This window comes from Desulfobulbus alkaliphilus (genome assembly GCF_016918545.1).
GTDB lineage: Bacteria > Desulfobacterota > Desulfobulbia > Desulfobulbales > Desulfobulbaceae > Desulfobulbus > Desulfobulbus alkaliphilus.
Window position 1 is genome coordinate 115,343 of sequence record NZ_JAFFQC010000004.1, and the last position, 90,044, is coordinate 205,386.

75 protein-coding genes, 2 tRNA genes and 1 pseudogene (1 of these 78 cut by a window edge) are annotated in these 90,044 nt (G+C 57.1%); 20 read left to right on the top strand and 58 right to left on the bottom strand.

Annotation, left to right across the window (positions count from 1 at the left end; genetic code table 11):
* The 7 genes from JWG43_RS03565 to rnc all read right to left on the bottom strand — a co-directional run.
* Nucleotides 1-1,068: the 5' portion of a phenylacetate--CoA ligase family protein gene (locus JWG43_RS03565; RefSeq protein WP_338033229.1), read on the bottom strand. The gene continues 234 nt to the left of window position 1, outside the view; only the first 1,068 of its 1,302 coding nucleotides appear in the window; it begins with the start codon at nt 1,066-1,068; its stop codon lies off the left edge, out of view.
* Nucleotides 1,069-1,101: 33 nt separating this feature from the next.
* Nucleotides 1,102-1,686 carry an indolepyruvate oxidoreductase subunit beta gene (locus tag JWG43_RS03570; RefSeq protein ID WP_205241442.1) on the bottom strand — a complete coding sequence of 195 codons (585 nt, stop codon included), beginning with the start codon at nt 1,684-1,686 and terminating at the stop codon, nt 1,102-1,104.
* Nucleotides 1,683-3,497 (bottom strand): indolepyruvate ferredoxin oxidoreductase subunit alpha, encoded by a 1,815-nt coding sequence (gene iorA / locus JWG43_RS03575; protein WP_205241443.1) that lies wholly within the window; start codon nt 3,495-3,497, stop codon nt 1,683-1,685. Before iorA ends, JWG43_RS03570 begins: the two co-directional genes overlap by 4 nt.
* Before the next feature lie 394 nt (nt 3,498-3,891).
* Nucleotides 3,892-5,595, bottom strand: a complete 1,704-nt coding sequence (locus tag JWG43_RS03580) for a hypothetical protein (protein ID WP_205241444.1) — start codon at nt 5,593-5,595, stop codon at nt 3,892-3,894.
* A gap of 173 nt (nt 5,596-5,768) precedes the next feature.
* Nucleotides 5,769-7,757, bottom strand: coding sequence for a ribosomal protection-like ABC-F family protein (gene abc-f / locus JWG43_RS03585; RefSeq protein ID WP_205241445.1), 1,989 nt, complete (start codon nt 7,755-7,757; stop codon nt 5,769-5,771).
* A gap of 357 nt (nt 7,758-8,114) precedes the next feature.
* Nucleotides 8,115-9,149, bottom strand: coding sequence for an elongator complex protein 3 (locus JWG43_RS03590; protein ID WP_205241446.1), 1,035 nt, complete (start codon nt 9,147-9,149; stop codon nt 8,115-8,117).
* A gap of 20 nt (nt 9,150-9,169) precedes the next feature.
* The gene (rnc, locus tag JWG43_RS03595) at nt 9,170-9,907 is read right to left on the bottom strand and encodes a ribonuclease III (protein ID WP_205241447.1); all 738 of its coding nucleotides are present in this window, start codon (nt 9,905-9,907) and stop codon (nt 9,170-9,172) included.
* 58 nt (nt 9,908-9,965) lie between these two features.
* Between rnc and JWG43_RS03600 the strand changes: the two genes are divergently transcribed.
* Nucleotides 9,966-10,040, top strand: a tRNA-Cys gene (locus tag JWG43_RS03600).
* A 400-nt stretch (nt 10,041-10,440) separates the two neighbouring features.
* Here JWG43_RS03600 and JWG43_RS03605 read toward each other — a convergent pair.
* Nucleotides 10,441-11,109 (bottom strand): PEP-CTERM sorting domain-containing protein, encoded by a 669-nt coding sequence (locus JWG43_RS03605; protein ID WP_205241448.1) that lies wholly within the window; start codon nt 11,107-11,109, stop codon nt 10,441-10,443.
* Between the two features lie 1,104 nt (nt 11,110-12,213).
* On the opposite strand from JWG43_RS03605, the gene JWG43_RS03610 reads away from it, so the two are divergent.
* A complete protein-coding gene (locus JWG43_RS03610) occupies nt 12,214-12,894 on the top strand; it encodes a PEP-CTERM sorting domain-containing protein (protein ID WP_205241449.1) in 681 nt (226 codons plus the stop codon).
* 368 nt (nt 12,895-13,262) lie between these two features.
* On the opposite strand, the gene thpR is transcribed toward JWG43_RS03610, so the two are convergent.
* From thpR to JWG43_RS03645, 7 genes are all read right to left on the bottom strand, one after another.
* A complete protein-coding gene (gene thpR / locus JWG43_RS03615; protein ID WP_205241450.1) occupies nt 13,263-13,820 on the bottom strand; it encodes an RNA 2',3'-cyclic phosphodiesterase in 558 nt (185 codons plus the stop codon).
* Nucleotides 13,821-14,063: 243 nt separating this feature from the next.
* Nucleotides 14,064-14,927 carry a carboxylating nicotinate-nucleotide diphosphorylase gene (gene nadC / locus JWG43_RS03620; protein ID WP_205241451.1) on the bottom strand — a complete coding sequence of 288 codons (864 nt, stop codon included), beginning with the start codon at nt 14,925-14,927 and terminating at the stop codon, nt 14,064-14,066.
* Nucleotide 14,928: 1 nt separating this feature from the next.
* Nucleotides 14,929-17,613, bottom strand: coding sequence for a valine--tRNA ligase (locus JWG43_RS03625; protein WP_205241452.1), 2,685 nt, complete (start codon nt 17,611-17,613; stop codon nt 14,929-14,931).
* Nucleotides 17,614-17,670: 57 nt separating this feature from the next.
* Complete coding sequence (locus JWG43_RS03630) at nt 17,671-18,747, bottom strand: deoxyguanosinetriphosphate triphosphohydrolase (protein WP_205241453.1); 1,077 nt, start codon at nt 18,745-18,747, stop codon at nt 17,671-17,673.
* A 19-nt stretch (nt 18,748-18,766) separates the two neighbouring features.
* A protein-coding gene (gene prfB / locus JWG43_RS03635; RefSeq protein WP_240193361.1) for a peptide chain release factor 2 occupies nt 18,767-19,877 on the bottom strand; the annotation gives its coding sequence in 2 pieces (ribosomal slippage) (nt 18,767-19,792 and nt 19,794-19,877; 1,110 coding nt in all).
* 190 nt (nt 19,878-20,067) lie between these two features.
* The gene (lnt, locus tag JWG43_RS03640; RefSeq protein ID WP_205241455.1) at nt 20,068-21,657 is read right to left on the bottom strand and encodes an apolipoprotein N-acyltransferase; all 1,590 of its coding nucleotides are present in this window, start codon (nt 21,655-21,657) and stop codon (nt 20,068-20,070) included.
* Entirely contained in the window at nt 21,635-22,612 is a 978-nt protein-coding gene (locus tag JWG43_RS03645; RefSeq protein WP_240193362.1) for a hemolysin family protein, read from the bottom strand. The genes lnt and JWG43_RS03645 overlap by 23 nt, the downstream gene beginning before the upstream one ends.
* A 202-nt stretch (nt 22,613-22,814) precedes the next feature.
* On the opposite strand from JWG43_RS03645, the gene JWG43_RS03650 reads away from it, so the two are divergent.
* Nucleotides 22,815-22,890: transfer RNA gene (locus JWG43_RS03650), tRNA-Lys, on the top strand.
* 218 nt (nt 22,891-23,108) lie between these two features.
* On the opposite strand, the gene JWG43_RS03655 is transcribed toward JWG43_RS03650, so the two are convergent.
* From JWG43_RS03655 to JWG43_RS03730, 16 genes are all read right to left on the bottom strand, one after another.
* Nucleotides 23,109-23,468: a hypothetical protein gene (locus tag JWG43_RS03655; protein ID WP_205241456.1), complete on the bottom strand. Its 360-nt coding sequence runs from the start codon at nt 23,466-23,468 to the stop codon at nt 23,109-23,111.
* Between the two features lie 19 nt (nt 23,469-23,487).
* Nucleotides 23,488-23,709 carry a hypothetical protein gene (locus JWG43_RS03660; protein WP_205241457.1) on the bottom strand — a complete coding sequence of 74 codons (222 nt, stop codon included), beginning with the start codon at nt 23,707-23,709 and terminating at the stop codon, nt 23,488-23,490.
* A gap of 259 nt (nt 23,710-23,968) precedes the next feature.
* Complete coding sequence (locus JWG43_RS03665) at nt 23,969-25,009, bottom strand: hypothetical protein (RefSeq protein WP_205241458.1); 1,041 nt, start codon at nt 25,007-25,009, stop codon at nt 23,969-23,971.
* Nucleotides 25,010-25,594: 585 nt separating this feature from the next.
* Nucleotides 25,595-25,879: a hypothetical protein gene (locus JWG43_RS03670; RefSeq protein WP_205241459.1), complete on the bottom strand. Its 285-nt coding sequence runs from the start codon at nt 25,877-25,879 to the stop codon at nt 25,595-25,597.
* Entirely contained in the window at nt 25,876-26,235 is a 360-nt protein-coding gene (locus JWG43_RS03675) for a hypothetical protein (protein ID WP_205241460.1), read from the bottom strand. Before JWG43_RS03675 ends, JWG43_RS03670 begins: the two co-directional genes overlap by 4 nt.
* 230 nt (nt 26,236-26,465) lie before the next feature.
* Nucleotides 26,466-26,936: a RuvC family protein gene (locus JWG43_RS03680; RefSeq protein ID WP_338033225.1), complete on the bottom strand. Its 471-nt coding sequence runs from the start codon at nt 26,934-26,936 to the stop codon at nt 26,466-26,468.
* Nucleotides 26,933-27,598, bottom strand: a complete 666-nt coding sequence (locus JWG43_RS03685) for a recombinase family protein (RefSeq protein ID WP_205241461.1) — start codon at nt 27,596-27,598, stop codon at nt 26,933-26,935. Before JWG43_RS03685 ends, JWG43_RS03680 begins: the two co-directional genes overlap by 4 nt.
* Complete coding sequence (locus tag JWG43_RS03690; RefSeq protein ID WP_205241462.1) at nt 27,585-27,791, bottom strand: hypothetical protein; 207 nt, start codon at nt 27,789-27,791, stop codon at nt 27,585-27,587. The genes JWG43_RS03685 and JWG43_RS03690 overlap by 14 nt, the downstream gene beginning before the upstream one ends.
* Nucleotides 27,788-28,609 (bottom strand): PD-(D/E)XK nuclease-like domain-containing protein, encoded by an 822-nt coding sequence (locus JWG43_RS03695; RefSeq protein WP_205241463.1) that lies wholly within the window; start codon nt 28,607-28,609, stop codon nt 27,788-27,790. The genes JWG43_RS03690 and JWG43_RS03695 overlap by 4 nt, the downstream gene beginning before the upstream one ends.
* Entirely contained in the window at nt 28,609-29,052 is a 444-nt protein-coding gene (locus tag JWG43_RS03700) for a single-stranded DNA-binding protein (protein ID WP_205241464.1), read from the bottom strand. Before JWG43_RS03700 ends, JWG43_RS03695 begins: the two co-directional genes overlap by 1 nt.
* A 154-nt stretch (nt 29,053-29,206) precedes the next feature.
* Nucleotides 29,207-29,818, bottom strand: coding sequence for a hypothetical protein (locus tag JWG43_RS03705; protein ID WP_205241465.1), 612 nt, complete (start codon nt 29,816-29,818; stop codon nt 29,207-29,209).
* A gap of 129 nt (nt 29,819-29,947) precedes the next feature.
* Nucleotides 29,948-31,303 (bottom strand): CHC2 zinc finger domain-containing protein, encoded by a 1,356-nt coding sequence (locus JWG43_RS03710; RefSeq protein ID WP_205241466.1) that lies wholly within the window; start codon nt 31,301-31,303, stop codon nt 29,948-29,950.
* A gap of 137 nt (nt 31,304-31,440) precedes the next feature.
* Nucleotides 31,441-32,694, bottom strand: coding sequence for an AAA family ATPase (locus tag JWG43_RS03715; protein ID WP_205241467.1), 1,254 nt, complete (start codon nt 32,692-32,694; stop codon nt 31,441-31,443).
* A gap of 151 nt (nt 32,695-32,845) precedes the next feature.
* Nucleotides 32,846-33,049, bottom strand: coding sequence for a helix-turn-helix domain-containing protein (locus tag JWG43_RS03720; RefSeq protein ID WP_205241468.1), 204 nt, complete (start codon nt 33,047-33,049; stop codon nt 32,846-32,848).
* 231 nt (nt 33,050-33,280) lie between these two features.
* Nucleotides 33,281-34,030: a hypothetical protein gene (locus tag JWG43_RS03725; protein WP_205241469.1), complete on the bottom strand. Its 750-nt coding sequence runs from the start codon at nt 34,028-34,030 to the stop codon at nt 33,281-33,283.
* Nucleotides 34,031-34,134: 104 nt separating this feature from the next.
* Nucleotides 34,135-35,361: a tyrosine-type recombinase/integrase gene (locus JWG43_RS03730; RefSeq protein WP_205241470.1), complete on the bottom strand. Its 1,227-nt coding sequence runs from the start codon at nt 35,359-35,361 to the stop codon at nt 34,135-34,137.
* Nucleotides 35,362-36,252: 891 nt separating this feature from the next.
* Between JWG43_RS03730 and JWG43_RS03735 the strand changes: the two genes are divergently transcribed.
* The 3 genes from JWG43_RS03735 to JWG43_RS03745 all read left to right on the top strand — a co-directional run bounded on the left by JWG43_RS03735 (nt 36,253) and on the right by JWG43_RS03745 (nt 39,526).
* Nucleotides 36,253-36,495: a hypothetical protein gene (locus JWG43_RS03735; RefSeq protein WP_205241471.1), complete on the top strand. Its 243-nt coding sequence runs from the start codon at nt 36,253-36,255 to the stop codon at nt 36,493-36,495.
* On the top strand, nt 36,492-38,648 hold the full coding sequence (locus tag JWG43_RS03740) for a PriCT-2 domain-containing protein (protein WP_205241472.1): 2,157 nt from the start codon (nt 36,492-36,494) through the stop codon (nt 38,646-38,648). Before JWG43_RS03735 ends, JWG43_RS03740 begins: the two co-directional genes overlap by 4 nt.
* 650 nt (nt 38,649-39,298) lie before the next feature.
* Nucleotides 39,299-39,526, top strand: coding sequence for a hypothetical protein (locus JWG43_RS03745; protein WP_205241473.1), 228 nt, complete (start codon nt 39,299-39,301; stop codon nt 39,524-39,526).
* A gap of 31 nt (nt 39,527-39,557) precedes the next feature.
* On the opposite strand, the gene JWG43_RS03750 is transcribed toward JWG43_RS03745, so the two are convergent.
* The 18 genes from JWG43_RS03750 to JWG43_RS03835 form a co-directional block, all read right to left on the bottom strand.
* The gene (locus JWG43_RS03750) at nt 39,558-39,968 is read right to left on the bottom strand and encodes a hypothetical protein (protein WP_205241474.1); all 411 of its coding nucleotides are present in this window, start codon (nt 39,966-39,968) and stop codon (nt 39,558-39,560) included.
* A 211-nt stretch (nt 39,969-40,179) separates the two neighbouring features.
* Nucleotides 40,180-42,231: a BREX system Lon protease-like protein BrxL gene (gene brxL / locus JWG43_RS03755; RefSeq protein WP_205241475.1), complete on the bottom strand. Its 2,052-nt coding sequence runs from the start codon at nt 42,229-42,231 to the stop codon at nt 40,180-40,182.
* Nucleotides 42,232-42,235: 4 nt separating this feature from the next.
* A complete protein-coding gene (gene pglZ, locus JWG43_RS03760) occupies nt 42,236-44,560 on the bottom strand; it encodes a BREX-1 system phosphatase PglZ type B (protein ID WP_205241476.1) in 2,325 nt (774 codons plus the stop codon).
* On the bottom strand, nt 44,557-45,675 hold the full coding sequence (locus tag JWG43_RS03765) for a PDDEXK nuclease domain-containing protein (RefSeq protein WP_205241477.1): 1,119 nt from the start codon (nt 45,673-45,675) through the stop codon (nt 44,557-44,559). Before JWG43_RS03765 ends, pglZ begins: the two co-directional genes overlap by 4 nt.
* Nucleotides 45,672-49,064, bottom strand: coding sequence for an Eco57I restriction-modification methylase domain-containing protein (locus tag JWG43_RS03770; RefSeq protein WP_240193363.1), 3,393 nt, complete (start codon nt 49,062-49,064; stop codon nt 45,672-45,674). Before JWG43_RS03770 ends, JWG43_RS03765 begins: the two co-directional genes overlap by 4 nt.
* Before the next feature lie 128 nt (nt 49,065-49,192).
* Nucleotides 49,193-52,639 (bottom strand): BREX system P-loop protein BrxC, encoded by a 3,447-nt coding sequence (gene brxC / locus JWG43_RS03775; protein ID WP_205241479.1) that lies wholly within the window; start codon nt 52,637-52,639, stop codon nt 49,193-49,195.
* On the bottom strand, nt 52,636-53,193 hold the full coding sequence (locus tag JWG43_RS03780; RefSeq protein WP_205241480.1) for a hypothetical protein: 558 nt from the start codon (nt 53,191-53,193) through the stop codon (nt 52,636-52,638). Before JWG43_RS03780 ends, brxC begins: the two co-directional genes overlap by 4 nt.
* Nucleotides 53,190-53,993 (bottom strand): hypothetical protein, encoded by an 804-nt coding sequence (locus JWG43_RS03785; protein ID WP_205241481.1) that lies wholly within the window; start codon nt 53,991-53,993, stop codon nt 53,190-53,192. The genes JWG43_RS03780 and JWG43_RS03785 overlap by 4 nt, the downstream gene beginning before the upstream one ends.
* A 310-nt stretch (nt 53,994-54,303) precedes the next feature.
* Entirely contained in the window at nt 54,304-54,789 is a 486-nt protein-coding gene (locus tag JWG43_RS03790) for a hypothetical protein (RefSeq protein ID WP_205241482.1), read from the bottom strand.
* 153 nt (nt 54,790-54,942) lie between these two features.
* On the bottom strand, nt 54,943-55,185 hold the full coding sequence (locus JWG43_RS03795; RefSeq protein WP_205241483.1) for a hypothetical protein: 243 nt from the start codon (nt 55,183-55,185) through the stop codon (nt 54,943-54,945).
* A gap of 104 nt (nt 55,186-55,289) precedes the next feature.
* Nucleotides 55,290-55,661 (bottom strand): hypothetical protein, encoded by a 372-nt coding sequence (locus tag JWG43_RS03800; protein WP_205241484.1) that lies wholly within the window; start codon nt 55,659-55,661, stop codon nt 55,290-55,292.
* Nucleotides 55,662-56,353: 692 nt separating this feature from the next.
* Nucleotides 56,354-56,890: a hypothetical protein gene (locus JWG43_RS03805; RefSeq protein ID WP_205241485.1), complete on the bottom strand. Its 537-nt coding sequence runs from the start codon at nt 56,888-56,890 to the stop codon at nt 56,354-56,356.
* Nucleotides 56,891-57,264: 374 nt separating this feature from the next.
* Nucleotides 57,265-57,585 (bottom strand): ACP S-malonyltransferase, encoded by a 321-nt coding sequence (locus JWG43_RS03810; protein ID WP_205241486.1) that lies wholly within the window; start codon nt 57,583-57,585, stop codon nt 57,265-57,267.
* A 147-nt stretch (nt 57,586-57,732) separates the two neighbouring features.
* Nucleotides 57,733-57,885, bottom strand: coding sequence for a hypothetical protein (locus JWG43_RS03815; protein WP_205241487.1), 153 nt, complete (start codon nt 57,883-57,885; stop codon nt 57,733-57,735).
* A gap of 114 nt (nt 57,886-57,999) precedes the next feature.
* Nucleotides 58,000-58,428 carry a hypothetical protein gene (locus tag JWG43_RS03820; RefSeq protein ID WP_205241488.1) on the bottom strand — a complete coding sequence of 143 codons (429 nt, stop codon included), beginning with the start codon at nt 58,426-58,428 and terminating at the stop codon, nt 58,000-58,002.
* Between the two features lie 206 nt (nt 58,429-58,634).
* Nucleotides 58,635-59,858 (bottom strand): methionine adenosyltransferase, encoded by a 1,224-nt coding sequence (gene metK / locus JWG43_RS03825; protein ID WP_240193364.1) that lies wholly within the window; start codon nt 59,856-59,858, stop codon nt 58,635-58,637.
* Nucleotides 59,859-60,434: 576 nt separating this feature from the next.
* Nucleotides 60,435-61,076: a hypothetical protein gene (locus JWG43_RS03830; RefSeq protein WP_205241489.1), complete on the bottom strand. Its 642-nt coding sequence runs from the start codon at nt 61,074-61,076 to the stop codon at nt 60,435-60,437.
* A gap of 64 nt (nt 61,077-61,140) precedes the next feature.
* On the bottom strand, nt 61,141-62,082 hold the full coding sequence (locus JWG43_RS03835; RefSeq protein ID WP_205241490.1) for a tyrosine-type recombinase/integrase: 942 nt from the start codon (nt 62,080-62,082) through the stop codon (nt 61,141-61,143).
* Between the two features lie 774 nt (nt 62,083-62,856).
* On the opposite strand from JWG43_RS03835, the gene JWG43_RS03840 reads away from it, so the two are divergent.
* The 3 genes from JWG43_RS03840 to JWG43_RS03850 are packed head-to-tail and all read left to right on the top strand — an operon-like array spanning nt 62,857 to nt 65,886.
* Entirely contained in the window at nt 62,857-63,237 is a 381-nt protein-coding gene (locus JWG43_RS03840; RefSeq protein WP_205241491.1) for an SRPBCC family protein, read from the top strand.
* 4 nt (nt 63,238-63,241) lie between these two features.
* Nucleotides 63,242-63,694, top strand: a complete 453-nt coding sequence (locus tag JWG43_RS03845; RefSeq protein WP_205241492.1) for a pyridoxamine 5'-phosphate oxidase family protein — start codon at nt 63,242-63,244, stop codon at nt 63,692-63,694.
* Nucleotides 63,691-65,886, top strand: a complete 2,196-nt coding sequence (locus JWG43_RS03850) for a PEP/pyruvate-binding domain-containing protein (protein ID WP_205241493.1) — start codon at nt 63,691-63,693, stop codon at nt 65,884-65,886. The genes JWG43_RS03845 and JWG43_RS03850 overlap by 4 nt, the downstream gene beginning before the upstream one ends.
* Nucleotides 65,887-66,187: 301 nt before the next feature.
* Here JWG43_RS03850 and JWG43_RS03855 read toward each other — a convergent pair whose 3' ends face one another.
* The 9 genes from JWG43_RS03855 to JWG43_RS03895 form a co-directional block, all read right to left on the bottom strand.
* Nucleotides 66,188-68,413: a hypothetical protein gene (locus tag JWG43_RS03855; RefSeq protein ID WP_205241494.1), complete on the bottom strand. Its 2,226-nt coding sequence runs from the start codon at nt 68,411-68,413 to the stop codon at nt 66,188-66,190.
* 36 nt (nt 68,414-68,449) lie between these two features.
* Nucleotides 68,450-70,249, bottom strand: a complete 1,800-nt coding sequence (locus JWG43_RS03860; RefSeq protein ID WP_205241495.1) for an FtsX-like permease family protein — start codon at nt 70,247-70,249, stop codon at nt 68,450-68,452.
* A gap of 150 nt (nt 70,250-70,399) precedes the next feature.
* Complete coding sequence (locus JWG43_RS03865; RefSeq protein ID WP_205241496.1) at nt 70,400-71,158, bottom strand: ABC transporter ATP-binding protein; 759 nt, start codon at nt 71,156-71,158, stop codon at nt 70,400-70,402.
* A 4-nt stretch (nt 71,159-71,162) separates the two neighbouring features.
* Nucleotides 71,163-73,292 carry a vWA domain-containing protein gene (locus JWG43_RS03870; protein WP_205241497.1) on the bottom strand — a complete coding sequence of 710 codons (2,130 nt, stop codon included), beginning with the start codon at nt 73,290-73,292 and terminating at the stop codon, nt 71,163-71,165.
* A 249-nt stretch (nt 73,293-73,541) separates the two neighbouring features.
* Complete coding sequence (locus tag JWG43_RS03875; protein ID WP_205241498.1) at nt 73,542-74,666, bottom strand: S41 family peptidase; 1,125 nt, start codon at nt 74,664-74,666, stop codon at nt 73,542-73,544.
* Between the two features lie 252 nt (nt 74,667-74,918).
* Nucleotides 74,919-75,410: a hypothetical protein gene (locus JWG43_RS03880; protein WP_205241499.1), complete on the bottom strand. Its 492-nt coding sequence runs from the start codon at nt 75,408-75,410 to the stop codon at nt 74,919-74,921.
* 12 nt (nt 75,411-75,422) lie between these two features.
* Complete coding sequence (locus JWG43_RS03885; protein WP_205241500.1) at nt 75,423-76,094, bottom strand: YMGG-like glycine zipper-containing protein; 672 nt, start codon at nt 76,092-76,094, stop codon at nt 75,423-75,425.
* Between the two features lie 175 nt (nt 76,095-76,269).
* Entirely contained in the window at nt 76,270-77,874 is a 1,605-nt protein-coding gene (locus JWG43_RS03890) for a formylglycine-generating enzyme family protein (protein WP_205241501.1), read from the bottom strand.
* 252 nt (nt 77,875-78,126) lie between these two features.
* Complete coding sequence (locus JWG43_RS03895) at nt 78,127-78,828, bottom strand: hypothetical protein (RefSeq protein WP_205241502.1); 702 nt, start codon at nt 78,826-78,828, stop codon at nt 78,127-78,129.
* 592 nt (nt 78,829-79,420) lie between these two features.
* Between JWG43_RS03895 and aceE the strand changes: the two genes are divergently transcribed.
* The 11 genes and pseudogenes from aceE to JWG43_RS03950 all read left to right on the top strand — a co-directional run bounded on the left by aceE (nt 79,421) and on the right by JWG43_RS03950 (nt 89,539).
* Complete coding sequence (gene aceE, locus JWG43_RS03900) at nt 79,421-82,081, top strand: pyruvate dehydrogenase (acetyl-transferring), homodimeric type (protein ID WP_205241503.1); 2,661 nt, start codon at nt 79,421-79,423, stop codon at nt 82,079-82,081.
* A gap of 13 nt (nt 82,082-82,094) precedes the next feature.
* A complete protein-coding gene (locus JWG43_RS03905) occupies nt 82,095-83,408 on the top strand; it encodes a 2-oxo acid dehydrogenase subunit E2 (protein ID WP_205241504.1) in 1,314 nt (437 codons plus the stop codon).
* Nucleotides 83,409-83,498: 90 nt separating this feature from the next.
* A complete protein-coding gene (lpdA, locus tag JWG43_RS03910; protein ID WP_205241505.1) occupies nt 83,499-84,911 on the top strand; it encodes a dihydrolipoyl dehydrogenase in 1,413 nt (470 codons plus the stop codon).
* A 244-nt stretch (nt 84,912-85,155) separates the two neighbouring features.
* A complete protein-coding gene (locus tag JWG43_RS03915; RefSeq protein WP_205241506.1) occupies nt 85,156-85,434 on the top strand; it encodes a type II toxin-antitoxin system RelE/ParE family toxin in 279 nt (92 codons plus the stop codon).
* Between the two features lie 17 nt (nt 85,435-85,451).
* The gene (locus JWG43_RS03920; protein ID WP_205241507.1) at nt 85,452-85,742 is read left to right on the top strand and encodes a HigA family addiction module antitoxin; all 291 of its coding nucleotides are present in this window, start codon (nt 85,452-85,454) and stop codon (nt 85,740-85,742) included.
* 376 nt (nt 85,743-86,118) lie between these two features.
* Nucleotides 86,119-87,111: a dihydroorotase gene (gene pyrC / locus JWG43_RS03925; protein WP_205241508.1), complete on the top strand. Its 993-nt coding sequence runs from the start codon at nt 86,119-86,121 to the stop codon at nt 87,109-87,111.
* A 31-nt stretch (nt 87,112-87,142) separates the two neighbouring features.
* Nucleotides 87,143-87,508 (top strand): translation initiation factor Sui1, encoded by a 366-nt coding sequence (locus JWG43_RS03930; protein WP_205241509.1) that lies wholly within the window; start codon nt 87,143-87,145, stop codon nt 87,506-87,508.
* Nucleotides 87,509-87,669: 161 nt separating this feature from the next.
* Nucleotides 87,670-87,921 carry a type II toxin-antitoxin system Phd/YefM family antitoxin gene (locus JWG43_RS03935; protein WP_205241510.1) on the top strand — a complete coding sequence of 84 codons (252 nt, stop codon included), beginning with the start codon at nt 87,670-87,672 and terminating at the stop codon, nt 87,919-87,921.
* A pseudogene (locus JWG43_RS20180) lies at nt 87,911-88,191 on the top strand (type II toxin-antitoxin system RelE family toxin). The gene JWG43_RS03935 and the pseudogene JWG43_RS20180 overlap by 11 nt, the downstream one beginning before the upstream one ends.
* Nucleotides 88,192-88,896: 705 nt before the next feature.
* Nucleotides 88,897-89,160, top strand: coding sequence for an antitoxin (locus JWG43_RS03945; RefSeq protein ID WP_205241511.1), 264 nt, complete (start codon nt 88,897-88,899; stop codon nt 89,158-89,160).
* Nucleotides 89,153-89,539, top strand: a complete 387-nt coding sequence (locus JWG43_RS03950; RefSeq protein ID WP_205241512.1) for a type II toxin-antitoxin system VapC family toxin — start codon at nt 89,153-89,155, stop codon at nt 89,537-89,539. Before JWG43_RS03945 ends, JWG43_RS03950 begins: the two co-directional genes overlap by 8 nt.
* The last annotated feature ends 505 nt before the right edge of the window (nt 89,540-90,044 follow it).

The window sequence follows — 90,044 nt, forward strand, 5'->3', positions numbered from 1 at the left end:
ATGGGGCTCAACCCCCTCGATGCCGACCAGAACCTGCTCCACCTGGGAGGGGAAGACGTTGACCCCGCGAATGATGAGCATGTCGTCGGTTCGACCGGTCACCTTTTCCATGCGCACCAGGGTGCGGCCGCAGCCGCAGGGTTCAAGGAAAAGGCGGGAAATATCCTTGGTCCGATAGCGGATGAGCGGGAAGGCTTCCTTGGTCAGGGTGGTGAACACCAGCTCCCCGGCCTCGCCATAGGGAAGGGGTTCCATGGTGTCGGGGTCGATGATTTCAGGGAGGAAATTGTCCTCCAGGATGTGCATGCCGTGTTCCGTATGCAGGCACTCCATGGCAACCCCGGGACCGATGATCTCGGAAAGGCCGTAAATATCCACCGCCTTGATGCCCAGCTTGCGCTCCACTTCTTCCCGCATGCTCTCGCTCCAGGGTTCAGCCCCGTGGATACCGACCCGCAGCCGCAGCTCCGCCGCGGTAATGCCGACATCGGCCATGGCATCGGCCAGATTGAGGGCATAGGAGGGGGTGGACAACAGCACCGTGGAGCCGAAATCTCGCATGATGGTCACCTGCCGCCGGGAATTGCCGCCGGAGACCGGAATCACCGTGGCGCCGAGGGCCTCGATACCGTAATGGGCACCCAGGCCGCCGGTGAACAGGCCGTAGCCATAGGCATTATGCACCATATCGCCCCGGGTGACCCCGGCCATGGTCAGGCAACGGGCCATGACCGTGGCCCAGAGATTGATATCCGATGCCGTGTACCCGACCACGGTTGACTGCCCGGTGGTACCGGAGGAGGCGTGTACCCGGATGACGTCATCCATGGGGGTGGCAAAGAGGCCGAAGGGATAGCTGGCCCGCAGATCGTCCTTGGTGGTGAAAGGCAGTTTGCGCAGATCGGCCAGGGTACGGATTGCATCAGGCCGGATCCCGGCCTGGTCCATCTTGTTCCGATAGGGTTGCACCTTGTCATACACCCGGTGCACCAGGGCCTGCAGCCTTTTGAGCTGGATTGAATCCAGGCCCGAGCGTGGCAGGGTTTCTATTTCTTCCACCCACATGATTTCTGCTCCTTGTTGCTCACGGATGTGCGGTGGTCAAGCATGCACCGCAGCCCGTCCGGCGGCAAATGCCTTCTTGTTGACCTCACGGAACTCTTCCTTGATCTCGGTGTCGATCACCTGAAGAAAAATCTCCGGATCGACAGCGAGAAAATTGGACATGGCCCCGACCATGGCCACGTTGACGGTGCGGAGTTCCCCCACCGAATCCGCCACGGCAAAGGCATCAAGGGCCACGACCTTGATATGGCGGGACTTGAGTTCGTTGAGGATATCAACTGGATAAGTCGCTTTCCCCAGGGCCACCGCCGGGGGCAGAATCTTCTGGGTGTTGACCACCACGGCGCTGTCCCGGTGCAGATAGGGCAGGTAGCGGACCGCCTCGAGGATCTCGAAGGCCACCAGAATATCGGCTGCCCCGAGTTCGATCAGGGGCGAGTAGACTTTCTCACCGTAGCGCAGATGCGCCTCCACCGAGCCGCCGCGCTGGGCCATGCCATGGACCTCGCTCTTTTTGACATCGAAACCGGCGGCCAGCTGCGCATAGGCGGTCAGTTCGCTGGCCAGCAGAATCCCCTGCCCGCCGACACCGGAAAAGAGAATGTTCCCACTTTGCTTCATGACCTGGCCTCCTTTCTGGTGATCGCGTCGAATGCACAGACCGCGGCACACTGGCCGCAGCCAAGGCACTGGACCTCGGCTATCTGGGCAAAGCCCTTCTGTTTCTCCCGATACCCGCGGGCCACGGCCTCCTCCGGGGTGAGCGGGGTCCAGCTGATCGCCGGACAACCCATCTGCACACAGAGGCTGCAGCCGGTGCAGTTGTCGAGATTGGTGAAATACACCGGTTTGGGCCGCTTGACCTCTTCAGGAAGAAGTACACAAGGGGCCCGGCTGATGATCACCGAGGCCTCGGGAGCCGCGACCTCCTCTTTGAGAACCTTGCGGGTCTCTTGAACATCATGGGGATTGACCACCACCACCCGGGCCACGCCAAGGGCCTTGCAGAGCTGTTCCAGATCCACAGCCGGGGCGATTTCCCCCAGGATATTGCGGCCGGAGGCCGGGTTTTCCTGGTGCCCGGTCATAGCGGTGGTGCGGTTGTCAAGGATGATCACCGAGGCATAAGATTTGTTATAGACCGTGTTCAGCAGGCCGGTGATGCCGGAATGGAGGAAGGTGGAATCACCAAGCACGGCCACGATTTTCCCCTCGCCTTTTTCACCCATGGCCTTGGCCATGCCGTGGGCCATGGTCACCGAGGCCCCCATGCAGACACAGGCATCCATGGCGGAAAGCGGCGGCAGAAAGCCCAGGGTGTAACAGCCGATATCGCCAGAGACAAAGACATCCTTCATCTTCGACAACCCGTAGAAAAGGCCGCGGTGCGGGCAGCCGGCGCACATGTTCGGCGGCCGCATGGGCAGGTCCAGAGGGGCAAACAATTCACCGATGGACTCGGGCTCCACTGCCTTGCGGACAATGAAGGAATTCAGCTCTCCCTGACCGGGGATGATGTCCTTGCCGCGGCAGGCAATACCCATGGCCTTGAGGTGGTTTTCGAGGAAGGGATCGAGCTCCTCCACCACAATCACCTCCTCCACCGAGGCGGCAAACTCGCGGATCATTTGCTCCGGCAGGGGCCAGACCATACCCAGCTTGAGGACCGGGGCGGTGGGAAAGGCTTCCTTGACATAGTTATACGGAACCCCGGAGGTGATGAAGCCTCGCAAGCCGCTGCCGGGCTCGATCCGGTTTTCCGGCAGGGTTTCCGCCAGGTCACGGGCGGCGGCCATGCGCTCTTCCACCGCCTTGCGGCGCACCCGGGCATTACCGGGCAGCATGACCAGCTTGGCCGGCACCTTTTCGATGGAGGGTTCAGGAGGCGGTTGGCGCTGCCCCTTGGCCACCACTCCCTTGACATGGGCGATGCGGGTGGTGATGCGGACGATCACCGGGGTGTCCAGTTGTTCGCTCAGAGCATAAGCCCGGGCCATCATTTCCTTGGCTTCGGCCGGATCCGAGGGCTCGAGCATGGGCAGCTTGGCGGCAAAGGCGTAGTTGCGGTTGTCCTGTTCGTTCTGTGAGCTGTGCATCTGGGGATCGTCGGCATTGAGGATCACCAGCCCGCCGCGCACACCGGTATAGGCTGCGGTAAACAAGGGATCAGCCGCCACATTGAGGCCGACATGTTTGGTGGTCGCCAGGGCGCGGGCGCCGGCGAAGCAGGCACCGATGGCCACTTCCAGGCCGACCTTTTCGTTGGGGGCCCATTCGGTATAGACGCCTTCATAGCGGGACAGGTTGGCCATGATCTCGGTTGACGGCGTTCCCGGATAGCCGGATGCCACCGTAACCCCGGCCTCCCAGGCACCCAGGGCAATCGCCTCGTTGCCCGAGAGCCAAAGCTTCGTCTCTGAATCAAACACCACGGTACTCCTCCTCGTTGTGCCCGGGAAACGGGGCTGATAATAAAATGTCTGTTCATGCCGCACGGGACCAGAAAGGGCAAGCTCAGCCGAACATCCTGTGGGTAGGGATGGACACCAGCGTGAGGCCCCATGATCTCCGGTTTTGTCAGGTGTGCATCCTTACCCTGAATTCAGCCGGTTAGGCAAGAGTTTTCCCCCTGATCGCTGCGAGATCCGAAGGCCTTTTGTGCGACTCCTTCCCTGCATTTTCCAGAAAAATATTGCCAATTCGAGATGATAGGACTCAAAAAGCCACAAATGACCGGCTGCGACGCGACCGGTTGCCAGGTCGGCAGACTTGTGTATGCTTTCGGTCATGGTGTCCTCCGCTGACCGGTCACCCAATTCCCTCTTCCTACGGGGTGGTGGTGATGGTCAGGTCCCATTGCGCCTGCTCATGGGAAAGATCCGTGGTCATGACGATCAGTTCAGTGGCCCGCAGCACCTCATTGAGTTCCCGGCTGAGCCGGGTGATGGACAGGTTGCTGGTGACGGCAACAATGCCGTTGATCCACTGGATCAGATCATGGCTCTGTTGGGACATCCGTTCCGGATAGAGCACCAGGCTGCTGGAATTGGCGCGGATGATCCGTTCACTGAGTTCAGCGCCGAGTTGTTCGACCACCGCATCCGGCAAGGCATCCGCGGGAGTGGTGGCGGCAAGAATCTCCTTGATGGCGCTCACGCCGTTGGCCAGGTAGAGCATGGTTTCGGTTAGGACCAGGGCGGGCTGGGCGGCCTCACCGGGCAAGATCGGCCAGGAATGAATGATCTGCCCGTCCACCACCTCCTGCTGCTCCCTGGCCAGGCCGTAGGATGTGATCCGATCCCGCAGGCTGCGGACCACGGCGCCGGCAACCTCCAGATCCCTGACTTCAAGGAAAAAAGTCACCCGTGGCACCGGAAAAATACGCACTCCGCCCAGCGCGGTCAAAACGCTGCCCCGCTGCGGCCCGAGCCCCCGCTCCAGATCCGATAGAGCAGCGCCCAAAGTCTCCTCGGCGACCGCTTCCGCCGACTGTTCGGCCGTCGCGTCGGCAAACCAGGAGGTCAGTCCAGTGGCCACCGGCATCGAGGCCCAGGTATAGGCGAGAATGCCCTCCTGGAGCAGGTGCAGGGTCTGGTTGGTGGAGGCGGCATCAACAAGCCGCTGCATGGTCGGGCCCAGCTGTTCGTAACTGTAGCTGTAGCGGGCTTTGCTCTCCAGGCCCTTGTCAGTGCCTCGGGTGATGAAGGTGATGTAGTCCCCGCCCTGCATCATTTCGGCGCCCTGCTGCCACGGGTGCTCCTCGAATCTTGCCAGCAGAACGTTCAGAGAGGCCGGATTGATATAGGCGCGGACAAAGGTCCGTGCCGGCGCCACTGGCCCCCAGAAGGCCACGGCCTCGCGAAAGGCCGGCAAGGTTTCCAGGGGCTCGTTACTCCGCCGCGCCGCCAGGCAGGTTCTGATGGCATCCGGAGCATGGGCGAGCAGCACGGTCTGGCCGTCGGCATAGCCATAGATCACCTGGTCCTCGTCGACGAGGATCCGGGTCAGCTCCAGGCCGTCGATGTTTTCCCGGGTCACGGTCTCGCTCATCACCAACCGGGCGAACAGGTCCAGCGCGGCAGGAGCCGGAGTGACCGCAAAGACCACCAGCGATGCCCGCAGGGCCTCCACCGGATCCAGGGCCAGCAGGTCAGCGTCCGGCTTGAGCAGGGCCAGGGCCGCATCCTGGCCGAAGACGGTCCGGAAGGCCGGGTTAGCGAGCATCGTGGTCAGGTTGTCGTACATCTGGTCATAGGCGGCCCGCATGGTCGGATCGACGCGCATCTCCGCCATGATGGCATGGATATTGTCCCGGTCGGCGAACCGGCCCAGGGCGCTGCCGGCAAAGGTATCGGTGATGGTGTTGAGCTGGGTGAGGCTGACCGTGGCCACCGTATCCTGGGGCAGGTAAAGGGCATGACGACCGGTGGCCGAGGGCGGGGTCCGAGCCAGCAGGAATAAGGCCAGGCCAAAGGCAACAACCAGGCAGCAGATCACAATCGCTCTTGTCTTCATCGCTCTTGTCTTCATAAATGCACTCCTTGCAAAGGCATGGCTTCTCTGAGGTCAAAGGGGTGGTGGATCGCGTTCCTGTCTTGCTAGCACGCACGGATCCAGGATGGAAACCTAAACTGATGGGCTATAGTCAGCCTATGCACAGCAGCCTGATCGTCCGTAGATGGAGTGCTGGTGGAGGGTTCCGATTACTGCTGTTCGATGGCCTCGATGGCCTCCATGGCCTGCTGCGCCTCTTCCCAATGCTGGTAGGCCCGTTCCAGGTGCCGCTCCACCTGGCTGTACTCCCGGCTGGTGGCGCTCCAGCTTTCCTGATCACTATAGAGTTCCGGGTCCGCCATCTGGGCTTCGAGTTCCGTTTTGCGGCGTTCGTAGCGTTCGATTTCCTGCTCGGCGGCATCGCTCTTTTTCTTCCAGGGGCCAAGCTTTTTGTTGAGTGCCTGCCGTTCCTGGGCCCGCTGCTTGCGCTGGGTCTTTTTATCTGCGCCCTGTCCCGGATCGCTTGCATCGGCGGACTTTGGGGCGCTCTGGGGACCAGCCGGAGCGGGCGCGGCTCCCTCCCGGGCCTCGGTCCTACGTCGCCAGTCGAGATAGTCGTCGATATTGCCTTCGTGGATGGTGGCCCGGCCGTTGCGGATTTCCAGCACCTTGTTGACAAAGGAATTGACGAAATAGCGGTTGTGGGAGACTACGATAATGGTGCCCTCGTACTGGGCCATGGCCTCCTGGAGAATTTCCTGGGAACTCATGTCCAGGTGGTTGGTGGGCTCGTCCAGCAGCATCAGATTCGCCGGTCGCACCAGCATCCTGGCCAGGGCCACCCGCGATTTTTCTCCGCCGGACAATACCCGCACCGGTTTGTCCACCTCATCGCCGGTGAAAAGAAAGGCCCCGAGCAGGGAACGGACCCGGGTCATGGTCATGTCCACCGCGGTGTGATAAACCGTGTCCAGGATGGTCAGGTCTCCGGAGAGTTCCTGGGCCTGGTGCTGACCAAAATAGGAAAGGATCACATTATGCCCCGGTTTGATCACCCCCTGATCGGCGGGGATCAGGCCGGCGATGATCTTGAGCAGGGTGGTCTTGCCGGCGCCGTTGACCCCGACCACCGCCAATTTATCGCCACGCTGAAGGGAAAAATCGACATCCTCGAACACCGCTTTCCCCTGATACTGTTTGTGCACCCCTTCCAGGGTGAGGACCTCCCGGCCGCAGGGAGCAGCAGGGGGAAAGGTAAAATGAATGGTCCGCTCGGTCTCGGAGAGTTCGATCCGCTCCAGCTTGTCCAGCTGCTTGATCCGGCTCTGTACCTGGCGGGATTTGGTGGATTTGGCCCGGAACCGGGTGATGAAGCGTTCCGACTGGCGGATCATGGCCTGCTGATTGTCATAGGCAGCCCGTTCCAGCTCGAAGCGCTGCGCTTTTTCCACCAGATAATGGGAATAGTTGCCCCGGTACACAGTGAGTCTGCCCAGACTCAGCTCCCAGGTGATGGCGGTCACCCGGTCGAGAAAGGCCCGGTCATGGGAGATGATGACCATGGCCCCCTGGTACTGGAGTAGAAAATCCTCCAGCCAGGTGAGGGAATCAAGATCAAGATGGTTGGTGGGCTCGTCCAGCAGGAGCAGGGCCGGTTTTTTCAGCAGCAGCTTGGCCAGGAGCAGGCGCATAATCCAGCCGCCGGAAAAATCGGCCACCGGCCGATCCAGGTCGGCGCTGGTGAAGCCAAGGCCAAAAAGGACCCGTTCGACCTGGGGCCGGATACGGAAAACATCGCAGCCTTCGAGTGCATGCTGCAGATCCCCCTGACGGACCAGCAGGTCATCGATCTCCGGACTGTCCGGATCGCACAGGGCCAGCTGCTCACCGACCTGCTGGAGTTCCTCCTGCTGGGCGAGGATCTCATCAAAGGCCGCTTCCGCCTCGGCAAAGAGGCTGCGGCTGCCCAGGTCGATGGTCACCTCCTGGGGCAGATAGGCCACCGAAAACCAGGACGCCCGGCTGACAATGCCGGGATCGACCTCGTGCCGGCCGCACATGATTTTCAGCAGGGTGGATTTGCCCGACCCGTTGACCCCGGCCAGCCCAACCCGGTCTCCGGCATGGATCTGGACCGAGACATTGCGAAAAAGATGCTTGTCGCCGTATTGCAGGCTGAGGTCGTTGATGCTGAGCATGGGTCGGAGTCAGAGATTGGTTCGATGCACGCGGCCACAGGCACCCCATTTTTGCACGGACCCGGTTGCCCGCAGAGAAGGACTCTAGCGGGCAACCGGGTCTGCACAAACCTGGGGCACCTGTGACCGCGTCAATAATAAGAACTTGGCATAGTGTACAGCTACAAACCCCGCGATCGCTTACGGTTCGAGCCGCAGTAAACGTTCACCAGGCACGAGAGCTTGGTCGTTCCCCCTGGTACTTCCCGTAGGAGCCCACCCCCGTGGGCGATAAAGCTGCTGAGAAAACGAACGGGAATTCGCCCACAGGGGTGGGCTCCTGCAAGGGGCGGTAACCATTCAGTACCTGCTCAACGTTTATCTGGTGAACGGTTCGAGCCGCACAGTCCGGCGGGGTTGATCGGGGTCGGTGCGCAGGTTGAAGCGCTCGAGCAGTCCCAACTGGCGCAGCCGCTCCATATTGGCGCTCCGCTGGCCCCGGAAGATGGACTGATCGCGGTCATTGATCACCAGGGCAACCCGCTCCCCGCCACGGATCCCGACCAGGGCCCGCCGGGTCCGGCCCAGCATGAGCCGCGCCTGGGCCAGCTCGCCAAAGGCGGGATGATGGGGACCGGCCACCAGAGCCTCGGCCAGAGAAAGCGTGGGCTGCAGGCCCATCCGTACCATTTGTATCCCCTGCTCGTCAAACCGTTTCTGCACCCAGGCGGCGAGAACTACGGCCCGGCTTAAGGAAAGCGGCCGGTATCCTCCCCGGTGGTAGAGAGCCTCCAATCCGCTGCCCCGGAGGACCAGGGTGGGATAGAGGCGGACAAAGTCCGGCCGCAGGCGAATGACTTCCCCTACGGTGCGGCGCAGAGAACAAAACCCATCGCCGGGCAGCCCCAGCATCAACTGGATCCCCAGCCGCATGCCGCGCGCACGGATCATCTCCACCGCGGTGCAGGTGGCCCGATGGTCATGGCCCCGGCCCGAGCGTCTCAGGACCTGGTCATCGCAGGACTGCACCCCCAGCTCGATGACGGTGACCCGGTGACGGAGAAGACGTTCGAGATGGTCAGGGTCGATGAAGTCGGGCCGGGTGGACAGACGGATCCCCCCGACCAGACCCCGGACGCGAAAGGGCTGCACCGCCCCGAGCAGTTCCTCCTGGTAGTCCGCGGCCAGGCCGGTGAAGCTACCGCCGTAAAAGGCCACCTGCACCTGCTTCGCTGTGTGTGGCCGGCTGCGGGCCAACCAGGTGGCAATGATTGCGGCCACCTCGGCACCGGTGACCTCCCCGCCCCTGTCCATCGTTTCGTTTGCCGGGGCGCTGATACCATGCTGATTGCAGAACAGGCAACGATGCGGGCAGCCCAAATGGGGAATGAAGACGGGAATGACCAGGGGCATGAGCGGCGGAGGGGGAGCCCTTACTCCTCCTCCTGCTGCTGGAGAAGGTGGCCCAGAGCAGCCCGGGCCGCCTGCTGCTCCGCCTCTTTTTTGCTGGTGGCCTGACCGCTTCCCAGGATGGTGCCCTGAAAAGAAACAGTGACGGAGAACACCCGCGCATGGCCTGGCCCCTCCTCCCCCACGAGCAGATATTCAGGTCCTTCGTTGAAGCGTTCCTGAAGCAGCTCCTGGAGGCTGCTTTTAGCATCGGCGCTGCTTAGTCGCTCTTGATGCTCAGTGATATGAGGTTCGAAAAAGCGGCGGGCAAAGGCCAGGGCCTGCTCATAGCCGCCGTCGAGGAAGATGGCCCCGGCCAGGGCCTCATAAGCGCAGGAGAGGATGGAGGGCTTGTCCCAGCCCCGGGAAGCATCCTCGCCCCGGCCAAGGAGCAGATAGCGACCAAGATCGATCTCCCGGGCCCGCTCCGCCAAACCGTTCTCATTGACCAGGGCCGAGCGGATCCGGGTCAGCTTGCCCTCGCGCATCTCCGGAAAGCGGGTGAACAGTATGTAGCCCACGGTGAGGTCGAGAACCGCGTCCCCAAGGAACTCCTGGGTCTCGTTGTGGCGACCGTCATCGAGCCGCTCAAAGGCAAAAGAACTGTGGATGAGAGCGAGTTGCAGCAATTGCAGGTCCTGGAAACGATAACCGATCCGTTCCTGCAGCTGCTGCAACTCTTCCTCATGGTCCCGAGTCAGGGCCGCCAAAGTGGTTCCCATGGGATGGATTTCCCCTTGTCAAAAATAGAATCTATGGTATAAGTGCCGCACACCTTCAGGCGACGTAGCCAAGTGGTAAGGCAGTGGTCTGCAAAACCATTATTCAGCGGTTCAAATCCGCTCGTCGCCTCCAGCTCATTCAAGCGGTTCCGGATTTCCGGAACCGCTTTTTTTATCCTGGATCCGTGAGTGTTCGTCCGTGCGCCAGCTTTATTGTCTGTGACCGTTCGATTAAAGTATACTTTATCGGACGGTTACGGGCAATGAAGATGGCGTGCGGACGGACGCCCCGAAGGGCGGCTGGTGAAAGGTATTATCAAGGGTTCCGCTTCATTTATAATTTGATTACAGCAAGATATATCCAAAACAAGAGTCCAGCCGTCACGGATTCAGGATTATAGCACCAGCTCCCGGTATGTACCTGATGCCGCCGAAGTGGTCAAGATCAGGCAGAGCAAAAAACCCAGGCCCATAAAAAAAGCAGGACCCCGAAGGGCCCTGCTTTTTGTTTTTCCGTTTTTCAGGAATTATTTTCAGCTCCGTTTCCTCCGTCCCAATCCGGCCAGCCCGAGAAGTCCGCTGCCGAAGAGGAGCAGGGTGGTTGGTTCGGGGATGGGGTTTGGGCTATTGACAAAGCTTTCGGATCCTTTGCTTGCAAAATTTGTTACATGAAGCCCCACCCGCAGTGTTCCGTCTGACAAAGAAGAAATGATGCTGTTATAAGTGGCGTCACCAAGGAGATTAAAAGTAATTCCCAAAGCTTCACCGATATTGATTCCATCTTGTGGGCCGGGATTGTTGGCATCATACCTATCGTCGACTACAAAGCCGATTGAATTTCCATTAGGGAAAGCAGGTTGTAAATTCGTTGCTTGAGTAAATTTAACAGTTCCTACTGTAGTAAACCCTGTTTCTTGTCCTACAAATTGTAACGATCGCGGATCGGTGTCATCGAAAAAAATCCTTGTAATCGTGGATTGTTGCGGGCCAGTATTTGTAAAATAAAATTGCAATTGATTAAGGTTAAGATCAATGTCAAAGCCAAGATCAATGACTTCCATAAACAACTGAGACTCACCTATTGCCACATCGACAGGATTACTATTTGATATGGTATAAAATGTATATGGTGCTGCATGGACTTGACCTGAAACCAAAAGTAATGTTAATGCACCAATGATAATTCCTGTTTTCATTTTCATAACTCTTCTCCTTCTTAATTATTAATTAGCCAGGTAGGGTGGGTAGGCGTCCTTTTGCATGCCCACGCGGATCGATCCTAGCTCCTGCAACGGCAAACAAAGGTAAAAGACCCTGCTGCCGCTCGAGTACAGATCAGTCATGTCCCAACCCAACAGCTCTTCTCACACAAACATTATTTATACGATTTGCAAGAAACATTCCTTTTCCAGGACAACAAAGCACAACCATCGATATAATTAAAATAAATGCAATATCAATTGGTTGAATATCGCCACAGACCCGCCCCAGTCCTGGAGCCAAATGAATTCCGGCCTTGGTTTTCCTCTTTTCAGGAAAACCAAGGCCGGAATTCAGGAAAAACAGAAATAAATCTCAACAAAGTAACCAAACAAGCCAGATAAGGAACCCCCCAGCTTCTCGCCCCTTTACTCACCAGGAAAGCAAGCGGGACAGCCAATAGCAGGCAGGGTGGGCAGGCGTCTGTTTACCTGACCACCCAGGCGCCGGTATCGATCAAAACGGCGAGGAATAGAGGAAATAAAAACCACCGGTGACCGCGTGGGCACGATACAGCCGCGCCCACCCTACCCGCCGAGCACATAACCTAGCTCTAACTGTCTGCCATAACTTGAAAAAACCACACCCACCCTTTCCTTAGCGGCAGGGTTCAGACCTCACCCCAACCTCCGATCTTCAAAACCCACGTCTCACAACCCGACAACAGTTCAAACAAAACCGGTTCATATTTCCGGAATTTCACACTTCGACCCGGCCAACGGTAAAACTTGCACATTCCCATGTAAATACAGTTACCTGAAAACCATATTTCTTACTCGGCACTCTTATTTTTCCGTTTTTTCGAAATTTATCTATGGATAAATCCATCTTTTCGGTCAAATTGTACCCACCCTACCCAACCCAATAGGTAACATGTTAATATTAATACATTTAAATAATGGCATCTTTTTTGCTTAATATTTTGCAAAGTTAAATTATTTTGACCAAACGGTCAGGGACGGGGCAACCTCCAACCGGTTGAGCCAACCTATCACTCGAAGCGCTTCCACTGAACAAGGACGCACCCAACCAAAAGGAGAGAATATATGAAAGCAACTTTCTTGAAAATCAGCCTGATCGTTTCAACACTTGTGCTGTTCTTTGCTGTTTCGGCTATGGCTTTGCCTGTGGCTGGACAATTTATCACATTGTCTGTAGATAATGCTATCGGAGGTGCAAACAATGGAGGAGAATTCACTGCAACCGTCAGGGACGAACATGGTGATTCAAATATTTACAGAACTTTCTGCTTAGAAAGCCAGGTGACCTTTCTTCCAGAAAAAGAATACAAAATTGAAAGTGTCACTGACGCATTAACAAACAAGGATGGTACAGTATTCGGAAATAAACTCAAAGATGAAACCAAGTGGGTTTTTTGGAATTATATAAATGGTACGCTTTTAGACAACAGCACTGGTGATATTGTAGTCCGTAATCAATATAATTCAGCTGTCGTGCAGTGGAAAATTTGGGAATTGGAAGAACAAAGTCTCGCTCCCATTGTTTCTAATCTAACAACAACTTATTCATCGATATACAATGATTGGACACAAGGCGTTGATAGCTTTGCCATCAATGGTATCGTGAAGGTGTTGAATATATATGATGGTAACACTCGAGCTCAAAGCCAGCTTGTCGGCGCCCCCGTCCCCGAGCCCACCACCCTGTTGCTGTTCGGCACAGGTCTTCTCGGCCTGGCTGGAATCGCTCGGAGACGTAAAAGCTGATCCCCTGTCCTTCCCCTGCAGAACAGGCAAGCCTTCGGGCTTGCCTTTTTTTTGTCCACCGATGCGGTAATACAGCGAACAACAATGAACACCCCCCTGACCGAAACCCCTGAACATTTTGTCGGCTATAGGACGAACACCGACACCGATGGTTTCCGTAGCAAGTAGGCTGGGTGGGCAGGCGTCTTTTTGCCTGCCCACGCGGGCACTGGTACCAGCCCCAACGCTAAAGAAATACAAACATCCTGCCACTGCACGAGCACGATACAGCCGTGTCCACCCTACCCGCTCCGGACGATTCCAACCTTTTCGGTACAGACAAAATCTGTATCGCCCACAGGGGTGGGCTCCTACGGGGTTTGTTCGATTTACACAGTCCCCTGCTCCTGGGTTAGTGAATAGACCTGTTCAACCGTATGGCTTGCCCCTTTGCGTCCCAGGACACTTGAATAGAGGATAAATTCCTCCACCAGAAATTCCGGAAGTGCGAACAAAGCATGTTCCTGAAGATAGCGGCCCACCCGGGAGGGAGGGGTTTGGTTGAGGCGGGCCAGGGTGAGATGGGGGGTGAATTTGCGGTTTTCCAGGGCAACACCGAGCTGGGTGAGGCGGGTGGTGATCTTGCGTTGCAAAGTAATGAGTGCTTCGTTTTTCTCCACCCCGGCCCAGACCACCCGGGGCTGGCCTCGGGGCGGAAAAAAGCCGACCCCCTTGAAGCGCAGAGCAAAGGATTCGGCCCGGATCTCGTCCAGGGCCTCGCGGATATCGAGGAAGACCGAACCGCTGACCTCACCGATGAAGCACAGGGTGAGGTGGAGCTGTTCCGGGGCCACCCAGCGGGCATCGGGCAAACCGCAGCAGAGCCCGGTCAGTTGCTCACGGATGTCAGAAGGTGGATCAATGGCGATGAAGAGTCGTTTGTTCATGGGGAAAATCAAGATAAATCGGATTGATACGATTATTATCCCGGGCCGGTGGGTAGGGTGGGCAGGCGTCTTTTTGCCTGCCCACGCGGGTGCGGATGCCGTCCACAATGGTGCGCGATTGTACAATGTTCTGTCACCGCGTGGGCACGATACAGCCGTACCCACCCTACCCTCTCCGGGTGATTCGGACTTTCGGCACAGACAGAAACTGTATCGCCCACAGGGGTGGGCTCCTACGGGTCTTTACCCGGGGCGAGGGTCCGTTACTACCCCCCCCCGCCAATCCATGCCGATGTCGCAGGCCCGGGCCGAATGGGTCAGGGCGCCGGCGGAGATGATATCCACCCCGGTTTCGGCGATGGCCCGGACACTCTCCAGGGTCACGCCTCCCGAGGCCTCCACCAGGGCGCGGCCATTGATGAGGGCTACGGCCCGGCGCATGGTGGCAAGATCCATGTTGTCGAGCATGATCACCCCCACCCCGCAGCGCAGACATTCCTCCACCTGCTCCAGGGTATCGGTCTCCACCTCGATCTCGATGGTGTGGGGTACCCGCTGCCGCACCCGCTTTACCGCCTCGGTGATGGAGCCGCAGGCGGCAATATGGTTATCCTTGATCAGCACCCCGTCGCTGAGGCTGAAGCGGTGGTTGCGACCGCCGCCGGCTCGAACCGCGTATTTCTCCAGCAGCCGCAGGCCCGGGGTGGTCTTGCGGGTATCCACGATCCGTGCTCCGGTCCCGGCCACCTGCTCGACAAAGGCCGCGGTCAGGGTGGCGATACCGCACAAGCGCTGCACCAGGTTGAGAGCCACCCGCTCGGCCCGCAACAGGGTCCGGGTCCGGCCCTGGATCTGTAGTAGCTCGGTTCCGGCCGCCGCCCGACTGCCGTCGGCCACGGCCCCGGTACAGGCGACCTCCGGGTCCAATAGGGCAAAAACCCGCGAGGCCACACTGGTCATGCCGACAACGACCATGGGATGACGGGCCACAAAGGAGGCTGCGGCCCGGTCTTCAGCAGCAAAGATGGCCTCGGTGGTGAGATCGCCATGTTCGAGATCCTCGGCGAGAAAGGATCGCAGGATGGGGTCAAGGACAAAAGTATCCATGTCAGCGCAATTTCCGCAGACGCTCAATGGATTCGAGGGTCTTGGTCAGGCGGGCACGGATTTCACTCTCCTTGTCCCGCTCCTTGGCCACCACCGCCGCCGGGGCGTTGGCCATGAACTGCTCGTTGCCGAGTTTGGCGACAATGCGCGCCAGCTCCTTGTCCAGCTTGGCCTGTTCCCGGGCCAGCTTTTCCAGCTCACCGGCGACATCGATGAGCCCCTTGAGCGGCACCACGACCTCGACATCCTGCACCAGGGCGTGGCCGGCATCATCGGGCACCCTGCCCTCGGCCTCGATAACCAGGTTTTTGACCCGGGCCATGGCCTGGATACCCGGGGCAAAGTCGGTCAAAAGCCGGCGCTTGTCTCCATCCGGGCAGAGCAGGGTCGCCTCGATCTGGGCGCTGGGATGGACCTCGGCCTCGGTGCGGATAGTACGCAGACCGGAGATGACTCCCATGAGCAGGTCCATCTCCCTTTCCGCCTCCTGATCGGCCCAGGCTGCCCTGGTTTGGGGAAAGGGCTCGACCATGATTAATCCCCGCTCCCCGGGCAGCTGACTCCAGATCTCCTCGGTAACAAAGGGGATGATCGGATGCATCAGCTTGAGCACCTGCTCGAGCACGGTGCACAGCACCGCCCGGGCCTGATCCCTGGCCGTGGCATCGTCGCTGAACAGGTCGGCTTTGATCCACTCCAGATACCAGTCGCAGAACTCGTGCCAGACAAACTGATAACTGGCCTGGGCCACCTCATTGAAATTATAGCTGTCCAGCGCCCCCCGCACCTGAAGAATGGTGGTGTTGACCCGGCTGAGGATCCAGCGGTGGGCCAGGGCCAGCTCCGCAGGCTCATCGGCCAGGGCGGTGATGGCCGGGTCGGCCTCCTTGAGATGCATCTGGGCAAAACGGGCCGCGTTCCATAATTTGTTGATAAAACGACGGTAGCCGTCGATGCGCTCCTCATCCATGCGGATCTCGCGACCTTGGGCGGCAAAGGCGGTGAGGGTGAAGCGAAAGGCATCGGTGCCGTACTGCTCGATCATGTCCAGGGGGTCGATGACATTGCCCGTGGACTTGGACATCTTCTTGCCGTGTTTGTCCCGTACCAGGGCATGGAGATAGACATCACGGAAGGGGACCTCGTCCATGAAGTGGAGCCCCATCATCATCATCCGCGCCACCCAGAAAAAGAGAATGTCAAAGCTGGTGATCAGCACCGAGGTCGGATAGAACAACTGCAGCTCCCTGGTGTTCTCCGGCCAGCCCAGAGTGGAAAAGGGCCACAGGGCGGAGCTGAACCAGGTGTCGAGGACATCGGTCTCCTGGGACAGACTGGTGCTGCCGCAGGAGGGGCAGATATCGGGGTCGGCGAGGGCGACGATCATCTCGCCGCAGGCCCCGCAGGTCCAGGCCGGGATGCGATGCCCCCACCAGATCTGGCGGGAGATGCACCAGTCGCGGATATTCTCCATCCACACATAAAAGGTGCGGTACCAGGTGTTGGGATAAAGGTTGATGCGCCCTTCCTGTACCGCGGCCACCGCCTTGTCGGCCAGGGGCCGGACCGACACAAACCACTGCTTGGAGGTGGTGGGTTCGACCACGGTGGTGCAGCGGTAGCACTTGCCCACGGCGTGCTGATACTCTTCAACCTTTTCCAGCAATCCCAGGGCTTCCAGATCCTGGACCACCTGCTTGCGGCAGGCGAACCGATCCAGGCCGGCATAGGTGCCGGCGGCCTCGTTCATGACCCCGTGATCATCCATGACCTTGAGCCGCTCCAGATTGTGACGGAGGCCGATCTCATAGTCGTCGCGGTCATGGGCCGGGGTGACCTTGAGGGCACCGGTGCCGAATTCCCGCTGCACATGGTGATCAAAGACCACCGGAATGGTGCGGCCGGAAAGCGGCAGGCTGATGCCGATGGCGGCCAGGTGCTGGTAGCGCTCATCCTCGGGATGGACCGCCACCGCAGTATCGCCGAGCATGGTCTCCGGCCGGGTGGTGGCCACCACCACATACCCGGACCCATCGGCATGGGGATAGCGGATATGATAGAGCTTGCCGTCCGTGGGGTCGTGTTCGACCTCGTCATCGGCCAGCGCGGTGTGACAGCGCGGACACCAGTTGACGATGTAGTCACCCTTATAGATCAACCCCTCCTGGTACAGGCGGACAAAGACCTCCCGCACCGCCTGCGACAGCCCCTCATCCATGGTGAAGCGTTCCCGCTCCCAATCGCAGGAGGCCCCCATCCTTTTCAGCTGGTTGATGATGGTGCCGCCCTTCTCCTCCCGCCAGGCCCAGACCCGCTCGATGAATTGCTCCCGGCCGAGATCATGGCGATTCAAATTCTCGCTCGCCAGCTGCCGTTCGACCACATTCTGGGTGGCAATCCCGGCATGATCGGTGCCCGGTACCCAGAGGGTGTTGTCCCCCTGCATGCGGTGATAGCGGACCAGCAGATCCTGGAGGGTGTTGTTGAGGGCATGACCGATATGGAGCACCCCGGTGACATTGGGCGGGGGAATAACGATGCTGAAACAGGGGCGACCATCCTCCATACGGGCGCGGAAAGTCCTTTCCTCCAGCCAGCGGCTGTACCAGCGCTGTTCCACCTCGGCAAACTGATAGGCCTTGGGGAGATCGTATTTTTCGGTTGTGTTGGTGTCGGTTTCGTTCATATGTGTGTGGATTGCTGTTGCCCGGAGGGCTGGGAAGGAAAGGAAAAGACCAGGCCCTCAGAGCACGCTCCAGGGTTTGGGCATGAAAATCTGGGCATAGAGATCCAGGGCATAGCGGTCGGTCATCCCGGCAATGAAATCACAGACCCGGCGATGGCGATGCTGCTCCTCCCGCTCCGACTGGACCGGGTCGCGCAGGCGGCAGCAGGAGCCCAGCTCGGTTTCCGGAAACTCATGTTCAAGGAAATAGCCGTACAGGTCGCGGATGATACGCTGCGCCTTTTCAAACTCGTTATGCACCCGGCTGTTGCGGTACACGTTGTCATAGAGAAAGGCCCGCAGGTCGGTAATGGTCTCGTTCATCCGTTGGCTGAGATGGAGGCGGCCATCATTGCGGGCCAGGGTCGTGGCCACCAGGTCACCGACCATGGCATTGATCCGCTGGGAAGAACGGTCGCCGAGCACCTCTCGCAGATGGCGGGGGAGATCCTGCTGATGGAGCATGCCGGCCCGAAGGGCATCGTCCATATCGTGGTTGACATAGGCCATGATGTCCGCCACCCGCACCAGCTGGCCTTCCAGGGTGACGGCCAGCTCCCCATTCCCCTCGGGGAGGATATCGCCGTAGCCCTTGGAATGTTTGATGATACCGTTGCGCACTTCCCAGGTCAGATTGAGACCGCGGCCCTCGTTTTCGAGGAAATCGACAATGCGCAGACTCTGGCGGTAATGCTTGAACCCTTTGGGATGGAGGAGGTTGAGGCTGAACTCGCCGGCATGACCAAAGGGCGTGTGCCCGAGATCATGCCCCAAGGCAATGGCCTCGGTGAGGTACTCGTTGAGGCGGAGACAGGCCGCCATGGTCCGGGCGATCTGGGAGACCTCGAGCACATGGGTCAGGCGGGTCCGGTAATGATCTCCGGCCGGGGCGAGAAACACCTGGGTCTTGTGCTTGAGTCGCCGGAAGGTCTTGGAATGAATAATTCGGTCCCGATCACGCTGAAACACGGTGCGCAGGGTGCAGGGATCGCTGTCCCCGAACAATCGCCCCCGGGAGCGGCTACTCAGGCAGGCCCAGGGCGAGAGGCTTTTTTCTTCCTGTTCCTCGAGCTGCTCCCGGATGGTGGTTGACATTGTCAGCTCCGCTACCGCCTCAAGGCTGCCAGAGGAGGAAGGATTTGATAAAGGGATCGATCCGGCCGTCGAGCACGGCGTCGACATTGCCTTCCTCGCAGTTGGTGCGGTGGTCTTTGATCATCCGATACGGCTGCAGCACATAGGAACGGATCTGGCTGCCCCAGGCGATCTCTTTCTTGTCCCCCTGGAGATTCTCCTGGGCGCGGAGCTGATCCTCCTTTCCCCGTTCAAAGAGCCGGGCCATGAGCATTTTCATGGCCATGTCCTTGTTGCGGTGCTGGGATCGCTCATTCTGACACTGGACCACGATGCCGGTGGGGAAATGGGTGATCCGGATGGCCGAGTCGGTTTTATTGACATGCTGCCCCCCGGAACCGCTGGCCCGGTAGGTGTCGATGCGGATGTCCTTGTCGTTGATCTCGATATCGACATCGTCGTCCAGTTCCGGCATAACCATGACCGAGGCAAAGGAGGTGTGCCGCCGGCCGCTGGCATCAAAAGGCGATATGCGCACCAGCCGATGAATGCCGACCTCGGAGCGAAGATACCCATAGGCATACTTGCCCTTGATGAGCATGGTGACACTTTTGGTACCAGCCTCGTCCCCGGGGAGCAGATCGAGAATATCGCTCTTGAATCCCTTGGCTTCCGCCCAGCGCAGGTACATGCGCAACAGCATGCCGACCCAGTCCTGGGCCTCGGTGCCCCCGGCCCCGGCATGGATGGTGAGGATGGCGTTGTTGGTATCATGCTCACCGCTGAACATGCATTCCAACTCGACCTGGTCGATGCGGCGACGCAGTTTATCCAGCCCGGAGACGACCTCCAGATACGTTTCCCGGTCATCTTCCTCCAACGCCAGATCCAGGAGCATATCAGCATCCTCGAGATCGCTGAAATGCTTCTGCCATACCCCGATCAGGTCCTGCAACTGCCCCAGTTGGCGCTGCACCCGTTTGGCCTCGGTCTGATCATCCCAGAACTGCGGACTGAGGGTCTGCCGTTCCAGCAACTCCACCTGTTCACGCTTGTCATCCAAGTCAAAGATGCTCCTTGAGCACGAGCATTTTCGCCTTGAGACTCTCAAGCACTTGTTTCGCTTCTGCTGATTCGGTCACTTCGGTCATGGTCTGCCTCACTTTCTGATCCAAGGTCAATACAAAAAAAAGATGCGTCCGGCTCTCTTGATGGTGAACGCAAGTATCTCGTCTAAATTAATCTTTAACTTTAAACAGAATTTCTGCAAGTCTCAAGGGGGAAAGGAGGCAACGGGAAAAAGGCCGTCCATAATGCAACTGCGCGTCGGGGTTGCGTCACTCAGCGCTGTCGACCACGGATCACCAGCAACAGCGGGATGAGAACGGCGCAGACCTTGCCGAAGTTATATCCATGACGGTTAAACACGCTTTCCTCAGTGAGCAGCGGGGCCTGAACAAGCAGGGCCGCCTCGGTGAAGAGAGCGGTTGCACCTACGATCCGCCCCAGAGGATCCACTGAAGCGCTGATACCGGTGTTGGCCGCCCGGACAAGAGTTCGCCTGTTTTCCACGGCGCGAAAGACCGTCATGGCCATGGACTGGTATGGGGCGCTCGATTGTCCGTACCAGGCATCATTGGTGATATTGACGAGCAGGTTGGCCCCCTGGTCCACGGTCTGCCGGGCAATAGCGGGAAAGATCGATTCATAACAGATCAGGATCCCCAAGCGCATCGTCCCCAGTTCCAGGGGCGCCGACGAAGTGCCGGGAGTGAAATCACCGATGCTGACCACCAGAGGTTCGAGAAAAGGCAGGTACCGGCGCAGGGGGACGTACTCGCCAAAGGGGACCAGGTGTTGCTTGGCATACTGGCCGCCCGGCTGACCATCAGGGCCGATCAGCAGGGCCCCGTTGAAATATTCTACCTGGTCGACTTCCTCTTCGCCGGGTGTAATTTTGTAGAGCGGCGCCCCGGTCAACAGCCAGGTGTTGGCGGTGGTGACAAAATCCGTGACCCGATACATGAGCGGATCCTGTTGCGGAAAAAAGGGCAAGGCGGTTTCCGGCCAGACCACCAGCTCGGTGTCCGTGCCCTCCAGCACCTGACGGGAAAGATTGAGGTAGCTTTCGACCGTGGCCGCTCTCATTTTTTCCGACCATTTGATCGACTGGTCGATGTTCCCCTGAACCACCGCTACCTGGGCCTGCAGAGATCTGCCAAGGGTGGATTCCATCACCTGATAACGGACGTAGGAATAGCCGCCGACAAAAATCAGCACCAGCCAGGCCATGAGCAGCAGACGACGCTCCCGACGCAGGTTCCAGTGAACCGCTCGCCGCTGCCGGTCGATGATGCCCAGGATCAGACCGTTACAGAGAACCAGGCTGAAGGTAATGAGATGATGGCCACCGAGATCGGCGGCCTGGATGAAAGTCGGCTGGCTGAACAAACCGTAGCCAAGATCCATCCAGGGGAAGCCGGTAAAAAGATATCCGCGCAGGTAATCGAGTCCCACCCAGAATGTCGGCGCGGCCCAGACCAGGTCAGCCACCGAACGTTCCCGGTGCCAGTACCGGCCGGTGAGCAGACTGAGCAGCGCACAGAACAGCGCCGAATAGCAGGCCATGTACGCGGCCAGAAGCACCAGGGCGGGCAGGGAAATCCATATCGGCAGTCCACCGTAGCGGCCGAGAACAATCAAAATCCAGTACAGCAGGGCAAGATGATACAACAGACCGAAGCAAAAGCCCATCAGGGCGCTGCGGCCCGGGGAGGCATACAGGGTCCCCATCAGCAGCGGCACCAGGGCCACGAAGAGCAGCGGCCACCAGCCGGTATGTCCGGGCATGGCCAAGGCGAGGAGCACGGCCGTCACCGCTCCGAGCAGGAGCAGGGGCCCGAGACGATCAGGTACGGAGTACAGCTTCATTGTTGGAGACGATTCTCACCGTCTTGACCCGCCGCTGGTCAGCACTGAGCACTTTGAAGGCAAGGGGCCCCTCCTGGACAATAATGCCGGCCGGCGGCACCTTACCCAGACGATGGGTGATGAATCCCCCCACGGATTCGAAAGGTCCTTCGGGCAGGCTGAGGCGAAAATGCGCCTCCACCTCTTCGATATCGATTTTGGCATCAACAATAACGGTCCGCTCATCAACGATACGCAGCTCACTTTCCTCAACATCATGCTCGTCATCGATTTCACCGACAATCTCCTCGATCACGTCTTCCAGGGTCACCAGTCCACGCACTCCACCAAATTCATCGACCACGATGGCCATGTGGTTTTTTTTGCTCTGGAACTCACGCAACAGTTCGATGATCGGTTTGGATTCGGGAATAAAGGCAGCGGGATTGAGAAACTCCTTGATGTCGACTTCGGTCTGAGAATCGCAAACGCAGATGCGTAACAGATCCTTGGCATGGAGGATACCGATAATATGATCGGTGTTGCCTTGATAAATTGGAATACGGGTGTACCCCTCGTCATTGATCAGACGGATCAACTCCGGGATCGAAGTCCCCTGTTCGGAGCAGACCATTTCCGCTGTGGGCGTCATGATTTCCGAGGCAATGGTACCGCGAAAATCAAAAATGGAGTTGATCAACCGCTCTTCGTGGACCGTGATCAATCCATGCTCCTCGCCCTCTTCCAAAAGTTCTTGAATTTCATGCTCGAGTTTCTCAGTCGTGTCGGGCGCCCCCCGCATACGAAGAAGGGATTTGATCTTTTCGATCAACGATTTACCAGGAGGCTCCTCGTCAGAAGGCGCCGAACCCGCAGCCGACGGTTCCTTATTTTCCATGAATGCTTCTTTCTCCTCGATGACAATTCCCTGAATCCGCAAGGGCATGCACATTTCGGGGGTCTCCGCCAGCAGCATGCCAAATATCTTCCAAGGTAGAACGGCAACGTCCAATGTCAAGAAAAAACACGACCCCTGACCAATACAAACGATTTGAAAACGATCAGGGTTTTCCCTGAGCTATCTATTGACGCCTTGCACCGGGTGTGCTAAGAAAATGCACCGCAAAGGGGGCGTTTTTCCTGCGTCCCCCATGCCATCCTCGCACAGCCATCACTTTGGGCCGTTAGCTCAGCTGGTAGAGCAGTTGACTCTTAATCAATTGGTCCGGAGTTCGAATCTCCGACGGCCCACCAGTAAAAACGGGGAGTTACGATACAAGTCGTGCTCCCTGTTTTTCTTTGGGGTTAGGTCGGGGTTAGGCTGTACGGAACTTCCCCAGCTATCAACCCACACTTTTCCGTCCTCTCGATCCGTACAAAAAAACCCTGCCGAGCAGAACGCCGGGCAGGGTGAAAGGGTTACACTGTAACGGTTTCGCCGGTGTATCGGCGGCGGATGGGTATTTACTCCATCACCCTTCGGCGGGTTTTCTTTTGTGGGCGTGGTCGTACAATCTGTTTACGTCTGGATCAGAGAACACGACATTTCTTTCAAACATGGTCGTGATGTCTCCTTCAGCCTCGCGTAACGCTGCGCCGACAAGCTCAAGCGTCGATGCGATGCCGGCTTGTAAAAGCCAGTGATTGAGAACCTCTTTTATAGCGGGGGCTCTTTGTGCTTCCCGGTCATTCATGGCCAAAAGTATCATATTGAGCATGGAGCAAGTCTTTTGCGCCTGGTCGATCTTTTCCAGGCCGAAATTGATTGTTTCAATGTCAGTTCCATCAAGGGTTACCGTGTTTTCTGTGTCCATGTGCTCGCTGGGTAACATTTTTGCTCTCCTGATAAAATCAATCTGTATCGTTACACTGTAACGATTTGGCCAGGTCATTAAGTGCCTTTTCCACTGCTTCGCGCTTGCTCCATCCTGTTTTCTGGCATATACGGTCAAGGTTGGCTGATGCGTGGGGGCCAAGCATAACTTGAAGCCTGGCCAATAATAAGCCTTCCGGGTCCCGAAGTGCTCTTTTCCGGTATCGCTTTTGTCTTTCGGCGGGGGTCATTGCTGCCATGGCCTTTCCTTTTTTCTCGTTACACAGTAACAATCTTGCCGTGTTGTCAACGGCGGGTGATCTGGTGTACTGAGAATTTATTTTGGATCGTCAAGCCGGACCTGTGACCAGCCACAAATGGAGCCGGTTTGCTGTAGTCGTATCAACTGTTTTCGGGCTTGTCGCCAGCAATTCCGTGCACGGGTGCGGCCGCCCTGTGTCCGGGCGGCCTGCATTCTTCCTTCGAAATAAGCGATACGTTTTTTCAATGCCGCTTCGGTCATACTGCAAACCGGCGTTCAATGGTGATTTCACCGACAGTCACCTTGACAATGGCGGCCTTTCGGATGACCTGGAATTCCTCGTCGTCTTCTTCGCTGCTGTTTTTTAGCCTGCCTCGGTAAACATGGAGTGAAACGGTTGGTTGGTATTCGTGCAAGGCTTGCTCGATCTTTTCCACGGCGGAAAATTCATTGTCGGTGGCCTCCTCTGCCGGCCAGTCGTCATATATTGCGGTATCGCTGTACATGTCGGTGCTGTAGGATTCAAAAATATCCTGTTCGGTGATCAGTTCGAAGGTGTCCCATTCCGCAAGCGGCGAAAAAACACGGTCGGCAATCTCTGTAACGATCTCTTTTTCGGGTAAAAGTCCGCGCTCTTGCCTGGCCTTTTGGCCGGGGGTACCATGGTCAAGTACCCACTGCCTGATTTGTTCCGCTCGTGCTGCTACCTGGCGTTTCTCTTCGGTTTCCCTTTCGGCATTCCGGCGCTCTCTTTCTGCAACCTCTATTGCTTTCTTTTCACGGTATGCCTGGTTGCGCTCGTCGGCCTGCTCCTGCATCTTTGCCAATTTTGGCGCTATGCGTGGGTCAGCGTGTACCACTGATCTCTCTACATGGCTGTAATATCCCGGCGCTGCCGCTTGCTCTCTTCCAGGGTCGCCAACAAGCCACTGCTGGTCGTCGGCGGCCAGGGCCTCGGTAACCCATTGTGCAAGGGCTTCCTTTTGGCGCTGTTCCCGTTGTTTGATTTGGTCTTGTACCAGTTGTTCGCGGGTCAACAGTAACTTGCGGATGGTGGGCAAGGTTGCGTCAGCGACAGGGGGCAGTTTCGGTGCCGGGTGGCCTATACGGGGGTCAATGCCGTCAAGCGATAGAACATTGTTAAACGTGGGCAGGTTAGCTAAAATTTGTCGTTCCTGGTCGGACATTTCTACCAGGTCGGCGTCGGTAAGGGGTACCTCCACTGTGCCGTGGGTGGATTTCCCGGCAAGAATGGCGACGGTACGGTCGATGGTGAGTTGCAGTTTCAAGGTTTCCATGGGGTTTCCTCCAATAAAAATGCCGTCAAGTGATCTCAAAGCCAGCGATGGCTTTCGGGTCCTCGCGGATACCCGACACTTGACGGCAAAATTAGTTGTAGGCGAAAAAAAAGACCTGTTTTAGGTGTGGTCTGGCACCATCGCTGTTTTGAGGATTTCACGTTACCTTTCCGGCCTTGGAATTGTCAACGGTTTTTTGTTGTTGCCTTGGCTGCCGATTGTATCAGCTGCCCTGGTCAGCTCCACCGGATCCCAGAGCAGCCCTCTTTCCGTTGTTCATCTTTGACGCAAGGGTTCATACTGCCCTGGAGGTGATCGTCCTCCCTGCAGGTGATGGTGGCCTGGTTGGTTACTGAGAAAGAGGAGGTACCGGCGGGGGGCCTGCTGGTGGATTGGCTTTGCTGGCCGCTAGCAAAGCGGTAAATGGCCAGCTCCCCAGGGCTTGCACCTTGGAAAGCTGGTTTGCGGGATTTTCAGGAATAAAATGTGGATTTGGTGGCGCTGTGGGGGTGAAGCTCTTTTGTTACGCTGTAACGGCCTGGTCAGGTCTCTATATAGCATCGAATATATTCAGCGGCACTGTCTTCATGGCGCCACCTCGCCTTCCGCATACGCCAGGGCCAGCAGCTTTGCCGGCCTATATTCAAACACTGCTCCGCGCTCGATGAGGACGTCAAGGTGGGCCTCGATGCTGTCCTCGTCAATCGGGTCTCCGCTTTCTTGCTGCGCCCTGATTGCGTAACTCGCGGCTTTCCACTCCGGCGTTATTTCCTCAAAACCGAATACAGGACTGTTGCCGATCGAATCGACCACCCCTTTCATGGTGGTGATCCCGAAGTCATAGATGGGGGGGAATGTTTGCTTCCTCACGGCGCCACCTCCATATAGCATCGAATATCATCTGCGGCGCCGTCTACATGGTCCCACTCGATAGGCTCAGCCAGTACACGGCGTGCCATGGGGTCTGTGGTGATGTGCCACCCTTCAGGGTGATCGCAGACCACCCGGAAAGCCTCACCGTCACAGGAGACCACCGTACCGTCCTGGCACATTCCGCCATCACGGCCCCCATGCCCAGAGACCAACAGTGTCGCAAGCTCCACCAGCTCGGCATCCTCGAAAGAGGGACCACCCCATAATTCAGGATCAGTGTTAGCGTAATCATCACCCCATTCGGGTTCTGTCTGGACAGACCCGGTGTGCGGGTTCATCAAATATTTCTCCATGGCTCACTTCCTCCAAAAAAAATGCTGCCAGTGATCTCAAAGCCCATAACGGCTTCCGGGTCCTCGCGGATACCCGACACTGACAGCAAAATTGATTGGCAAAAAAAAGACCTGTTTTGGGCGGGGTCAACGCCGTTATGGTTTTGAGGCATTCACGTTACCTTCCGGGTCCTGCGCCTGTCAACGGATTTTTCGTTGCCGCCATGGTGCCGTTTGCTCATCGCTCGCCCTTATCCGAACCGAGCGATACAGACAGCATCCGCCCGGCCGATATCCTTCTTGCGGGTCAGCTGGTCCGCCACCTCGGGGTGAAGCTGAATAGCCAGGGTCCGCGCAGCGTCCTTATCCCTGCCCTGCAGGCCGGCTGCCCTTTTCCACCTGGCAGGGGTGACCATACGAACCGGAACCTGCAGCGCACCGAGCACGCCCAGGACCACGCCCAGGCTCTCGCCAAAGCGAAAGGTGGAAGATACCCCTTGTCCGGGCATGGCAGATACGGCCTCGAGGATAGCCGATGCACGCCGCCCTGCGCACAGGTCGATCAGCGCCGTGGTGAGGGCGTACGGGTCCACCTGGTTCCCTTTGCCATGCAAGCGGGCCATGGTCGGCATGTCAAGAATAGCTTCGATCCGCTCGCCATCGTACACAGCAACGGCGCCCGTCTGGCCGGGGTCAATGCCCAGGACAAGCACCGTGCTCACTGGTCTGCCTCATCTACAAGCAGGGCTTCGACTGCCGCGGCCGGGTTGCCCTGGCTGGATGCGGCGATGTCGTGGGCCTCGTCAATGGTGCCCATGCCGAGCAGGTACTCGGCCAGGTAGGTCCGGGCAAAGAAAGCGGCGGCTCGATATCTCAACATCAGCTCCGGCATGGTTTTCCACTTGGAGCCGTTCTTGCTGAACCAGCCTTCAGCCTTTGCCATGTTGATATCCACCGGCGGTCCCTCGATCCGCTCGCTTGTGGCTTTCTCGATCGCCCAGGCAATGCACCGGCGGTTGTCTCCCTCGCCTGTCAGGTCGTATTTCAACTGACTGAATCGGCCGCAGCTGTTCACCAGTGAAATGCAGAACTGCGCGCTCCAGGATGGCCGCCCGTTAATAATGTGGATGTTCTGCGCCACCGCCAGAGGGCTTGCACCGATCCGTGCCGCAATCTCGAGGACAACGAAACAGTCACTGATGCTGTTTTTGAATGCCGCCGGCAACAGTGAAGATGCCGCCAGGAGGCGTGCTGCCCGTTGGCCATAATCGAACATTTCCGGGCCGGAAAACACACTGCCGACAGGAAGCGGTGACGATACGGTGGGGGGCGTCGGCAGGGTCGATGCTTCAGCGGGTAAATGATCGCGGTTATCGTCTTGCATGGTGGTGGTCCTCTTTCAAAGTTTGGCCTTTTCGGCCGATGGTCATAGTCTCGATACCAACGGCGCCGGTGTCGGTCATGGTGTTGCGGATCAGGTTGACTATACCGAGCAAAGGGAGTTCCTCGTACACGCTCCACCCTGCCGCCAGCAGTTCAGCAAGCCGGGCCTCCTGTGCCTTGGTGCGTCGTTTCATACCGCGGCCTCCCTGGTCACCCACGGGGGCAAGCTCACAGTCTCCACCCTATCCTCATAGCCTGGCCACACTCCGGCTTCCTCACATTTGGCATGTAGGGTGAGCAGCTGTTCAACGATGTTGTCGCCGGCCATCAAGGCTTCGTCGTCCAGGACCACGCAGCGTACGCCGTGCGGCGCGGTGCTCTCGACAAACAGGAGCACGGTCGGGCCGGCCGGGAAGGTGCTGGCCTCGATCCCTCGGCGGTAAAACGCCAGCTGTCCGAAGTACAAGCGCTTGGCCACGTCGCGGCGGATGGCATCCATGGTGCCGTCGTTCGTGCTCTTCAGGTCGAGCAATAGCCCGGTTTCCGGGTCCATGGCATCGGGTCGGGCCTTGCAGGAGATGCCGGTGGCCGGGTCGGTCCAGGTGAGGGTCGATTCCCGCAGGGTGCAGCGGGATAACAACTTGGTCGCGGTCTTGCTCTTGCTGATCGCTTCCGCCATGCCATTGATCGCCGCCGCCTGGTCAGCGGTGAGCATGGCGCGCCCGGCGGCCTCGGCCTCGAACTCTGCCCATGCTGCTTTCCCGGCCTTGGTGCGCTTGTCGATGCCCTCGGGTGCCACGGCGAACCGCTCCTGATATGCGGCCTCGCCCTCGAGGACCCGCGCATGGATCGCTTGCCCGATCAGACAGGCAGGGGTGGGTGGTGATGGCGGGGCATCGGCAACAAGTCGATAGTGCGCTGGACTGTGGCCGTACAATTTGAGCCGTGACCAGTTGACGCCTGGCAAAGAAAGATACTCGGTAAAATCCACGGTGGTGATTTCGGCGCCCATCAGAACGGACCTCCCTGGTAATCGTACGGGCCGGGTTCATCCGGATTAAACATGCGATGCTGTGTTTCATTCTTCCGGGCAGGGGATGCGGGCCGGGTCGATGGTGGCGCCGGTGCCGGGAGTTGTGGCTCACCGGTGGCCTGTGATTCGGCCAGTGGGTCACCTATCAAGTCAATGTGATCCGCAATCAGCTGCCAGCCGTAGCGCTTGGAGCCATCCTGCGCTGTCCAGGACGTGGATTGTATCTTGCCACGAACATCCACTCTATCGCCGGGGGCCAGGTCGGTATTCTCGGCCAGCTCCTTGAATGCGACCACGGAAACGGTTTCCCGGTAGCATCGCACCAGCGCCTTTATCATCGGGGTGCCGGTCCTGGTATTGATGTGGTCGAATTTTTCCACGCCGCCAGTGATGCGGGCCTGGTTGATGTCATAGTCTGCCATGGTGTCACCTCTGCAATATGGTCTCGATTTGCGTCAGTTCCAGCCGGCGGTATTGCAGCTCGGCATGGTCGCGACTGAAGTTTGCTTCTCAATGGTCGGCCGGCTTCATTATTTCACCCTTGAGCCGGTTTCAAATGGGGCCAAACCCGGCGCGTCAAACGACCCGCTTGTCTGACGACCTGGAAGGACCCGTTGCGGGGTTGTCGTCATCGTCGGTTGCGGGCACCTCGGGTATGACAGCCGCCTCGAAAATAACCTCGAACTCGATATCCCTGGCAAAGGTGGCCATTTGCTCTTCGATGGCGTCCCATATAGCGGCTATCAGTTCGCGGTGGCGGGCCTGGTCACCGCCTACAAGGTCGATCCACTCGGCTGCATTCATTTGCGCCATGGCTTTCAGGTGAGCCAGCATAGCCACGGCTCGGGCAATTGTCATGTCCTCAACGTCATTAAAGCTCACCAGCTTGCCGGCAAGGCGTTCGAACTCCAGCCGCTCCGACTCCAACTTCAGCGCCTCCCGCTCCAGGCGGATTTCGTCGCGCTGCTCCGCCACGGTGGCCTTTGATGCCGCCAACGGTTTGCCGGTCGCCGCCCGCTTGCAGAATCGCTCCGCGTAACGGACCACAGCCGACAGGGAATAGGTCCCATCAGGGGAACGTTCCAGCTTGCCTTCGTCGGCGTGTCGGTAAAATTGAGTGCGGGCAATTTGCCAGCCATCGGCGTGCAGGTGCCGTAAGACGGCCGCAAGACTCTTGAAATTCTCCATCCGTTCATCCTCTTTCGGTAAAATTTTTCCCCATGCGCTTTCATCGGGGCGCTTCGGACCCGTGAGGCTTCGAACCTCTGGGAGGACCCGCTCGAATCTGGGGGGTTCGGTACCTGTCAAACAGGTCGGTCAGGTGGTCAAGCATGGCAGCGGTGGCCGTGCGGGTGGTTGGTCGCAGCGCGGCCCATCCACTCTGGCCTGGTTGGTGTTGGCCATTAGCTTCACCGAGCATCCAGGGGTGGAGCAGTGCCAGCCGTCAGCCAAGGTGCCATCCGGATATGTGAAGCCGTCAATCACTCGGCGGTAGACTGTCCGCCCGCAGCCGCCGCAGGGCAGGCCTGCCACGGGTGGGCCGGTGGTCTCGAGGGGTGGCGCCGCCGGTTGAAGATCCATGCCGTTGCCGCTGTGGCATCCTGCAACGCGCAGCGCTGCCCGGAACCACTCGCCCAGGTCATGCCCGGCAAGGAAGGCGTCGGTGGGGTCGGTGCCCCATGTGGCCGGTATCGGTGTGCGGGTTGCGTTGGGGATAGTGCCCATCCATTTCCCCCAGGCGGCCTTGGCACCGGCTGTATCCGTGTCCAGCGCCACCAGTACGAACGGGCGCCTGTTCAGGTCGGCGGCCATGGCCTCATCCGGGCCGTTGCTGGTTGATCCGGTGGCGACAATCAAGACTTGGGTGGGGATCTCCTGCCACAGCAACATGGCGTCAAGTTCAGACTCCACGATAACGGCGCCGGTGGCCTTGACTGGATGCTCCGCACCGATGACCAGGGGGGCGTTGCCCGATCCGGGGACCACATAATATTTGCCGAACCTGCCCGGCTCCATCCGCCGGACCCGCAGCCGATCCGGGCCGGGAATCAGCAGCCCGGCGGGAATGGGCAGCTTCTTCGGCTTGCCATCAGTGCGCAGCTCGGGATGCAGCGCCAATGCGGCCCGGTCCATGTAGATGTCGCGCTCGTTCCAGCCCAGGCGGAACCGCTTGGCCGTGTCCCTGGTCAGCCCTCGGAATTCCAAAAGCCAGCCCAGACGCCAGGGATCGCTGACAAGGGCCTTGTGCTTCTCTGTAATCAATTTCTCGACCTGCGCGGTCCATGCTGCATGTGGTGGTGCTGTCGTCGCTCTAGCGGACTCCTGCGGGTTCCTTGCCCTCTTTCGCCCGGCAAGGGATGACTCCATGGGTCTGCCCGCGAATTCCGCCGCCTGGTGGAAGCTCATGTTCCGGTGGTCGCGCAGGTACTGGATGGCATCGCCCTTGTTGCCGCAGCCACGGCACCAGTACCTTCCCCTCTCGGGATGGATGATGAACCGGTCCCTGCCGCCGCATGCCGGGCAAGGAGAAGACCATTCGTCTGGTCCCTTCCGGGTCGGGGTCAAACCGTCTTCGGTGATCAGTTCGAGCAGCATGATTTCATCCTCCAGGCAAAGGGAAAACTTCCCTTCCTTGGTGGGCCGGTTTTCGCCCAGGAGTGGTTCACTGTTCAATAGTGAATTACCCCTGTAAGGGGGACCACCTGAACCACTCAAAATCTTTGTGTGATTCCAGTCCATTGCAGTGGTTCAGCCACACTGTGAACCACCCGGTGCATGAACCACCGGATATTGCTGTTTTCACGATATTTTCAGCGGTTCGTCGCCAGTGGTGGCTCAGATAAACCACTCGGTCCTGAACCACCCGGGCAAGCTCCAGAACCACTCGGCATTGCCCCACGATGTGGCATATATGCGGGGCCTATATAGTGACGTTGTGATCTGTTCGGACCCTCCTCCACAGTGAGCAGGTTTTCGGCAACAGCGGTTTCGATCAGTGCGCGCGCATCGTTGCCCGAAAGGGTCAGCTCTTGCGTCACCAATTTGATCAGCTGATTTTTCGATTGGCCTCCCTCGGTCTCGCTCACCAGCTCCGCCACTCGTTCAGGAGGGACGCTGTGTCGGTGCCACAACTCGAAACGGCCGCTGAATGGGTCGCGGTGCAGGGTGAGCGGGTCACGAGGAACCGGGCCGTAACGCAGCTTGTCCAGGGTGAGCTTGAGGAAGTCACCGTGCTCGCCGTCCGGGGTCTTGGTCCGCTTCATGGCTATCAGGGCAGCGCACCAGTCCCGCTTTGCGCCGGCTCCGCGCGGATCATTGCCGCCATCCTGCCCTGCTTGCGGTTTGGCTTGGTGGTCGGCAATGATCGCTCCGCAATTTCCAGGCAGGAGAACGTCGAACTTCAGCCTGTCCAGCGCAGCCCGGACTGCACCGTTGTCGTTCTCATTCACGTTCGGGAAAAAGGACAGATATGGGTCGATGATAATCAAGTCCGCACCGGTCTCTTGCTGAACTTCACGCAGGGTTTTTAATCCGTCCTCGGTGCCCAGGTCGGGAACCTTGCTAAACAGCGGTATATGGATTCGGCGGAGGGCCTCGACTGCCTGGCCCTCATTTGCCTGGCTATAGCCATCAGACTGCCGCCGAACCATTTGCTGATAATAGCTGCCGGGGATCTCGGCTTGCAGCATGCAGCTCCGCACCGGCTTTGCGACCATGTAGCCAAGATATTTCAAGGCAAGCGCCAGCTTGAAAAGCCCGTCTGACAAGAATGTTGTCTTGCCCACTCCACCGGGTGCCGTGAGAATGAGACCTTCGCCACGAACCAAAAGCGCCGCAGCCGGGGTGCCGATCAGCGGCTCCACGGGCGGGAATGGCTCGACCATGTACTGTTCAAGGGTTAGCACACGGTGGGGCTCGACATGATCGTGCCCGGCCTGGTGGTGTCCATCGCCCTGGCCTTGCCCGTACGCCAAACGCTCCTCCTCGCCCTGCCGCAGCATTTCGAAATACTCGGGCGGCGGTTCGGTGGGCATAGGGGGGCCGGTTTCGAGGAAAGCTGTCATGCGACCACCTCCTTGATGAGCATTGCAGAGGTGAATAAAAGACCACAAAACAGTACTTTCACTTGTGCGTGGCGGATGTGCAGGGTATAGTGCGGGTGTCTTGATTCCCGCCCTGCCCCTGGTCGCCACTGGGGGTGGGGTTTTTTCATTTTCACTGCCCGGCGATGGTCTGCCGTTCAATGAACTCCGCCACGTCCTCGGCCTTATACTTGATGCTCCGGCCTACGCGGACAAAAGGGAGGGGATAGCGCTTCGTGGATCTCCAAACGGTCAGGGTGTCAACCTTGATGCCAAGGATTTCCGCAGCCTCGACTGGGGAAAGGAGGGGGGTGGTGGTCTTCTGTCCTCGATACATAGGAATATCTCCGTGCAGGTGTAGTTTATTCGTTACGGAGAGTTATAGCGGCACTTTTTGAGTGAAACAAATGTACTAAAATCGCTGGTCGGAAAAACATCACAGAGGGGCGGCAATTAACTGAAAAACAGGTAGTTGCGCGATACGGCGGGGCGGAAAAGACCTGACTATTTTTGTTCAGCGCAAAAACAAGGAGATAGCTTTACGCTGTAGTGCTTTGGCGGGTGATGGTTATTTGTTTTCCTCCTTCTCTGACTCCCTGGTGGTGGCATTGGCCGTTTTACACCATTCCTTCACATAGCCAGTTCCTCGGGCGAATTGTTCACCAAAGATTGCTTTGAGCATTCCTGTCAGCTCGCTCTGTGTTGGTACTCGCTTCAGCGCATAGCGGTATTCACGGCCGATATCTTCAACCAGGGGCTTTATGCCTTCCGGCCGGCGGCGGCGGCCAACCTCCGCCAGCAGCCCTTCTCGCCCTTCATCGGCGTTGCCGTCTATGGCATCAATGATATGGTGCAGCTGGTGCAGGGTCGTCTCTCTGCCGACGGAATACATGTGCGGTTTGTAGATGTTGCGGCCGGCTCTCGGGTTAGCTGGGTCGAACTCGGCGGTGTAGAGCAGTTTCGCGCGATGGACGCCACGCAACTCCTTGTCGAGCAGTTGGCGCGCATGGTGCCGAACCGATTCGATGGCGTCGCGCAGCTCCAGCGCCGCGGCTCTGATCCGCTCCAGCTCCTCACCAGCGTGTTGCGTGTAGGGGTCAGGGTTCTTGATGCCGGGCTTACGCTTCTGGCGATTGTAAATATCCTGATACGTGCGCCGCTCCCTGTCGTCACAGGCATAGCCATGAGCGATAAAACACAGGGTGTCCATAATATGGTGGGCGTCCGGCCCTTCGGGGAGCAGGGCAAGGATATTTTCCCGAACTTCGGTTGGTGGGGGGTCGTAACCGAGTAACCACTCGGGAAAGTCGGTGTGCATGTAATAGCCCTCCCTAGGGCCTCCCTGGTGAGGATGACGGGTAGGCCGCCAGGGTCGCGGCTTTTCGGGTGGCCTCCCTAACCCGTCAATTTCTTGTACAGCTGCTACTCGCCGCCGGCCTGGCGCAACTTGACCACTTTCGGCTCCTGGTCCCTGGTCGCCATCATGGCATCCGCGGCTTTCTCCATGGCGCACCGAACCGGGTCCAGGTCGAGACGCGCATATATCGCCGTTGTGGCCTGGTTCTTGTGGTTCAGGCTCTTGCCGATAACCGGGAGGCTTGCACCGGTCATTGCCTGCCAGGAACCCATGGTCCGGCGCAGATCGTGAATCCGAGCGCCCTCGATGCCGGCGGCCTTGCAGATACGCGCCCATCCCTTCTTCGGCTCCACCAGATGGCCGGTCTTGCCCGATCCGGGGAAAACGAAAAGGCTCTTGATTTGCTCTCGCCTGATCCGCAGCAACTCCACCACGGCCGGCACCAGCGCCACGGTTTGCGGGGTTCCGTTCTTGGTCCGCCCTATCCGCCAGGTGCCAGCTTCCAAGTCCAGGTCAGCCCATTTCATCTCGAGCACGTTGGCCCTTCTCGCACCGGTGAGCAGGGCAACAGCGAAAAAGTCACGGGTGGTTTCGTTCGGCTCCAGCTCCAAGGCCTCAAAGAACCTCCGTAATTCATCGCCAGACAGGAACCGGTCGCGGGCCTCTTCAGTGTATCTGCGGATACCGGCGCAGGGATTATTCCCTGCCCACAAGCCGAACTCGATCGCGCGGCCGAAAACGCTGCTGATCAGGGCAAGGATGCGGTTGGCCGTGGTCGGTCGGTCCTTGCCAATCCTGACATGCAGGTCGGCAATGTCTTTGCGGGTGATCGCGGATAACCTCTTTTTGCCCAGGGGTCGTGCAATGTGGCGCTTGTAGGATTCCTCGTCGGCCTGCCAGGTGAGCTTGTGCTGCTTCGCGTGCCTCTCTAAATATTGACAGAACAGGTCGTCAAAGGTATCTTCGTTTCGCATAGCGCGCTTCTGCTCGGCGGGGTTGTTGCCGGCTGCGAATTCGGCATTAAGCCTCTCGGCCTCTTTACGAACTTGCTCGATGGACAGCCCTGACCCAGGTGTGCCGATGGTCACACGCACCGGGCGTCCATGGTGCCAGCGGTAGAGCATGAATGTTTTCTTTCCCGTCGAATGGACCCTGATAAGCAGATGCGGCACCTTGGTATCGTAGTATTCAACCCGGCCCTTCTCTGGAACGGGCAGGCCGGTGATGCTCTTCAGGGTGAAGTTTATTTTTCTCTCTTCGTCGGTGCGGATCGCTTTTTTTTTCTTTTCCATGGACCCATTGACTCCACGTTGGGGTTAGGTTGGGGTTAGGTCGGGGTTAGGTCGGGGTTATGTTTTCGGTCATTTTTGGGTGGTTTTAATCAATCTTCGTCAAGGTACGATTAACAGTAACTACCTGTTTTGTCAAGGTGTATCGTTTTCCGTCAATATTGGTAAATCTTGCGCCCCACAGACTCTTAATCAATTGGTCTGGGGTTCGAATCCCTAACGGCCCACCATAAAAACAGGCACTTAGCTGGCATTCAGTTAAGTGCCTGTTGTTTTTCGCCTCTCTAATCCCAACATAGTCCCAGTTTTTGTGCGCGCACCTCGTGTCCCGTGGCTGAGATTATTCCGATGTAGCGTCCTTTTCTCAATCGCCATTTCTCACACCATTCGTCTCCACATCTCTACACCCCAGTCGATTTCTGCATCCTGTTTACCCTGCTGTATTATACCAGCCATTCCTCCTCGCCGCCTTTCAAGAAGCCCAGAGGTCGGGGGTAACAAGAAAATATAGTCCGACATGTTTTACTCTCCGACCTTGAGCTGGTGCATTCTCGCATCCCAACGATGAGTCGAGAAAAGGGGGGCAACCGATTGGGCCAACGAATTGCTTTGCGGCAGAGGTTTACCCTTACGGGGCATGCACCCCTCACCTGCTAATAATACGCGACTTTGCGCAGCTGCAGACATTTATACTGCACCCCAATAAGTCTCCCAGACCGTCGAGCAAAAAAACACCTACAAGTGTTTTTTCCTAAGGGTACGAATTCATGACCATTAATCTCACTCAATACGCAATTTGCGTATAAGTGCCTGAATTAACTATATTTTAAACATTGAACCAGTGCGCACAGGTTAGTATATTACATCAAAACTTACTTAACAAAGAGGTGAGCAATGAAAGATATTTTTGAGGAGATGGCAGCTCGGTGGCCATCGGCAATCGTGGAACGATCAAAACTCAGTGAGTTTACCGGAGGCGCCATTGCTCCAGGTACGATTGCCAATGCAGATTCCCAGGGCCGGGGGCCAGCAGTCCGCTTGAAAATTGGAAACAGGCGGGTTGCCTATCCAGTTTCAGCAGTGGTGGAATGGCTCAAGGCTCGAGCAACTGTGATCGACACAAAATATGAACGATGATTACTCGCGACGGTACCGCAGGTGTTGTATCCATTTATCAGGGAGGGACGGATTTGACAGGCCAAGCAAACAATCATTTAGCAAGTACACCTGAAATTAGCTTAGAATCCAAAAACTTATTAGATCTGAATGGAAGATTAAACCCACCGCCAAAGCAAGACATCTCAGAAGCAGAATTTCATTTGCTGCTACTGGACCGAACGGCAACTGAATTCACATTCCAGACTTTCGACGACGACAAGAACCGAAAAGACCAATCGCTAATTCGTGTTTTACGTGGCACCCTTAAACAGCACTGGGAGGAACTGTGCTATTTGAACAACAAAGGAGCGGGGGTTTTCGTCACCATCAATGTTACTGCTGGCAATCGACGCAGAAAGAAAGATGTAATAGAGACCAGAGCCATCTGGCAGGAGGACGATGGCGAAGGAAAACCATTGCCTTGCAACCCCCATTTTGTGATTGAGACTAGTCCAGGCAAATTTCATCGACTTATATTGACTCGTACCGATCAGGTCGATGAATTTGAATCAATCCAGCAACGTCTCGTTTTAGACTATGGTTCGGATAAAAATGCTGCTGATCGATCTCGTGTCCTCCGGCTGGCTGGTTTCAACCACATGAAGGATCCTTGCCAACCTTTTCTGGTATCAGTGCATGATTTTATGATTGCTCCTCGTTGGTCATGGGACGAAATTAAGCAAATATTTCCACCCGTGGGTATGACCAGAGAGGGTAATGCAAAGACCAGAAGCACCCCTAAAACCGAATCCGACGCAACTGGCCGCCTAAGCAACCCCGATGTCGACAAGATCCAAGCAGCTCTCAATCATATAGACCCTGATGTGGAGTACAATGACTGGGTCGATATTGGGATGGCCCTTCACCATGAATTTAAAGGTTCCCTTGAAGGCTTGCTCATATGGGATAAATGGTCTGCCAAGGGGAGAAAGTTTCAGCAAGGTGAGTGCCCTAGAAAATGGGGCACCTTCTCAAACAGCGGGGATATCGCAATAGCAACTCTTTTCCACAAAGCAGTTGCAAATGGTTGGAAAGGGCGAGATCGCCCGGAAGAAGACTTCGCTAGCTTGTCCAGTGAGCTCATAAGTCCTGTGAAGGAACAAAACCAGTACCAAATCGTTAATGCCCAGAAATTCCTTAACACTGATTTTCCCCCTCCAAATCCTCTTTACGGTAACACTCGCGATGCTCTTATGGTGCGTGGGGAAGGTTTAATTTTGGCAGGTACAGGCGGCACCGGAAAAACCACCCTTATCACTGACTTTGCCGTTCGCGCCGCCATGGGGGAGGACTTCCTTGACTTCAAGGCATCCGGCCCAATGCGAATTTTGATCCTGCAGGCAGAACTACCGATGGGGTATTATAAAGAACTCCTTGTTGATCAGCTTGAGGGATATCGTTCGGGTAATCCGGAAAAGGTAGGGTTGGTGGATGAAAACCTCTTCATAGCCATTCTCACCGCAGTACCAAATCTAACAGTTGGAGATACGCTCCGCAGAATCAAGGCTGAAGTTGAACGGGTCAAGGCCGATATCGTGATATGTGACCCTTTCTTGAGCTTCTTCCAACTCAAAGAGGAGAATAACAACACAGAAGTTCGGCGTGTGCTTGACCAATTTAAACACATTGTCCTGGCACCATGTAACTGCGCCAGCCTGATCACCGATCATGTCACAAAGGTAGTTGCCGGAGATAACAATTTGCCTATCACCCCTCGAGGTGGTGAGGCAAAACGAGACTGGTGTGCCACCTTACTTGGTATTCGTCACGACAAGCATGCCAAAAACACAAAAGCTCTCAATCTTACCATCCAAAAGCAACGCTATGGTCCCCGTCAAGACAATCACTTTCTCCTCCACCGTTGCGATTTGACCCGGCACTTCGTTCTCTTTAATCCAGGGGAGACACACCACAAGGCTGTCGCAACCATCATCGATAAATTCGGCAAGCCGATATCGAAAAACGATCTGGTGCAAGAGGTTAGTAGACAAATGGGCCTGTCAATGCATGCTGCTCGAAACACCATCGAAAAGGCTATCACCACTGGATGGATCAAGGCCGAAAAGGGTAAGCGTAAAAGTATCCAACACATGCTAGGACCGACCTACTTAAACCAGGAGGCGAGGTCATGAGAGGAGATATGGACACGACAGGAACCATACAGCCCCAGTGAACGCAGCTGTATCCCACAGTTTTGCGGACCAGGTCCAGGATTACTCCACAAAGGTTAGGTCTTCAGCTGACAGGACTGGGTCACGCGTCAGCACTATGGTTGACTTCAAACAGGGCTTGACGCAGTGTAATCAACCGATATCATTAAACATTTTGCACGTCAAATCACCACCACGTCAAAAGCAGTTGACACAGTTCAACATGCTGTAATTATTGAATTAATCCAGAGCGTCAATGAGTCTATATATTAGTACCACTGCTGACGCAGTGGTTGTATGTACCAAAATACCCCCCACTGGAAACAAGAATCCTCAAAACGGCAGTGGATTGAAACAACTCAACAACCCCTGTAAAGTTTTTAGAATGCCAGAACGCGAAAAACGTTCTGGCGTATACCAAACCTACAACCTGAACCGTCCGGTAACGCCCGGCAAGGATGACAAATGAGATATTGTACATGAAGGCCCTCGAAAGTGTTCTCATCAATATAGACGAGATAATCACCCTTGGGTGTCCCCCCAATGGAATAATATTCATGCATCTTATCAAATCCTAGGATACAAAAACCACATTCAATGTGGCAATTAAAACTCAGCCATCAAGAGATGATATGGACAAAGAACTTGAAGTAACCCAAAAAATAATCATGGCTCAATGTAATTTTAACCTCTCATTCGATCAAGCGCTGAGGCTGATTCAGCATATAAATGCTATAGAACATAATGAGAAACTTATTGCTATCGCTCAAAAACAGTACAAGATGCTTGAGCATATAGCTCGTCAATGCTCTTCAATGGCAGAATACGCAGATCAAATGGTAAACGATCGGATCTACTAGAAACTATCCGGAGTTTGCTGGATAGATTCACTCATGCGATTGTGGGGGCTGCCCGATCAAGCAACCCCCGCAACTGCCTGACCACATCATGGTCATCAAGATCCTCAGCAACCTTGTCACTCCCCCAGGAAAGCCCCCGCCGCTGAAACTCCGGACACCTTCGCTCAAGATACCAACGGCTGACGGCAACATCCCCGGCCTCGATAGCCATGATAACGTTCCGCTTGGCCATCAGTGCCGGCCGATCTTGAAGCTGTTGAAATCGGTCGCGGAACTCAGGCTGCCTCTCAAGTAATCGATAATATGCATCTTTTGTGATGCCGGCAATTTCCAAGGCCTGCTTGACGGTAACCCCGAAACTGAAGGCTATCTCGAGCTTGACAATAACGCTATCATCAATGGTCGTCGGTCGCCCCGGACCCCGATTCTGCAATGCTTTCATCTCACCACCCCCATCCAGCAATTAACAACTCCATAATTAACTGATATTATACAGCAAAACCAAATGTTTCGCCAATCTTAAGAGGGTGAAAGCACCCATTGGTTATCATCTACCCTGATCAGTCTCACCAGTGACCGCAGGAAATACATATTGAAACCCAGCGAATACTCCACGAACTACTGGTGCACCACTGCACTCCTTGCCGGGCACACTAACCCGCCAACCCCTTCAACAGCGCATCACGGGCATCAAGGTAGTAGTGGATGGTGATCCTGGCGGCCTGGTCATCGGGCAGGTCATTGAGCTGCCGCCTGCTGTTGATTGGCATCAGGATACTGGCAGCACCCTTCTCTATGGCCGTCTCGACCACCGCGACGGGGTTGAAGATGGTCTCGAGAGACCCACCGAGGTTGAGGCCGCCGGTGATGACCAGGCCACCCTTGATACTCTTCTGGAGGAGCGAGGAACACAGGGCCAACAGCACCGCCACCCCAACCGCAGAGCCGCTCTTGGCACTGTCAAAGGCCCGCAGCTGCACGGTGAATTCATGCTGGCGCGGTTCACGGTCACCAACCAACTCCTTGGCCCTGGCGTAGAGGTTCTGCTCGGCGCAGCGGACACTTTCCCGAAACGGGGCGGGGGTTGGATGATTGAGGATTTTTACCCCACTGCCCGGGCCCTCGGTGACGTCCACCTGGTAGAGGCCAGGATGCTCCTCACCACCACCACCGGAGATCACCCACACTTGGCCGGGGGGCAGCGGGTCGCCGCTAATGCTGTTTTCACTGTAGAGTTCGGGCGTGGCGACAAATTTCTCAACACCATCTTCGCCCATAGTGTAGCTGAACTGGGTATTGCGGAACTCAGCGGAGCCGATCCGTTTCTGTTGCTCCTTGACCCGGCGACGGCACTCCAGTGCCAAGCGAATGGCCCATTCCAGGACCTCCTCGGAGACAAGGCTGGCCGGGTTGGGCGACATCAGCTTGATCAAGCCGCTGACCGTCTTCTGCACCCCGGTGGTATCGCGGCCGCTCAAGGCACCACCGAGATGGATCCTGCCCTGAAGAATGTTCTGCCTGCTCTGGCGCCGCAACTGGTTCCAGCACTCGGAGAGGTAATCGCTGACCAGGCCAAAGTGGTTGGTCAGCAGTTCTTTGTGGATTTTCGGCACATCCCAGCCCGGCAGATAGGCATGGATTCGGTCCATGAAGGCGGTATCGTCGCGCATCTCAGGCGGCAGAGGGCCAAACAGATGACCGACCCGCTGCTGGTGCTGGACGTCGACATCGAAATTGCCAACCATCACGACACCGCCATCAGCGCGAATACTCTCCTTGCCCCGACTGAACTCGCCTGACTCCATGTAGCCTTTCATGATATTGACGCCGTCTTTCTGATCAAAGGAGACGCCGGAGATTTCATCAAAGCAGACCACATCGTACTGGCAGACCAGCCCCCGCTGGCCACTGGAGTTATTGACGAACATCCGGGCAACGGTGGCCTTGCCGCCGGAGATCAGGTGGGCATAGGGGGAGACTTGCTGAAAGAGATGGCTCTTACCAGTCCCTCTTGGCCCGAGTTCGACCATGTTGTAATTGCGCTCGACAAACGGGATCATTCGCAACAGCATCATGTCACGGGCCCGGGGACTGAGCCGTTCGGGTTCCATACCGATGCTGCGGATCAGGAAATCCCGCCACTCCTCATGGGCAAAAGCCTCGCGGCCCTGGTAGAGGGTCGGCAGCACATCCCGTTTGGAGAGCTGGATCTCCCGCAGCGAGTCAATCCCAAAAGGGCGGCCATTTTTCTCCTGGGCAATGGTCGGGTCGTAGATCAGTTCGACCTCGGCGTAAAACCCCCCGGTAAGCATCCGCTCGTTGCTGTGGACCAACTCCGCATCGATGCGGACATCTTTCAGCTGCAGACTCGGCAGAGTGGCCAAAAACGAGTCGGTCGCCGAGTCGAGCCGGGCGGTGATGATATCGATCAGCTTGATCACCCCTTTCTCTTTGGCACGGGCCTTGAAGAGTTCATGTTCTCCGGCTCGGACCGTTTTCTCTCCGAGCTGACGTTCAACGATTTTCAGCCCCTCGGCAATTTCCTCCTCATCCACCGAGGAGCAGTAGCGGCCAAGAAGAAATTCAGCAACATAGGTGGGTACGGGATATTGTCCCTTAAATCGGCGCACCAGGTCTTTACGGACTACATACCCTTCAAATATTCTGGTGGCGATGGTATCGATGGGGTCGAGTTGTTGGCTCATAAGTCTATTGTCCCAGGGTGGTGGGCAGGGAGTGGATCACCTGCCCGGACGAATCCAGCAGCACAATATCAGCCTTGCGGCCGATGTCGGCATCGTTTTCCAGGAAAACCGAAACCTTGCCCTCGGCAGTGAGTTCGCGCGCCTGCTTATCCGCCAGCAGTGAGCTGTTGGGGTCGGAAAGGCTGGTGCGGACATCTACTTTTACTCCTTGGTATTGACCCTCAACTGTTACCCGGCATTTTGCCCCGGTCCATTTTGCTCCCTGCAGCCGGGCCAAACCAGGCGTTGCCGGGGCAGACTGGATCCGCAGCACCGGTATCACCATCTCCTGCAGCGACACGCCGCCGTGTGCATATTCGATACCAGCGAAAAAGCTACCGGCACCGGGGGGGCTGGCCATCATAACAGTGGGATTCCAGTGCCACGTAAAGGCCTGGATATCGGCGTGGGCATCGCTCTTCAGGGCGGCACAGCGGCTCCAGCGGGTTTCGGTCAAGAAGGCCTTCAGCTCGACTTTTGGCAGGCCACCCGGTACCAGGAGCCAGCCATGATCGGTGACCACTACCAGTTCGGTCCAGCCGGCCCGCAGGAGGGCGCCAATCCGGCTGGCTAGATCGCGAACTTCGCCGTCGACACTGCGGGCCAGCTTCCAACCCTCGGTATGGCCACGTTTATCAAGAGCCCCTGCCTCAGTCCAGGCTGACCCGTTTGGGTCACCGGTCTGGTCCGGTTGCAACACCTGCCAGTCGCGCTCCCTGAGAGCCGCCACAAAACGATCCTGGGTCAACGTCTGGCCTGTGGCGATCAGGCGGGGGGCGAATTCGTCACCGGGTTTATCACCCTGGAGGATGCCGGCAATCGGTGCTGCCGCGGGCTTGGCGGTGGCGGTTACTGTCGGGATGGTTGACCACTCCCAGTCCTGGCTGCATTCAATCCCGGCAGCCGACAATTTTCCAACCAGCTGCTGCGCCACGTCCATCCGCAGGCCATCGGCAAACAGCACCAGCCGGCCGGGAGCAGGTTCGATTGGCTCTGTCCTTTTCTCCGTTGCCGGCCCTTTGGTATGGATAAGTTGCTGCAGGTGGCGAGCGGATTCTTCCAGCCATGGCAGGTAGACGGCCCGTAATACGCCCAGAACTGCCCCGTACTGCTCCGGAGAGTCACAGGCAGCCATGGTGGCCAGGGCAGCCGCATCGACCCGCCAGCCCTCTTCTGCGTACTGCCTGGCATAGTTGTCCGGAGACGGGGCACCAGGCACGTTCCTGCAGAGTTCGGCCAGTTGGGCGAGGGGCTCCAGGGCGGTTACCAACGGGCTGAGGCCAAGCTTCTGCCAGGGGTAGCTGCGGCGAACTCCATGCTGCTTTTCCAAATCGGCAATCCGCTGCATAACCTCATCCTGTGGTCGATCCACCAAGGCCTCCAGGGCCCGGTGCAGGGCCTGCTCATCCCGCTCGTTGAACCCAGGCGAGACCTCGGCGGTCTCAAACATGTTTGGCTGTTTTGGGGTGGCTCGTTTCAGCCATTCGACGATCCCGGGATAGTTGGTCGGGGCCTCGATATAGCGGTGCCAGACCTTGGCCCAGTAATTCAACCTGGTCGTGAGCAACCCCGCTGCCCTGAGTGGACCATCCTTAACCGGATCAAACCCAGCATCGCTCTTACACTGCTGGCAAAAAGCTCTCCACTCAGCGTTCGTTCGTCCCTGCTGGAACATCTCCGGATCACTCAGCCAGCGCAGGAGCAGGCCGGTGGCATCAGGGGCCACCAGACCGTTGAAGAAATCGGCGTCGAGACGGCGGCCCTGGAGCTGGGGCAAGGGCTCATTGAGCAGTTTGGATAATGCCCCGGCCAAGGCGCCCAGGGTTGCCCGGTCTTTGGCAACCTCGAGGTCAAGTCCGCCGTGTTTGGAGATCAGGAAGGTATGGGGTGTCCACTCCTTGCGGTTGACGTTCAGCCACATCGCCCCGCGATACTGCAGCTCCACCAGGGGAGCGAGCTCCGGCGGGCAATCCTCGGCCGCTCGGAGCATCTCCCGGCTTATGCCCGGCAAGTAGAAGATCGGCGTGGTCCCGGCCGGAGGGGCGGCGTCAACAGCCCGGGCTTCGATACAGCGCAGCCACAGTGCCGGCCCGGTGCGTTTCTCCGGAGAATAGCTGCCAAGAAGGTAGAGCTCCGGCAGCAGCACCTGCAACTCCGGGATGACCGATTTCCATAGGCGATCCGGGTCGGCCCACAACACTACGCAGGGGGGGATCTGGTCACCGGCAGCGTAGGACTGGGCGGTGGACCGCAGGGTGGTGACCAGGCGTTGGGCGGGGGTGTCGGTCATGGCTGGGGTTCCTCTTGACTATCAATGGCCTGGAGTCGCTGTCGGGCCAGGCGGACCGCCTCATGCAGTTTTCTCTCAAGCTGCTCTTTCGGTAATATCTTCGTCAGGTAGCTGGCCAGATGGATGCCACTTTTCTCCAAGTCCAGCAGTTCCACATGCTCGGCGCTTTTACCGGCACAGAGGATCATCCCCAGTGGGGCCGCCTCGTCTGGTTCGGTTTCGTAGCGTTTCAGCCAGCCCAGGTAGAGTTCCATCTGTCCCTTGTCGGCAGCCTCGAAATCCCCGACCTTCAACTCGATGGCCACCAGCCGGCTCAATTTACGGTGGTAGAAGAGCAGATCAAGGAAGTAGTCTCGGCCATCGATCTGCATCCTTTTCTGTCGGGCGACAAAACAGAAACCCACACCCAGTTCGAGGATAAAGGCCTCGATCTCACGCAGGATCGCCGCCTCCAGGTCCCTTTCGGCGAAGGTGTCCTGCAGCCCGAGGAAGTCGAGGAGATAGGGATCGCGAAAGACCAAGTCGGGTGTCAGTCTGTCTTCCTCGCGCAATTGTTGCAGCTCAGCCGCAATCAATTGGTCCGGTTTCTTCGACAGGGCCGTCCGCTCATAGAGCATTGACTGGATCTTCTGGTGCAGGGTCCGGGTATTCCATCCTTCGACCCGGCACATCTCGGTGTAGAACTCTCGTTTGAGCGGGTCGTCGAGGTAGATGATCCGGCGTAGGTGAGTCCAGCTCAATTTTGCACTCAGCTGATGCACTATCTCTGCATCTGGAAACACCTCCGCAAAACGGACCATATGGAAAAGATTTGCCTGAGAGAAGCCTCTGCCGAACTCCAGGGTCAATTTTCTACTCAGTGCGTAGAAAATCTGTTCGCCATAGCCGGCCCGTTTCTCCTCGAGAATGTCGGTGCGGATCCGCTGCCCGACCTGCCAGTAGAGGAGGACCAGGGCGGAGTTAATCCCCTGCGCCACCCGCTGCCGGGTCGTGCTGATCAGGTCCCGCAGGTCGGTAAGGAGGGTCAACGGGACGGCCGTCTCCACGCCAGCCGTGCCTGGCTTGGAAGCTGTCGTTTCGATACTGGGGCTGCTGGTGCCTTTTCTGGCGCTCATGGTCGGCTTCCCCGGGCGGCTCGTTTCATGGCTTTGCTGTAGTGGCAGTCGTTCCAGCGGTTACCGTCCGGCTCCTTGCCATGCCCTGGAAAATCCTGGCTCTTGCCATCCCAGTTCCAGAACCACGGGAAATCGGTTTTGCTTCGAAATGGCTCCTTACCGCGGTCCTTATCCCACTTGATGTTGGGTTTGGCCCGGAGGATGCCGGCGCCCTTCTTGCCTCCGGGGATATCCTCGGCGAGAAAAGGGCGGATATTCAGGCGGACCCCGTCGTTGAGATCGGGTTGCCAGCCAATCGCCTGTTGTGCCAGCGGTTTCCAGCGGACAAAGATGTCATAGGGAGGTTCACCCTCAATGATCAGTTTGAGACGCTCCTGCAGCATCCTGGCGGCCTGCAGGCGGGCGTCGCTGCCGGCCTCTCCGGCGTCAACGGCTGCCTGCTGCCGGCGGAGCCAATCGCCAAGATAGGCATAGGTGAGCTTTTCCAGGTTGGCGTGGGTCAGTTTATGATAATTGACCAGGGCACTGAAGCCACTCTTATGCCCGTCCCAGATGTGCCAGATAAAGGGGCGATGATGAAAGAGGATGCAGTGTTGCGCGAAAAACTCGTCGCGTAGCCAGGACTCCAGTGTTTCTGATTTACTGCCCTTGGAGCCGGAGCTGGCAAGCAGGGCGGTGAGATCGTAGTCGCCCAGGGCCTGGGCCAGGAGGGTGCGCAGTCGCTCGGCAGCCGGGGCCTCTCCTTTGCTGGCGAAGAGACAGACGATGCCGTCATGGTCGGCATGGGGCAGCAAGGGCTCACAGCGCTCCACCCATTCCCGTTGCTCATCGGCCAGCTCCATGCTGGCATCCAGTTCAGTCTGCCAGCGGTAACCGAGGAGACGGGCGACCGCCACCTGGAGCACTGTGGCGTCAGTGCGCTGCGGGCCGTGGGCGGTCCATTTCTTCTCTTCATCCCAGATCACCGATCCGCCGGGATGGCCGTGGAAGATCCATTGGGTGGGGTCGTCGGTGTAGGGTTTGGGGAGGCCGTTGGGGTATTTTTCTTTGGCTACCTTAGTCCAGTGGTCGAGGTCGAAGGGAACTTTTACTAGGGTGGAGTTGGTGACATTCAGTTTTTGGTCAATTCGGCGTACAGCTAAATTGTATTCGGGTGAAGAACAGAAACACCAAATTGCATCCAGCGTGCTCTCATTATTTGGCACGATGGACGCACAATTTTGATCAAACTTTGTGCCTTGATATAAAGAGCATGGCAAATGACCTACCTGCCGAACGCTGATTCCTTTCTTTCCCCAAGCTATGCCTCCAGCCAAAATAGCTTTTCCTTTTTCCGCCAAACTTGACAGATGGCCGACACCTTGTTCCCAGTGATAAATAATCTCGAAACCACCAAAATGAGTTGAAGTTACAACGGTAGTTTGTCCATATTCCCAATCCTTTTGGGGCAAATAAATTTCCCAGAAGTTTTTGATAAACCTAAGAGAGTCTTTGGTGTTTAGCCCATGTACTCCATGTGAAATTTCCGATAGCAAATTACCTCTAATGGAATCGCCCAAAACCACTCTATGATCTGGGTTGTCAAGTTGGCTCTTTTGATCTAAATAATTAATAGCTTGTGATTTTATTGAAAATGACTTGGCTCCCGGATCCTTGTCGGTTTCTGCATCCACAAAGAAAAATTCAGTTTCATGATTGGTCGACTTTTTGGGCGCACGGTTGTTTACAGTAAGAAGTATTGCCTTCACATGTTCGCCAGAAATTGTATCAAATGCTCCTGCTCCAAGCCTAGCTATACTTACCCAAGATAATTCATTAAGTAATTTTTTTCGGAATTGTTTATAACCACCAAGGAACAACCAATTTTGAGGAAGAACAACAGAGCATGTCCCATCTTGAACCAAGAATTCAGTACATCTTTCTAAAAAAGACGTTTCTAAGGACCTTCGCGCAGCCGGGTAGCTTTTTGAGAGAAATTCATCGATAGATTCAACCATTTCTCCAGTTTTTTTATACGGGACGTTGGTAATCACCCATTTATATTGATTCGATAATAGTTCTGCAGACTTTGACAAACCTCTTGCAACAACCTCCATCTCGGCTTTTTCGACATCCTTCTCATTTACCAATGCTTGGGTCAGCAACGGACCAACCTCTTCCCACTTCAACTCAAACAGCGATCCCTTGCCCAAGCTTGCTTCGGGATTAATCAAGCTACCCAGGACCGGTGCGTCTTTGAACTGTTTGTAAAGCTCTTCGAGCGCTATCCTCAGATTAGTGTTATCTCCAGCCAGTGCTAGCCATTCCTCTTTCTTGGCGCTTACCGACAAACCGGAACAGGCTACATTCAGCTTCGGTAACACCCGATAGCCGCCAGCGTCTGGGAACTTCCAGGCAGCGAGGGCGAGGGCGAAGGCGGCCAACTCGACACAGCGCTGATCCAGCTCCAAACCGTGGATATTTTCGCGCAGCACGGCATCCACCGCAGCCTGGGCCGAGAGGCCATCACGCTCCATGCGCAGCGGTACCAGCATCAGGAATGCCGCCACCAGGAAGTGACCGGAACCGCAGCAGGGGTCAAGAGCCTTGAGGTCAGCCAGCTGCTCTGGCCAACCTGCAAATGTTCCGGCTGCCGGTACCCAGCGTCCGCTGCTGCCTGTTCCTTCAGCAGTGGCAGTCTCGCTATCCTGCTGGTCGTCTTCCACCCGCACAAAGCGCAGGTACTCGAGCGGCACCCCGGGGATGGCGGCTTTCTGGCGTAGTTCTTCTTCGCTGCTGGCGTTTTTAAGGTCGGCAGCGGAGAGTCGCCTTGCCGCCCACCAGGCCCCCAGGGAGTTGTCAAGCAGGAAGCTGACCATGTACGGCTCGGTGAACAGTTGGGTCACCGCCGGCAGTTCGTCGGCACCGATCTTATTGCCGGAGGCATTGACCTCGTCCTTTTTCTCCGCCTGCCAGAACTGGTAGCACCAGCCCAGGCTGTCACTGGCGGTGAACACCTCGGCAGGCAGGCCAGTGACCAGATCAATCAGGGGTTTGCGGTCATTGACCGAGAGCTCCACTGCCCCGGCCGGGTCATCAGCCCGGAAGATCTCCGGCAAGGATTTGGCAGCGAAACTGGCTGCCACTCCCCAGGAATCTTTCAACCCCAGTGATGGTGCCAGTTCTTCGCAGTCGTCCAGGGTCACCGCAACCCCATGCTCCGGAGAGATCAGCAGATCGTTCTCCAGCAGGTAGCGGGCAAAGAGTATTCGGTGCCACTGGTCATAGGCGAGCTTTTCGGCGAGATGGCGGATCTCATGGCTGCCGGGCTTACTGCGGCTCTCGCCATCTCCGAGCTGCCTGCCCTGGGCACGGAGCCGACGACGCAGGTTCCGTTGCCCCTCATCCATGTGCCGGTAGGGATCAGGTTCATGGACAGCCAGGGCTCTCAGGGCATGATGGGCTCCGGCCTCGGCGATCTTGCGGGCTTGTTTGACCGCGCCCTCCAACTGGCGGCGCAATGGGGTGGCGAGACTGGTCATATGTGTACCGGGCCGTCTTTGAGTTTATCTTCCACCTGCTGGCGGACCCTGGCAAGCCACTGATCAAGTTCAGCCGGGGTGTTGATGATCGTACTGGGCAGGGTGACCCGTACTGCCTGGGGGTTGGCCAGCTTCGTAGCTTCAGCCAGGGCCCGGTAAAAACGCTGGGGGATGGCGTCGAGCAGGTTGCGCCGGTCAGCCAGGTCTTGAGCCTGCAGGGCGGCAAGAATCTCGTCCTCGCTGCCAAGAGCGGCCCTGGGCGGTGGGGTGAGCTGACAGGTGGCAATGAGCTTGTTACGCTGCTCCTCTGTCCGGCTTTTCCATGCCTGGGAGGCGGCCAGTTTTTTCTCTCCTGCCAGAAAAGCGGCGGCAAGTTCATCCTGCAGTTTGCCAAGGGCAAGGCGCAGAGCATTGGTCAGCTGTTTGGTCAACTCGGGCACCGGGTCGGGATCGGCCAGCAGGGTGCGACCGGTTTTCATGGCAGCAATTGATTTGCTGCTGGCCTCGGCTTCCGGGAGGCCATGGGCAAACCCCAGGAAAATCAGCAGGCGCTCCCATTTGGGCCAGCGAGCGTTTATGGCCTCAGCGCTTTTCTTCCAGGCAGCCAGCTTGGCGGTAAGGTCGTCTTTAAGCGCATGGAGTTGAAGGAGTTGAGCATTACCGCTGAGCTTCTGGAGGGCGCGGATATCCTTGGTCTCAGGAATTGCCGGGCGGGGCTCAGCGCCGCCGGCAGACTCAGCCAAGGCAAGTAGTTTGGTCAGGAACAGGCCGGCAGCTTCGGCCTCTTTGCCGTTTTGGGTGGCGACTCCGGCCTTCTGGAAGAGCGCCTTGAGTTCGAGCCGCTGTTGGACATTGAGCGGGGGGACATCGACATAGAAGCTGGCGACGCCCACCTGGTTTTGTGGCAGGGTAGCCTGGACCGGCTGGTGGTTGAGGGTAGCGCGGAGATTGCCGGCTACCAGCATGACAAACAAGGCACCATCGATGGCATCTTTGGGCCAGCCATAGGGGTTGGCACGAAAATGCGCATACAGCTCCTTCCCTTTCTTGCCCGCACCGATAAAGTCGATCACTCGGCGGCAAACCGGATGGAGGGTTGGGTTGCCCGGGTAGCCGACCTGGGCCAGGGCGGCAACGTCGCCGGTACGGGCACGGCTGACAACCTGGCCCCAGTTGCCATGGTCGGCCTCGGAAAAGTTCGGGAAGAGCCGTACCATGGCACTTTCGGCCGAATCCTGGACCTTATCGGCCAGCTCAATACCACTGGTCTCCTGCCCTCCGCCGAGAAAAACCTTGGCGCTGGCGATGATATGGCCAAGGAGTTCCTGGATACGGTGCTGGGCAACCTCCAGATGGGTCTCAATGGCCTTGCGTGCCTCAATGGACTCCGGGTTGCCAGCGGGGCCTCGACTGTCAAGGGTTTCCTGGGCGGCAAGGTACGCGGCAATGGCCTGTTTCAATTCCTCATGGTGGAGACGCGGCAGGTAGCCGAAAAGCATCGGGCTGTCGATCCCGGCCGCCCGGGCATCGTTGATCACCGATTTTTCGTCGTCGCTCCAGCCGTCTCTGAGCCACAGGGTGACCTCATCGCTGCTGGTGGAGGGTCGGCCGGAGGAAAGTTCAAAGGCAAGCTTGCGCGGCTGGAGGGAGCTGCCCTGTTGGAGTGAAACCGGTTTCAGGGCTTGCTTGGCCCCGTTGCGGAGCAGGTCCGCCCGGTGGGCGTTGATCCTTTGGTCGTCGCCCAAGATGGCGGCACGGCGACGGTTGAAATCATGGGTCCAGAGTACCCCCTCACGGGTCTGAAGACGGTACTCGGATTCAACTGCCATGAGGTGACCTTCGGTCTCCATCTGTTTGAGTAGCCTGGGGACTAGCTGTTCAAGCCGGGGGCGGTCGTTTTTCAGGTCGGTGATGAGCAGGTCGACCAGGGTTTCGGCCGTGGCCCGCACACCATCATCAACCCCTGGCGAGCGGGGTAATTTTCCGATCAGGAATATCACGGCACAGAGGCTTGAACGAAGAGCACCCTCTGGTGTCCCGTCCCGCTGTTTCCTGATGATCTCATCATATTCCCGTTCCAGTTCGCCGGAATTAATGAGATCGGTGCAGATCTGGTCGTAGATAAAATCGACCGGGACCACCGTGCCCAGCGATGAGGCGGCGGTTTGCCTGGTTGCTTCAAAAACGATCTGCAATTGGGTGCGCAACTGGGCCTTGGTGCCGGAGTGGTCGGTGTTGCGCAACACCTTTTCCCAGAACCGGCGGCGGGTGGGCAGCAGTGGGTAGTCGACGACGAGGTGTTTGTCGTCCTCATGGGTTGCCGCCAGGCGGGTGTGCTGCAGGTGGCGGGCCAGCTCACCCTGGTTGGCCTCCATGCAGGACGCGATTGCTGATTCCTGCTCAGGCTTTTTACGCAGCACAGTTTTACGGATGACACTTTCGACATCAGTGTCGGAGAGTTGCACACGCACCGCAAATCTGGCCTGCAGGCGTTGCAGGCTGGGGGTGGTGTTCAAGGCCGACTGCCCGGTGCCAACGATCAGCAGGCGGCTGCCCAGGTCGGTACAGCAATGCTCAGCGATCTCCTGGACATCGTTGGCGCGCTGGATCTTTTCCCCGATAAACTGCTGGACCTCATCGACCACCATCAGGGTGCAGGGCAGCTTCCCGTCTTGGCCGAATATCTGCTTGATGATATCCAGGGTGTCATCGATGGTTGGGAAATTGTTGTCCTTGAACTGGTCACGAATAGCCGCCTGGGCATTGGCGGCAGTAGCGTACTTCGGCTCGGCGGCGACCAGGGCCTCTGCCAGGGGCACGGAGAGTTTCAAACTGAGGATTTCACGGCCCAACTGGCGATTCTGTTGTTGCAGTGCATCCGCCACCCTGTTTTCCAGCCCGGAGGAGCGCAGCCAGAGGATGAACCTGGCCTGGGCCAGATTTTCCGGCAGGCCCGCGGCGCGCAGCACCAACTGGATAAAGGCCAGGCGGACATTGTCCATGCTTCCCGCGCCCAGGGTGCCGGCGGCGGCGCGTAACCCGCCCAGAGGCCGGCTGCGACTGCTCAGCTCGGTGAGCAGGTCCGATACCTCTGCGGGTAATGTCACCAGTGACCGGGCGGTGGCGCCGTCGGCAAAGCGGTAGTCTTCCCAGAGATAGCGGAGGACCTTGACGAGGTGGGACTTACCGCTGCCGAAAAAGCCACTGACCCAGGCAGCGCTCTGTTCGGCCTTGCCCAGGCCGTCCAGGTAAGCTTTAAGGATCCGCTCCAACCCTCGGGCATATTCCCCATCACAGACGAAGTTTTGCAGTTCAAACCGGAGTGTCCTGATCTGGCCGGCATCTTCACCGATTTCGGAAACCTTTGAGACCCCGTTATTGAGGAGTTCGAGGGTGGTCGGGTCCCGGAAGTACAGTTCGCGGTTGGAAAGTAATAAAGTCATGGGTCAATAAAGCTGGTGGTTGAGGTGATCGGGACGGCCATATAGTTGAATCCGTCACGGGCGGCCATGAAACGATAGATGTGGCCTGCATATTCCCCGGGAAACATAATGAGCAGACGACCAAGGACACTGTCCTCGACCCGCTCGATCAGGCTGGAGACTCGCATAAAGTCAAACAGCGCGGCCAGGCCGGTAACGGCGACAACACTGTCGGCAGTGACATCTTCACCGGTACAGGCCAGCCTTACCCGATCGACAGCCAGGTCCTCGATTTCGATGCTGACGGTGAAATACTCAGGTTCGGCAAAGATACCTTCACGGTAGTCGTGCGCCCCCAGCCACTCCGGTAGCAGACCGGTGAGATCGACGGTGGTCCAGCCGTGGCCTGCACCAAGGGTTGCCGCCTCAAACTGGGGCAGGCGGGCACGTACCCGTCTTTCTTCATCTGGTGGATATACAGCAAACCAGACCCGTTGCTTGCCGGCCATATTGGTTGACCAAGGCAGAGCGACCTGCCGGGAGTAGTTGGCAAGGAGACGGTCAATTCTGTTCATGATACCTCAGGTTCATAAGCGGCAAGGAGTGGAAAGCTCACTTCAACAACCTCTCCGACCACCCGCAGGTTGAGCAGCCCGGCGCGATGGGCCTCCTGCCCGATGGTTCTGGCTCGGTCGGCGTTAAGGTCAAGGAGGGTGCACCATGGGTTGGCAAAAACGGCTGCCCCATGGTAGCTGGCAATGTGACCAAGGAAGAGGGCCATGGTCACCATAACGGGAGTGGGCTTGATACGCTGACGGATCTTTTTGGTTCGGCCGCTGAGATGGCCGGACTGGGTCCAGGAGGATGCAGCGTTTCGGGCGATCTTGTTTTGGTTCAGTTCTGAATACTGACCGGGAAACGTGGTTCCCACCGCCTGGGCCAGGCTGATGACTTCTATCCGGTCGCCTTCAGCTGCCTCCTGAATCGGCTGAGTTGTGGCCCGCAGGAGAGGATCGCGAGCCCAGGCGACCTGAAAGGCAAGGAGGGCCAGGCTGGTGGCATCGATGGCATGGAGTTTACGCAAAAGACCAAAGAGTGGGACCCTTTCATCAATGGCGTAGAGTTCACGTAAATGGCGCAGCGATTTCTGCCGGGTACTCTCCGTGTTCTTGTTCAGCACGTTGCTTTGTTGGATAGCGTCGTGATATTCGGAGATATCAGACCCAACAGGCACCGCAGCCAACAAAAGATCAAGCTCTGCCAGCATCATGGTTCGGCTGACATGTGCACCACCATGGGAGAATTTCATGCCAAAATCTGTCAGCGCGGAGTTGGCGGCCGGGAAGGATGGTGAGGAAAGGTGGGGTGCTGGCACTTTATTGGTTCCGTTTCAAAGAGGTCGGGCATGGTAACAAAAACTGATTTCTGTTAACAACGCCTGTGACAGGCACCGTCGACCAAGGTTTTCCATGATCCCCGCTGAGGTTGATCAGGGTGAGGTGTGATACGCAGCGCTTACAGTTAACGGGTAACAATAGTGAAATCAAGAGATAAGTGGCTGCATGATTTCGCCCGATGATCTCAATCATGGTAGTGTCTAGAGGGCCGCTGAGCAGCTTCTCCGGTAAACATTGCGTGATCCAGTACCAATCGTGCAGCCTCTTCCCGGAACTCGTTTGAACCGGCTATTCAACGTGCAAATCAAACTTCCAATGGTTGTTCACCCATCCGGCAAGTAGGTACCTGTCCCCTACATTTGTTCGATGAAACTTTGCGATCCATAGTCTCATTTTCTGGAAAAGCCTCAGTGCCGCTTCGTCTGAATCCACCTGGAATATCATCACTCGATATTTTGAACGTGAGACGAGCAACTTCTCGAAATCTTCTTTGATTGCATTCTCGCCGCCCCACTCGCTTTCCGCGACAAGTGAAACATCGGTCATGTGGTCCGCACGATCAGATTGGTACCAAACAACGTCGTAAAGCCATTCCTTCCCTTCGTCCGTTTCACATCCATTTGCCGCTGTCAGCCACCCGAACTCCCTGCCAACTCCAACAATTGCGGCTTTCACTGCCACGGACCACGGTCTTTCCCCTTGCCATTGTTCAGTCTCAGATCTCTCTGGAATGGCTTCCAGTGCAGATTGAATTGCTAATTCGACGGTATCCATCAAACCCACCCGCTAACAAGTAATATATTTACTGGTAACCACCGGCACCAGGCAACACTTGGCACCGAAAACAGCCATCTCCTGACATATCATTTTCTAGCTGTAGAATATCACAACAATCATGCTGACCCAAAATTAAATACCTCAAAGCTGTCATATCAGGGGCCTGAAGCTATATGGGGGCTCAATGCCGACCACTTCCCAGGAGTGCTGCTTTGGAAAGGCTCCGCTCCCTAGCGCACGATTTTCCCAATCTATCGCCATGCCGGGAGTAGCTGACAAAAGGTGCATATTCCAGTGAAAATGAACCACAGGTTCCGGCGTAAAGTGGGCCACCCCTTCCAGCGAGCTGATGTCTGCAACGACTTCTTCCAGGATGGCTGTCTTGGCCGCCAATTCCTCCTCGATCCCGAAGTATGTGCGTGGGACCCAATTACCTGGGTCGTTCTGTTTGCGGCGCCCCTCGGCGCCCTTGATCCCCGTCCCGTGGTAGTTGGGATCTAGGGTTTCGAGCCCTTCGTGCTTTCCGAAGTGGACGAGTCCAACCCGTCCGTCTGCTCGGAGGGGGAGTCCTCCGTCCACTGATTCTTGGCGGCTTCGTAAATCCCCTTGTTCAGCCACGCGTCCAGCTTCTCGTCCACTTCCTTGTCGATCTCCTCCTTGGTCTGAGGCTTGGAAGAGGAACTCGCTTTCGGTTGCTGATCCGGAAACTGGACCGCCTGCATCCTGTACACCTCCTCCGCTGTCTTGCCCTGGTTGGCCTTCATAGCGGCGTACTGCCGCTTCAAGTCCTTGACGAATGGGTTGTCCGAACCATGACTGGCCTCCAACCTCGCTATCTTCTCGGGCATCTCGTCGATCAATGAAGCCATCGTAATCCTCCTTACCAAGCACGACCGTGTCGTACTTGTACACTTGTGCGTGGGCCACCCCTTCCATCGAGCTGATATCCGCAACGACTTCTTCCAGGATGGCTGTTTTGGCCGTTACCTGTAACGGGGTGTCATTCGCGAGCACGATATTCTGCAGTGCCGGGGTGGCATGGTCACTTTCCGGTATGGCCATACCAAAACGGAGAAGACCGGGTCAGGGCCGTCACAACCGAGTACTTCCTCTCCCTGCTCATGCTACATGAACTCACCGGGGGTCATGGCGGGCCAGGTCGCATGGCTCTCTCCTCTCCAACAAGTGGTCTTGCGGATCGCAACCTGGCGGGGTTTGGCAGACAACCTGAAGCGCCACGACCGGCAAATCACCTGTCCGCCCTGCTGGGGGCCATGGTGATTATCGCAATAAGGATTGTCCTGCCACCGGCCATGGCCGCTGCGGTACAACCACAGGTGAGCCGGAGGCGTCGGGTATGCAAGAGAAAGCCACGATAGTACCGGAGGGGCAAGTGCCGGCTTACAACGGAACAGGGCCATCTTCCTGTTTCCTGCCACCCCATCGCCTGATTCAACCCTCTCGGCACCAAAAAGCTCTTTTCTATAGATGACCACCGGGCTTGCCCAACAAACGGTTTCAGATTGTGGCTCGCTGCGCTCGCACAGTCTAACCTTATTCGTTAACTGCTTGCTCTTGCTCGCTCCAAAGCCTCCAGAAACCTTCTAGTCCATTGTTCATAGCTGAATCCAGTTGAAGGATGCTGTATTACACATACTTCGATGTCACTAGATACTGCTCGAATATTTCTGCCAAGTTCTATACCAAGAACCAATATCAGTTGAGGATTGAGATCGCGAATAATCTGAAGAAAAGGTTCCCTTGCACTCTCCCACATATCTGCTGTTGGTCGCACTCTTGGATCGGTGCTGACAAAACCTTGGATATAGTTATAAAAGGAGATATGTTCCCATACTTCGCCGCGTGCCTCGTTATTTAGCCAGGTATTCCTATCAAGCCCGAGCAAGACCTTAGAGACCTTGGTAAAAAAGGAATGTCTTTCACCTTGAGCAAGCCGACGTACAACTTCGGTTGTCACTGTTGGCCTAGTTTCCGCTTCATCTCCATAATGCGATTCTCCGAGAACAAGAACGCGCACCCCAAAACGATTATTGGCTCTGTAAAGATTTCCTATCCAAGGCTGAAAAATAACGGGCATCGGAGCTCCTTGTATGGATAACAGGTAAGTATTTAGTTTCTGGGTAACTCAGTCAGATGGCAAACACCTGACACCGAAACAACCATCTCATTATCGTGGCACATCACTTGTTAATGATAATATCACAATCATCATGCTGACCCAAAACTAAATATACCGCCCCATGGTGCTCGTAGAGTCCTCGGTCAGGAAGAGGCGGTAGTCCCCACTCTGGTACTCTTCAAGGGGCTTGACCTCAACAGCAGCAAAATACTTATTGCTGGCGGAGACCATGGCCTCACGGAAAGCCTTGCCGTCCGTGGTCTCTATATAGGAGGAGGGGGTTGCCCCGAGCTGTTCTATTTGTTTGACCAGCTCGGGTTTGGGGGTGTAGATCAGTACATCGCGTCCAGATACTCTCTTGCTCTTTCGATCGTAAGCAATGGATTGTCGTCGATTAACTCGAGGATTTCCTCGTAGTAGGGATCGGAGGGATCTAAGGGTTTCGCCTTTGGATCGAGGAGGAAGGGCGGTATCGACTCCCTCTGCTCGGCCGGCAGGTCCTCCAGCTTCGTCCCGTCGAACGCGAGGTCCAGGTAATTCTGCAAGGAAACTGGAGTCCGGTACTGAACCAGACTGCGAATAATTGGATCCATACCAGCTTGGGGGGTTGATTCCTCCGGCCAGCTCGGTAACTTGCTCTCTTGCTTTTTCAAGGGATAATCCTCCTTTTTTGTATTGGTCGCAGATCGCATCGATTGCAGCGACCAGGGGATTGCCAAGGGGTATGAGGACACCTCCATACCCCTCAGCATATTTTTTAACGCAGGACCCCTGGCAGCCTACTGCGGACAAGTCTGGATTCAATCCGGACCTTCGGCGATGAACCGGAGAGCATAGCCATTTTGTTCGGCAATCCGATTGGCCTCATCGATCGAGATACGTAGCTCGGCGGCAAAATAGCTGCTGCCCGGACAACTTCCCTCAATGATCACAACCCCAAGATCCTTCATCATCGTCCTGTTCTCCGAGAGGAAATGTTCATAAGCAGCCCCTTGCGCAGTTCCTGTCTTATAGAAGAATTCCCATTCATTATCCCAGTCAGGCTCCTCGTTCAGCCAGGCCTCGATCTAGGCATTGATTGCTTCACGGTCCTTGCCATCGGCTTGTTCGAACCAATCATACCATTCTTCCTCCACCTGTTCTTCCAACGCCTCCCTGTTCATACCGCTTGCCGGAGGCTTGCGCTGTACTGCCAGAAGAAGCTCTTGGTGATATAAATTCTTGATCCTTTCTTCGAGCGCATAGCTTCTTTCAAACGCGCCCCAATCGATATCCTCAACACGGGAATACCAGTACAGTTCTCGGCGTAATCGCGGTGCAGTGAAGTTCGCATAGGACAGGGTCCCATGTGCATCAACCTCGAACAGGTCCCATGCTTTTTTCGCGTGATGCCAAGCCGTATCCACTTCTTCTTGACTGGCGTTGAGTAAATCCAACGGAAGGGTGATTGTCACTCCCAGAGAGGCAAGTGTTCTCAAAAAGGTTCTTCGATTCATATTATCTCCTTTGTACCAGATTCACGGATATGGCTGGGCCGCACGTTGGGGTCAAATCCAGACTTCGGCCCTGATCTCTCTGGTCATCAATGCCCTGCTGCCCCAGGTCCAGCAAGGGGGTGCCACGGTTCTCCTGTGCCCCTGGGTACGGACACCCAATAATCGCATGATCGCCCCGGGAGCTTGTGGCCTGAACATTCATCTGATCAGGCATGGCAGCCCTCCTTTTCAATGGAGATAACTCGCTGGATCTTCTCCACCCGATCGGTCCGCTCCCATGGCAGGCCATCCCTGCCGAAATGACCATAAGCGGCGGTCTGGGCATAGATGGGTCGGCAGAGGTCCAATGTTTTGATGATTCCCGCCGGGGTCAGGTCGAATACCGCCCGGATTGCCTGCTCGATGGTGGTATCGTTGACCTTTCCTGTTCCGTGGGTATCAACGAACAGGCTCATCGGTTCCGCCATCCCGATGGCATAGGCGATCTGGATCGTGCAGCGGTCTGCCAGGCCGGCGGCGATAATATTCTTGGCCATATATCGGGCCATATAGGCGGCGGACCGGTCTACCTTGGATGGGTCCTTGCCGGAGAAGGCACCGCCGCCATGGGGGCAAGCGCCACCGTAGGTATCGACGATGATCTTACGGCCGGTCAGGCCAGTATCACCCTTGGGTCCGCCGATGGTGAATCGTCCGGTGGGATTGATCAGGGTCCGCATCCCCTGCTGGAGGTCCTTGGGGATGACCGGCACAATGATCTGCTCCAGCACTTCGTTTCGCAGGATATCGAGGTTGATCTCTTCCGTATGCTGGGTGGAGAACACCACGGTCTCGATCGAAAGGGGGTGGTGGCCCCGGTAGCGGACGGTGACCTGGCTCTTGGCATCCGGCCGCAGCCAGGGGATCTTGCCGCTCTTGAGCAGGTCTGCCTGCCGCTGCACCATGCGATGGGCAAGCATGATCGGCAGGGGCATCAGTTCGGGAGTTTCCTTGCAGGCATAACCAAACATCATCCCCTGGTCGCCGGCACCGAGCCGGTCGTCCTGGTCCACCCCCCTGGAGATATCAGACGACTGCTGGTTGAATCTGACCAGGATCTCACAGCGATCGGGATCGATCCCCGGGAAGGTGCTATCGTAACCGGTGTCCCGCAGTACCTGACGGACCAGGTTCGGAGCCGCTTCCCGGATGAGGTCGCACAGACCCGGCGGGGTGGTACGGAACTCACCGGCAAGGACGACCAGGTTGTCGGCAAGGAAGGTTTCACAGGCCACCCTGGCTGTCGGGTCGCGCTCGAGGAAAGCATCCAGGACGGTGTCCGAGATCCGGTCGGCGAGTTTATCGGGGTGTCCTGCAGAAACCGATTCCGAGGTGAACAGGTAGGGGCGACCGGAGATTTCACGGTCAATTGATAAGGTGGGATCTGACATGGCTCACTTCTCCTCTGCTCTGTAGTGTTGAGTGTGCGCATGGCGCCACACAGAGCAGGTCAGTGGGCCAACGCTTTAGCAGCATTTATCAGTCGCCCCGCAAGTTGTTGCTTAAATCGGCGACGCCCGGATTGCCGGACACAAAAAAAGCCCGCTTCAGCTTGACGGCCAAAGCGGGCTATTGCTTGTTTCTGATGAGCCCTCTTTTAGCAGTATTTATTAAGCGCCCGCAAGCTGAGTATCCAAATCGGCGCTGTTGTATATATACAGAAGCCGGGCAGAGAGTTCAATATCTTTCTTGCCTCCTGGCGGTACCCGCATTCTGCGGGTCAGGACTTCGTCCCGCAGAATGTGGATCGACCATCGATAGAACTGTGGGCAGCACCCCCGGGGGGCCATCCCCCATACACCCCCCGAGGGGCCCCAGGGGGGCCCATTAGCATCATTGGTTGGCCATACACATATTTTCAGAAGGTTATGTCTCTGTGGTCAAGGGATAGCTTGCTATTCTGTGCATAGAGCGAGCGGTCTATTGGAACCTGCAAAACGATCTGAACTCTCCCCCCCGCTGCCCTTCTATCCTTCCTGCCGCTCCAGACTGCGCCTTTTACGACAACGAGTTGAGCAAGTTTTGGCGTCAGTCCTTCTGGGCAGAAACAATTGCCCACAGGTTGAACAGCGGGAAAGGTACTTTCCTGCACCAATCCTAAGAAACTCACGGAGCAAAGCCGAAACGATTGCCTCAACCTGGAACAGGTCGTAACCATATACTTTCTCTTGTGCCAGGACTGTTCTCTCCTCAATTTCTTCACTGGTGAAAATCACCTTTCCAGGTTTGAGAGCTTCGCATTTACCCAATAAATCATGCAAGCGATGATCATTCTGCAAACCATCATACAATCTACGCCCGGCTTCGATATTACTGTGAATACTTTCCACGGTATTTTTGATGCATTTCCGGGCATCGTAGAGTTCAGAAAGCGTATGATAGGTAAGACCTGCATCCAAGCTTCCTGCAACCCAAGGACGTTCTGGATAGTCATGGCATGCCCATATCCGCTCGGCCTTCGGTGCACTTTTCAAGGCGACCATGGCCGGGCTGGCGGTGACATCCACCCAGTTATCCACATCAACTGCCTTTGCCATTTCATCAAGCAAATTAACCAGACTGAAGGCAGTGAGGTCCTCATAAACGTACCGGGCCAGTAACGATGCCACAGTGAGAGTCCGCTCGAGACTCCTTGATCGGGACCAGCGGCGATTCTGTGTTGCCTGCCCTTTCTCAGCCATGCTGAGTCCTTCTGATGGAGACCACTTTGTCTTGAGCGTTTAAAGCATTTTCCATCGTATCGATGGCAGCACGTAACCGAGACGGGCAGAGGTGACTGTATCGCTCCGTCATTTGAATCGACTGATGCCCCAGGACCTCTTTTATCGAATACAACTCGACCCCGGCCATAGCCATCCAACTTGCGCAGGTGTGACGCAATACGTGGAAAGTAACCTTCTGCCTCCGGTCGGTGACACCTTCATTGAATCCCAGAGCATCAACAGCTTTATCGAAGGAATTACTGATCGGTCCTTTTCGCAACTCCCCTTTCCGGCTGGGGAAAACCAAGGCCCCGGTACCGGCTTCCTCTGCAATATGCTGGAACATTTTCCGAACCCGTTCGGTCATGGGAACGTGGCGGTTCTTTCCAGATTTTGTGTCACGAACCGTGAGCACATTGTGGGTCAAATCCACATCAGACCAGCACAACCCACATATCTCACTCAGGCGCAAGCCTGTGTGCAAAGCCAAGAGAGCCATGTTATGAATGGTCATGCTACGCTTTGCGATCTCAATCAGTAATGCTTCCGCTTCATCATGGGAAAGAAACCGGGTCCGTCTATTGTCAAACTTCATCTTTTTCACCGCAGCAATAGGATTTTGACCGACATAAAACCCTCGCTGGATGGCAACATTGATCACCATGCGGATGACGGCAAAAGTATATTCTATTGTTCTGGGTGCGCGCCCTGCCTTGACGAGCCCTTGCTTGACCCGTTCGATATCCAATACGCCAACCTCTCTGATGGGTCTTTTACCAATCACAGGCAACACCCAGAGACGCTGGAGGATTCGTTCTCCCCTGGCAGTGCTCGGTTTCTTGTGTACAAGTAAGGGTTCATATTGCTCGCGATAGAAGGTTTCATAAGAGACTGTAAGCCTCTCCTGCTCCAAGGCGGCAGCTTTTGCAGCCTCCTCAGCTTCTCGTTGGGCCTTTTGCCGGTCAGCAAGTTTACCCGAACCCTTACCGAGGCGTAATTCCTCCTTGAGGTCCGCCATAAGCAATGCGGCCTTGTGGAGAGTCATTCCCTCCGATGCCCATCCGACCCCTTGGTCAACGGCATTCCCACCCACCTGGAACCGGATGTTGAAATATCTATCCCGCTTGACCCCATGTTTCCTGGTCGGATGTTCCCGATACCTGATGCCACTGATATCTGTCTTGATCCACTTGTTCGCCATTTGGTCACCTCACAACCTATCCCAATTCTGTCCCAACATAGTCCCAACATAGTCCCAACTTTTTGAGTTAAGAAGAGGGATGAAGAATGAAAATATGTGAGGTTAAAATACAAGATATCCAAATACAAGTCAATATACAAGAACGCTTTAAATTAAGAAGCGTGACGGCCAGTGAAGCCCAATTTTTCGGACTCTTAATCAATTGGTCTGGGGTTCGAATCCCTAACGGCCCACCATAAAAACAGGCACTTAGCTGGCATTCAGTTAAGTGCCTGTTGTTTTTCCCGCCGACCTGCCTTACAATCACTTTGCTAAGGATATACGCAGCCCGCTGACCCGAGGCGGCTGAAAACATCCTCAACCGGTGAGCATAGGGCTCTTGTCCGGGTCTATTTTCCGCAACAGAGACCGCCGGTTGTCGCCAATCCGCGGCAGGGAGTGCGCTTTTCCCTGCTCCACCTGACCTCACCCCCTTGAGGAGAGCTGATGCAGCTGACAACCGCCGTTGAGGTCAGGGCTTCGCTCGCTGCCGCCTGGGAACTGCTGATCGATACCCGACGGTGGCCTGAGTGGGGCCCCTCGATCATAGGGGTCGAGAGCACAGAGCGCTGCATTGGTCCAAGGACGACCGGCCGGGTGCGGACCGCCATCGGTCTCTGGCTTCCCTTCCGGATCACCCACTTTATCAGCAATGAGCAGTGGCGGTGGCGTGTTGCCGGTATTCCGGCCACCGGGCACCGTGTCGAACCCGTTGCACCGGACATGACCAGAGTGATCTTTGAGGTCCCGCTGCTGGCTGCTCCTTACCTCGTGGTTTGTCGTCTGGCGGCGCAACGAATTAAAACCATCCTTGAAGAGGTACCATAGCCTGATGAACCCCACCGCTGAACAACTTTCCATCGCCCGGGAACTCTGTCGGAGCCAACCTCTGGCGGTCCTTGCCACCAATGGAGGCTCCCATCCCTATGTCAACCTGGTGGCCGTCGCGGTGACAGAAGACCTGCGCACCCTCTATTTCGCCACCCCCCGCGCTACCCGCAAATGGGCAAACCTGAGCAGGGACCCGCACATTTCTCTGCTCATGGATAATCGGAGTAACCAGGTTGCCGACTTCAGACAAGCCGCCGCAGCCACGATCATCGGATCAGCCTTCGAAACAGAGCATTCCGAGCGGGAAAAGGGGTTGGCCATCTATCTCGACAAACATCCCCACCTGGCGGATTTCGTGACCGCACCCAGTTGCGCGCTGTTTAAAATGCAGGTCGACCACATCTATCTGGTGACCCGCTTTCAGAATGTCATGGAATTTCATTTCACCGCATGAAGCCGCTCTGCCTGGCCCTGAGGGAAGTACCCGCCGCTGCCGTGTCGTTGGTCGGCGGTAAAGCCAAGGCTCTGGGCCGGTTGGTCCACGCCGGTCTCCCTGTTCCCCAAGCCGTCTGCATCACCACCGCGACCTATGAACAGTATCTCGATGCCACTGGCTTGCGGCAGCGGCTGCCACTCCTGCTGGAACGGAAATCTTTTGCACACATGCGCTGGGAGGAGCTTTGGGATCTGGGCCTGCGGATCCGTAATCTTTTTCTCAATACGCCCCTGCCACCCGACCTGACTGACCACCTTTCGGCGTGCCTGCCCCCTGACTTGATCAGGCTGCCGCTGACGGTTCGTTCTTCCGCCCCGGTGGAGGATTCGGCTGCCGCCTCTTTCGCCGGTCTCCATGACTCCTTTGTCAATGTCCATGGTCTGCCAGCCCTGCTCGACAGCCTGCGACTGGTCTGGGCCTCCCTCTGGTCCGACCGCGCCCTGCTCTATCGCCAGGAACTGGGCCTGGACCCTGCCGGCAGTGCCATGGCGGTCCTTGTCCAGGAACTGGTGGCGGGAGATTGCTCGGGAGTGGCCTTCAGCCGCTGCCCGGGCCGGGAGGATCTGGCCGCGATCGAGGCGGTCTGGGGGTTGAATCAGGGTCTGGTCGACGGCGATATAGAACCCGATCGGCTGCTGCTCGATCCCCTCACGGGAAAAATCATCGAACGGCACACACCTGCGCGGACCCATGCCTGTCGACCTGCCAGTACCGGCGTCGCTCTGGTGCCGCTTGCCCCCGAGCAGCGGAAAGCAACGCCGCTCACCGAGGCCACCGCCGCCCGGGTGCTGGCCCTGCTGCGGCAGGCCGAGACCCTGTTTGCCGGACCGCAGGATCTCGAGTGGACCCTGGCGCAGGATGCGCTCTTAACGCTGCAATCGCGGCCGATAACCACCTCGACCGCAGCCCTGGACGATGGTGAACGTTCCTGGTATTTGAGCCTGCATCGCAGCCTGGCTTCACTGCAAGGTCTGCGCCGAACCATCGAGGAGGAAACCCTGCCGGCAATGGCTGCTGAGGCTGCCCATCTGGCGGCCATTGATCTCGTTTCCCTGGATCATGCCGCTTTGGCGGCTGCCATCAGGGAACGTTTGCGGATTCTTGAAAACTGGCAGGAACAGTATCGGCAGCTCTGCATCCCCATGGCTCATGGGATCCGCCTCTTTGGCCAGGTGTACAACGATCAACTGCGACCAGAGGATGCCTTTGCTTTTCTTGATCTCCTCGCAGGTGATACCGGTCTGTTGGCAGTAGAGAGGAATCAGGCTTTGCTGAAGCTGGCCGAGATGCTGCGCAATGACCCTGCTCTGATCGCTCATCTGCGGAAAGGGGGCCAGCCCGACCCTCTTGCGTCTTTTTCTGTCGCACTGGCCGAGTTCACCCATCGTTTCGGCGATCCTGCCCTCGCTTCACAGGGGATGGCGGCCGGTGCTGATCCCCTGACAGTCCTGCTCCTGGAGATGGCTGAAGCATCGCCGGTTCCCACTCGCTCCAGGCAGGCTGATGAAGCAGAGTTTCTGACCTCCTTCCCACCAGAAAAACAGGACTTCGCCCGCGAGATCCTGGCAATAGGCCGAGCCAGCTATCGGCTTCGCGATAATGACAATCTGTATATCGGCCGATTATCGCAACGGCTGCAGGAAGCCAGGAATGAGGCTGCCCGGCGCCTGCAGGATGCGGACATCCCGGAACTGGCGGCACTGGTGAATCCGGCGGCAAGGGATACGGTAAGGATTGCCGCCAGCCCGGGCCAGGATCCCGCGGTTGCCGGTTTCAATGGATTAGATTCCACCCGGCTGCAGGCTCGGCAACTGGTGGGCCAGCCTGCCGGGCCTGGTCTGGGTGTCGGCCCGGCCAGGGTGATCAGCCAAGCGGCTGATCTCGGCTCCTTCAAGGCCGGGGAAATCCTGGTCTGTGATGCTGTTGATCCGAACATGACCTTTGTCGTTCCCCTGGCCGCTGGTCTTGTCGAACGAAGAGGGGGCATGCTGATCCACGGCGCCATCATCGCCCGTGAGTATGGTCTTGCCTGCGTCACCGGGGTTCCGGATGCCACTCGCCTGATCCGCTCGGGCGAAATGCTGACCGTTGACGGCTACCTCGGTCTGGTGACCATTGCTGGGCAAAAAGCACCGAATCTGAATCCGTGACGGCTGGACTCTTATTTTGGATATATCCCGCTGTACTCACATTGTAATTGCAGCAGAATTCTTGAAGATAACCTTCACCAGCCGCCCTTCGGGGCGCCCATCCGCACGCCATCTTCATTGCCCGTAACCTTTCGATAAAGTGTAACTTTAATCGAAAGGTCACGGGCAACAAAGCTGAGGCACGGACAACCGTTCACGGATCCAGGCCGGAAAAAAAAGGGATGATGCCGGCGGGACCACGAGGGTCCCGCCGGGTGAAGCAGATGGGGGCGGTATGGGGCGGCAGATTGCCGACCTTGCCCTACTCGGGAAAAAACATCAGGGTGACATCCTTGGTATTGATGAAGACCTTGCCCTCCTGATTGATGCGGGCGTCGATTCTGTCAACGGTGGTGCCGTTGACCTCACTGCGGTCGCCAAGGGCAACCAGGGTGGTCAGCATCTGCAGCATTTCCGGATCCGCACCGAAGCTCTTGATTATTCTGGTGAGATCATCAGCATTGCTGATGAGCAGGTTCAATTCACTGGTGGAGAAAAAACTGGCATCCGTGTCCAACTCGCTCAGGAAATCGACCTCGATCCTGGAGGCCGGAAAAGCGATGAAGGAATCGATCACCGCCAGAGCCAGATTGCTTGTCATCAGGGAACCCATGGCCTGCGCCATCAAATGACCCTCAATCGCTCCCATGTCACCGTCCATGAGGGTGTCGGATTCCGGTATCAAGGCCAGGAGAGAGGGAATATTCTTCAATTCCAGATTGAACCGTGCCGCTTCAGGCATGGCCCCATCCCCCTGATCAAGCCCGGTGAGGCCGGAAAAAGCGACCTGGGTGCGGACTGTCCCACCCTCGCCGGTGCCGACGTCGAAACCACCGCCGATGGCGGCAAGATCCACTGTAACCGGTTCGGGCATGGCATTGAGGACATTGACGCCTTTCACATTGACTTCAAGGGAGCTGCCTTGGATCAGTTCCAGTATAGTCCCGGCAAACTCCATGACATGACCAGCCATGTGCATTTCAATCTCTTCGCTCGCTTCCTGTTCGGCAAGCTCCAGTGCATTGAACAAGTTGGCAAACAGATCCGGCGGGAACTGCTTCATCGCCCCTTGGCCGGCAAAGGTCAGCTGGTCCACGGCGACCGTAATGGCCTCGGAATATTCCGCATCACCCAGTTCGGCGACCTCGACTCCACTGATCAGTCCCTGGGAATCATAGACCAGCAGACCGTTTTCCTGTTCCTGTCGCATGTCCCCGGATGCCTCCATGGTGTCGAAAGCGAACAGCATATCTTCAACCCGGACCTTGACGCCCTCCACGGTGAGTGCATTGGCGTAGGTATTGACGATCTCAAGAAACTCGTCGATGGCACTGAAATATTCTTTCCATTCGGCAAGCTCTGAAGCCTCCCCCATGCCAGCCATGGCGGTGAACTTCTTGCGCAGCTCGATGTAGCGGAAAAAATCCGTCCCACTCAAGCTGTAGAGCAGCCCCATGTGGTTGATATCGCAGTCGACCGAATCCTCCAGAACAAAGGACAAACCGTTCATATGTCCCTGGTACCGCTCTTCCCAGGCCCCATCTTCATCCCTGGTCAAGGCCATTCCCAGCACCAGCTCCTCAATATCCAAACGCCCCTGCTGCTCTGAGTCCTCGATGGTCAGATTTCCCAGGTTGAAGCCAGCCCAGTCAAAAGCGAGCAGCCCGCGGTCCCATTCCCCGGAAACATTCTGGCTGCCCACGGTCAAGGTGGCCACTATGTCTGCCTGATCAAAAATGGCCACGCTTTCCGGCAGGGTCATCCGCACCATCAGCAGATCCGCGCTTTGCGGTTCGAGATGGAAGACAAGAGGGCCAAAATCCAGGCCGCTGTCGTCAACGATATACAGGATAAAGGGGTCAAGACGAATCTCGTAGCGGCCGTCAACGAAGTTGAGGGTGTAGTCGTGGTCTGTCTCCAGCATAAAACCCAGGCCTTGGGTAACATCGCTTACCTGGCTCAGGCTCCAGTCCATAAAGGCGTAGATAAGCTCCTCCTCGGGATTCATCGCCACACGTTCGCGGACCACCGCCTCCGGCACGCCCTCGGTGCTTTCCTGCTCCTGAAGGGCAATGGTGGTATCGGGCTCGATTCCAGACACCGCTGCTGCCTCAGGCTCAGGCTGAGGATCCGGTTGCGGACCGGCAACAGCGGGTCTGTCCACCGCCACCTCTTCGGCCTTCTCGACCTGTTTTTCCAGTTGCTCAATGAGTGATTCCAGCCGCTCGTTGGGGAGCAGGGCGATACTTTCACGATAGTGCTGAACCGCCCCCTGCAGATCCCCCTGCAATTGCAGCCGAGTCCCTTCCAACTGCAGCTTTCTGGCCGCGGCCGCCGCCTCTTCGATAGATTCCGCGGCCTGCAACGTCCCGAGCATCGGCAGCCCGGTTATGGCCAGGCCGACGAAGAGAGCAACAAGCACAGGGATGGCCAGTACACCCCGAAGCCAGCTGGACCATACCCTTTGTTGTCTTCCTTGTTTTTTCATGCAAATCCCTCCCTGTTTGTTTATTTTTTATAGGTATTATTCATCACGCAACGCCTCGGCTGGATCAAGGCGGGTAACCCGCAGAGCGGCAAAGGTGGCGGCAAGGGTGCTTAACGCAAAAACACCGACAACAAGAACAGCGAAATGGAACCCGGAAAGCGTGCACAAAGACTCTGTTGCCCGCAGATGCTCCCTGAACAGGTGATTGATGACACCGGCGACCAGGAGAAACACTCCCCCCGCAAGCAGCAGCCCCCCTCCTGAAAGCAGCAGTCCCTGGTAGACCGGAAACTGGATGATCTCTCGCTTGAGCAGACCCAGGAGGCGCAACATATTGAGTTCTTTCTTTTTTCTCTCCACCGAAGCATACAGACTGGCGGTGAGCGCCGAGATGCCGCCGACAACACCGACAGCGGCAATAAGCCAGAAAATCAGACTCATGTACGTATCGAGGCGGCGAACTTCGCCGATTCGTTCCCTGGCTGTGTGCACGGTTATGCCCTCTGCTTCCAGCTGTTCCTGGACCGCGGCCACCTCATCGATGGTGGTTGCATAAAGACGAAATCCTGCGTATCCCTGCCGGGAAAGCAACAGGCTGGCGCTCTGGGTATCATACCTGAGATCCCGATAGCGGAGCAGATTCAAGGTACCGGCCAGGGAAGCCGATCCATGGACAAGCCCCTCGCCCTGCCCGTTTATGATCAGGGTGACCGGCAGCGTGAGGGTGCGGTCACCGACTGCCAGCAGCAGGCTGGCCTCTCCCGGCTCAAGGCCTGCGCTTTCCGGCACCAGGATGACCTGCCCCTCCAGACTGGCGATGGCCGGCGGCACCGGGGCAACCAGGGTGGCTGCATCCGTCAATGCGGCCAGATGAGCGGAGAAGGTTTTGGTTGCCGTGGTCAGGGTCACGGGCAGCGGCTCGATCCAGGGGATCACGACCGCTCCCTTGCCCCGCAGTCGGTTGCGGACCGCCTGCAGACTCTCATCGGTCACGGCCCGGCTGAGCACGGTGACCTGATAGACTGACCATTCCGGATGCGGCGTATACCCCAACAGCTGCCCGGCCAACGGTCCCTCGATCTTGTCCACCCGACCAAATCCGGTATTGTTGATCAACATGACTTCTTCAAGTCGGGTGAGCGGCTCGGGCGTATACACCAGGGTTCCGTCAAAAACCGGATAGGCCACCGGCAACTCTCCGCTCCAGCCATAAGTGGGAACAGCTCTACCATCCTTGAAATCTTCGACAGCTTCAACAACATCCAGGGAAACGAAAGCGGTCTTGAGGCTGCTGGCCCGTTCTTCGAGAATACCGGCGACCCGCAGGGTCAGCATGCCGCTTTCTGATCGTCCCTGGATGATACGCCGGGTTTCAAAGGTAATGATCTCGCCCACGCTTGCTTCCAGGCCGCGGGCAGCCACTTCTGTGAGCACACATTCACCATCCTCTGGAACGGCAACACCGTTTTCCAGCAGCAGCGGGTCGCCATCGGCCGTGGCCATGAGGGAAAGCTGTTCACGAACACCGGCACTGGTGTTGATGGCTGTCAAGGTGGTGGATATCTGGCGGGTCATGGGCACGATGAAGGACACGCCGGGAATGCTTTCCTCCAGGTTTTCAAACCACTCCCGAGGATAGGAGCGGGTCACTATCGGCCGGATCTCCCTGTTCTTGGGATCCTCGATCAATCGGCTGCGCAGGGTCTCAATGGTGCCGAATTTGAGCCCGAAGAGGATGAGAAGAGGGGCAATGATCGACGAGATGGCCAGGACCAGGCAGATACTCAAGAGCCAGTCGTGGCGAAGATCCTTAAAAGCGAGACGCAGAATCAGCATACCCTTCTTTTTCCCGGTTTTGCTCGGTCGCTACCCCTTCCAGACTGGGCACAGCGGAACCAGGTCGCAGCCCCATACGCAACCCGTTTCTGGTTTTGGAAATGGCTGGCAGCCATGTGCTTTCGGTGCATGAGCAACATCCCCCGTTGATCACGCCGAAGTGGCCGCCAGGGCATCGGCCTTACTGAACCGGGTCGTAGCCACGGTCAGGTGGCGCGATTCCCGGACAACATCAAACCGCACTTCCCAGTCCGCAATCTCCCTCACCAGGCTCTGGTCATGGGTGACCATGACCACGGCCGCACCCATGCCGTGGGCCAGATGCTTGAGTTCATCGCGGATATCCAGGGCAGTGGGGTAATCAACGGCCGCGGTGGGCTCGTCGGCAAGAATAATGGCGGGCCGATGGATCAGGGCCCGGGCAACGGCCACCCGCTGGCGCTGGCCGCCGGACAGGTATTGCGGTTTCTTGCTCAATTGATCAGACAGGCCCAGGGTTCCAGCCAGGGTATGGACCTCCTGGGAACGCACCCGACGGCCGCTGAGTTCGGCGGTGATGAGTATGTTCTCAAACACGTTGAGAAAAGGCAGCAGGCCGCCGTTCTGGAGAACATAGCCGATATTGTTTCTCCGGATCCTGGCCGCCTCGTTTTCGGAAAGGCGCGGAATGTCATGCTCCTCCGTACCCTGGATGCCGGCCAGGCTGATGGTGAAACAGGTCCAGCTGTTCGGGTCGAGAACCAGGGCGAGCAGATCGAGCAGGGTCGATTTCCCGCAGCCCGAGGGCCCCACCACCGAGACAAAGGCCCCCTTGAACACGGTGAGTTCCGGTACCCGGAGGGTGAAGGAAACACCCCCCTTGGTCCGGATTTTTTCCACATCGCGCAGCCTGTAGACAGGTTGGTTCATTGTCTCAAGGGAGCAGCTCAAGGGTTATGGGATAGACAAACTCACTGGGATCGTCACTCTTATTGAGCTGAATCCAGCCTTCCGGGCCGTCATGAATAGTCTCATAAGCCATGATGCGGGCATCGAGATCAGCAAGAAACATATCCTGCTCATCGATGGACCAGCTGTTCCACAACTCGTCGTTCATGTCCATGATCCGGCTGGTGTAGGGCAGCCCGTCAAGAAACTCGGGAATCAGCCCGGTCTCGGCCAGAGAACCGGCCTGCCTGATCATGTCCGGATCCCGGGCAGTGGCCGCGGACGCCGCCTGCAGCGAGGAGAAGAAATCCTCACCGCTGATCTGTCCCGTGCGACCGGCCACCAGGATGGTGCGCAGGGTTTCCCGCAGGGAATCAAGCTGCTGTTTGGTGATCAGCAGCCGCACCTCGAGGGACTGAATATCCGTGGCCAGCAGGTCCTTGTCGGTCACCCAGGCCACCACGTCGCGGGGCGCCTGGGCCCTGGTCTGGGCTCCGACCCACTGTACAAAGGCTGCTTTCATGGCCGCATCGGCAAGGGCCTGGGCCGAGGGCTCGGTGGCGTCCGCTACAGGGGCGGGCGGGGTTTCGAGCAGATCGAGATTGATAGGCCTGGTCGGTGCCTGGGGCTGGAGGGCCTGGGTGGTGTCCGTAGCTGTCTCGGGGGATGCGGCCACAAGCGCCCTGTTCTTCTCCTCGGCAATTGTCTCGAGGAACCCCAGGACCGAATCGGTCAGGCTTTTGGTGATCCCTTCAAATCCGGCCAGGTCTTCCGAGGAGGTGGTGTAATAATTGGGGCCTCCTTCCACCCCCCTGTTGGTGCTCAAAGCCCGGAACTGTTCCTCGGTCAACGCGTGATAGCGAGCCGCTTCGGGATCCTTGATGTGGATGGCATGGATGGTGACGTTGCGGTCATTGGCAATGGCCCGCAGGGTTGACTGACTGTGACCGGATGCATTCCAGCGATGGCCGACCGGATGGGACGGGGCATCGCCTACCAGGATGATAAAGCGTATGGCATCCGGTGTCCAGGCGGTCTTATCAAGAGCGGAGGCAACCCCGGAGAAGACATCCTCCGGATACCCCTGGGAGCCGACAGTGGCCACATCAACGGTTTTCAAGGTATCGGCAAAAGGTCCGATCTCCTCGAGTTCGGGCGTGAAATTTTTCACCAGATACTCGATGCCTGGGATATCGAGCGAGTCCCGATAGGCCCAGTATCCAAAACGAACCGCCCGGGCAAGGTCGGTGTTGGCGGAAATGCGCGCGGAAGCCTCTTCGACTACTTTGAGCGTCTGGGTGACATAGGGCATCATGGAATTGGTGGTATCCATGACCCAGACGATATCCACGGCCAGCCTTTCCAGAGTGGCGGCATCGATCTCGCCGCTAGTGCGGACTGCACTGCTGAGGTAATCAGGGTTTGTTCTGATATCGGAACTTTCCCGGGCATCGCCTCCCTCCCCGGTCACCGCCGCCAATTTAAGGATTCTGGCCTCGCGGTTGTTCAGTTCAATGGCCTCAAACTCGAGAATCGGCAGAAGATAGAACTCCCTGCTGATATCGATGGCCCGTTTTGGCTCGATGGTGACGATGGGGAAATCTTCGGGAATGTCTCCCATGGCGATGTCAATGTATAACTGTCCCGCCTCGTCCAACCGTTCCTGGTCCGGCATGCTGGTCAGTTTTTCCAGATCTTCCTTGCGATCAAACATCAGCACCGGATACCGTCCTTCCGGATGGGTATAGGAAAGGCACATGGTCTGTTTCCATTCAAAGACATCATCCGAATGCATCCACCCGAGGACGGTGCCCCGGGTATCGACCCCAACCTCATACCAGCCCCGGGGATCGATATCACTGACAGACCCCCGGCGGTCGTAGACATAAAATGACTGAAAAGCGGGCACATGGTCCTGGATCCTGGCACTGCTGTCGTTGGGGTCCTGATAGACACTGGAAAAAGGCCGCGACAGCACCCGCAGGGGCAGGGTATCCTTACCTTCGATCTTCAGGGGCTCCCGCCCGGTCTCTGTCTGCGCCGGGACGGCAAACGAAACCAGGAGCAGGGTCAGGAGCAGCGTAAGTCCTAATCCGATTTTTCTGGGGAATGGCATGCAGTACCTCCTTGTTTGCTGTACAGAGTATGCCCTTGATCCGTGACGGCTGGGCTGCTGATTGGGTTTTATTATCGTCCTGAATCCGTGACGGCTGGACGCTTGTTGTGGATATATGTGGATATATTTTGCTTTCATCATGTTACAAGAGCAGAGGAGTCCTTGAAATAACTTGAAAACAACTTGCACCCGCCACTCACGAATCCAAGCCTGCGATAAGATGAAAAACCATTGCCACCATCGCGGTTTTCAAGGACTGCTCTGCTGGGGCAGCAATGCAAACAATTCGCTCAGTGATGCCTGCTGAGAAAAATCCATATCCGCCCATGTCTCCGGTAACACCAGATCCGGTTCCATGCCCTGATTGTGAAAGGGAAAGCCCTCCGGGGTCAGGATCTCCGCGTAGGTCACCAGCAGGGCCGACCCATCGTTCAAGGACAGAAATCGCTGGGCCAGCCCCTTGCCATAGGTTGTCCGGCCAACGGACATGGAGCTCTTATTCCCCCGCAGAGCGGCGATAAACGCTTCCGCGGCGCTGGCCGTACCCTGATCCTGGATCAGCACAATCCTGGCGGTAATCGCCCCCGGCTGCTCCGCGAGAACGGCCCGAACTTCATCACGGTAGCGCATTTTGAACAGCACCGTGCCTTGCTCCAGGAAAAGATCGGCACACTGTCGGGCCACCCGCAGGCTACCGCCCTGGTTGCCACGGAGGTCGATGACCAGGACCAAGCCGTTGTTCTCCTCGGACGCCAGGACCTTTTCCAGCTGTTCCCTGGTATTGCGGGCAAACCGGGTCACTTGAATATACTGGGCCTGCTCGAGCATAATCGAGCGAACGGAAACATAGCCCGTACTCTGCCGGCGCAGGGTCAGTACCCTGGGTATACCCTGATTGGACCTGATGGTCAGTTGGACGATGCCCCCTTCCGCCCCCCTGATCTGGGACCCGACCACAAAAACCGATTGACCGAACACCGGAGCGCCATTGACGGCGATGAGTTCATCACCACTGCGGATTCCGTTTTTTTCAGCAAGACCGCCCCGGAAGGGAAACAGATAGATCCGGCCACCCTTTTTCTCGATGTCCATCTCCACCCCGAAATAATCGGCACTGGTGGACTCCTGAAAAGCGGTGTATTCACGACTGGTGAGATAGTCGGAATAGGGATCAAGACTGCGGGCATAGGCGCGGAGAAGATCGTCGACCATGCCCCGGGTTGATTTCGGCGGATCCAGGGCATGGGTCCGAATCAGCCGCACCGCCTCGCTGAGGTGCTCCTGCTCGCTGGCCGTCAGGCCATCAGTCCCGCGGGCCGGCGCCGCGGGGAGGACGAGCAGCAAGATCAGAACGGTGACCCATGGGGTTTTCATCGTCTTGGGCCGGAGGAATGAGCATCGTCGCGTTGACATGGCACCTGAATCCGTGACGGCTGGACCCTTTTTTTTATATATCTTGCTGTACGCATATTAAATTTGCAGCTCAACCCTTGAAAAAACTTGCACCAACCGACCTGCGGGGCATTCGCTCACGGATTCAGGATGGCAGCCAGGTCTTCCTCATACAGGAGGCGTGCGTTCCGGAGCCAGCATGCAAGGCGCTTCGGCCTTTGTGGCAAACACGGCTCATAACAGCATCAGGCTGGCGGCTTCCCGTTCCAGGTCATCCCGTTTTTTTTCCAAACGCTCCAGTTCACGTTGTTTCTCCGCATCCTCCAGGCTCTCGGCAGCATCAGTGGAGGCACGGAGGGCAGCGATCTCGGCGAGCATCCGCTGGCGCTCTTTTTTCTGCGCCTCGGTTGTCGCCTGGCGGGACTGGATCTGCTGTTCCAAAGAATTCATGGAGGCGTTGAACTCCCGCACCTGCTTTTCCAGGGCAGCCTTTTCCTGAGCACGGGAGATTTTTTCAGCCTCAAGCACCGTCTGCTCCACCTCAATTGATCGGGTGGCCTGTTCTTCCTGGTCAAGGAGGTATTGCCGCTCCCGCAGCCGCTGCTCATAGGCATCGGGATTGTAGCTGAACAGCCCCCCCTGCCTGGGATCCGTGGTCTGCCCGGCACATCCGGCAAGCATCATCGGTACAACAAAGAACCAAATCAAGGCCGTGCGCGTTTGCATGGTACTCCCTCCTTACACAGCCATGGCCGCGGACATGGCAGCCAGTTCTTCCGTCTGTTTTTCCAGTTCCCTGATATGATCTTTGAGCGTTTCCAGCTGATTATCAAGGGATTGGGCATAGTCGCTCTGACCGCTGCTGCGAGCTTCAGACACCACGGCATTCTGGACCGCCAGTTCGGACCTGGCGGCGGTCAATTCCTTGTCTGCTGACCGGGCAAGGCCATCAACCACTTTCTTTTTCTCTTTGAGCTGAACATTTCTGGTTTTTGCATCCGCGTACTGGTGTTCGAGTGCCTCGGTGTCCCGACGCAGGCCATCGATCTGTTGACGCAACTCATCATTGTAACGGGCCATGGCCGCGTTGGTTCTTTGGGCCTCGGCAATACAGGCCTCGAGCCAGTCTTCTTCACTGGCATACTTCTCTTTCTGATTGGCGACGTGTTTTCCGTAGGCATACCCGCCCGCACCGCCGAGAGCAGCGCCAATGGCTGCACCGACAACGGTGGACCTGGTATCGCCGCCGAATACCTGTCCAAGCACGGCTCCGGTCACTGCCCCTATCCCGGCACCTGTCGCTGCCCCTTCACTCCTGGTCCGGTCGCCATCATCCTGGATACCGGCACAGCCGGAAACCAGGGCGAGGAACGAAATCAAGGTAATCGTCCAAACTATTTTTCGGTTCATGGGTTCTCCTTGCGGTTGCTGGTCTGATCTGACTGTATCGTTCACCGGATGCTTACAAGTGGCCATCGGCAAACTGTTACGGTTTCCAGGTTATGTGGTCCTTGAGGTGCATCCGGTGCAGAGTTGGGAATCAGCACAACATCCTGGATCCATGAGCGGACGCCCCGTCTTCTCTTCAGTGCCCATCCCACTCCAACAACTCTTTCCGCCAATTTTCATGGTCAATCCGTTTGAGGCTCATGTATGCATTGGCATGACGTTGCACCGTGGTGAGCAGATGCAACTGCTGCTCGGCCTGCCGGTCAGTAAGAAACTGCTGGTAGCGGACAAACCCATTTTCCACCGCCTCCGGCGCGACCGTGCCCAGCTGGCGGATGGATTCGGAATACGAGGTCATGGCCTGCTCGATATTCTGCCGTATTTCACTTTCACGTTCCTGATACCGGGCCACGATCTCGGTCCGCTGGGCGCTTCTGGCCGACTGCAGCAACTGTTCGAGTATCGGCAGCTTGCGCGCTTCCTTATGAAGGAAAAAGGCCTGCTCCGCGCCGATCTTGATCCAGGCATAGGCGGAATCGTTTTCCGCCTGTCTGATGGTAAACTGAATATCGTCAAGGGAGGCGGTCAGCAGGTCGATTTCCTGCTGAACAGCTTGGGAAATCTCTCCTGAACGGGCCAGTTCCTCCCGAAGCCGCTGGAGATGGACCGCAGCCTCTGTGCCACTGACCTGTGTTCTCGTGCTGGTCGGGCTGGTTGACACCGCCGCCGGCAATGACTGGGCAAGTCCCTGACGATACCCTTCCCATTCATCGCTCATGCGCCCGCTGACCTCTCGATTGGGAAAAACAAGGGACGAGAGAACAACCCGAAACCCGAGAGTCTGTTTTTTCCCGGGGCTGAGGGTGCCGCTTCTCGAGTCCAGGGCATAAAATTCCTGCTCGGTCCGCATCGCTGAGCGGAGTTGACCGCCATCACTGAGATAATGCCCGCCCTTGGCAACAAATCCCCCGCTTCGCCCCTGATAGTATTCAACCTGGTACAGGGATCTGGTCATTTCGGCCACATTGCCAAGCATGTCATGAATGCCGAGGACATTGGGCTTGAGCAGCCCTATTTGCTTGACCCTGTTATGCGATGATCTCGGGCCGGAAAACCACTCGTACTCGGCCAGGTTTCCCTCTGGGTAGGGTGTACGCCGATCAAACTGGGCCCCGTCCACCGCACTGCCTCCCCGGGCGGCGAATTCCCATTCAAATTCCGTGGGCAGTCGCAGATAGCCGGGAATGCCGCCATATTCGGGGATATCTGCCCGAGCGTTGTCAAAGAGCCATTGGTTGTATTGCTGGATAAAGGTATCGGCCTCGAACCAGGACAGGTTACGGACCGGATAGGCGCTGTCTTCGTATTCCGGTGGTGAAGACATCACCGCAAACATCTGGTCCTCGCTGACCTCGTATTTTCCAATATAGTAACACCAGTCTGCTCCAGACGAGAGCGGGGATGATTCCACCCTGAAGGCACCGCCAAGGGCGACGCCGGTGGGCAGTTCCCGGTACCCGCCGGCAGGATCACCCACCCGAAACCGTTTCCAGGCATAGAAACCACCGCCTTCACCGAAACAGACAGGCCGCAACACCATGGTTCGGCCATTGGGCATGGGCAGGACGACATCATCGGCCAGCGGTTGGGGATTATTGAGTTGCTCATCGCCGCAAAGACCTGTTCCAGTCAGGATCACTGCGAGAAACAGGATGATGGGAAGGAATATTCTCCTGCGCATGACCACCTTGCTGAATTTGTGACGGCTGAACTGTTTGGATTAATTTTGCTGCAGCCAGGTTCTACGTGCGGCACATTTTTGCCGATGCGCCATCACCAGCCGCCCTTCGGGGCGTCCGTCCGCACGCCATCTTCGTTGCCGGTCAATACACCTGCATCACACCTTTTATTGTATCGCCACGGGAAGTAATGGCAAAGGTATTTTCCTTTTTGGTGGCAAAATGCCCGTCAGTATCCATGCAGAAACAAAATATCAGCCCTTCTTTTTCTTTCGAGACGGGCAGACAACCCGGGCTATGCGCTCCACTGCCGCCTCTGTTGTCAGAGGATACTGCTTCCGGATCCATTTTTTCACACTTTTCCGGCGGAGTTTTTTCTCTGCCGCGTCAGCAGCTCCCCACAGGGCCTGCCAGCATTGCAGAGCGACATGGAGTTCCGGCGCATGCTGTTCGATGTCCCGGGCATTCTGGAGTGGAGGAGCCGGCAGAACAGGCGTTGAAGGGACCTGGCCCACCTCCTCCGGTTCGACACTCGTGGCCTCGACCTCGAGGCCATGCTGCTTTTCAAACACCAGTACATCCTGCAGATAGATAAATAGATTGGCAGGTTTGAAGCCGATCATGCTGGCATCACCCATTTCCTCGCCAACGGAATTGGTGGCGACCACGGCCTTACCCTCTGCATCCAGACAGGGCAATTCAAAAGCAATCATCATCGCCTCACCCCTTCCCTTGAGCTGAGCAAGCTCTGCCGGCAGGGGGCGAACCTCCGCCCGTGAACAAGACTGCTTCGAGATTTTGCCTTTTTTTCCCCGGGAGACAAGTTCCACATCGAAAAGTTCGATCCAGAGAGGCAGCTGGCCGGTAATAGCCAGATCAAAAATATCATCCCAATCGCATCCCCATCGCCGGCACAGCTCATCGAGGAGCAGTTTGTTGTCTTTGCGAATTGTCATATTTCACCTTGTCCTGAGGTATTGTGCAGCCCTTGTTGAGGTTGCGGGCCTTCATCAGGCCTGCATTGCAAAACAACACGATTGAACCTCGATGATTGCATATCAAAATAAATAATTATCTGTCAATCAATTGTACCAGAACCGCACCCCCGGAGTGCCCTGTGCCTGGATCCGTGAGCGTTCGTGGGCGACCAATTGCCCCGGACCAGTGTCAACCGCTCTGATGAGCGAAGTTTTCTTTTCATTCTACCCCGCTCCATGCTACGTTATGCACAGAACAGGACCTGACCCGGCAGCTTTTCCCGTCCGGCAGCGCCAACGCCTTCGCATGGGGATTTGTTTCCCTTTCCTGCTGGGTCTCTCACGGGTGAAAAGCCCCTGGATCCATGCGTCAGCCTCATTGTCCGTGACTGTTCATTAACACATACTTTATCGGACGGTTGCGGCCAATATAGATGGTGTGCGGACGTACGCCCCGCAGGCATTGGATTCCTGTTCCGAGGAGTTCAATTGCCAGCGCTACCAAAAGTCAGGGGAAATACCCGTCTCTGAATCGCCCCCCACAACCTTCACCCAGTGCAGGAGGTGCTGTATGCATGCCTATTTCAACGATCCGGACCCGGCCGAAACCAATGATTGGCTGCAGGCCTTGGAGGGTGTTATTCGCGCTGAAGGCGCGGAAAAAGCCGATTACCTCCTCCAGGTGCTCACCGATCGGGCCCGAAGCAGGGGGATGGTGACCTCGCCCGGCATTCTCAGCCCGTACAGCAACACAATCCCTCCGGGCAAGGGAGAGGTGATTCCCGCGGAGGAATCCTTCATCGCCAGAAATGTGGCGGCCTATGTGCGCTGGAATGCCATGGCCATGGTCGCCCGCGCCAACCTGGGCGACAAAGGGCTCGGCGGTCACATTGCCACCTACACCTCGATTTCCGCCATCTATGAAGTGGGCTTCAACTGGTTTTTCCGGGGACCGGAGGCGGAACACGGGGCTGATCTCGTTTACTTTCAGGGCCACAGTGCCCCGGGGGTCTATGCCCGCGCCTTTGTCGAGGGCCGCCTCAGCCGTGAACATCTGGAAAATTTCCGTCAGGAGACCGGCGGTCGGGGGCTGTCCTCCTATCCCCACCCCTGGCTGATGCCTGATTTCTGGCAGTTTCCCACCGTATCCATGGGCCTGGGCCCCATGGCCGCCATTTATCAGGCCCGGTTCATGCGCTACCTCGACAACCGTGAGCTGCAACCGATGGGCGATCGCAGGGTCTGGGTCTTCATGGGCGACGGCGAATCCGATGAACCCGAGGCGCTTGCCGCCCTGTCGCTGGCGGCCCGGGAAAACCTCGACAATCTCATTTTCGTGGTCAATTGCAATCTGCAGCGGCTCGATGGCCCGGTCCGCGGCAACGGCAAGATTATCCAGGAACTCGAGGGCAAGTTCCGCGGTGCCGGCTGGCATGTGATCAAAGTGCTCTGGGGCAGCGAGTGGGACCGGGTTCTTGAACGTGACACCCAGGGGCTGCTCCTGAAAAAATTCACCGCCATGGTGGACGGTGAACTGCAGACCATCCATGCCCGGGGACCGGCCCACCTGCGGGAGGGCATGTTTGGCGACGATCCGGCCCTGCTGCAACTGGTCGAGGATTTCAGCGACCAGGAGTTGTGGCAGATGAGCCGCGGTGGCCACGACCCTCGCAAGGTCTATGCCGCCTTTGCCGCCGCTGTCGCCCACAAGGGCCAGCCCACCGTCCTTTTGGTACAGACGGTCAAGGGATTTGGCATGGGTCAGGCCGGTGAATCCGTCAACGTGGCCCATAACGTTAAAAAAATGGATCTGGAAGCGCTCAAGGAATTCAGAGATCGGTTTCATGTGCAGCTCAAGGACGAAGAACTGGAGGCTCTGCCCTTCATTGTCCCACAGGAGGACAGCGCCGAAGCCCGCTTTGTGACCGAACGGCGAAAAGTGCTGGGCGGCCCGGTTCCTTACCGCGAGACCACCCACCTCCCTCTGGAGGTTCCGCCCCTGGACAGTTTTGCCGCCCTGCTCACCGCCTCGGGCGAACGGGAACTCTCCACCACCATGGCCTTTGTCCGCCTGCTCACCTCCCTGGTCAAGGACAAAGCCATTGGCCGCCATATTGTCCCCATCATCCCCGATGAGGCCCGAACCTTCGGCATGGAGGGCCTGTTCCGGCAGATCGGTATCTACGCCCCGGGCGGCCAGCTCTACAAGCCCCAGGACGCGGAAACCATGGCCTGGTATCGGGAAGATCCCAAGGGGCAGATCCTGGAAGAGGGGATCACCGAATCCGGAGCCATTTCCTCCTGGATGGCGGCCGGGACCGCCCATGCCAACCATGGCCTGCCCATGATTCCCTTTTATACCTTTTATTCCATGTTCGGGTTCCAGCGCATCGGTGACCAGCTGCTGGCGGCCGCGGACAGTCGGGCCCGGGGTTTTCTCATGGGGGCCACCTCCGGCCGGACCACCCTCAACGGTGAAGGCCTGCAGCACCAGGACGGCCAGGGCCTGTTTCTGGCCGCGACCATCCCCACCTGTCAAGCCTATGACCCGACCTTTGCCTATGAAGTCGCTGTCCTTATCCACCAGGGCCTGGAGCGGATGTATGGGCAGGGCGAAGACTGCTTTTACTACATCACCCTGCTCAACGAGAATTACCCCCAGCCGGCAATACCCGAGGGCGTGGAAGAGGGAATCGGCCGCGGCATGTACCTGCTCCGCCAGGGAAGCGGCAGCGGATTGCGGGTACAGCTTATGGGCAGCGGCGCCATCCTCCGGGAGGTGCTGGCCGCCGCTGACCTGCTGGCCGAACACCATGAGGTACAGGCCACCGTCTGGTCGGTGCTCGGTATCAACCAGCTCCATCGCGACGGCATGCTGGCCGAAGACTGGAACCGGCTCCACCCCGAGCAGCCCCCTCGACGTTCCTATGTGGAGGAGGTGCTGGCCGGTCACGATGGTCCGGCGGTGATCAGCACTGATTACGTGCGCGGCTATGCCGAGCAGATCCGGCGACTGATCCCCAACCCGCTCACCGTTCTCGGCACCGACGGTTTCGGTCGCAGTGACTCCCGCGCCGCCCTGCGCAACTTCTTCCGGGTGGACCGCCATCATATCGTGGTGGCCGCGCTCAAGGCTCTGGTCGATCAGGGTGACCTGCCGGCAACCGTGGTCACCGAGGCCATTGACCGCTACAGCCTGGATCCCGATGCACCCCACCCCGTCATTTGTTAGGAGGAGAGCAGCCATGGCAATGGAAAAAATAGTGGTTCCGGATTTCGGCGGTGTGCAGAAGATCACCGTGGTCGAAGTCTTTATCGCCCCTGGTGACAGGATCGAGCAGGAAGCCTCCCTTCTTTCCCTGGAAAGCGAAAAGGCGGTCATGGATATCCCCTCCCCCTTTACCGGCACCATTGCCGAGGTGCGCCTCAAGGAAGGAGATATAGTCAACAGCGGTGATCTCATTGCCCTGATCGAGGTCGCTGTCGGCGAAAAAGCCGAGGAACCACCGGAGGAGCAATCTGCTGATTCCCCGGCGGCAGACCCCGACCAACTGAAATCCGCCCAACAGAAATCAGGGCAGCAAGGGCCTCCGGCGGAGGTTAAACCCACGGTTCCGGCAACCGAGCCGGCATCGCCTTTGCAATCGGAACCAACCGCACCGGCAGACAGCCGCCTTGTCCACGCCACGCCCTCGGTGCGGGCCCTGGCGCGCGCCCTGGGGGTCGACCTGGCCAGAGTCCAGGCCACCGGCCCCAAGGGACGGATCCTCAAGGAAGATGTCCACCAACTGGTCAAGGAGGTGATGACCGCGGGGGGCGAATCCGGACTCCCCGGTCTGCCGACCATCCCCGGGGAGGATTTCAGCCTCCATGGCCCGGTGGAGGATCTCCCCCTGACCCGCCTGCAGAAACACTCGGGGCCGCACCTGCACCGTTCCTGGATCAACCTGCCCCATGTGACCCATTTCGAGGAAGCCGATATCAGCGAGCTGGACCGATTCCGCCGGGAACTGCGGGAAGAGGCCGCGGAACTACGATGGAGCCCCCTGGTTTTTGCGGTCAAGGCGGTGACAACGGCTCTCAAGGCCCATCCGCTGGTCAACAGCTCCCTTGTTCCCGGCGAGAAAATCGTGCTCAAGAAGTATTACCACATCGGTATTGCCATTGACACACCCCAGGGGCTGATCGTCCCGGTGCTCAAGGATGCCGAGCGGAAGAGTCTCAAGGAAACAGCCGGGGAACTGAGTCGACTCAGCAAGGCGGCGCGGGAGGGCAAACTGACCGTTGCCGAATTGCAGGGCGCCTCCTTCACCATCTCCAGCCTCGGCGGCATTGGCGGCACTGGGTTCACCCCCATTGTCAGTGCCCCCCAGGCAGCTATCCTCGGTCTCGGCAAGGCGGATATCAAGCCGGTCTGGGACGGGACGGCCTTTGTCCCCCGGCTGATGCTGCCCTTCGGGCTCTCTTATGACCACCGGATCATCGACGGTGCCGAGGCAGCCCGCTTCTGCCGGACCCTGCGCCTGCTGCTTGAAGATCTCAAACGATGCCTGTTGTGAGCAGGTATAGACACTGTACACGTTCACCGGGTGCAGGTACAACACCGCATGACCTGGAAACTCTAACCGTTGACCCACGGGAGGTCCACCATGGAACACCTGACCACCAGCGTTGCCGTACTCGGCGGCGGTCCCGGCGGCTACACCGCGGCTTTCCGGGCCGCTGACCTCGGCCTCTCCGTCTGCCTGATCGAACAATATGACCGGCTGGGCGGGGTCTGTCTCAATGTCGGCTGTATTCCCTCCAAAAACCTGCTCCATGGGGCGGCCCTGATCGAAGAGGCGCGCAAGGGCCGGGAACGCGGCATTGTCTTTGCCCCCCCGGAAATCGACCTGGATGCCTTCCGCAATCACAAGGAGAGTGTGGTCCGCAAGCTGACCGACGGTCTCGATGCCCTGTGCAAGGCCCGCAACATCACCCGGCTCATCGGCCGGGGGACCTTTGTCGACCGCACAACCCTGCTGGTCACGGGCCAAGACAGTGAAACCAAGGTCCGTTTCACCGATGTCATCATTGCCACCGGTTCCCACCCCATGGCCCTGCCCAATTGCCCGGATGACCCCCGCATCTGGGACTCGACCACGGCCCTGGCCCTGACCTCCATCCCCAAACGGCTGCTGATCATCGGCGGTGGCATCATCGGTATGGAAATGGCCCAGGTCTATGGCGCCCTGGGTGCGGCGGTCACCATCGTCGAGCTCCAGGAGCAGATCATTCCGCCTGCGGACCGGGACCTGGTGGAACCGCTGTTGGGAACACTGAGTAAAAACTATGCTCTTTTCACTCGCACCAGGGTGACCGCCATCACCGCCGAAACCGAGGGTATCCGCGTTGCCCTTGAAGGCGAGAAGGCCCCGGCCGACGGACTCTTTGATGCCGTGCTTGTCGCGGTGGGCCGCCGTGCCAATACCCGGGGTTTTGGCCTCGAAACTGTCGGTCTCCAACCTGATCAGCAGGGCTTCCTCACCGTCAATGCCCAGCAGCAGACGGACATTCCCCATTTTTATGCGATCGGCGATGTGGTCGGCGAGCCGATGCTGGCCCACAAAGCCAGTCATCAGGGCAAGGTGGCGGCAGAGGTCATTGCCGGCAAAAAAACCGCTTTTGCGCCCATGACCATCCCCTCAGTGGCCTACACCCACCCGGAAATTGCCTGGATGGGACTGACCGAGCGGGACGCCAAAGCACAGCACATAGCCTTTGTCAAAGGCGTCTTCCCCTGGTCCGCTAATGGACGGGCACTCTGCTCCGGTGCGGAAAAGGGGCTCAGCAAGATTCTCTTTGACAAGCAAAGCGGCCGCATCATCGGTGCCGGCATCTGCGGCCACAATGCCGGCGAGTTGATCCATGAAGCAGTGCTGGCCCTGGAGATGGGCGCCAATGCCGAAGATATCAGCAAGACCGTGCACGCCCACCCGACCCTGGCGGAAACCTTTGCCTTTGCCGCCGAAATGGTGGACGGCTCCATCACCGATCTGCTGCCACCCAAAAAAGGCGGATGACCGCCCGACGGCAATCCGCCTTTTTTGTTATGTCCGTGCCGCTTTCACCTGTAATGGATCCGTCACGTTTGACACCATACATATGGATGTTGGGGTTCGTGCCTCACCCCAAACTTGCAGCTGATTTTCCTTTATTTTTCCTGTAGGGTGGGCAAACGGCTGTATCGTTTGCCCACGCAGTCGCGAGGTTAATAGTCGCCCGAGGACGATTGACGTATCCCGTATTTGCTGTTAATTTATACGAATGATCAAGAGCTTTGGGGATAAAAAAACGCAACTTTTCTATGAAGGAAACTACGTTAAGAATTTCCAGGCCTTTGCCAGGCAAGCTGAAAAAAGGCTTCGCATTCTTGAGGCGGCGGATTCCCTCGAATCCCTGATGCGTCTGCCGAGTAACCATTGTAAGGCGTTGTCCGGACGTCGAAAAGGACAATTCAGCATCCGCATCAACGACCAGTGGCGGCTATGCTTTGAATGGCATCTTGACGGTGCCTATAACGTACAGATTATCGATTACCACTAAACAATCACGAGGGAAAAATGGCCCGTACAGCAATTCACCCCGGAGAAATCCTGGCCGACGAGCTTGCCGAGCTGAAAATGACCGCCGCGGAACTTGCACGAGAAATTGGAGTTCCGGCAAACCGAATCACCCAAATTACTGCCGGCAAAAGAGGAATATCGGCCGATACTGCTCTCAGGATAGGAAAATGGTTTGGAACCGGTCCCAAAATTTGGATGAACCTTCAGCAGATGTATGATCTCGACGTGGTCAGTCAGCAATTAACCGAGACTCTTAAAAATATCAAAACCCGTGAAACGGCATCATGAGGCTACGTTGATCGTGTCGATTTCATGATGTTCAACCGGAGCTCACGGGTGGGTTTAGCTCCGCATTCACCCGCAATCGATCCGTCACGGGTGACACGATGCATATGGATGTTGGGGTACGTGCCTTAACTCAACCTGCAGCAAATTTTCCTCTAATTTTTCCACGCAGCGTACGCGTGGGCAGGCAAAAGACGCCTGCCCACCCCTTGGACCCTACAGATCCACCGGGTTGCAAAGGGTTGGCCCTGGGCGATGTAGGAGCCCACCCCTGTGGGCGAATCAAAATGTATTGACCGGATCTTTTGTCTCAGACAAAAACCAAAAAGCATCACCGGTCACATCCCTTGCCAACAACACATACCATTCTTGAACACCGATGACCCTTACTCTCAATGCCCCCCTGGACATGCACCTCCACCTGCGCGAGGGGGACATGCTCCGCCTGGTCGCGCCCTTCAGCGCCGCTCAATTTTCCGGTGGCGTGATCATGCCCAACCTGCAGCAACCGGTGGATTCCCTGCCACGCCTGCGGGCCTATCGCGACGCAGTGGTCCAGGCCTGTGGTGTCGAGTCCTTCACTCCGTACATGACCCTGTTCTTTCGTGCCTACTCCCGCGAAGAACTGCTCGCCGTCCGGGACGAGATCATCGGCATCAAGCTCTATCCAGCCGGTATCACCACCCGCAGCGAGGCCGGAGTGAGCGATTTCGACCGGATCAACGACACCGTCGCCCTGCTGGAGGAACTCGACATCCCGCTGCTGGTCCATGGGGAAAGTCACGGCTTTGTCATGGAGCGTGAACAGGAATTCCTGGCTGTGTACCAGCGTCTGGCCGAAACCTTCCCCCGACTGCGCATGGTCATGGAGCACATCACCACCACCGAGAGCGTTGCCTTTCTCAACCAGTACCAGCAGGTGGCCGCTACTGTCACCCTGCACCACCTCATGATCACCCTGGATGATGTGGCCGGCGGTCTACTCCAGCCGGATCTGTTCTGCAAGCCCATCGCCAAGACCCCTCGCGACCGTGAAGCCCTGCGGCAAGCCGTTTTCAGCGGCCATCCCCGGCTGATGTTCGGTTCGGACTCCGCCCCGCACCCCCGCCACGCCAAGGAGTGTGTCGGCTGCGCCGCCGGGATCTTCTCCGCGCCGGTGGCCCTGCCCGCCCTGGCCGGACTCTTTGCCGAGGCCGGTTGCCTGGACCGCCTCAACGCCTTTGTCAGTGACCATGCCCGCCTTTTTTACCGTCTCCCCCCCGGGGAAACAAAAACCATCCTCGAGCCCGACCCCTGGAAGGTCCCGGAGCGCTACGGATCGGTGCGTCCCTTTCTCGCCGGGCAGACCTTATCCTGGCGACTGCAAGGGTGAACGATCTCAACACACCGCACCCATCACAACCATGAAACGCAAAAACACTACCGCAACCGCCCTTGTCTACACCACCGGTCAAGGCAGAATCTGCCCCGATTGCAACCAACCGGCCGCAGCCTGCACCTGCACAAAACGTTCAGCCCCACCCGTTGGCGACGGCATTGTGCGGGTGCGGCGGGAAACCAAAGGCCGCAAAGGGGCCGGGGTCACGGTCATCACCGGCCTGCCCCTTGATGCCGTCCAGCTCAAGGAACTGGCCGGCCACCTCAAGAAAAAATGCGGTTCCGGCGGTACGGTCAAGGAAGGCGTCATCGAAATCCAGGGTGACCACCGCGATTTGCTCGTCGCGGAACTGCAGCGCCGCAACTGGACCGTCAAACGCGCCGGCGGTTGAACGCCGGAACGCGGCCCCGAAGAACAGCGAGTCCTGCCCTTATGTGATTTGCACAACCGAGCAACTTAACGGCCTGACCCGGGATCTTGAAAACCTCTTGCCAAGACCTTTTCAGAGACCTATAATAGGTTCATAAAAAAGTTAAAAAATGAGGAATAATAATGGAATCCGTACTAACAAGATATTCAGCAAGCATATCAGAGTTAAAAAAAAATCCTTCATCGCTTATTGAGCAATCAGAAGGAGAACCAATAGCCATATTAAACCATAACAAACCAACAGCATACCTGATTCCCGCTGAAACCTATGCGCACATGATGGAACAGTTAGAAGATTATCAACTTGGTTTACTCGTCAAAGAACGCCAACATGAAAAATCTTCGGCGGTTGAGGTACGCCTTGATGAGTTATAAACTCAAGTTCCTGCCTTCTGCCTTAAGGGAGTGGAAGAAACTTGACAACGCATTGCAATCACAGTTTAAAAAAAACTGTCCGAACGATTAGTAAGGCCACATGTCCCATCTTCAAAACTCTCTGGTTTTGAAAATCACTACAAAATCAAACTTCGCGCAAGTGGCTATCGCCTTGTCTATGAAATCATTGACAAGGAACTCTTCGTGCTGGTCATTGCTCTTGGGAAAAGAGACAAAAATAGCTCTTATAAAAAGGCTAAAAAAAGATAGATCTGTTAACAAATCGTTCTAGCGGAAGTCGCGAACACGCGACTCTCCTCTGCACTACAACAAAAATCTCCTGGAACGGGCCGATGCTGAACCCTGAATCCGTGACGGCTGGACTCTTGTTTTAGATATATCTTGCTGTAATCATGTTTTAATTGGAGCGGAATCCTTGGTACTAAATTTCACCAGCCGCCCTTCGGGGCATCCGTCCGCACGCCATCTTCGTTGCCCGTAACCGTCCGATAAAGTGTACTTTAATCGAACGGCCACGAACAACGAAGCTGACGCACGGACGAACGCTCACGGATTCAGGTGAACTTTACTAAGATTGAAGGATTGCTCCTTCGCTGAATACCGAAAAGCCATTCTTCCACCACAGGAACCTTGTATCTCCAGGCACAACCGGTGGGGCCGCCGAACCCCAGCTCGGTACACAGCCTGCCAACGTAAATCCATTTGTAGCTCATGCGAAGGCAGGCAAAAAGTCCACTGATACCCAAAAGCCGTCGGAAGTGTCCTTGAGGTAGACCCGCATGTTGTTCGAGTCCTGCCCTTATGTGATTTACCCAACTTAGCAACTTGGAGGCCTGACCCCGGAGTCACCGTGACCCCGGAGTCACGGAGTCATTGACAAATTGCTACAAAAGAAGGATGATAGCCATAAATGCCAGCAGAATGAGTGTCAATAGTGACAGCAAGGAGGTGGCTATGGGATCACTTTCCATCCGCGGGGTTGACGAACATATAGCAAAATTATTGAAGGAAAACGCTGAGCAGAACCAAACCAGCGTTAATCAGGTGGTGCTTGAGGCGATCAAAAAGCATCTCGGAGTGAACAAGGAAAAGCAATTCACTCGGGAGTGGCAGGACCTCGACCAACTTTTCGGCAAATGGTCAAAAGCGGAGCACGACCGCATCCAAGGGAAAATCGACACTGAGCGGCAGATAGACCAAGAGTTGTGGGATGAATAAAATACTCATCGATACAAACATTTACTCTTCAGCTCTGCGCGGAGAAACCGAGGTGGTGGGGGTTCTCAAAAGGGTTTCTCATATCGGTATCAGCGCAGTGTCGCTCGGCGAACTTCTTTCCGGTTTCAGAGGAGGCAAGCGCGAGCGGCAAAACCGTGAAGAACTCGCCTATTTCCTCGATTCCCCACGGGTTGTCCTCTATAACATCGACCAGGATACCGCGGAGTACTATTGCGCGATTCTCAATCAATTGAAAAAACGAGGGACTCCCATTCCCACCAACGATATCTGGATAGCGGCAACCGCTTTTCAGTACGGCCTGCAACTCTACACCCTTGACGGGCACTTCACGAAAATTGAAGGATTGCTCCTGCGCTGAAGCCGAAAAAGCTATCCTCCCACTCCCCCTGGATGAAAACAGCTGCCCGCACAGTAGGGCTATAGCGGGCAGTCACGTCCGCACAAATCTGGGCCACCTGTGATCACTTGCGATAAAGGAGCGTGGCAAACCAAACAGTTACCTGAATCCGTGACGGCGGGGTTCTTGTTTTGGATATATGTTGCTGTAATCATTTTGTAATTGCATCGGAATCCTTGACAATATCTCTCACCCGCCGCCCTTCGGGGCATCCGTCCGCTCGCCATCTTCATTGCCCGTAACCGTCCGATAAAGGGTACTTTAATCGAACGGTCACGAACAACGAATCTGACGCACGGACGAAAGCTCACGGATTCAGGAGTTAGAAACCCCGTGAACACCTGAAAGTTGGCTAAAGCGTACACTATTTGGCATCTACTCCCAAGTGCTTCAAGAACAGTTTGTCTCTGGCCACTGATTCGGTGGACCATCGATAGCTGCCCATGGCAGTTTGTACCTTGGTGGT

Excerpts from the sequence above, each read along its gene's own strand:
- JWG43_RS03570 (WP_205241442.1), bottom strand. The coding sequence starts at position 1,686 with ATGAAGCAAAGTGGGAACATTCTCTTTTCCGGTGTCGGCGGGCAGGGG.
- JWG43_RS03580 (WP_205241444.1), bottom strand. The coding sequence starts at position 5,595 with ATGAAGACAAGAGCGATGAAGACAAGAGCGATTGTGATCTGCTGCCTG.
- abc-f (WP_205241445.1), bottom strand. The coding sequence starts at position 7,757 with ATGCTCAGCATCAACGACCTCAGCCTGCAATACGGCGACAAGCATCTT.
- JWG43_RS03590 (WP_205241446.1), bottom strand. The coding sequence starts at position 9,149 with ATGCCCCTGGTCATTCCCGTCTTCATTCCCCATTTGGGCTGCCCGCAT.
- rnc (WP_205241447.1), bottom strand. The coding sequence starts at position 9,907 with ATGGGAACCACTTTGGCGGCCCTGACTCGGGACCATGAGGAAGAGTTG.
- JWG43_RS03605 (WP_205241448.1), bottom strand. The coding sequence starts at position 11,109 with ATGAAAATGAAAACAGGAATTATCATTGGTGCATTAACATTACTTTTG.
- JWG43_RS03610 (WP_205241449.1), top strand. The coding sequence starts at position 12,214 with ATGAAAGCAACTTTCTTGAAAATCAGCCTGATCGTTTCAACACTTGTG.
- thpR (WP_205241450.1), bottom strand. The coding sequence starts at position 13,820 with ATGAACAAACGACTCTTCATCGCCATTGATCCACCTTCTGACATCCGT.
- nadC (WP_205241451.1), bottom strand. The coding sequence starts at position 14,927 with ATGGATACTTTTGTCCTTGACCCCATCCTGCGATCCTTTCTCGCCGAG.
- JWG43_RS03625 (WP_205241452.1), bottom strand. The coding sequence starts at position 17,613 with ATGAACGAAACCGACACCAACACAACCGAAAAATACGATCTCCCCAAG.
- JWG43_RS03630 (WP_205241453.1), bottom strand. The coding sequence starts at position 18,747 with ATGTCAACCACCATCCGGGAGCAGCTCGAGGAACAGGAAGAAAAAAGC.
- lnt (WP_205241455.1), bottom strand. The coding sequence starts at position 21,657 with ATGAAGCTGTACTCCGTACCTGATCGTCTCGGGCCCCTGCTCCTGCTC.
- JWG43_RS03645 (WP_240193362.1), bottom strand. The coding sequence starts at position 22,612 with ATGCTGCTGGCGGAGACCCCCGAAATGTGCATGCCCTTGCGGATTCAG.
- JWG43_RS03655 (WP_205241456.1), bottom strand. The coding sequence starts at position 23,468 with ATGTTACCCAGCGAGCACATGGACACAGAAAACACGGTAACCCTTGAT.
- JWG43_RS03660 (WP_205241457.1), bottom strand. The coding sequence starts at position 23,709 with ATGGCAGCAATGACCCCCGCCGAAAGACAAAAGCGATACCGGAAAAGA.
- JWG43_RS03665 (WP_205241458.1), bottom strand. The coding sequence starts at position 25,009 with ATGGAAACCTTGAAACTGCAACTCACCATCGACCGTACCGTCGCCATT.
- JWG43_RS03675 (WP_205241460.1), bottom strand. The coding sequence starts at position 26,235 with ATGGAGAAATATTTGATGAACCCGCACACCGGGTCTGTCCAGACAGAA.
- JWG43_RS03685 (WP_205241461.1), bottom strand. The coding sequence starts at position 27,598 with ATGCAAGACGATAACCGCGATCATTTACCCGCTGAAGCATCGACCCTG.
- JWG43_RS03690 (WP_205241462.1), bottom strand. The coding sequence starts at position 27,791 with ATGAAACGACGCACCAAGGCACAGGAGGCCCGGCTTGCTGAACTGCTG.
- JWG43_RS03695 (WP_205241463.1), bottom strand. The coding sequence starts at position 28,609 with ATGGGCGCCGAAATCACCACCGTGGATTTTACCGAGTATCTTTCTTTG.
- JWG43_RS03700 (WP_205241464.1), bottom strand. The coding sequence starts at position 29,052 with ATGGCAGACTATGACATCAACCAGGCCCGCATCACTGGCGGCGTGGAA.
- JWG43_RS03705 (WP_205241465.1), bottom strand. The coding sequence starts at position 29,818 with ATGGAGAATTTCAAGAGTCTTGCGGCCGTCTTACGGCACCTGCACGCC.
- JWG43_RS03715 (WP_205241467.1), bottom strand. The coding sequence starts at position 32,694 with ATGACAGCTTTCCTCGAAACCGGCCCCCCTATGCCCACCGAACCGCCG.
- JWG43_RS03720 (WP_205241468.1), bottom strand. The coding sequence starts at position 33,049 with ATGTATCGAGGACAGAAGACCACCACCCCCCTCCTTTCCCCAGTCGAG.
- JWG43_RS03725 (WP_205241469.1), bottom strand. The coding sequence starts at position 34,030 with ATGCACACCGACTTTCCCGAGTGGTTACTCGGTTACGACCCCCCACCA.
- JWG43_RS03730 (WP_205241470.1), bottom strand. The coding sequence starts at position 35,361 with ATGGAAAAGAAAAAAAAAGCGATCCGCACCGACGAAGAGAGAAAAATA.
- JWG43_RS03735 (WP_205241471.1), top strand. The coding sequence starts at position 36,253 with ATGAAAGATATTTTTGAGGAGATGGCAGCTCGGTGGCCATCGGCAATC.
- JWG43_RS03740 (WP_205241472.1), top strand. The coding sequence starts at position 36,492 with ATGATTACTCGCGACGGTACCGCAGGTGTTGTATCCATTTATCAGGGA.
- JWG43_RS03745 (WP_205241473.1), top strand. The coding sequence starts at position 39,299 with ATGGACAAAGAACTTGAAGTAACCCAAAAAATAATCATGGCTCAATGT.
- JWG43_RS03750 (WP_205241474.1), bottom strand. The coding sequence starts at position 39,968 with ATGAAAGCATTGCAGAATCGGGGTCCGGGGCGACCGACGACCATTGAT.
- brxL (WP_205241475.1), bottom strand. The coding sequence starts at position 42,231 with ATGAGCCAACAACTCGACCCCATCGATACCATCGCCACCAGAATATTT.
- pglZ (WP_205241476.1), bottom strand. The coding sequence starts at position 44,560 with ATGACCGACACCCCCGCCCAACGCCTGGTCACCACCCTGCGGTCCACC.
- JWG43_RS03765 (WP_205241477.1), bottom strand. The coding sequence starts at position 45,675 with ATGAGCGCCAGAAAAGGCACCAGCAGCCCCAGTATCGAAACGACAGCT.
- JWG43_RS03770 (WP_240193363.1), bottom strand. The coding sequence starts at position 49,064 with ATGGATGAGGGGCAACGGAACCTGCGTCGTCGGCTCCGTGCCCAGGGC.
- brxC (WP_205241479.1), bottom strand. The coding sequence starts at position 52,639 with ATGACTTTATTACTTTCCAACCGCGAACTGTACTTCCGGGACCCGACC.
- JWG43_RS03780 (WP_205241480.1), bottom strand. The coding sequence starts at position 53,193 with ATGAACAGAATTGACCGTCTCCTTGCCAACTACTCCCGGCAGGTCGCT.
- JWG43_RS03790 (WP_205241482.1), bottom strand. The coding sequence starts at position 54,789 with ATGGATACCGTCGAATTAGCAATTCAATCTGCACTGGAAGCCATTCCA.
- JWG43_RS03800 (WP_205241484.1), bottom strand. The coding sequence starts at position 55,661 with ATGGCTTCATTGATCGACGAGATGCCCGAGAAGATAGCGAGGTTGGAG.
- JWG43_RS03805 (WP_205241485.1), bottom strand. The coding sequence starts at position 56,890 with ATGCCCGTTATTTTTCAGCCTTGGATAGGAAATCTTTACAGAGCCAAT.
- JWG43_RS03815 (WP_205241487.1), bottom strand. The coding sequence starts at position 57,885 with ATGATGAAGGATCTTGGGGTTGTGATCATTGAGGGAAGTTGTCCGGGC.
- JWG43_RS03820 (WP_205241488.1), bottom strand. The coding sequence starts at position 58,428 with ATGAATCGAAGAACCTTTTTGAGAACACTTGCCTCTCTGGGAGTGACA.
- metK (WP_240193364.1), bottom strand. The coding sequence starts at position 59,858 with ATGTCAGATCCCACCTTATCAATTGACCGTGAAATCTCCGGTCGCCCC.
- JWG43_RS03840 (WP_205241491.1), top strand. The coding sequence starts at position 62,857 with ATGCAGCTGACAACCGCCGTTGAGGTCAGGGCTTCGCTCGCTGCCGCC.
- JWG43_RS03845 (WP_205241492.1), top strand. The coding sequence starts at position 63,242 with ATGAACCCCACCGCTGAACAACTTTCCATCGCCCGGGAACTCTGTCGG.
- JWG43_RS03850 (WP_205241493.1), top strand. The coding sequence starts at position 63,691 with ATGAAGCCGCTCTGCCTGGCCCTGAGGGAAGTACCCGCCGCTGCCGTG.
- JWG43_RS03855 (WP_205241494.1), bottom strand. The coding sequence starts at position 68,413 with ATGAAAAAACAAGGAAGACAACAAAGGGTATGGTCCAGCTGGCTTCGG.
- JWG43_RS03860 (WP_205241495.1), bottom strand. The coding sequence starts at position 70,249 with ATGCTGATTCTGCGTCTCGCTTTTAAGGATCTTCGCCACGACTGGCTC.
- JWG43_RS03865 (WP_205241496.1), bottom strand. The coding sequence starts at position 71,158 with ATGAACCAACCTGTCTACAGGCTGCGCGATGTGGAAAAAATCCGGACC.
- JWG43_RS03870 (WP_205241497.1), bottom strand. The coding sequence starts at position 73,292 with ATGCCATTCCCCAGAAAAATCGGATTAGGACTTACGCTGCTCCTGACC.
- JWG43_RS03875 (WP_205241498.1), bottom strand. The coding sequence starts at position 74,666 with ATGAAAACCCCATGGGTCACCGTTCTGATCTTGCTGCTCGTCCTCCCC.
- JWG43_RS03880 (WP_205241499.1), bottom strand. The coding sequence starts at position 75,410 with ATGCAAACGCGCACGGCCTTGATTTGGTTCTTTGTTGTACCGATGATG.
- JWG43_RS03885 (WP_205241500.1), bottom strand. The coding sequence starts at position 76,094 with ATGAACCGAAAAATAGTTTGGACGATTACCTTGATTTCGTTCCTCGCC.
- JWG43_RS03890 (WP_205241501.1), bottom strand. The coding sequence starts at position 77,874 with ATGCGCAGGAGAATATTCCTTCCCATCATCCTGTTTCTCGCAGTGATC.
- JWG43_RS03895 (WP_205241502.1), bottom strand. The coding sequence starts at position 78,828 with ATGACAATTCGCAAAGACAACAAACTGCTCCTCGATGAGCTGTGCCGG.
- aceE (WP_205241503.1), top strand. The coding sequence starts at position 79,421 with ATGCATGCCTATTTCAACGATCCGGACCCGGCCGAAACCAATGATTGG.
- JWG43_RS03905 (WP_205241504.1), top strand. The coding sequence starts at position 82,095 with ATGGCAATGGAAAAAATAGTGGTTCCGGATTTCGGCGGTGTGCAGAAG.
- lpdA (WP_205241505.1), top strand. The coding sequence starts at position 83,499 with ATGGAACACCTGACCACCAGCGTTGCCGTACTCGGCGGCGGTCCCGGC.
- JWG43_RS03915 (WP_205241506.1), top strand. The coding sequence starts at position 85,156 with ATGATCAAGAGCTTTGGGGATAAAAAAACGCAACTTTTCTATGAAGGA.
- JWG43_RS03920 (WP_205241507.1), top strand. The coding sequence starts at position 85,452 with ATGGCCCGTACAGCAATTCACCCCGGAGAAATCCTGGCCGACGAGCTT.
- pyrC (WP_205241508.1), top strand. The coding sequence starts at position 86,119 with ATGACCCTTACTCTCAATGCCCCCCTGGACATGCACCTCCACCTGCGC.
- JWG43_RS03930 (WP_205241509.1), top strand. The coding sequence starts at position 87,143 with ATGAAACGCAAAAACACTACCGCAACCGCCCTTGTCTACACCACCGGT.
- JWG43_RS03935 (WP_205241510.1), top strand. The coding sequence starts at position 87,670 with ATGGAATCCGTACTAACAAGATATTCAGCAAGCATATCAGAGTTAAAA.
- JWG43_RS03945 (WP_205241511.1), top strand. The coding sequence starts at position 88,897 with ATGGGATCACTTTCCATCCGCGGGGTTGACGAACATATAGCAAAATTA.
- JWG43_RS03950 (WP_205241512.1), top strand. The coding sequence starts at position 89,153 with ATGAATAAAATACTCATCGATACAAACATTTACTCTTCAGCTCTGCGC.